This window comes from Frateuria sp. GZRe14 (assembly GCF_051900395.1).
Lineage (GTDB): Bacteria > Pseudomonadota > Gammaproteobacteria > Xanthomonadales > Rhodanobacteraceae > Frateuria_A > Frateuria_A edaphi.
On record NZ_JBHZGJ010000002.1, the window covers coordinates 482,099 to 592,944 of the forward strand.

91 protein-coding genes and 1 tRNA gene (1 of these 92 cut by a window edge) are annotated in these 110,846 nt (G+C 68.9%); 49 read left to right on the top strand and 43 right to left on the bottom strand.

Translation table 11 applies throughout. The annotated features are described in order from the left end of the window. The 7 genes from ACFWZ1_RS16420 to ACFWZ1_RS16450 all read left to right on the top strand — a co-directional run. Positions 1-172, top strand: the end of a protein-coding gene (locus ACFWZ1_RS16420; RefSeq protein ID WP_439667222.1) for a tRNA (cytidine(34)-2'-O)-methyltransferase. It extends 293 nt beyond the left edge of the window; the window shows 172 of its 465 coding nt (coding positions 294-465); its start codon lies off the left edge, out of view; its stop codon occupies positions 170-172. Between the two features lie 112 nt (positions 173-284). Continuing rightward, complete coding sequence (locus ACFWZ1_RS16425) at positions 285-935, top strand: ubiquinone biosynthesis accessory factor UbiJ (RefSeq protein WP_439667223.1); 651 nt, start codon at positions 285-287, stop codon at positions 933-935. Continuing rightward, a complete protein-coding gene (gene ubiB, locus ACFWZ1_RS16430; RefSeq protein WP_439667224.1) occupies positions 932-2,578 on the top strand; it encodes a ubiquinone biosynthesis regulatory protein kinase UbiB in 1,647 nt (548 codons plus the stop codon). The genes ACFWZ1_RS16425 and ubiB overlap by 4 nt, the downstream gene beginning before the upstream one ends. A gap of 145 nt (positions 2,579-2,723) precedes the next feature. Further along, entirely contained in the window at positions 2,724-3,422 is a 699-nt protein-coding gene (locus tag ACFWZ1_RS16435; protein ID WP_439667225.1) for a pseudouridine synthase, read from the top strand. 74 nt (positions 3,423-3,496) lie between these two features. After that, entirely contained in the window at positions 3,497-3,919 is a 423-nt protein-coding gene (arfB, locus tag ACFWZ1_RS16440; protein ID WP_439667226.1) for an alternative ribosome rescue aminoacyl-tRNA hydrolase ArfB, read from the top strand. Beyond that, on the top strand, positions 3,916-4,533 hold the full coding sequence (locus ACFWZ1_RS16445; RefSeq protein WP_231322113.1) for a 1-acyl-sn-glycerol-3-phosphate acyltransferase: 618 nt from the start codon (positions 3,916-3,918) through the stop codon (positions 4,531-4,533). Before arfB ends, ACFWZ1_RS16445 begins: the two co-directional genes overlap by 4 nt. Further along, a complete protein-coding gene (locus ACFWZ1_RS16450) occupies positions 4,533-5,168 on the top strand; it encodes a LysE family translocator (protein WP_231322115.1) in 636 nt (211 codons plus the stop codon). Before ACFWZ1_RS16445 ends, ACFWZ1_RS16450 begins: the two co-directional genes overlap by 1 nt. Positions 5,169-5,172: 4 nt before the next feature. Here the strand turns inward: ACFWZ1_RS16450 and ACFWZ1_RS16455 are convergent, their stop codons facing one another. Continuing rightward, positions 5,173-6,129 carry a LysR family transcriptional regulator gene (locus ACFWZ1_RS16455; protein ID WP_425600855.1) on the bottom strand — a complete coding sequence of 319 codons (957 nt, stop codon included), beginning with the start codon at positions 6,127-6,129 and terminating at the stop codon, positions 5,173-5,175. Between the two features lie 209 nt (positions 6,130-6,338). Between ACFWZ1_RS16455 and aceB the strand changes: the two genes are divergently transcribed. Beyond that, positions 6,339-7,958, top strand: a complete 1,620-nt coding sequence (aceB, locus tag ACFWZ1_RS16460; protein ID WP_439667227.1) for a malate synthase A — start codon at positions 6,339-6,341, stop codon at positions 7,956-7,958. 94 nt (positions 7,959-8,052) lie between these two features. Then, the gene (aceA, locus tag ACFWZ1_RS16465; RefSeq protein WP_439667228.1) at positions 8,053-9,348 is read left to right on the top strand and encodes an isocitrate lyase; all 1,296 of its coding nucleotides are present in this window, start codon (positions 8,053-8,055) and stop codon (positions 9,346-9,348) included. A gap of 126 nt (positions 9,349-9,474) precedes the next feature. On the opposite strand, the gene ACFWZ1_RS16470 is transcribed toward aceA, so the two are convergent. The 3 genes from ACFWZ1_RS16470 to ACFWZ1_RS16480 all read right to left on the bottom strand — a co-directional run bounded on the left by ACFWZ1_RS16470 (position 9,475) and on the right by ACFWZ1_RS16480 (position 13,628). Then, positions 9,475-11,268 carry a cation:proton antiporter gene (locus tag ACFWZ1_RS16470; RefSeq protein ID WP_439667229.1) on the bottom strand — a complete coding sequence of 598 codons (1,794 nt, stop codon included), beginning with the start codon at positions 11,266-11,268 and terminating at the stop codon, positions 9,475-9,477. Between the two features lie 336 nt (positions 11,269-11,604). After that, positions 11,605-13,107, bottom strand: a complete 1,503-nt coding sequence (locus ACFWZ1_RS16475) for a YifB family Mg chelatase-like AAA ATPase (protein WP_439667230.1) — start codon at positions 13,105-13,107, stop codon at positions 11,605-11,607. 266 nt (positions 13,108-13,373) lie between these two features. Further along, positions 13,374-13,628: an accessory factor UbiK family protein gene (locus tag ACFWZ1_RS16480; protein ID WP_231322131.1), complete on the bottom strand. Its 255-nt coding sequence runs from the start codon at positions 13,626-13,628 to the stop codon at positions 13,374-13,376. Between the two features lie 173 nt (positions 13,629-13,801). Here ACFWZ1_RS16480 and glnK point away from each other — a divergent pair, with 173 nt between their 5' ends. Then, positions 13,802-14,140, top strand: a complete 339-nt coding sequence (gene glnK, locus ACFWZ1_RS16485) for a P-II family nitrogen regulator (RefSeq protein WP_231322133.1) — start codon at positions 13,802-13,804, stop codon at positions 14,138-14,140. Between the two features lie 71 nt (positions 14,141-14,211). Here the strand turns inward: glnK and ACFWZ1_RS16490 are convergent, their stop codons facing one another. Next, positions 14,212-14,733 (bottom strand): DUF1453 domain-containing protein, encoded by a 522-nt coding sequence (locus tag ACFWZ1_RS16490; protein ID WP_231322134.1) that lies wholly within the window; start codon positions 14,731-14,733, stop codon positions 14,212-14,214. 101 nt (positions 14,734-14,834) lie between these two features. Continuing rightward, positions 14,835-15,578 (bottom strand): 2,3-diphosphoglycerate-dependent phosphoglycerate mutase, encoded by a 744-nt coding sequence (gene gpmA, locus ACFWZ1_RS16495; RefSeq protein WP_439667231.1) that lies wholly within the window; start codon positions 15,576-15,578, stop codon positions 14,835-14,837. A 140-nt stretch (positions 15,579-15,718) separates the two neighbouring features. On the opposite strand from gpmA, the gene ACFWZ1_RS16500 reads away from it, so the two are divergent. Further along, positions 15,719-16,363, top strand: coding sequence for a hypothetical protein (locus ACFWZ1_RS16500; protein WP_231322138.1), 645 nt, complete (start codon positions 15,719-15,721; stop codon positions 16,361-16,363). A gap of 66 nt (positions 16,364-16,429) precedes the next feature. Here ACFWZ1_RS16500 and hemF read toward each other — a convergent pair whose 3' ends face one another. From hemF to ACFWZ1_RS16515, 3 genes are all read right to left on the bottom strand, one after another. After that, a complete protein-coding gene (hemF, locus tag ACFWZ1_RS16505) occupies positions 16,430-17,347 on the bottom strand; it encodes an oxygen-dependent coproporphyrinogen oxidase (protein ID WP_439667232.1) in 918 nt (305 codons plus the stop codon). Positions 17,348-17,433: 86 nt separating this feature from the next. Further along, entirely contained in the window at positions 17,434-17,847 is a 414-nt protein-coding gene (locus ACFWZ1_RS16510; RefSeq protein ID WP_231322141.1) for a hypothetical protein, read from the bottom strand. An 83-nt stretch (positions 17,848-17,930) separates the two neighbouring features. Next, complete coding sequence (locus ACFWZ1_RS16515; RefSeq protein ID WP_439667233.1) at positions 17,931-18,632, bottom strand: YdcF family protein; 702 nt, start codon at positions 18,630-18,632, stop codon at positions 17,931-17,933. Positions 18,633-18,821: 189 nt separating this feature from the next. Here ACFWZ1_RS16515 and ACFWZ1_RS16520 point away from each other — a divergent pair, with 189 nt between their 5' ends. The 4 genes from ACFWZ1_RS16520 to ACFWZ1_RS16535 all read left to right on the top strand — a co-directional run bounded on the left by ACFWZ1_RS16520 (position 18,822) and on the right by ACFWZ1_RS16535 (position 23,315). After that, positions 18,822-20,027: a beta-ketoacyl-[acyl-carrier-protein] synthase family protein gene (locus tag ACFWZ1_RS16520; RefSeq protein ID WP_439667234.1), complete on the top strand. Its 1,206-nt coding sequence runs from the start codon at positions 18,822-18,824 to the stop codon at positions 20,025-20,027. Beyond that, the gene (locus ACFWZ1_RS16525) at positions 20,024-20,821 is read left to right on the top strand and encodes a beta-ketoacyl synthase chain length factor (RefSeq protein WP_439667235.1); all 798 of its coding nucleotides are present in this window, start codon (positions 20,024-20,026) and stop codon (positions 20,819-20,821) included. Before ACFWZ1_RS16520 ends, ACFWZ1_RS16525 begins: the two co-directional genes overlap by 4 nt. Then, positions 20,818-21,615 carry a glycosyltransferase family 2 protein gene (locus ACFWZ1_RS16530; RefSeq protein WP_231322150.1) on the top strand — a complete coding sequence of 266 codons (798 nt, stop codon included), beginning with the start codon at positions 20,818-20,820 and terminating at the stop codon, positions 21,613-21,615. Before ACFWZ1_RS16525 ends, ACFWZ1_RS16530 begins: the two co-directional genes overlap by 4 nt. An 86-nt stretch (positions 21,616-21,701) precedes the next feature. Beyond that, positions 21,702-23,315 (top strand): NAD(P)/FAD-dependent oxidoreductase, encoded by a 1,614-nt coding sequence (locus tag ACFWZ1_RS16535; protein WP_439667236.1) that lies wholly within the window; start codon positions 21,702-21,704, stop codon positions 23,313-23,315. A gap of 71 nt (positions 23,316-23,386) precedes the next feature. On the opposite strand, the gene ACFWZ1_RS16540 is transcribed toward ACFWZ1_RS16535, so the two are convergent. Beyond that, complete coding sequence (locus tag ACFWZ1_RS16540) at positions 23,387-25,711, bottom strand: DPP IV N-terminal domain-containing protein (protein ID WP_439667237.1); 2,325 nt, start codon at positions 25,709-25,711, stop codon at positions 23,387-23,389. 141 nt (positions 25,712-25,852) lie between these two features. Here ACFWZ1_RS16540 and ACFWZ1_RS16545 point away from each other — a divergent pair, with 141 nt between their 5' ends. After that, positions 25,853-26,596: a glutathione S-transferase family protein gene (locus tag ACFWZ1_RS16545; RefSeq protein ID WP_439667238.1), complete on the top strand. Its 744-nt coding sequence runs from the start codon at positions 25,853-25,855 to the stop codon at positions 26,594-26,596. A gap of 30 nt (positions 26,597-26,626) precedes the next feature. Here ACFWZ1_RS16545 and ACFWZ1_RS16550 read toward each other — a convergent pair whose 3' ends face one another. Further along, complete coding sequence (locus tag ACFWZ1_RS16550; RefSeq protein ID WP_439667239.1) at positions 26,627-27,541, bottom strand: LysR family transcriptional regulator; 915 nt, start codon at positions 27,539-27,541, stop codon at positions 26,627-26,629. 117 nt (positions 27,542-27,658) lie between these two features. On the opposite strand from ACFWZ1_RS16550, the gene ACFWZ1_RS16555 reads away from it, so the two are divergent. From ACFWZ1_RS16555 to ACFWZ1_RS16565, 3 genes are all read left to right on the top strand, one after another. Further along, a complete protein-coding gene (locus ACFWZ1_RS16555) occupies positions 27,659-28,651 on the top strand; it encodes an aldo/keto reductase (RefSeq protein ID WP_439667240.1) in 993 nt (330 codons plus the stop codon). An 85-nt stretch (positions 28,652-28,736) separates the two neighbouring features. Continuing rightward, entirely contained in the window at positions 28,737-29,561 is an 825-nt protein-coding gene (queF, locus tag ACFWZ1_RS16560) for an NADPH-dependent 7-cyano-7-deazaguanine reductase QueF (RefSeq protein WP_439667241.1), read from the top strand. 102 nt (positions 29,562-29,663) lie between these two features. Next, the gene (locus ACFWZ1_RS16565) at positions 29,664-30,257 is read left to right on the top strand and encodes a hypothetical protein (RefSeq protein ID WP_439667242.1); all 594 of its coding nucleotides are present in this window, start codon (positions 29,664-29,666) and stop codon (positions 30,255-30,257) included. Between the two features lie 177 nt (positions 30,258-30,434). Here the strand turns inward: ACFWZ1_RS16565 and ACFWZ1_RS16570 are convergent, their stop codons facing one another. Next, entirely contained in the window at positions 30,435-30,881 is a 447-nt protein-coding gene (locus tag ACFWZ1_RS16570) for a PA2169 family four-helix-bundle protein (protein WP_231322169.1), read from the bottom strand. 151 nt (positions 30,882-31,032) lie between these two features. Here ACFWZ1_RS16570 and ACFWZ1_RS16575 point away from each other — a divergent pair, with 151 nt between their 5' ends. After that, entirely contained in the window at positions 31,033-31,581 is a 549-nt protein-coding gene (locus ACFWZ1_RS16575; RefSeq protein ID WP_231322172.1) for a DUF488 domain-containing protein, read from the top strand. Here ACFWZ1_RS16575 and ACFWZ1_RS16580 read toward each other — a convergent pair. Continuing rightward, positions 31,578-32,531: an alpha/beta hydrolase gene (locus ACFWZ1_RS16580; RefSeq protein WP_439667243.1), complete on the bottom strand. Its 954-nt coding sequence runs from the start codon at positions 32,529-32,531 to the stop codon at positions 31,578-31,580. The two genes, ACFWZ1_RS16575 and ACFWZ1_RS16580, sit on opposite strands and share 4 nt — an antisense overlap. A gap of 18 nt (positions 32,532-32,549) precedes the next feature. Next, complete coding sequence (locus tag ACFWZ1_RS16585) at positions 32,550-33,227, bottom strand: hypothetical protein (RefSeq protein ID WP_439667244.1); 678 nt, start codon at positions 33,225-33,227, stop codon at positions 32,550-32,552. A gap of 191 nt (positions 33,228-33,418) precedes the next feature. Here ACFWZ1_RS16585 and ompR point away from each other — a divergent pair, with 191 nt between their 5' ends. From ompR to ACFWZ1_RS16600, 3 genes are all read left to right on the top strand, one after another. Next, positions 33,419-34,135: an osmolarity response regulator transcription factor OmpR gene (ompR, locus tag ACFWZ1_RS16590; protein WP_439667245.1), complete on the top strand. Its 717-nt coding sequence runs from the start codon at positions 33,419-33,421 to the stop codon at positions 34,133-34,135. Then, complete coding sequence (locus ACFWZ1_RS16595) at positions 34,132-35,421, top strand: ATP-binding protein (protein WP_439667246.1); 1,290 nt, start codon at positions 34,132-34,134, stop codon at positions 35,419-35,421. The genes ompR and ACFWZ1_RS16595 overlap by 4 nt, the downstream gene beginning before the upstream one ends. 141 nt (positions 35,422-35,562) lie before the next feature. Continuing rightward, a complete protein-coding gene (locus tag ACFWZ1_RS16600) occupies positions 35,563-37,776 on the top strand; it encodes an ATP-binding protein (protein WP_439667247.1) in 2,214 nt (737 codons plus the stop codon). A 181-nt stretch (positions 37,777-37,957) separates the two neighbouring features. Here ACFWZ1_RS16600 and ACFWZ1_RS16605 read toward each other — a convergent pair. The 11 genes from ACFWZ1_RS16605 to glk all read right to left on the bottom strand — a co-directional run bounded on the left by ACFWZ1_RS16605 (position 37,958) and on the right by glk (position 57,542). Continuing rightward, positions 37,958-38,034 (bottom strand) — tRNA-Arg (locus ACFWZ1_RS16605). Positions 38,035-38,313: 279 nt separating this feature from the next. Continuing rightward, entirely contained in the window at positions 38,314-40,212 is a 1,899-nt protein-coding gene (locus tag ACFWZ1_RS16610; protein WP_439667248.1) for a M61 family metallopeptidase, read from the bottom strand. A gap of 137 nt (positions 40,213-40,349) precedes the next feature. Beyond that, positions 40,350-42,248 carry a M61 family metallopeptidase gene (locus ACFWZ1_RS16615; protein ID WP_439667249.1) on the bottom strand — a complete coding sequence of 633 codons (1,899 nt, stop codon included), beginning with the start codon at positions 42,246-42,248 and terminating at the stop codon, positions 40,350-40,352. 270 nt (positions 42,249-42,518) lie between these two features. Continuing rightward, a complete protein-coding gene (locus ACFWZ1_RS16620) occupies positions 42,519-44,009 on the bottom strand; it encodes an amino acid permease (RefSeq protein ID WP_439667250.1) in 1,491 nt (496 codons plus the stop codon). Positions 44,010-44,264: 255 nt separating this feature from the next. After that, positions 44,265-45,560, bottom strand: coding sequence for a sterol desaturase family protein (locus tag ACFWZ1_RS16625; protein WP_439667251.1), 1,296 nt, complete (start codon positions 45,558-45,560; stop codon positions 44,265-44,267). 175 nt (positions 45,561-45,735) lie between these two features. Then, entirely contained in the window at positions 45,736-48,813 is a 3,078-nt protein-coding gene (locus ACFWZ1_RS16630) for a TonB-dependent receptor plug domain-containing protein (protein WP_231322293.1), read from the bottom strand. A 240-nt stretch (positions 48,814-49,053) separates the two neighbouring features. Beyond that, entirely contained in the window at positions 49,054-50,076 is a 1,023-nt protein-coding gene (locus ACFWZ1_RS16635) for a glycerophosphodiester phosphodiesterase (protein WP_439667252.1), read from the bottom strand. A 78-nt stretch (positions 50,077-50,154) separates the two neighbouring features. After that, positions 50,155-51,258, bottom strand: a complete 1,104-nt coding sequence (locus ACFWZ1_RS16640) for an acyltransferase family protein (RefSeq protein ID WP_439667253.1) — start codon at positions 51,256-51,258, stop codon at positions 50,155-50,157. 17 nt (positions 51,259-51,275) lie between these two features. Continuing rightward, complete coding sequence (locus ACFWZ1_RS16645; RefSeq protein ID WP_439667254.1) at positions 51,276-53,552, bottom strand: beta-N-acetylhexosaminidase; 2,277 nt, start codon at positions 53,550-53,552, stop codon at positions 51,276-51,278. A gap of 149 nt (positions 53,553-53,701) precedes the next feature. Continuing rightward, positions 53,702-56,416 (bottom strand): TonB-dependent receptor, encoded by a 2,715-nt coding sequence (locus ACFWZ1_RS16650; RefSeq protein ID WP_439667255.1) that lies wholly within the window; start codon positions 56,414-56,416, stop codon positions 53,702-53,704. 94 nt (positions 56,417-56,510) lie between these two features. Continuing rightward, positions 56,511-57,542: a glucokinase gene (gene glk / locus ACFWZ1_RS16655; protein ID WP_439667256.1), complete on the bottom strand. Its 1,032-nt coding sequence runs from the start codon at positions 57,540-57,542 to the stop codon at positions 56,511-56,513. A 403-nt stretch (positions 57,543-57,945) separates the two neighbouring features. On the opposite strand from glk, the gene ACFWZ1_RS16660 reads away from it, so the two are divergent. The 4 genes from ACFWZ1_RS16660 (at position 57,946) to nagA (ending at position 62,699) form a co-directional block, all read left to right on the top strand. Next, entirely contained in the window at positions 57,946-59,247 is a 1,302-nt protein-coding gene (locus tag ACFWZ1_RS16660; protein WP_439667257.1) for a sugar MFS transporter, read from the top strand. A gap of 65 nt (positions 59,248-59,312) precedes the next feature. Beyond that, the gene (locus tag ACFWZ1_RS16665) at positions 59,313-60,344 is read left to right on the top strand and encodes a LacI family DNA-binding transcriptional regulator (RefSeq protein WP_231322328.1); all 1,032 of its coding nucleotides are present in this window, start codon (positions 59,313-59,315) and stop codon (positions 60,342-60,344) included. 160 nt (positions 60,345-60,504) lie between these two features. Beyond that, positions 60,505-61,545, top strand: a complete 1,041-nt coding sequence (locus ACFWZ1_RS16670) for an SIS domain-containing protein (protein WP_439667298.1) — start codon at positions 60,505-60,507, stop codon at positions 61,543-61,545. Then, positions 61,545-62,699, top strand: coding sequence for an N-acetylglucosamine-6-phosphate deacetylase (gene nagA, locus ACFWZ1_RS16675; protein ID WP_439667258.1), 1,155 nt, complete (start codon positions 61,545-61,547; stop codon positions 62,697-62,699). Before ACFWZ1_RS16670 ends, nagA begins: the two co-directional genes overlap by 1 nt. Positions 62,700-62,830: 131 nt before the next feature. On the opposite strand, the gene ACFWZ1_RS16680 is transcribed toward nagA, so the two are convergent. The 4 genes from ACFWZ1_RS16680 to ACFWZ1_RS16695 all read right to left on the bottom strand — a co-directional run bounded on the left by ACFWZ1_RS16680 (position 62,831) and on the right by ACFWZ1_RS16695 (position 68,248). Next, the gene (locus tag ACFWZ1_RS16680) at positions 62,831-64,927 is read right to left on the bottom strand and encodes a S9 family peptidase (RefSeq protein WP_439667259.1); all 2,097 of its coding nucleotides are present in this window, start codon (positions 64,925-64,927) and stop codon (positions 62,831-62,833) included. Between the two features lie 129 nt (positions 64,928-65,056). Then, positions 65,057-66,901 carry a hypothetical protein gene (locus ACFWZ1_RS16685; protein ID WP_439667260.1) on the bottom strand — a complete coding sequence of 615 codons (1,845 nt, stop codon included), beginning with the start codon at positions 66,899-66,901 and terminating at the stop codon, positions 65,057-65,059. Between the two features lie 11 nt (positions 66,902-66,912). Further along, entirely contained in the window at positions 66,913-67,818 is a 906-nt protein-coding gene (locus ACFWZ1_RS16690; RefSeq protein ID WP_439667261.1) for an ABC transporter ATP-binding protein, read from the bottom strand. A gap of 22 nt (positions 67,819-67,840) precedes the next feature. Beyond that, complete coding sequence (locus tag ACFWZ1_RS16695; protein ID WP_439667262.1) at positions 67,841-68,248, bottom strand: GntR family transcriptional regulator; 408 nt, start codon at positions 68,246-68,248, stop codon at positions 67,841-67,843. Positions 68,249-68,402: 154 nt separating this feature from the next. Here ACFWZ1_RS16695 and ACFWZ1_RS16700 point away from each other — a divergent pair, with 154 nt between their 5' ends. The 4 genes from ACFWZ1_RS16700 to ACFWZ1_RS16715 all read left to right on the top strand — a co-directional run bounded on the left by ACFWZ1_RS16700 (position 68,403) and on the right by ACFWZ1_RS16715 (position 73,698). Then, positions 68,403-70,442 carry a bifunctional 2',3'-cyclic-nucleotide 2'-phosphodiesterase/3'-nucleotidase gene (locus ACFWZ1_RS16700; RefSeq protein WP_439667263.1) on the top strand — a complete coding sequence of 680 codons (2,040 nt, stop codon included), beginning with the start codon at positions 68,403-68,405 and terminating at the stop codon, positions 70,440-70,442. Beyond that, positions 70,429-71,370: a homoserine kinase gene (locus tag ACFWZ1_RS16705; RefSeq protein WP_439667264.1), complete on the top strand. Its 942-nt coding sequence runs from the start codon at positions 70,429-70,431 to the stop codon at positions 71,368-71,370. Before ACFWZ1_RS16700 ends, ACFWZ1_RS16705 begins: the two co-directional genes overlap by 14 nt. A 5-nt stretch (positions 71,371-71,375) precedes the next feature. After that, positions 71,376-72,686 carry a threonine synthase gene (gene thrC, locus ACFWZ1_RS16710; protein WP_439667299.1) on the top strand — a complete coding sequence of 437 codons (1,311 nt, stop codon included), beginning with the start codon at positions 71,376-71,378 and terminating at the stop codon, positions 72,684-72,686. Between the two features lie 139 nt (positions 72,687-72,825). Beyond that, complete coding sequence (locus ACFWZ1_RS16715) at positions 72,826-73,698, top strand: CPBP family intramembrane glutamic endopeptidase (RefSeq protein WP_231322348.1); 873 nt, start codon at positions 72,826-72,828, stop codon at positions 73,696-73,698. Positions 73,699-73,734: 36 nt separating this feature from the next. On the opposite strand, the gene ACFWZ1_RS16720 is transcribed toward ACFWZ1_RS16715, so the two are convergent. Further along, positions 73,735-74,844, bottom strand: coding sequence for a diguanylate cyclase (locus ACFWZ1_RS16720; protein ID WP_439667265.1), 1,110 nt, complete (start codon positions 74,842-74,844; stop codon positions 73,735-73,737). A 198-nt stretch (positions 74,845-75,042) separates the two neighbouring features. Here ACFWZ1_RS16720 and ACFWZ1_RS16725 point away from each other — a divergent pair, with 198 nt between their 5' ends. Together ACFWZ1_RS16725 and ubiA are read left to right on the top strand one after the other, a co-directional pair. Next, positions 75,043-75,210, top strand: a complete 168-nt coding sequence (locus ACFWZ1_RS16725; protein WP_231322353.1) for a hypothetical protein — start codon at positions 75,043-75,045, stop codon at positions 75,208-75,210. 193 nt (positions 75,211-75,403) lie between these two features. Then, positions 75,404-76,333, top strand: a complete 930-nt coding sequence (ubiA, locus tag ACFWZ1_RS16730; protein ID WP_439667300.1) for a 4-hydroxybenzoate octaprenyltransferase — start codon at positions 75,404-75,406, stop codon at positions 76,331-76,333. Between the two features lie 103 nt (positions 76,334-76,436). Here the strand turns inward: ubiA and ACFWZ1_RS16735 are convergent, their stop codons facing one another. Then, positions 76,437-77,153 carry a ComF family protein gene (locus ACFWZ1_RS16735; protein ID WP_439667266.1) on the bottom strand — a complete coding sequence of 239 codons (717 nt, stop codon included), beginning with the start codon at positions 77,151-77,153 and terminating at the stop codon, positions 76,437-76,439. A 15-nt stretch (positions 77,154-77,168) separates the two neighbouring features. Further along, a complete protein-coding gene (locus tag ACFWZ1_RS16740; protein ID WP_439667267.1) occupies positions 77,169-77,375 on the bottom strand; it encodes a hypothetical protein in 207 nt (68 codons plus the stop codon). A gap of 143 nt (positions 77,376-77,518) precedes the next feature. On the opposite strand from ACFWZ1_RS16740, the gene bioB reads away from it, so the two are divergent. The 7 genes from bioB to treF all read left to right on the top strand — a co-directional run bounded on the left by bioB (position 77,519) and on the right by treF (position 84,922). Further along, a complete protein-coding gene (gene bioB, locus ACFWZ1_RS16745) occupies positions 77,519-78,520 on the top strand; it encodes a biotin synthase BioB (RefSeq protein ID WP_439667268.1) in 1,002 nt (333 codons plus the stop codon). A gap of 8 nt (positions 78,521-78,528) precedes the next feature. Beyond that, positions 78,529-79,710 carry an 8-amino-7-oxononanoate synthase gene (gene bioF, locus ACFWZ1_RS16750; RefSeq protein WP_439667269.1) on the top strand — a complete coding sequence of 394 codons (1,182 nt, stop codon included), beginning with the start codon at positions 78,529-78,531 and terminating at the stop codon, positions 79,708-79,710. A gap of 27 nt (positions 79,711-79,737) precedes the next feature. Continuing rightward, positions 79,738-80,631 (top strand): sulfurtransferase, encoded by an 894-nt coding sequence (locus ACFWZ1_RS16755; protein WP_439667270.1) that lies wholly within the window; start codon positions 79,738-79,740, stop codon positions 80,629-80,631. Then, complete coding sequence (gene bioH / locus ACFWZ1_RS16760; RefSeq protein ID WP_439667271.1) at positions 80,628-81,401, top strand: pimeloyl-ACP methyl ester esterase BioH; 774 nt, start codon at positions 80,628-80,630, stop codon at positions 81,399-81,401. The genes ACFWZ1_RS16755 and bioH overlap by 4 nt, the downstream gene beginning before the upstream one ends. After that, positions 81,398-82,276 (top strand): malonyl-ACP O-methyltransferase BioC, encoded by an 879-nt coding sequence (gene bioC / locus ACFWZ1_RS16765; protein WP_231322366.1) that lies wholly within the window; start codon positions 81,398-81,400, stop codon positions 82,274-82,276. Before bioH ends, bioC begins: the two co-directional genes overlap by 4 nt. A gap of 292 nt (positions 82,277-82,568) precedes the next feature. Beyond that, the gene (locus ACFWZ1_RS16770) at positions 82,569-83,336 is read left to right on the top strand and encodes an SDR family NAD(P)-dependent oxidoreductase (RefSeq protein ID WP_439667272.1); all 768 of its coding nucleotides are present in this window, start codon (positions 82,569-82,571) and stop codon (positions 83,334-83,336) included. Then, positions 83,333-84,922: an alpha,alpha-trehalase TreF gene (treF, locus tag ACFWZ1_RS16775; protein WP_439667273.1), complete on the top strand. Its 1,590-nt coding sequence runs from the start codon at positions 83,333-83,335 to the stop codon at positions 84,920-84,922. Before ACFWZ1_RS16770 ends, treF begins: the two co-directional genes overlap by 4 nt. A gap of 78 nt (positions 84,923-85,000) precedes the next feature. On the opposite strand, the gene ACFWZ1_RS16780 is transcribed toward treF, so the two are convergent. Continuing rightward, positions 85,001-85,870, bottom strand: a complete 870-nt coding sequence (locus ACFWZ1_RS16780; protein ID WP_439667274.1) for a DUF72 domain-containing protein — start codon at positions 85,868-85,870, stop codon at positions 85,001-85,003. Positions 85,871-85,970: 100 nt separating this feature from the next. Continuing rightward, positions 85,971-86,525, bottom strand: a complete 555-nt coding sequence (locus ACFWZ1_RS16785; protein WP_439667275.1) for a DNA-3-methyladenine glycosylase I — start codon at positions 86,523-86,525, stop codon at positions 85,971-85,973. A 79-nt stretch (positions 86,526-86,604) separates the two neighbouring features. Between ACFWZ1_RS16785 and ACFWZ1_RS16790 the strand changes: the two genes are divergently transcribed. Continuing rightward, positions 86,605-87,492, top strand: coding sequence for a DMT family transporter (locus ACFWZ1_RS16790; RefSeq protein WP_439667276.1), 888 nt, complete (start codon positions 86,605-86,607; stop codon positions 87,490-87,492). A 73-nt stretch (positions 87,493-87,565) separates the two neighbouring features. Here ACFWZ1_RS16790 and ACFWZ1_RS16795 read toward each other — a convergent pair whose 3' ends face one another. After that, positions 87,566-88,513, bottom strand: a complete 948-nt coding sequence (locus tag ACFWZ1_RS16795; protein WP_439667277.1) for a pyridoxal-phosphate dependent enzyme — start codon at positions 88,511-88,513, stop codon at positions 87,566-87,568. Beyond that, positions 88,510-89,505 (bottom strand): aldose 1-epimerase, encoded by a 996-nt coding sequence (locus ACFWZ1_RS16800; RefSeq protein WP_439667278.1) that lies wholly within the window; start codon positions 89,503-89,505, stop codon positions 88,510-88,512. Before ACFWZ1_RS16800 ends, ACFWZ1_RS16795 begins: the two co-directional genes overlap by 4 nt. 65 nt (positions 89,506-89,570) lie before the next feature. Between ACFWZ1_RS16800 and pepN the strand changes: the two genes are divergently transcribed. Further along, positions 89,571-92,201, top strand: coding sequence for an aminopeptidase N (gene pepN, locus ACFWZ1_RS16805; RefSeq protein WP_439667279.1), 2,631 nt, complete (start codon positions 89,571-89,573; stop codon positions 92,199-92,201). Positions 92,202-92,272: 71 nt separating this feature from the next. Here the strand turns inward: pepN and ACFWZ1_RS16810 are convergent, their stop codons facing one another. Further along, on the bottom strand, positions 92,273-92,458 hold the full coding sequence (locus ACFWZ1_RS16810; RefSeq protein ID WP_231322385.1) for a hypothetical protein: 186 nt from the start codon (positions 92,456-92,458) through the stop codon (positions 92,273-92,275). A gap of 572 nt (positions 92,459-93,030) precedes the next feature. On the opposite strand from ACFWZ1_RS16810, the gene mnmG reads away from it, so the two are divergent. The 3 genes from mnmG to ACFWZ1_RS16825 all read left to right on the top strand — a co-directional run bounded on the left by mnmG (position 93,031) and on the right by ACFWZ1_RS16825 (position 98,266). After that, on the top strand, positions 93,031-94,902 hold the full coding sequence (gene mnmG, locus ACFWZ1_RS16815) for a tRNA uridine-5-carboxymethylaminomethyl(34) synthesis enzyme MnmG (RefSeq protein ID WP_439667280.1): 1,872 nt from the start codon (positions 93,031-93,033) through the stop codon (positions 94,900-94,902). A gap of 179 nt (positions 94,903-95,081) precedes the next feature. Further along, a complete protein-coding gene (locus ACFWZ1_RS16820; RefSeq protein ID WP_439667281.1) occupies positions 95,082-95,834 on the top strand; it encodes an RDD family protein in 753 nt (250 codons plus the stop codon). A gap of 119 nt (positions 95,835-95,953) precedes the next feature. Continuing rightward, positions 95,954-98,266, top strand: coding sequence for a Tex family protein (locus ACFWZ1_RS16825; protein ID WP_439667282.1), 2,313 nt, complete (start codon positions 95,954-95,956; stop codon positions 98,264-98,266). Between the two features lie 72 nt (positions 98,267-98,338). Here the strand turns inward: ACFWZ1_RS16825 and ACFWZ1_RS16830 are convergent, their stop codons facing one another. Then, the gene (locus tag ACFWZ1_RS16830; protein ID WP_439667283.1) at positions 98,339-99,004 is read right to left on the bottom strand and encodes a dihydrofolate reductase family protein; all 666 of its coding nucleotides are present in this window, start codon (positions 99,002-99,004) and stop codon (positions 98,339-98,341) included. 319 nt (positions 99,005-99,323) lie between these two features. Here ACFWZ1_RS16830 and ACFWZ1_RS16835 point away from each other — a divergent pair, with 319 nt between their 5' ends. Continuing rightward, a complete protein-coding gene (locus ACFWZ1_RS16835) occupies positions 99,324-101,351 on the top strand; it encodes an autotransporter outer membrane beta-barrel domain-containing protein (protein ID WP_439667284.1) in 2,028 nt (675 codons plus the stop codon). 96 nt (positions 101,352-101,447) lie between these two features. Here the strand turns inward: ACFWZ1_RS16835 and ACFWZ1_RS16840 are convergent, their stop codons facing one another. Then, positions 101,448-102,299: a DUF1481 domain-containing protein gene (locus ACFWZ1_RS16840; RefSeq protein ID WP_231322400.1), complete on the bottom strand. Its 852-nt coding sequence runs from the start codon at positions 102,297-102,299 to the stop codon at positions 101,448-101,450. A 294-nt stretch (positions 102,300-102,593) separates the two neighbouring features. Between ACFWZ1_RS16840 and ACFWZ1_RS16845 the strand changes: the two genes are divergently transcribed. Beyond that, the gene (locus ACFWZ1_RS16845) at positions 102,594-103,157 is read left to right on the top strand and encodes a helix-turn-helix domain-containing protein (protein ID WP_231322402.1); all 564 of its coding nucleotides are present in this window, start codon (positions 102,594-102,596) and stop codon (positions 103,155-103,157) included. Positions 103,158-103,331: 174 nt separating this feature from the next. On the opposite strand, the gene glyS is transcribed toward ACFWZ1_RS16845, so the two are convergent. After that, positions 103,332-105,476, bottom strand: a complete 2,145-nt coding sequence (gene glyS / locus ACFWZ1_RS16850) for a glycine--tRNA ligase subunit beta (protein ID WP_439667285.1) — start codon at positions 105,474-105,476, stop codon at positions 103,332-103,334. After that, positions 105,473-106,384, bottom strand: a complete 912-nt coding sequence (gene glyQ, locus ACFWZ1_RS16855; protein WP_231322407.1) for a glycine--tRNA ligase subunit alpha — start codon at positions 106,382-106,384, stop codon at positions 105,473-105,475. The genes glyS and glyQ overlap by 4 nt, the downstream gene beginning before the upstream one ends. A gap of 97 nt (positions 106,385-106,481) precedes the next feature. Here glyQ and ACFWZ1_RS16860 point away from each other — a divergent pair, with 97 nt between their 5' ends. Further along, positions 106,482-108,299: a GspE/PulE family protein gene (locus ACFWZ1_RS16860; RefSeq protein WP_439667286.1), complete on the top strand. Its 1,818-nt coding sequence runs from the start codon at positions 106,482-106,484 to the stop codon at positions 108,297-108,299. A gap of 23 nt (positions 108,300-108,322) precedes the next feature. Further along, a complete protein-coding gene (locus tag ACFWZ1_RS16865; protein ID WP_231322411.1) occupies positions 108,323-109,045 on the top strand; it encodes a glutamine amidotransferase in 723 nt (240 codons plus the stop codon). A gap of 92 nt (positions 109,046-109,137) precedes the next feature. On the opposite strand, the gene ACFWZ1_RS16870 is transcribed toward ACFWZ1_RS16865, so the two are convergent. Continuing rightward, positions 109,138-109,461 carry a DUF1820 family protein gene (locus ACFWZ1_RS16870; protein ID WP_231322413.1) on the bottom strand — a complete coding sequence of 108 codons (324 nt, stop codon included), beginning with the start codon at positions 109,459-109,461 and terminating at the stop codon, positions 109,138-109,140. 10 nt (positions 109,462-109,471) lie between these two features. Then, a complete protein-coding gene (locus tag ACFWZ1_RS16875; RefSeq protein WP_231322415.1) occupies positions 109,472-110,155 on the bottom strand; it encodes a rhomboid family intramembrane serine protease in 684 nt (227 codons plus the stop codon). Between the last annotated feature and the right edge of the window lie 691 nt (positions 110,156-110,846).

Sequence of the window (110,846 nt, forward strand, 5' to 3'; positions counted from 1 at the left end):
GTTCGGCTGCGAAACCGCCGGCCTTCCCGATGAGGTGCTGGACGCCATTCCGCCGGATCAGCGCCTGCGCCTGCCGATGCGCCCGGACAGCCGCAGCCTCAACCTGTCCAACAGCGTGGCGGTGGCGGTCTACGAGGCCTGGCGCCAGCTGGGCTTCGCCGGATCGGTGTAGCAGCGCCCTTGGGCGCGGCCGCCCTCGGCCAACCCAGCGATCGGAGATGGTGGTTGCGCCCAAGGGCGCTTCGACGGGAACCGGAATCGGCCCCGCCCGCTACAATCGCCGGATGAACGTCCCCATCCCGAATGCCTGGCTCCCGCAGCCGTTGCGCAAGCTCGCCGGCAGCGCGCTGGAAGCCGCGCTCAACCACACGCTCTCGCTCGATCCCGATACGCAGCAGAAGCTCGCGGCGCTGGCTGGCCGCAGCATCCAGCTGCACCTGCGCGGACCGGAGCTGGCCCTCAGCGTGACGGTGGAGGGCGATCGCCTGAAGGTTGGTCCACCGCAGGACGTGAGCCAATTGCGCGTGGCGGCCAGCCCCGGCAGCCTCCTGGCCATGGCGCTGCGCCGCGGCGACGAGGGCGTTTCACCGGGCAAGGTGGAGATCGCCGGCGACGCCGATCTTGCGCGCCGGCTGGAGAAGCTCGCCAGCGCCTTCCAGCCGGATTTCGAGGAGGCCTTCGCGCGCAGCTCTGGCGACGTGCTCGGTGTGCCGCTCGCCCAGGCGATCGCCAAGGGCCTGCGGCATGCGCGCGAGAGCGCGCAGCATTTCACCGAGGACGGTGCCGACTGGCTGCGCGACGAAGCAAGGCTGACCCCGGCGATGGGCGAGGTGGACGATTTTCTCGACGGCGTGGACGCCCTGCGCGAGCGCGCCGAACGCCTGGAAGCCCGCCTGGCGCGCCTGCGCCCGCGCACGTCGGGGCCGCGCGCATGACGCCGCTCAAGGTATTGCCGGGTGCGCTGCGGGTCGCCTCGGTGCTGCTCGCATGGCGGCTGGACGAGCTGGTCGATGCGGCGCACCTGTACCGCCCGCTCAAGCTGCTGCGCCCGATCCTGGCCCGCACGCGCCCCGGCGCGCGCGAACTGCCGCGCGGCGCGCGATTGCGCATGGCGCTGACCGAGCTGGGGCCGATCTTCGTCAAGGCAGGCCAGGTGCTGTCGACCCGGCGCGACCTCATTCCCGCCGACATCGCCGACGAGCTGGCCGAGCTGCAGGACCGGGTGCCGCCGTTCCCCGGCGCCGAGGCGCGCGCCATCGTCGAGCACGAGTTGAAGGCCAAGATTGGACGCCTATACGCCCATTTCGACGAAGTCCCGCTCGCTTCCGCGTCGATCGCCCAGGTGCACGCTGCCACGCTGCACGACGGCGCCGCGGTGGTGGTCAAGGTACTGCGGCCGGGCATCCAGGCGAAGATTGCCCGCGACGTGGCGCTGATGCGCTCGCTGGGTGAACTTGCTCAGCGCTGGCACCCCAATGCCGACAAGATCCGCCCGCTCGACGTCGTCGCCGAGGTGGAAAAGATGCTGGCCAACGAGCTGGACTTGCAGCGCGAAGGCGCCAGCGCCAGCCTGCTCAAGCGCAACTTCGAAAGCGGCGTGGATCTCTACGTGCCCGCCGTCCACTGGGACTTCACCGCCGAACGCGTGCTCACGCTCGAGCGCGTGCATGGCGTCAGCGTGGACGACGTGGCGGCCATCGATGCTGCCGGCATCGATCGCAAGGCGCTGGCCGCCAAGGGCGTGCGCGTGTTCTACGAGCAGGTGTTCCGCGACAACTTCTTCCACGCCGACGCGCACCCGGGGAACATCTGGGTCGACCTGGAGCGGCGCGAGGAGCCACGCTTCGTGGCACTGGACTTCGGCATCATGGGGTCGCTCCCAGAGGCCGACCAGTACTGGCTGGCGCAGAACTTCATCGCCCTGTTCGAGCGTGATTACGCGCGCATCGCCCAACTCCACGTGGCCGCCGGCTGGATGCCCGCGACGGTACGGCTGGACGAACTCGAAGCGGCCGTGCGCACGGTGTGCGAGCCCTACTTCACGCGCCCGCTGTCGCAGATCTCGCTGGCCGAGGTGGTGGTCAAGCTTTTCCAGACCGCGCGTCGCTTCGAGCTGACGCTGCAGCCGCAGCTGATCCTGTTGCAGAAGACCCTGCTCAACATCGAGGGTGTCGGGCGCATGCTCGATCCCGACATCGACATCTGGGCGGTGGCCCATCCGGTGTTGAAGCGCATCCTGCGCGAGCGCTACAGCGCGCGGCGCACGTTGCGCGCGGTGCGCCAGCGGCTGCCCGAATGGCTGCATGCCGCACCGCAACTGCCTGAGCTGGTGCGCGATGCCCTGCGCCAGACGGCCAGCGGCGAGCAGCGGCAGCTGACCGATCCGGCGGAGCTTGCGCTGCACGCGGAGCTCGCGCTGCGCCGGCGGCGCGCGCTGCTCGGCGGACTGTTCGGCACGGCGTTGCTCGGCTGCGCCACCCTGCTTTGGATCGCCGGTGGGCCGGATGGCTCCGATTGGGTCGCGCTCGGCTGCCTGGCCGCCGCCCTGCTCGCCTTCCTGACCAGCGCCCGCCGCTGACCCGAAGTGGAGGAAGCCTTGCATCGCCGGCGTGCCGCCTGGGAGGCGCACCCTGGGCACGACCGCGTGCCTGCCGGTCCCCGAGCGCGATCGCCCGCCGCGCGCGCTCCTGCAGGTCGCCCACACCTAAGCTCCTGACGAAACCATGCTCGAGATTATTTACCAGGACGACACCCTGCTCGCGGTCAACAAGCCCGCGGGCTTGCCCGTGCACCGTTCGAAGCTGATCGGGCCCGCCGACGCCTTCCTGATCGACCTGCTGCGTGAACAGGTGGGCGGCGAGCTGTTCCTCGCCCATCGACTGGACCGCGCGACCAGTGGCGTGCTGCTGGTCGCCCGCTCGGCCGCCGTGGCCGCGGCGCTGGGCGAACAGTTCATGGCGCGCGAGGTGCACAAGCAATACCTGGCGGTGGTGCGCGGCTGGCCCGAACCGACCGAAGGCCTGGTCGACTATCCGCTGCCAGGCTCGCGCGAGACCGGTCCGCGCCGCGAGGCGCGCACCCGCTACCAGCGCCTGGCCACGGTCGAGGTGCCGATCGCGCTGGGCCGCTATCCGCAGCAACGCTACGCACTGGTGCTTGCGGAACCCGAGACCGGCCGCTTCCGCCAGATCCGCAAGCACATGGCACACCTGCGCCATCCGGTGATCGGCGATTGCCAGCACGGGCGCAGCGATCACAACCGCCTCTACAAGCAGCACTTCGGCTGCCATCGCATGCTCCTGCACGCCTGGCGGCTGCGGTTCGCGCATCCGGCCAGCGGCGTGCCGATGGCGCTGGAAGCTTCGTTGGACGACATGTTCCGGGCGATGCTGGCGCGCTTCGGCTGGGGGCTGGCGGGCTGAAAGCCCACCCTACCGGCCATCGCCACCGTCGGGCGGGCTTCAGCCCACCAACCGCAATCCCCTAAACTGCGCCGATGCTGCAGATCAGCCGCACCCTAACCCTCCCTGATGCCGAACTGACCGAGCGCTTTCTGCGCGCGGACGGCCCCGGCGGGCAACACGTCAACCGCACCGAGAGCGCGGTGGAGTTGCGTTTCGATGTCGCTTCCTCGCCCTCGCTGCCGGAGCCGGTGCGTACACGCCTGCTCTCCCGTCGCGACCGGCGCATGACCGAGGAGGGCGTGCTGGTGATCCAGGCTCGCCGCTTCCGCGAGCAGGCCCGCAACCGCGACGATGCGCGCGAACGCCTCGCCGACATCGTGCGCGGTGCGCTGGTGGCGCCAAAAAAGCGCGTCGCGACCCGTCCCACGCGCGCTTCGAAGGAGCGCCGGCTGGCCGGCAAGCAGCAGCGGGGCAAGCTCAAGCAGAACCGCACGCGCGACTGGAGCGGCGAATGACCGATTCCATCCTGCCGCCGGTGCCGCCGCAGGCCCCGCGGATCGACAGTCGCTTCTGGCCCTGGCTGATGCGGGGTCTGTTGCGCCTGTCCGGCTGGCGCCTGCTCGGCGAGCTGCCGGACGTGCCGAAGCTGATCATCATCGGCGCGCCACACTCGTCCTACTGGGATGGCGTGTGGGGCCTGATGATGAAGATCGCCCTGGGCGCGGACATCAAGGTCATGATCAAGCGTGAGGTGCTCGACAGTCCGCTCGGGCTGATCCTGCGCCCGCTGGGCATGATCGGCATCAATCGCAAGGCCGCGCTCAACGTGGTCGGGCAGATGGTGCGCCGCTTCGCCGATCATCCGCGCATGTGGCTCGGCATCACGCCCGAAGGCACGCGCAAGCACGTCATGCACTGGAAGAGCGGTTTCCTGCGCATCGCGCGCGAGGCCGAGGTGCCGATCCTGCCGGTGTTCCTGGACTATCCCACCAAGACTTTCACGCTGGGCACGCCGCAGTACGCCACCGACGATCCGGATGCCGACATGGCGCGCATCCGTGCGCTGTTCCGCGGCTACCGCGGCAAGCACCGGAATACCGAAAAGCCCGAACCGGACCCGGACGTGTGATGGCCGCCCTGGGCATCGCGCATTTCGGCGCATTCCTGCTCGCCTGCCTGGCGCTCAACCTCACGCCGGGGCTGGACACCTTCTACATTCTCGCCCGCAGCGGGCGCGAGGGACGCGCGGTGGGTTTTGCCGCGGCGCTGGGGATCAACGCCGGTTGCGTGGTGCACACGGCGGCGGCGGTGCTGGGCGTGTCGGCGATCCTGATGACTTCCGCGCTGGCTTTCAGCCTGCTGAAGTACCTGGGCGCCGCCTACCTGGTATGGATTGGCCTGCGCATGCTGCTCGCGCGCTCCACCACGCGCCCGCCCGCCGCGACCCGTGGCCAGGGCATGGGCGCGGCCTTCCGCCAAGGCCTGCTGACCAACGTGCTCAACCCCAAGGTCGCGTTGTTCTACCTGGCGTTCCTGCCGCAGTTCGTCTCGCCGCAGGGCGGCCATCCGCAGCTGGCGCTGCTGGTGCTGGGCGTGAGCTTCATTGGCACAGGCCTGAGCTGGTCGCTGGTGCTGGCGCTGCTTGGCGGGCGAATCCACCGGCTGTTGCTGGCCCGCCCGCGCCTGGGCGGCTGGATGGACCGCTTCTGCGGCACGGTACTGCTGGGCTTCGGCCTGCGGCTGGCGTTGCAGCGGCAGGCCTGACCGCCTAGCGACCCGAGTGGCCCGACTCGTCGTGCTCGCGATGGGTCAGCAGGCCCGGCTTGACCATGTCGACGAACGCGCGCGCCTCCGGGCTCAGGAACTTGCCCTTGCGCATCACCACGCCGTAGCTGCGCTGGGGAAAGAACCGCTTCATGTTGCGCACGGCAAGGCGCGTGCGGTCGGCCTCGGTGATGCAAATGCCGGTGACGATCGAAATCCCCAGGCCTGCGGCGACGTACTCCTTGATCACCTCCCAGCCGCCTACCTCGATCGCCACCTGGTAAGGCACCTGGCGCTGCTGGAACACCAGATCGACCAGCCGATAGGTGGACAGCCGTTGCGGCGGCAGGATCAACCCGTAGGGCGAGAGATCCTCCAGTGCGATCTCCGCTTTGTGTGCCAGCGGGTGGTCCAGCGGCGTGATCAGCATGGGGTCGAAATGGCGCAGCGGCGCCCAGGCGATGTCGTTTGGCACGTCCAGCATCGAGCCGACCGCGAAGTCGGCCTCGTCCGCGCGCAGCAGCGCGAGCCCGTCGCGTCCGGTGACATTGGCCAGTTGCAGATGCACAGCCGGGAACGCCTCGCGGTAGCGGCGCACCAGTTCGGGCAGCAGGTACTGGATGGTCGAGGCCCCGGCGGCGATGGTCAGGCGACCCGCCGTGAGGCCCTTCACGCGCGCCTGGAAATCGCGGTCCAGGTTCTCCCAGCCCTCGATCAGCGGGCGAGCCAGTTCGTACAACGCCTCGCCCGCATCGGTGAGGTTGATGCGTCGTCGCCGCCGTTCCAGCAGCGGCACGCCCAGTTCACGCTCCAGGGCCTGCAATTGCAGGGTGACGGTCGGCTGGGAGAGGAACAGCGACTCGGCCGCACGGGTGAGCGTCCCCAGCTTGACGATGCTCACGAAGGCACGCAGCTGCTTGTGGCGGTTGCCCTTGTAGTAATAGCGCTCGGCAGCCTCCACTGCCTTCTGGCCCGTCGCGGCCGCTTTGCGCGCTCCAGCCCGTCGCGCCTGCCCCGTCCGATTCATGGCAACTTCCCTCAAAAACGAGCGTGATGGCGAACTTTTGCTGACTAGTTTGAATTTTTCAATAAGAAAGATTGAAACATTCGCTTTGTCAAAGGCTGGCATGGAGGCCTAGCTTGGATGGACCCCTCCAAGGAGCTGCATCCATGGCCGTCCCGCAGGAACGACTCGACCCCGGCCCGCTGACCGTCCACGGCGATACCGCCGCCTACACCAGCCTGCTCACCCCTGATGCGCTAGCCTTCCTGGCCGACCTGCACCGGCGCTTCGATGCCCGCCGGCAGGAACTGCTGGCCGCCCGTGCCGAGCGGCAGGCCAAGTGGGACGCCGGCGCCCTGCCCGATTTCCGCGCCGACACCCGCGCCATCCGCGAGGGCAACTGGCAGGTCGCACCGGTTCCGGCTGCGCTGCGCGATCGCCGCGTGGAAATCACCGGTCCGGTCGAGCGCAAGATGATCATCAACGCGCTCAATTCCGGCGCGAAGGTCTTCATGGCGGACTTCGAGGATTCGTCGACGCCAACCCTGGCCAACCAGATGGACGGCCAGCAGAACCTCATCGACGCGGTCGCCGGCACGATCGCCTGGCGCTCGCCCGACGGTCGCGACTACAAGCTCGGCGCCAACCCGGCGGTGCTGGTGGTTCGCCCGCGCGGCTGGCACCTGCCCGAGCGGCACTTCGAGGTCGACGGCGAGACGATGGCCGGCGCGCTGGTGGACTTCGGCCTGTTCGCCTTCCACAACGCCCGCGCCCTGCAGGCACGCGACCGCGGTCCGTACTTCTATCTTCCCAAGCTCGAGGCGATGGAAGAAGCCGCGCTTTGGGACGAGGTGATGGCACATGCCGAAAGCCGGCTCGATTTGCCGCGCGGGTGCATGAAGGCAACGGTGCTGATCGAGACGCTGCCCGCCGCGTTCCAGATGGACGAGATCCTGCACGCGCTGCGCGAGCGCATCGTCGGCCTCAACTGCGGCCGCTGGGACTACATTTTCTCCTACCTCAAGACCCTGCGCGGCCATCACGACCGCCTGCTGCCCGAGCGCGGCCAGGTGCAGATGACCGTGCCCTTCCTCAAGGCCTATTCCGAACTGCTAATCAAGACCTGCCACCGGCGCGGCGCATTCGCGATGGGCGGCATGGCCGCGCAGATCCCGATCAAGGGCGATGACGCGGCGAACGAGGCGGCGCTGGAAAAAGTACGCGCGGACAAGCTGCGCGAGGTGCATGCCGGTCACGATGGCACCTGGGTTGCGCACCCGGCGCTGGTACCGGTGGCGCAGGAGATCTTCGACCGCTACATGCCCGAGCCCAACCAGCTGCACGTGCTGCGCGAGGACGTCCAGGTCAGCCGCGACCAGCTGCTCGCCCCGGCCTGCGGCACGATTACCCGCGCCGGCTTCGACAACAACGTCGAGGTGGCGCTGCGCTACACCGCCGCCTGGCTCGATGGCCTGGGTTGCGTGCCGATCCACCATTTGATGGAAGACGCGGCGACCGCCGAGATCGCCCGTTCGCAGCTTTGGCAATGGCTGCATTACGCCGGCGACGTGATTTCGGACTGCGTACCGCTGGAGTTCCCCGACGGCGCGCCGATCGACATGGCGCTCTTCGACCAGGCACTCGCCGCGCACGCGCACCGCCTGCGCGAAAGCACTCATCCGGGCGCCCGTCGCGCCGACGACGCCGCCCACCTGCTCGGCGAGCTGACCCACGCCGACCAGCTCGGCACCTTCCTCACCCTGCCCGCCTACGACCAATTGGCCTGACCGCCGCCTTCGCAGGAAAGCACGTGTGCGACCGCCATGTCTTCGGTCGCGCACACGCTGCCTCCTGCAGGAATCCCTCACGGAGCCTGAGAACATGAAGACCACCCTCCCGACCGCCGAACAGATCACCCTGGACTGGACCAACAACCCGCGTTGGACCGGCGTGCGCCGCAACTACAGCGCCGAGGACGTCGTGCGCCTGCGCGGCACCGTCCCGATCGAGCATTCGCTGGCCCGCCACGGCGCCGAGAAGCTCTGGCACTCGCTGCACAAGGAGGACTTCGTCAACGCGTTGGGCGCGCTGACCGGGAACCAGGCGATGCAGCAGGTCAAGGCGGGCCTCAAGGCCATTTATCTTTCCGGCTGGCAGGTCGCGGCCGACGCCAACGTCGCCGGCGAGATGTATCCGGATCAGTCGCTCTACCCGGCCAACTCGGTGCCGCAGGTGGTCAAGCGCATCAACAACACCTTGCTGCGCGCCGACCAACTGCACCACGCCGAGGGCAGCGACGAGATCGACTGGCTTGCGCCGATCGTGGCCGATGCGGAGGCCGGCTTCGGCGGCGTGCTCAACGCCTTCGAGCTGATGAAGGCGATGATCGAAGCCGGTGCCGCCGGCGTGCACTTCGAGGACCAGCTGGCCGCAGTGAAGAAGTGCGGACACATGGGCGGCAAGGTGCTGGTGCCGACCCGCGAGGCCATCGACAAGCTCACCGCCGCACGCCTGGCCGCCGACGTCTGCGGCGTGCCGACGCTGCTGGTGGCGCGCACCGACGCCGACGCGGCCGATCTGCTCACCTCCGATGTCGATGACAATGACAAGCCCTTCCTCACTGGCGAGCGCACCGTCGAAGGCTTCTTCCGCGTCAAGCCGGGCCTGGATCAGGCGATCAGCCGCGGCCTGGCCTACGCGCCTTACGCGGACTTGGTCTGGTGCGAGACCAGCAAGCCGAACCTGGAGGACGCACGCCGCTTCGCCGAGGCGGTCCGTGGCAAGTATCCGGACAAGCTGCTGGCCTACAACTGCTCGCCCAGCTTCAACTGGCGCAAGAACCTGGACGACGCGACCATTGCGAAATTCCAGCGTGAGCTCGGCGCGATGGGCTACAAATTCCAGTTCATCACGTTGGCCGGTTTCCATAGCCTCAACTACGGCATGTTCGAGCTCGCGCACGGCTATGCGCGCCAGCAGATGAGCGCGTTCGTGGACCTGCAGGAGAAGGAATTCGCCGCCGCCGAGCGTGGCTTCACCGCGGTCAAGCACCAGCGCGAGGTCGGCACCGGGTACTTCGACCAGGTGACGCAGGCGATCCAGCAGGGGCAGTCCTCGACCGTGGCGTTGAAAGGGTCGACCGAGGAAGCACAGTTCCAGCGCGCATCGGCGGCCTGAGGCCAGCTTCCGTACCCGCGTTCGGACAGCTTCCCCGCAGGACGGGGGAGGTAACCAAGCAGCCGCCTACTCGGCCTTCTCCCATTCCTCGGGGGAAGGTGCGACAGGCGGCTGGCATGGGCGGACTCAGCCCATCGGCTCCATTGGCGGCGTCAGCGCAATCGCCGACCAGCCTGCCTTCGGTTCGAGCAACCGCTTGGCCGACGCCACCCGCAGATTGCCCTTTTCGTCCATACCAAACAGCAGTACCGCCTGGGCGCCGTTGCGCTCGATGAAGTCGCTCCAGCCGAACGTCTGGCTCAGGCGGGTCGACTTGATCCGCCATCCGGCCGACAGCAGCTCGGCGAAGCGCGCATGCGTCATCTCCTCGCCGAACAAGGGCGGCGCCAGCAGATTGCCCGAGATCGCCGCGCGGTCCGTGGCCTCGTGGGGCGCGAGGTTGCGCAGCCGATAGACCTTCTCGCGCCCGAACTCACGCCGGTAGTGCACGCAGGCCAGCGAGTTGCGCTCGCGATGGGTCGACATGGCCAGTAAGCGGCCCAGTCCCGTCAGGTCGAGATTGCGCTCGGCATGGGGCGAGGCCGGGTTGCCGAAGAACGTGGCCAGCCCATCCATGCGCGCGCGACGGATGCCGTCCCACGCATCGTCCGCCAGCACGATCCGGCAACCGGCATCGGCCAGCGCCTTGCCGATCGCGCGCGCCACCTCGTCGGACCCGTAGATCAACACTCCGCGCGGCTCGGGCTCCGCCACGCCCAGCCAGCGCGCCAGCGGCCGCGCGGTCGCGCTTTGCAGCACCACCGTGCCGATGATCAGGATGAACACCAACGGCACCATCGCATCGGCGCCGGCCACGCCCAGCTCCTGCAGGCGCAGCGCAAACAGCGCCGAAACCGAAGCGGCGACTATGCCGCGCGGCGCCACCCAGGCGATCAGCGCGCGCTCGCGCCAGCTGAGCGAACTGCCCACGCTGGCGAAGACCACCGTGAGCGGTCGCACCAGGAATTGCGCGACCAGGAACACCGCGATGCCCGCCCAAAGCATGCCCTCCGGCAGCGGCCACTGCAGTCGCGCGGCGAGCAGGATGAACAGGCTGGAGACCAGCAGCGTGGTGAGGTTTTCCTTGAAATCGATAATGTCGTCGATGTGGACGTTGCGGATGTTGCCCAGCGAGATGCCCATGATCGTCACGGCCAGCAGGCCCGATTCGTGCGCGATCGCGTTGGACAGGCTGAAAGCAAGCAGCACCGTGGCCAGCACGCCGAAGTTCTGCAGGTACTCGGGGATCAGTTGCCGCCGCAGCAACCACGCCAGCGCCCATGCCGCCAACGCGCCGATGCCCGCGCCGCATGCGATGGTGCCCAGGAAGACGCCGACCGTATGTCCCTCCTGATGCGAGACGATGGCTTCGTAGATCAGCACCGCAAACAATGCACCCAGCGGATCGATCACGATGCCTTCCCAGCGCAGCGTGTTGGCGATGCGCGCATTGGGCCGCAAGGTGCGCAGCATGGGCGCGATTACCGTGGGCCCGGTCACGCAGGTCAGTGCGCCGAACAGCAGCGCCACGTCCCAACCGAGGCCCGCGATGAGATGCGCCGCCAGCGCCAGCAGCAACAAGGCCGCGATGGCGCCATAGCTGACCAGGCCGCGCACGGCGCGGCCGATCCCCGGCAGCTCGTGGAAGCGCAGCGTCATGCTGCCTTCGAACAGGATCAGCGCCACCGCCAGCGAGACCAGCGGGAACAACAGTCCGCCCAGCATCGCGTCCGGCCGGAAGATGCCGGTCGCGGGGCCCAGCACGATGCCGGCCAGCAACAGGAACAGGATCGCCGGCAGCTTCACCCGCCAGGCGACCCATTGCGCGAGAAAGCCGATGCCGAGCATGCACGCCAGCATCAGCCCGGGCTGTAGCGTCATGCGCCGTCCTTCGCTTCCGGGTCGCTCATTCTGCCTGAGGGCTCCGGATGATTCGAAAGCATGCGGACGGCCTTTCCCGAAAAGGCAGCGCCAGCGCACCGGTGCCGGGTGGCCCCGCCCTCTAGGCGCCCACGCGTGGCGGTGCCCTTGATGGGGTCGCCGCCTTCCTTTGAAGGCGCTGGCGTATCGCGGCGGAAGATGAAGAGGCCAGCCCCGGTATCGGGCGGGGGGAGGGGGAACCGATACCGGGGCGGCAGGCCGGAGGCATTTAAGTACCGGCGAGTGCAGATATTAATCCGCGCAATCGGGAAGTCAATACCCGCCAGTTCAGAAAAGCTAGAAACGCCGGTATTGCAGGGCCTCGGCCAGGTGTGCGCGATCGAGCAGGGCAGCGCCGCCGTCGAGGTCGGCGATCGACCGGGCCACGCGCAGGATGCGGTGATAGGCCCGCGCGGACAGACCCAATCGTTCCAGCGCCGCCTCGAACCAGCGCCGCTCGGGCGCGCCCAGCGCGCAATCGCGTTCCAGCTCGCGCGTATTGATCTCGGAATTGGCACGCCCTGCGCGAGCGAGCGCCCGCTCGCGGGCCTGGACAACGCGCCCGCGTACGGTAGCTGAGTCTTCATCGTACACGCTGCGCGGAGCTCCCAGCTCGGCGAGCGGCACGCGCGGTACCTCCACACACAGGTCGATGCGGTCCAGCAACGGGCCGGAGATGCGCCCGCGGTAGCGCTGGATCTGGTCGGGCGTGCAACGACAACGTTCGCGGGCGTCGCCGGCATAGCCGCAGGGGCACGGGTTCATCGCCGCGACCAACTGGAATTGAGCCGGGAAGGTCGATTGCCGCGCGGCTCGCGACACCAGTATCTGGCCGGACTCCAGCGGCTCGCGCAGCACTTCGAGTACGTGCCGGGTGAACTCAGGCAGTTCGTCGAGAAACAGCACCCCGTTGTGCGCCAGCGATATCTCGCCCGGCCGCGGGTGCGAACCGCCACCGACCAGCGCCACCGCCGAAGCGGTGTGATGCGGCGCCCGGAAGGGCCGCTGGCGCCAGCGCGTCGGGTCCACGCGCTGCCCGGCGACCGACAGCACGGCGCAGGTTTCGAGGGCTTCGCTCTCGCTCAGCGGCGGCAGGATGCCGGGCAGGCGCGCGGCCAGCATGGTCTTGCCGGTGCCCGGCGGACCAATCAGCAAAAGGTGGTGGCCGCCCGCAGCGGCAATTTCCAGCGCGCGGCGGGCCTGCAACTGGCCGCGTACGTCGACCAGGTCGGGCACGTCCGGATCGACTGGCTGCCCGTGGTCGGCCGGGCCCGGCAGGGCGAGTTCCTGCGCGTCGCGCAACCAGCCACAGACGTCCGCCAGCGTGTCGGCTACCAGTACATCGGCCTCCGGCACCAGCGCTGCCTCGGCGGCGTTGGCGCGCGGCACCACCACGCGCCGTCCGCGCGCCCGCGCGCGCAGCAGCGCCGGCAACACGCCCGAGACGCCACGCAGATCACCCGACAGCGCCAGTTCTCCCAGGAACTCGCACTCGTCCAGCTTTTCGCGTGGCACCTGACCACCCGCGGCCAGGATGCCCAGCGCGATGGCCAGGTCGAAGCGGCCGCCGTCCTTGGGCAGCTCGGCCGGCGCCAGGTTCACGGTGACCTTGCGGTTGGGGTACTCGAACGCCGCGTTCTGGATCGCCACTCGCACGCGGTCACGCGCCTCGCGCACCGCAGCTTCCGGCAGGCCGACGATATGCGTGCCCGGCAGACCGCCGGACAGATGCACCTCGACCATCACTTGCGGTGCGGAAACGCCTTCCTGGGCACGCGTGAGGGTGACCGCCAGGCTCACGGCACGACCCGGGCTGACCAGGACGCGGTCGTCCCTGACCGCAACGGCTGGAGAAACACGAATGGCGGGCTCGGCCGACTGGGGGTGCCGCGGGCAGCTGGTCGCACGGTCGCGCATGACGCGTGCCGGCCGTGCCGGCCGTAAGCGATGGAGTCGCCAGAATGCATGATGAAACGCGACCCCATCGACGTCAGGCAAAAAATAACCGCCCCCGATCGCTCTCGGGGTGAGGTGACGGATCGGGGGCGGCTCCCGGGAGCTGGCAGCTAGGGTCCGCGAGCGGCGTCCGCCTCCAGTTCGGCGACGCGCCTTTCCAGTTCGTCGACCTTGGCGCGGGTGCGCGCCAACAGTTGGCTCTGGACTTCGAACTCCTCGCGGGTGACCAGCTCGAGGCGACGCAATCCTTGCATCAGGACATCGTGGAAGTTGGTTCGCAAATCCTGCTGCGCCTGTGCCAACCCTGGCGGTACCAGCGACACAAGTCGCAGGGCAATTCGGTCGATTTCCTGCCGATCCATCATGGACGGCGCCTCGAGCGGGTCGGAAGGAAGTCTAGGTAACGTGAAAGGGGGTGCACCATCGGCCGGCTCCGCCAGAGAATGTAGGGATTGTCCTACACGGCCCACTGGGGCGACAGGCCAGGGGCTGGCAGGCACAATGAAGGCGATCTTGGGAAAGTTGGCGAGGAGCATCCATGAAGCTGGTCGTGGCGGTCATCAAGCCGTTCAAACTGGACGACGTGCGCGAGGCCCTGGCCGAGGCGGGCGTCCAAGGCATCACGGTGACCGAGGTAAAAGGCTTCGGGCGGCAGAAAGGGCACACCGAACTCTACCGGGGCGCCGAATACGTGGTCGATTTCCTGCCCAAGATCAAGCTGGAAGTAGCGGTGGCCGACGATCAGCTCGAACGCGTGATCGAGGCAATCCAGCAATCGGCGCGCACCGGCAAGATCGGCGACGGCAAGATCTTCGTCAGCCCGCTGGAGCAGGTGATCCGGATCCGCACCGGCGAACTGGATAACGACGCCCTCTAGCCGCGTCGGGTGGGCTTCGGCCCACCAGCGTCGCAGCGTGTGGTGGGCTGAAGCCCGCCCTGCGTCTGGCGTCAGGCTTGTGTCCGCTCGAACCGCCGGTGGTGTACCAGCAAGCCGGCGTAATAGCTGACGTAGTAACCGAGCATGAGGCCGACCACCAGCAACGTCAGCGGGCTGTTGCCCAGTGGCGGCACGGTCGCAGCCATCGGGCCGGCGATACCGTCATGCGGTACCAGCACCAGGAAACGCCAGGCCAGCCGGCCCACCAGCACGGCCGTGATAGTGGCGCCGATCCATGGGTTAGGCAGGTAGAGGTCGCGACCATCGGCGCCCCGTTCGAAGCGGGTCAGGCGCAGGCCGAGCAGGCCCAGCGCGATGCCGCCAAGCAGGCCGCCTGCCAGGCCTTCGAGCAGACGCGGGTTATGCAGACCGGCAAGCGAAAGCAGGCCGGTGACCGCGAGGAGGATGGCCACGCGGGTGATCATCGCGCCGCGCCGCACCAGCTGGCGGCCAAACTGGCGACGCACGCGCCGCCACACCATGAAGGCGAGCAGCGGCGACATCAGTGCGGGCATGAGAAGGTTCGGCGCCATGGTGAGTCTCCCTGGAGTGGCTGGGCGAAGACTAACGGTCCGTACAGTCCGATGCGATGTGGCCGATCCGGGCCCACAAATGGATTCCTGCGAAGAGCGTCCTACTTCGCCTTGCCCTGGTTCGCCACCGCGGCCATCTTCGCCGCGATCGCCTCCGCATCGCCCAGGTAGTAGCTGCGCAGCGGCTTCATCTGGTCGTCGAACTCGTACACCAGCGGCACGCCATTGGGCACGTTCATCTCGACGATCGCCTCGTCGGAGATGTTGTCCAGGTACTTGATCAGCGCACGCAGCGAGTTGCCGTGCGCGGCCACCAGCACCCGCTGGCCGGAGGCCACCGCCGGCGCCAGCACGTCGTGCCAGTAGGGGAGCACGCGGGCGACGGTGTCCTTCAGGCACTCGGTATCGGGAATCATCGACGGATCGAGCAGCGCGTAGCGCGGATCGCGCAGCGACGGGTTGTCGGCCCGCTCCAGCGGCGGCGGCGGGATGTCGTAGCTGCGGCGCCAGACCTTGACCTGGTCCTCGCCGTACTTCGCCGCCGTTTCTGCCTTGTTGAGGCCGGTCAGTCCGCCGTAGTGGCGTTCGTTCAAGCGCCAGTCGGTGACCACCGGAATCCACATCAGGTCCATCGCATCGAGCACGCCCCACAGGGTGCGCACCGCGCGCTTGAGCACCGAGGTGTGCGCCACGTCGAAGGTATATCCGCCTTCCGCCAGCAGACGCCCGGCTTCCTTTGCCTCGGCCATGCCCTGCTCGGTCAGGTCGACGTCGGCCCAGCCGCTGAAGCGGTTGTCGAGGTTCCACTGGGACTGGCCGTGGCGGATCAGGACGAGCTTGTGCATGGCGGCAACCTGGCAGCGGAAAACGCGAAATGGTGCGGCGCGCTTGCGACGGCGTCAAATCGCCCCATGCCGAAGGTCACGCTAAACCGCGGAGCGCGGTGGTGCATCTGATGTCCTATTCCCACGAAAGGAGCACCACCATGCGCCACCTGCTCATCGCCCTCGTCCTGGCCCTGCCGCTGGCGGCGGTCGCATCGGACAACGACGTCGACAAGATCAACGGCGACATCCGCATCGATGCCGGGCAGACCGCCGGTGAACTGAGCACCGTCAACGGCGACATTTCGCTTGCCGACGGCGCCAGCGCGCGCAAGGCCGACACGGTCAACGGCGGCATCACGCTGGGCCAGCGCGCCACCATCGGTTCGCTCAACACCGTCAACGGCGGCATCGAGCTGCGCGAGGACGCCAAGGTCAACGGCGAGATCGAGGCAGTCAACGGGCACATCGAGCTGGCCAAGGGCGCCGACGTGAGCGGACAGGTATCCAACGTCAACGGCCGCATCGAACTGGATGCAGCGCACGTGGGCGGCGGCGTGGAAACCGTGGATGGCGACATCGACATCGGCGCCAATTCGCGCGTCGAGGGCGGCATCCTGGTCGACAAGCCCAACGGCGGCTGGTTCCACCACAACCGTACGCCGCACATCGTGATCGGCCCCCATGCCGTCGTGCAGGGCACGCTGGAGTTCCGCCACGAAGTGGTGCTTGAGGTCAGCGACAGCGCGCAGATCGGCCCGGTGAAGGGCGCCACGCCAGTGAAGTTCAGTGGCGCGAAGCCCTAAGGCTCTGCAGGGTGGACTTCAGCCCACCGGCCGCCTGTCGCAAATCACGGCGAGCTGGAGCCCACCCTACGCGTCGGTTGCGGACAGCCAATCGCGCGGTTTGAGGTAGTCCTGCAATCGCGCCTCTGGCGAATCCGGCTCGGGCGCATAGGCATACTCGTAACGCACCCGCGGCGGCAGGCTCATCAGGATCGACTCGGTGCGCCCGCCCGACTGCAGGCCGAACAGCGTGCCGCGGTCCCAGACCAGGTTGAACTCCACGTAGCGGCCACGCCGATAAAGCTGGAACTCGCGCTCGCGCTCGCCCCAGGGCATGCCACGGCGGCGCTCGGCGATCGGCAGGTAGGCATCCAGGAAACCCTGCGCCACGTCGCTGGTGAAGGCGAAACAGCGCTCGAAGCCGCCCTCGTTGAGGTCGTCGTAGAACAGCCCGCCCACGCCGCGCGTCTCGTCGCGGTGCTTCAGATAGAAGTAGTCGTCGCACCAGCGCTTGTAGCGGGGGTAGACGTCTTCGCCATAGGGCGCGCACAGGTCGCGTGCGACCTCGTGCCAGTGCACCACGTCCTCGTCGAACGGGTAGAACGGAGTCAGGTCGAAGCCGCCGCCGAACCACCACACCGGTTCGACGCCCGGCTTGCTGGCTTCGAAATAGCGCACGTTGGCGTGCGTGGTGGGCACGTACGGATTCTTCGGATGCAGCACCAGCGACACGCCGGTGGCGATGAAGCTGCCGCCGGCGAGGTCCGGCCGGTGCGCGGTGGCGCTGGGCGGCAGGGTGTGGCCGAAGACACGGGAGAAGTTCACGCCCGCCTGCTCGAACAGAGCGCCGTCGCGCAGCACGCGGGTGCGTCCGCCGCCGCCCGCCTCGCGGGTCCAGCGGTCCTCGACGAAGCGCGCGCCGCCATCGAGGCGTTCGATCGCGCTGCAGATGCGGTCCTGCGTCTCGCGCAGGAAAGTTTCGGCCTGGTCGGCTTGCTGGCTCATCGTAAGGATCGGCGGGGTGACCGCCCAGAGCTTAGCAAGCGGGCCCGCGCCGGCGCTGTGGCGCGTCGACGCGGGCGCTTGAGCGATCAGCCCGCGGTAGCGGAGATCAGCTCGAGGTTGCGGCCGATGTCGCCGGAGAGGTACTGCATCCAGCCCATGTAGTTGGAATGGATCAGGCGGGTACCGTCGCGCTTGACCTCGTACTTGAGGTTCTTGCTGTCGACGTAGCGGATCTGCACCTGCTTGGTATCGAAGTCGACGCGGATCTTGGCGACCCATTCGTCGCGGCTGAGCTGGGCGCTGGTGCTGCCGGCCTGCTCGTCGGTAACGGTCCAACCACGGCCGAGCAGCGCGGCCTTGACCGCCTTGCCGACCTGGACGTCGTTCATGCCGGCCGGCACGGCGATCGGCGCCGGATCGACCAGCGGCGACTGGCGGAACGCCATCGTCAGCAGCAGCAGCGGGAGCAGCAGGACCAGCATGAAACGGGAACGGAACATCGGGACTTCCCCTGTCTTGAGATACGCCGCCGAGCGCGGCGGGGCGAGTCTGCCGCGCGCGATGGCGCCGCACAAGACGCGTCTCAGCTGATCCGCGCGGCCATGCGGCGGTGGCCGGTCAGCCGCGCCCAACGCACGCCCAGGTCTATCCACATCAGATAGGTCGCTTCCATCAGCAGCAACGCCAGGTAGCGTGGCGTGCGGGGCAAGGCATCCTCGGCGGCGACGGCATGGCCGTCGAAGCCCAGTCGCTGCGCCAGCAACAGGCAGCGTGCCAGGTGGTAGCGGCTGGTCAGCAGCGCCACCGGCGGCAGCACCTCGGCCCGGTCGCCGCCCTGCAGCAGGCCACGTGCATGGCGCAGGTTCTCGAGCGAATCGACCGATTCCTGCTCCAGTTCGATGGGCACGTCGGCCGGCAAGCCCTGCCCTTGCAGCCACGCATGGCCGGCTTCTGCCTCGCTGCGCGTGCCGCTGCTGCGTCCGCCGAGAAGCAGCACGCGGCTGGCGATCCTTCCGCGCAAGAGCGCCAGCGCCCGGGCCAGCCGACCGCGGTAGTCGTGCTCGGGTTCTTCGGCGACCAGCTGGCGGCCGAACACCAGTACGACCCAGCGTCCGGGCAGCGTCGTGGGCGCCCGCCGCGCCGTACGCCATACGTGCACGACGTAGCCGATCCACACGATGCCGGCGCTGAGCATGATGGCGAACAGCGTCACCACGGCAGCATGCAGCACGTCGGCATCGCGCAGGTAGCGCCAGGGATTGCGTCGGGAGGAAGGCGTCGGCACGGCGAATGGGCGGCAGATAAAACACCAGTGTGCGCAGCCGGACGGATCGCCGCAATCGCCTGCCGCGCCACCCGCCGAACGGCCCGTGTCCGGACTGGACTTGCAGTCACGCCGCGGAAGGATGAACCGGGCCCTCGCCCCCGAAAAGCAAGGCTAGGCAAGCCCGCGGCCCGCCGCTAGGCTGATTCGATGTTGCAACCCATTGCTCCCCTGGCAGTCAGCGCCTACACCGCCACCTCCGCCCTCGGCCGCGGCCGCGAGGCGCATCGCCGCGCCATCGAGGCCGCCCGCACGGGCCTGCGCCCCAACGATTTCAGCCTTGCACCGCTGGAATGCTGGGTCGGGCGCGTCGATGGCGTCGAAGACGCGCCGTTGCCCACGCCGCTGGCAGTCTGGGAATGCCGCAACAACCGGCTGGCGTGGCTGGGCATGAACCAGGACGGCTTTCTCGACGCCGTGCATGCCGCGCGCGAACGCTACGGTGCCACGCGGGTGGCGCTCCTGATGGGCACGTCCACGGCCAGCATCGGCGCCACCGAGGAGGCCTACCGCCGACTCGATCCCGACGGCGGCTTCCCGGAAGACATGCTGCGCCCGCCGATCCACGCGCCGCACTCGCTGGCCGGCTTCCTGGCCGAAGCGCTGCAGCTCGAAGGGCCGTGCCTGACCGTCTCCACCGCCTGCTCCTCCAGCGCGAAGGTTTTTGCCAGCGCCGAGCGCATGATTCGCCTGGGGCTGGTGGACGCCGCGCTGGTCGGCGGTGTCGACACGCTGTGCGAAAGCGTGCTGTTCGGCTTCAACGCGCTGGAGCTGGTGTCGCGCGCGCCGTGCCGGCCGTTCGACCGCGCGCGCAGCGGTATCTCGATCGGCGAGGCCGCCGGTTTCGCGCTGCTCGAACGCGTCGAGGCCGCGCCGGACGCGCCACGCCTGCTCGGTTACGGCGAGGCCAGCGACGCCCACCACATGTCCACGCCGCACCCCGAAGGGCTGGGTGCCGAACTGGCGCTGCGCGACGCGCTGGCGCGCGCGGGGCTCGCGCCAGCGCAGGTCGACTACATCAACCTGCACGGTACGGCGAGCCTGAAGAACGACGAGGTGGAGGCCGCGCTGATCGCCCGCGCCTTCCCGCCGACCACGCGCGCCAGCAGCACCAAGGGTTTCACCGGCCACACGCTCGGCGCCGCCGGCATCCTGGAGGCGGTGGTCGCCCTGCTTTCGGTCGAGCATGGCCTGGTGCCCGGCAACCTCGGGGGCGAAGATCCCGACCCGGCCTGTGGCCCGCAGTTCGCCTGGTCCAACGAAGCGCGGCCGGTCGAGGTGGCGCTCAGCAACTCCTTCGGCTTCGGAGGCAACAACGCCTGCCTCGCGTTTGCCCGTGCGGAGCGCACGGCATGAACGCGCTCACCGTTTACGTCGACGGCGCCGGCCTGTGGTCGCCGCATCTGGCGGACTTCGCCGCCCTGCGAGGCGCGTTGCAAGGCGAGGCCGCAAGCCCGCCACCCGCACGCCCGCCAGCCACGCTGCTGCCGGCCGCGGAGCGGCGCCGCGCGCCGGAAAGCGTGCTGCTGGCGGTCGAGGTGGCCGGCCAGGCCGTGTCGATGAGTGGACGCGAACCTGCGTCGCTGCCCTGCGTGTTCGCCTCCTCGCATGGCGACCAGCCGATCATGGACTACATGTGCACCGTCCTGGCCAGCGCGCCGGCGGAGCTTTCGCCCACGCGCTTCCACAATTCGGTGCACAACGCGCCGGCCGGCTACTGGACCATCGCCACCGGCTGTCACGCGCCGTCCAACGCGGTGTGCGCACAGCGCGCCAGCTTCGGCGCCGGGCTGCTCGAGGCGGCGAGCCTGGCGCTGGCCGACGCGCGGCCGGTGCTGCTGGTCTGCAGCGATACCGCCGGCGCCGGCCCGCTGACCGAGGTAACCGCCAGCGCCGCGCCGTTCGGCTGCGCCCTGGTGCTCAGCCCCCAGCCTGGCGCCTGCACGCTGGGCCGACTTGTTCTGCACCTTTGTCCCGGTAGCATCGCCGACGCATCGGGCGAATCCGCGGTGCCGGCCGAATGGATCGCTAGCAGCCCGTCGGCCGTGGCGCTGCCGCTGCTGGCACTGCTCGCGCAAGGCGCGGGCCGCTGCCGACTGATGGCGGCCGGCTCGCTCGGCATGGATGTCCACCTGGAGGAATGTGCGTGAAACCCAACCCGCCGCGCTGGTGCGTGCTGATCCCCTGCCTCAATGAAGAGGCGGCGATCCAGCAGGTGGTGGAATCGGCGCTGGCGCTGAACGTGCCGGTGATCGTGGTGGACGATGGTTCGGACGACCACACCCCCGACATCGTCGGCGCCCTGCCAGTCACGCTGCTGCGCCACGCGCAGCGGCGCGGCAAGGGCGAGGCCCTGCGGCACGGCTTCCGCGAGGCGCTGAAACAAGGCTTCGATGCGGTGGTCACGATGGACGGCGACGGCCAGCACCTGGCCAGCGACATCCCGCGCATCGTCGCGGCGGCGCAACGCTATCCGGACCACATCGTAATCGGCGCGCGCCTGCTCGAGCGCGAACAGCAGCCCAAGGGCCGCCGCCGCGCCAACGCGGTGGCCGATTGGGGCATTTCCTGGGGCTGCGGCGTGCCGGTCGCCGATACGCAGAGCGGCCAGCGCTGGTATCCGCGCGCGGCGCTGGAACTGGTCGACCTGCCCGCCGAGAACTTCGTGTTCGAGGCGGCGATCCTGATCGCCGCCTGCCGCGAGAAGGGCCTGGGCGTGGTTTCGGTGCCGATCGCCTCGCGCTACCACGGAGAGTTCCGGCTGAGCCACTTCAGCCCGGTGCGCGACGTGGTGCGCATCACCACCTACACCTTCGGCCGCATCGTCCACTACGGGCGCATCGTCGACAGTTATCGCCGCTCGCACGACACGCCACCCATCGTCATCGACGATGAGGGCTTGCTCGCGATCGAAACGGGCGAGCCGGCGCGGGCGACCCGCTGAGCGTCCTCCCGGGGCGCTGCGACTCGACGGGATGCATGCGGGCCGCATCCGAGGCACCATCGACCGATCAGTCGGGGGAGAGCGGCATGGCGGACGCCCACACAACGCATGATGCGGTGATTCTCGGCGGCGGCCTGGCCGGGTTGTGCCTCGCCTTGCAGCTGCGCGGCGAGTTCCCCGACATGGACATCGTGGTGCTCGAACGCCAGCGGCACCCGCTGCCGCTGGCCGCGCACAAGGTCGGCGAGTCGACCGTGGAGATCGCCGCCCACTACTTCGACCATGTACTGGGCCTGCACGAACACCTGCAGCGTGCGCAGTTGCGCAAGTTCGGGCTGCGCATGTTCTTCAGCGAAGGCCAGGACCGCCTGGACCAATGCACGGAACTGGGCGTGAGCCGCGTGCTGCCCACGCCCAGTTACCAGATCGACCGCGGCCTGTTCGAGAATTTCCTGGGCGAGGAAGCAAGGCGGCGTGGGATCGACTTTCGCGATGGCGCGCGCGTGGGCGGTTTCGAACTCGGGCACGAAGGCGGCCTCCACGGCGTCCGCTACAGCGACCATGCGGGCGAGCACGCCCTCGCCTGCCGCTGGCTGCTCGACGCCTCCGGCCGTGCGGGCCTGCTGCGCCATCGCCTCGATCTGACGCGCGACAACGGCCACCACGTGAACGCCGCCTGGTTCCGGCTGGACGAGCGCCTGGTGCTGGACGAATGGTGCCGCGACAACGCCGCCTGGCACGATCGCTGCGAACCGCCCGAACGCTGGCGCTCGACCAACCACCTGTGCGGCGACGGCTACTGGGTGTGGCTGATCCCGCTTTCGAGTGGCGCCCACTCGATCGGCATCGTGGCCGACGAGGCGATCCATCCGCTGGAGTCGTTCCAGGATTTCGCCCGCGCCCGGGCCTGGCTCGCACGCCACCAGCCGGCACTCTCGCGGGCCGTCGAGCGCTGCGCGGATACGCTGATGGATTTCCGCTTCCTGCGCGGCTGTTCCTACGGTTGCGCCCAGGTATTCAGCGCCGACCGCTGGGCGCTGACCGGCGAGGCCGGCCTGTTCCTCGATCCCTTCTACTCGCCCGGCGGCGACTTCATCGCCATCGCCAACACCTACATCTGCATGCTGGTCGCACAGGACCGCGCCGGCGGGCCACTGGCGCCGTACGTGCGGCTTTACCAGCGGCTGTACTTCTCTTTCTACGAGAGCACCCTGGCGCTCTACCGCGGCCAGTACCCGCTCTTCGGCAACCCTGTGGTGATGCCCGCCAAGGTGGCCTGGGACTACAGTTATTACTGGGGCGTGCTGTGCCAGTTGTTCTTCCAGAAGCGGCTGGGCGACGCGACGCTCTTCGCCGAGCTGGCCCCGCAACTGACCGCCGCGCAGCAATTGAACGAACGCATGCAGGCGTTCTTCGGCCGTTGGCACGCCTGCTCGGGCCAGGGCAATCCGCCTGGGCTGCTCGACCAGTGCCAGGTCCCCTGGCTGATGGAGATCAACCGCGGACTGCGCGACACGCTGGACGATGCCGGCATAAGGTCGCGGCTGAACGCCAACCTGGCGCTACTGCATGAAGTGGCCGGCGCGATCGCCGCGATGGCCGCGCGCGACGGCATGTCCGTGGAGGACCTGCCCGCCTGCACCGGCCCGGTGCCGGCGCTGTTCAATCGGGCGCCCGCGCAGGTGACCACGGTCGCCTAGTACCCGCAAGGCAATGCAGGACACTGTGCTCCGGGCGCGACCGGAAACCGGCCGCGCCACGGATCGATCCCTCAGTCCTTCGGCACCGTGATCGCGTAATCCTTCGGCGGCGTGTTGCCGGCGAGGTTCGTCACGAAGTAGTCCCAGCGCCGGCGCATGGCGTAGGAGCCCTTCTCCTTGCCGTAGCCGTGGTGCACGTTGGGAATCAGCAGCAGGTCGAAGTCCTTGTTCGCCTTGATCAGCGCATCGGCGACCAGCAGCGTGTTGGACGGCGGCACGTTGTCGTCCAACGTGCCGTGCACCAGCATCAGCTTGCCCTTGAGGTTGGCCGCGTGGTTCTGGTTGGCCTGGTCGTCGTAGTTGGTGGTGCCGTCCTTGTTCGTGACCAGCGGGCCCTGATACTTCTCGGCCCAGTCGTCCTCGTAGTTGCGGTTGTCGTGGTTGCCGCTCTCGGACCACCCGACCTTGAAAAAGTCGGGATAGCGGAACATCGCATCCGCCGTGGCGTTGCCGCCGCCGGAATGGCCCCAGATGCCCACGCGGCCCAGGTCGATCCATGCATAGCGCTTGCCCAGTTCCTTGAGGCCCGCGACCTGGTCGGGCAGCGTGTTGTCGCCCATGTTGCCGTACCAGGCGTCGTGGAAGGACTTGGACCGCCACGGGGTGCCCATGCCGTCGATCGCGACCACGATGAAGCCGAGCTCCGCCAGCGACTGGTTATCGCCCCACGACGAACGGAAATTGCGGCCGGGGACCGAGCCCGTCTGCGGGCCGGGATAGATGTAGTCGACGATCGGGTACTTCTTGTGCGGATCGAAGTGGGTTGGCTTGAACATCACCCCGTAGAGATCGGTCTTCCCGTCACGCGCCTTGACCGTGACCGGAACCGGCGGCACCCAGCCGGCCGCGCGCAGGCGGCTGATGTCGGCCTTGGCAACGGTGGCGAGCGTGTGGCCATCACCGCTGTCGCGCAGCACGGTCACCGGTGGCTCGGTCGGGGTCGAGTACGTGTCGACGAAGGCATGGCCGTCGGGCGAGAGGGTGATCTCGTGGTTGGCCGCCTCCGGCGTCAGCAGCACCGGCTTGCCGCCATCGAGGCCGACCTTGAAGAACTGCTGGTAGTACGGATTCACGCCCGGGGTGCGACCGACCCCGCGGAACCACACGGTGCGCGTCTTTGGATCGACCTTGAGCACCTCGGTAACGTTGCCTTCGCCGGTGGTGATCGCGTGCTTGAGCTTGCCGGTCTGGAGGTCGTACAGGTACAGGTTGCCCCAGTCGTTGCGCTCGGAGAACCAGATCGCCTCGTGGCTCTCGGGCAGGTAGAACCAGTTGACCTGGCCGTTGCCGCTCTCGTAGTAGGTCGGCACGTGCTCCTCGAACACGGTGCGCACGTCACCGGTCTTCGGGTCGGCGATGCGGAACCATTCGTCCTTGTGGTAGCGCGAGGTGGACACGAAGGCCAGCGTCTTGCCGTCGGGCGCCCACTTCACGTCGTCCCAGCCGCCTTCGGGACCGCAGCTGACGTCGTCGCACAGCGTCGAGCGATGCTGGTCCGGCGCCATCTTCAGGCGCACGACCTTCTTCGAGGGCACGTCGATGACGACGCGCTCGATCATGGTCACGTCCTTGTCGCCCGCCAGCGGGCCCTTCCACTGCTGCAGCTCGGAGTGGCCGACCTGCGTCTTGAGCAGGTACATGTCGCCGGTCTTGCGCTCGTCCTGCTGGAAGGTGGCGATCTGCTTCGAATCGGGCGACCACACCAGGATGGCGTTGTCGGTGTGCTTCCAGCCGGCGTTGTCGGTGGCGTAGCCGAAGTTCTTCACCCCGTCGGTCGTGAGCTGGGTTTCCTTGCCGCTGGCGACGTCGCGCAGCCACAGGTTCCAGTCGCGGATGAAGGCTTCGCTCTTCTTGTCCGGCGAGAGCACGCCAGGCTCCTTGCCGGCCTTCTTCGCCACGCACTCGCCCTGGGCGGACTTGAGGTCGCACAGGTAGTGCTTGCCGTTGAACTGGACGTCCAGGCGGCCGTCGGCGGCGACCACGTACTCGCGGATGCCCAGCTTGTCGGCCTTCACCGGCTTGGCCAGCGCCTTGCCCAGCGCGGCGGCGAGCCGGGGATGGTCGAACGCGTCGGACGCCTTGCCGGTCGCCGCATCCATCACGCGGTAATGGTCGCCCTTGGCATCGTGGTCGACGTACCAGAAATGGCCATCGTCCAGCCAGGTCACGCCCTGCAGCGCGTGATCGACCAGCGGCGCGGTGGTGGTGCCGAGAAAGCGCTCCGCGCGTGCGTAGTCGTCCCTGGTCAGCGTGTGGCCCTGCGCCAGTGCGCCGGTGGCCACCAGGGCCAGTGCCAGCGCGCCTGCCAGGCGCGAGCTGCCGATCATCGATGCCATCGTGTCTTCCCCTTTTGAGGACCTGCGAAATAGGCCGATCGTAACGTGCCCAAAGTCATGGCACCCATGCCATTAGTGGGGGGCGTTGACGTCGCGGACGTCGCGCCGCCACGCTCTCGCCTTCCCCTCCCGGAGCGCGCCATGGCTTTCACCGTGATCGGCAACTACGTCTCGCCCTACGTGCGCAAGGTGCTGGCGTGCATGGAGCTGAAGGGGCTCTCCTACGAGATCGACCCGATTGCGCCGTTCATCGGCGACGAGGCCTTCGAGCGCATGAGTCCCCTGCGCCGCATCCCGGTACTGATCGAGGACGGGCGCGTGTTCAACGATTCGACGGTGATCTGCCAGTACCTGGAGGACATCCATCCGCACCCCGCGCTCTATCCGGCCGATGCGGCCGATCGTGCGCGTGCGCGCTGGCTGGAGGAGTACGCCGATACCGCCCTGGCCGATGCGCTGATCTGGCGACTGTTCTATCAGAAGGCGATCCGCCGCTACGTGTTCGGCGAGGCCACGGACGAGGCGGTGGTGCAGGAGACGCTGGAACGCCACATTCCGCGCGCACTGGATTACCTGGAGGCGCAGTTGCCGGCCGACGGCTTCCTGTTCGGCAGCCTGTCGATCGCCGACATCGCGATCGCCTGCATGTTCAGGACGGCGGCGTTCGTGCGCTTTGCCATCGATGCCACGCGGTGGCCGCGCAGCGCTGCGTTCGTGGAGCGCGTGCTGGCGCTCGAACCTTTCCGCAAGCTGGCGCAGTTGGAGGACGCGATGCTGCGCCAGCCGCTGGCCGAGCAGCGCTCGGCACTGGCCGCGGCCGGCGCGCCGTTGACGACGCACACCTTCGGCACCGCGGTTCCGCGGCATGGCTTGCCGCGCATGTGACGCGCCCTCGCGAGGATGGCCTCACCCGCCCTACCGGCCGCGCTCGCCGAACTGCAGCGCCGCCCGCTCGACCAGCCAGTCGACGAATACCCTCAACCGCGCGGGCATCTGCCGTTGCGGCGGATAGAGCACCGTCATCGGCAACGCCGGCGGCCGGATGTCCGGCAACAGCTCGCACATGCGCCCATCGGCCAGTTCGTCGGCAATGCGGTAATGCGAGAACTGCGCGATCCCCAGCCCCGCACGGCAGCACGCCAGATACGCATCGGCGCCATTGACCGTGACGCGCCCGGGCAGCTGGATCTCGCGTCGTCGCCGGCCCACCACGAACTCCAGCGGCTCGGGCCGGCGCGTGGTGGGCGAAGCCCAATGCACCGCGTAGTGCCCGTCCTGCAGATCTACCAGCGCCTTCGGCTTGCCATGCCTTCGCACGTAGTCGGCGCTGGCCACGGTGATCTGCGGCAAGGTCGCGATACGCCGCCCGACCATGCCGATGTCCCCCGGGTCACCTACGCGTAACGCGCAGTCCACGCCTTCGCGCACCAGGTCGACGAAGCGGTCGCCGGTGCCCAGGTCCAGTTCGATCTGCGGGAAACGCGCGAGGAATTCCGGCAGCGCCGGGATCACCAGCAGCCGCGCCAGCGCTGCCGACAGGTCCACGCGCAGCCGCCCGCGCGGCACGATCGCCGCCTCGCGGAAGTTCGCCTCCACCTCGTCCACGTCCGCGAGCAGGCGCACGCAATGCTGGTAGTAGGTCTTGCCTTCGCAGGTCACGCGCACGCGACGGGTGGTCCGCTGCAGCAGTTGCGCACCCAGCCGTGTCTCCAGCGCCTTGATGGTGTGGGTGACGGTGGCGCGCGGCAGCGCCAGGTCGTCCGCCGCGGCGGTGAAGCTGCCCAGCTCGACGATGCGGGCATAGAGCCGCATGGCATGCAGGCGATCCATTGTTGTTCTCGATGGAAAGGTGTTGTCGATTATTGAGCATTTATCGCAGCGCCGCCGGCGCGCACGATGTGCACACCTTCCACGGCGTAGGTTCGCCATCCCACCAGGAGCAGTCTTATGGAAACGCGCACGCTCGGCCGCAACGGCCCCCAGGTTTCCGCCCTCGGCCTCGGCTGCATGGGCATGAGCGACTTCTACGGCGCGCACGACGACGCCGAGTCGATCGCCACCATCCAGCACGCGCTCGACCGCGGTGTCACGCTGCTGGACACCGCGGACATGTATGGCCCGCACACCAACGAGGAACTCGTCGGCCGTGCGATCAAGGGTCGCCGCGAGCAGGCGTTCATCGCCACCAAGTTCGGCATCGTGCGCGATCCGGCCAATCCGTCGGCGCGCGGCGTCAACGGCAGCCCGGAATACGTGCGCTCTTCCTGTGAGGGCAGCCTCAAGCGCTTAGGCGTAGAGACGATCGACCTCTACTACCAGCACCGCGTCGACCCCAGCGTGCCGATCGAGGAAACCGTCGGCGCCATGGCAGAGCTGGTGAAGGCGGGCAAAGTACGCTACCTGGGCCTTTCCGAAGCCTCCGGCCAGACGCTCACGCGTGCCTGCACGGTGCATCCGATCGCTGCGCTGCAGAGCGAGTTCTCGCTGTGGACGCGTGACCCGCAGGAGAACGGCATGCTCGCCGCCTGCCGTCGGCTCGGCGTGAGCCTGGTTGCCTATTCCCCGCTGGGGCGCGGTTTCCTCACCGGCGCGATCCGTTCGCCGGACGATTTCGAAGCCGACGATTTTCGCCGCCACAACCCCCGCTTCCAGGGCGAAAACTTCGTCCGCAACCTGGCGCTGGTCGACGAGGTGAAGAAGCTGGCCGCCGACAAGGGCTGCTCGCCCGCGCAACTGGCGCTGGCCTGGGTGCTGGCGCAGGGCGAAGACGTGCTGGCCATCCCGGGCACCCGCCACCGTTCACGGCTGGACGAGAACCTGGGTGCGCTGGACGTGCGGCTTTCCACGAGCGAGCGGGCGGCAATCGATGCCGTGTTCCCGCCCAACGCGGCGGCAGGCGAGCGCTATGCCGGTCCATCGATGCAGATGATCAACGCCTGACACTGCCTTGAGGCCCTCTCGCCGCCGGGGAGAGGGTTTGCGTGAGGTGCCGGAGGGGACAGGGCTAAAAGCTACACTTGCCGCCATGAGCACCCCCGAACATTCCCCTCTCGGCAAGACCACCCTCTACGCCGACCGCTACGACCCTTCCCTGCTGTTCCCGATCCCGCGCGCGCAGAAGCGCCTCGAAATCGGCGTGGTCGAACCGCTGCCGTTCAGCGGCGTGGACATCTGGAACGCCTACGAGCTTTCGTGGCTGGACGCACGCGGCAAGCCGCAGGTAGCGCTGGCCGAATTCCGCGTGCCGGCTGCCTCGCCCGACATCATCGAATCGAAGTCCTTAAAGCTGTATCTCAACGGCTTCTCCCAGGAGCGGATCGAAGCCGCCGCCCTGCACGACACGCTGGTGCGCGATCTTTCCGCCGCAGCCGGCGCTCCGGTGGAAGTCGCCTTGCGCGCGCCCTCCGCGCAGGGCCACGCGATCACCGACCTCCCAGGCACGCTGCTCGACGACCAGCCTCTGGAGATCGACGACTACGGCCCGCCCAATGCCGGCTACCTGAGCGCCGACCACAATGCCGCCCCGGTGGAGGAAGCCCTGCTCTCGCACCTGCTGCGTTCGAACTGCCCGGTCACCGGCCAGCCGGACTGGGGCAGCGTGCAGATCGCCTACCGCGGCGCGCCGATCGACCAGGCCGGACTGCTGCGCTACCTGGTGTCCTTCCGCACCCATAACGAATTCCACGAACAGTGCGTGGAGCGGATCTTCGTCGACCTGATGGCGCGCTGCGCGCCCGAGCGATTGACCGTCTACGCGCGCTACACCCGTCGCGGGGGGCTGGACATCAACCCCTTCCGCAGCACCGATCCGGCGGCCATGCCGGACAACCCGCGCACGGCGCGCCAGTAGCACGCAGGCGGGCGCCCGGTAATCGGCGCTTCAGATCGGGGGCGCTAGCCTTTTTGCCTGGCCGTTTTTTAGGCCCCTCGATACTTGCCACGGGTACCCGCCATGAAGATCCAGACTCGCTCGCTCGCCCTGCACGGCATGGCCTTCGCCGGCCTGTTGCTGCTCGCCGCCTGCGGCAAGCATGAGAACGAAGCCGCCACCACGCCGCCGGCCGCGAGCACGGTGCCGGCGCCGGCCGTGGCGCGCACCGCCCCCGCACCGGCCACCTCCACCCCGGCGCCCGCCGCTGCGCGCACCACCGCCGCACCAGCGGCTGCAGGCACCAGTGCGGCTGCCGCCCCTGCGGCCACCGACGTGTTCAAGGTCGACCAGGTGCAACTGGGTGAATCGGTCACCGCCGGCTACAAGATTGCCAAGCCGACGACCTCGTTCGACGCCTCGCAGAACACCATCTACGCCAGCGTTGCCACCACCGGTACCACGACCGGCGCCACCCTGAGCGCGCACTTCAGCTATCTGGAGGGCAAGGGCCAGGACGTGACCACCATCAGCCAGACCATCGCCACCGATGGCCCGGCCACCACCACCTTCAAGCTGCGCAATCCGAACGATTGGCCGGCGGGCAAGTACAAGGTGGAGATCGCCATCGACGGCAAGCCGGTGACGAGCGAAACCTTCGAGGTGAAGGCGGCCTGAGGCGGCCGCCAGGCAGTGCTCTTTGCGTTCGCTTCCTCTCCTCTCAGGGGAGAGGATTGAGGTGAGGGACTGGGGCTCGCCGGGAACCCCACTCGCCCCGATCGAGCCTTCGGCTCAAGGCTGCCCCGCTGCCCCCTCTTCCACCCCCTTTGCGAAGGTGGAGAGCAAGAACCTCTGCTAGTGCGTGCGATGCGTGGCTCGCTTGAGGCCGCGCATCTGGTCATGCCCCGAGCGTACCGAGCGGAACGTTTCGGCAATCAGCGCACGGATGGGCGGACTGACGTCCCCATCCTCCAGCGCATCCTCGAACTTGTGCTTGATGTGATCCTCGCCGCGCTCGACCTCGTCGATCACCGCGGTTTCGTCGTGCAGGCTCTTGCGCAGGTTGGTGAACATGCGGTGCGCCGAGGCCAGCACGCTGCCGTCGTCCTCGGGCGTGCCGCCCAGTTCCTCCACCTTCTGCTGCAGGCGCGTCGCGACCAGGCGGCGTTCGCTGGCGCGCTCGCGGAAGGTCACGCTGAAGCGGGGGCTCTGCGTTTCCCGGGCGGCCTCGGCATAGCCTTCGGCGCTGTCGATGGTGGTTTCGATCAGGTCATTGAGTACGCGGATGTCGTGGTTCTGCATGGGAACAACTCTCGTCATCGGAGTGGGCGGTACGCGGGCGGTCGATGGACGACGGGGACGCCGCAAGACCATCGTAAGAACTGGCGGCGATGGCCCCGTGAAGTGACGCACCATCGCGCGGCAGCCACACACATGGGCGCATGCTTGGCCCATGCATGGGCATGCTCCTCTTCCGCCGGTGTTCGGCATCGGCCATTCCACGCACACGCTGGAGGCGTTCGTCGCGCTGTTGCAGGCGAACGCGATCGATTGCGTGGTCGACGTGCGGCGCCTACCGGGCTCGCGGCGCTTCCCGCAGTTCGACGGGCCGGCGCTGGCCGCGTCGCTGCAGCCGCTGGGCATCGATTACCTCCATCTGGTCCCGCTCGGCGGCCGGCGCGGACGCAGCCTGCCGACGGGCACCTCGCCCAACGGTTTCTGGCAGAACGCGAGCTTCCGCCGCTATGCCGACTACGCGATGGGCGAGGATTTCCACGCGGGGTTCGCGCAGCTGCTCGAGCTGTCCTCGGCCCGGCGCTGCACGCTGATGTGCGCCGAGGTGCTGTGGTGGCGCTGCCATCGGCGGATCATCATCGACTACCTTCTCGCCGCGGGCCGCACTGCCTGCCACATCGACGGCAACGGCCGCGCCGAGCCGGCCAGGATGACACCGGCGGCCACGCGCGAGGGCGATCACCTGGTCTATCCGCCCGATCCCTAGCGCGGACCGTTGAGCCGCCGCGCCACCACCGGGTCGAGCGTGGCGAGGAACGTCTCCACCTGCGCGGTGTAGTCGCCGGGCATGCCGAGCTGTTCGTTGATCTCCCGGTGCGAGAGATCCTCGCCCAGCACCTGCGCGCGCATGTGCAGACCGTTGGCCTTCGTCGCGAAGTTGCGCGCCTGCGGGCAGGACTCCCGCCGGCGGGTCGAACACACCGCAAGGAAAGGTGCGCCGCGGGTCTTCAGCTGCTGCAGCGGCGAAGCCGCGCGCCAGTACGCCGGATCGTCGCCGAACGCGGCGTCGTAAAGCGGCAGGTGCGGGCCCTGCATGATCGCCACCACGTCGAGCGCGGCGCTGTCCAGCGACACCGTGCCCAGCCACGGCAGCGCGCCGCGGTCGTAGGCCAGTTCCGGCTCGGCCGCCAGCAGCCCGACCAGGTGCGCGCCGGCGGAATGGCCCATGAGGACAAAGCGGTCGCGGTCGGCGCCCCACCCGGCGGCACGTCCCTGCGCCACCGCCAGCGCGCGTGCCACGTCGCGCGCCTGCTCGATCGGACGCGTGCCGGGCAGCATGCGGTAGTTGGTCGAGATCACCACGAAACCCCGCGGCACCCAGCGCGCGACCTTGTCCTGGACCACGCTGCGCATGGCCTTGTCGCCACGCGACCAGCCACCGCCGTGGACCATGAAGATCACCGGCGCGCGCGCGGTACCCTGCGCCGGCAGATAGACGTCCATCCGTTGCGCCGGGTCGCCGCCGTAGGGCACGTCGCGCAGCACGCGCACGCCCGGCGGGATGACCGCGGGCGTGGTGTCCACCGCATCCAGGCCTGCGGCGGCACGGCGCTGGGCGAGGCGCTCGCGCAGGCTGCCGGCCGCGGCCGGCAGGCAAAGGGAGGCCAGCAACATGGCCAGCAGGCCGGTGCGTAGACGGGTCTTGGTCGGTTTCATCGCATCCGCTCCCTGGGGTTACCTGCACTCGAAGGTCTGGCCCTGCGCATTGGTGCAGGTGCCACTGTGGCTGAGGCCTTCGCGGCGCGTGACACGGGTCTGGCCTTCATAGGTGTTGCCGTTGGCGCCGATGATCGTGCTGTCATGGTCCAGCATGCCGCCGGCGCGGGTGGTGCTGCCCTCGTAGCTGCCGCGCACGCCGCTGGCCTCGGTCTGGCGGCTGGCCGTGCGTTCGCCGTCTGCGCCGCGCGTGCGACTGCCGCTCTGGTTGAAGCTGCCGCCCGCGGCGCCCTGGCCGCTCACTGCATAGTCGGCTTGCATCGAGCCATCCGGGTTGCGCTGTACGTTGCGCCCGCCCCGCATCGTTCCCCCGTTGGCGCCCTGCGCAACGACGCCACCCTGGCGGGCGATCGTACCGTCGCCGTCCACCGTGGTGCGATGGCCACCGGCGATGCGGCCGTTGGGGCCGGCCACGCCGCTGGCGCGCGCGTGGCCGAGGTCGCCTTCGCCACCCCGCACGGTGCCGCCGGCATGCCAGGCGCGGCGGCCGTCCGGCCCGTTGGCCAGGGTGCCGTGCACGCGCGCGGCGCCGCCATCGCCCGTGCGGTGGGCTGCCGCGCGGTGGTGCACGCTGGCCGGGGATGGCGGGGCGACGAGCAGGCAGGCAAGACCGAGCGGCAGGATCGACAGGCGCATGGCGGACTCCTTGGATGGACGCGTCCGGGCTGGACGTGGGGCGATCCTCCGCCCTCCGCGCGCCACAGGTGTGTCGCCTGCGCACGCCGATGTGAGCGGGTGTTGCCCCGGCCCGTCGCGGAAATACCCGCTTACAAATCGGGCACCCGCCCGCTTGCCGCCCGGGCAGCGCCACGCGATAGTCCGCGCCCATGGACCCGGCCCACATCCTGGTCGTCGACGACGACCTGCGCCTGCGCGACCTGCTGGAGCGCTACCTCGAGCAGCAGGGCCTGCGCGCGTTCGGCGCCGCCAACGCCGCCGGCATGCGCCGCGCGCTGGCCGCGCATCACGTCGACCTGATCGTGCTGGACCTGATGCTGCCCGACGCCGACGGCCTGGAGCTTTGCCGCAGCCTGCGTGCCGAGGGCGTGGACACGCCGGTGATCATGCTCACCGCCAAGGGCGACGACGTCGACCGCATCGTCGGCCTGGAATTGGGCGCGGACGATTACCTGCCCAAACCGTGCAACCCGCGCGAGCTGGTCGCGCGTATCCGAGCCGTGCTTCGCCGCCGCCCGCGCGAGGCGGTCGGCGCGCCCCAGGCCGAACAGGCACCGGTATCGTTCGGCCGCTTCGTGTTCGATCCGGCCACGCGCCAGCTGCTCGATGGCGAGGCGTTGGTGAAGCTCACCAGCGGGGAGTTCGCCGTGCTCGCCGCGCTGGTCGCCCACCCGTTCCAGACGCTCAGCCGCGAACGCCTGATCGCGCTGGCGCGCGGGCGCGGCCACGAGGCCTTTGACCGCAGCATCGACGTAATGGTCTCGCGCCTGCGCCGCTGCCTGGAGGACGACCCGCGCCAGCCGCGCTGGCTGCAGACGGTGTGGGGCGAAGGCTACGTGTTCGTGCCCGACGGCGGCCGCGCATGAGGCGGGCGCCATCGACCTTCGCGCTGGTGTTGATGCTGGTGGCCGCGGCATTGCTGCTGGCGCTCGCGCTGTCGGGCGCGTTGCAGCGGCGCTTCGGGCGGCAGGTGGTGAGCGACAGCTACGGTCGTCTTGCCATTGCCACGGTGCTGGCCACCGACGAACTCGCAGCACGCCCGCAGGATCCGGCCGCACGCGAGGTGCTCGGCTCGCTGCACCTGCTCGGCGTACAGCTGAGCAACGCCCAACCGCCCACGCCAAGCGTGCGCCGCCTCGCACCCGCACTGACTGCGGTGGCACGCACAATCGGCACCATGCTGGGCGACCCCACGCGGGTAGTGGCCACGCAGACGCCCGATTCGCAACTCTGGATCCGCAGCGCGCACGATCCGGCCCGCTGGATCGTGCTGCGGACGCCAAGCTACCGCCCTCGCCTGCTCGACTCGGCTCTGCTGCTCAGCGTGCTCGCCGGATTGATCGCACTGGCCGCCGCAGGCCTCGCCGCACGCCTGCTGACCCGCCCGCTCGAACGTCTCGCCGCGCAGGCATCGGCGCTGCTCGCTGGCGCACCCACCGATCCCGGCCTGGAGGGCAGCCCGCGCGAAGTGCGTCGTCTGGCCGACGCCATCGGCGACGCCGGCGAGCGCCTGCGCGGAGTCGCCCGCGAACGCGAGCTCATGCTCGCCGGCATCTCGCACGACCTGCGCACGCCGCTCGCGCGCCTCCGCCTGGCGCTCGAACTGGGCGACGCCGGCGACCCAGGCCGCCGCGCCGCCATGGTCGCCGACCTGGAAGAGCTCGACAGCGCGCTCGAGCAATGCCTGGCGTTCGTGCGCGAAGGGCGCGACGAAGCGCTCCAGTCCACCGACCTGTCCACTCTCGCAGGGCAGCTGCTGGCCCTGCGCTTGCGGCCGGACGACTGGCAGCTGGAAGGGCCGGGCGAACTTCTCGCGCCGGTTCGGCCGATCCTGCTGCGGCGCGCCTTGGGCAACCTGATGGACAACGCCGAACGCTACGGCGCACCGCCCTTCGCCGTGTCGCTCGCCCGCGAGGCCAGCGCCATCGAACTGCGCGTGACGGATCACGGAACCGGCGCCGCTCCCGAACTGTTGCCGCGGCTCGGCCAGCCGTTCCTGCGCGGCGACGCGGCACGCGGCGGCGGGGGCAGCGGCCTGGGCCTGTCCATCGCGGGCCGCGCCGCCCGCCTGCACGGCGGCGAGCTGCTCCTGGCCAACCGCCCCGGCGGCGGCTTCGTCGCCGCCGTGCGCCTGCCCATTCCACCCCGCTGAGCCACGCGCCACCAGGCCAGTCCGGTGCGGCGAGCCCTTTCCGCCTAGGAATCATTCCGGGGCCCGCCAAGCCCGACTGCGCGTACAATGCGGCCCAGCGGCACCGGCTCGCCGGCGCCTGCCAAGCAGGGGGAACCACCTATGAATCCTGGGACTGCGGAAGCGCCGCCCAGCTCGCTGCGCCTCATCGCGCAGCGTTTGCGCGACGGTCGGCTGGCCCGGCTGGTCGCGAGCTACGGCGAATACCACGTCTCGGTGCGCCGTGCCCTGCTGCTGGCCCTGACCCTCCTGTGGTGCCTTTACTGGCAGTACCTGGCCGGCCCCTCGCATTCCAAGGTCGTGCTGACTCGCGAGGCCCTGCTGCTGCGCCCGTGGGCGGAGCTGTTCTTCGCACTCAGCCTGGCGTGGATGGGCGCCGTGCGCCTGCGCGTGGTGCACACCACCGAGCTGGTCGACGGCATCGGCGCGGCGATGAACGTGCTTGGCATCGGCGTGCTGCTCGGCCTGGCTTGGAACCTTTGCATCTCGATGATCACGCTGCTGCCGCTGGCGACCATCATGGTCGGCACGCGTTTCGGCCGCCGCATGTTCTTCGTCTTCATGGCCGGCTCGGTGCTGGTACTGGGCATGGCGGCGCCGCCGCACTACTGGGTCGACCGGCCGGCGTTCGTGCCGTTCGCGCTGGTGCTGCTGGTCGGCCTGCCGCTGACGGTGTACCGGCTGCTCGGCACGATCTCGGCCATCTCGCAGTCGGCGCTGCACTCGCGCGATGCGCAGAGCCGCTTCATCGCCACCATGAGCCACGAGCTGCGCACGCCGCTCAACACCGTGGTACATGCTGCCTCGCTGATCGACACCGCCGCGCTGGAGGCCTCCGACCGCCAACTGATGCACGCGCTGCGCGCCAACGCCACCGCGCTTCTGCAGCGGGTCAACGACGTGCTCGACGTGGCGGCGATCGACGCCGGCCGTCTGCACTTCGCCCGCGAACCGTTCCTGGTCGCCAATGTGCTCGGCCAGGTGCGCGACGTGGTCGGTCCGCTCGCGCACCAGCGAGGCGTGCGCCTGCGCACCGTGCAGGGCCGCGGCCTGGACGACGCCATGCTGGGCGATTCCGGCCGCATCGCGCAGGTACTGATCAACCTGGGCACCAATGCCGTCAAGTTCACGCCGGCCGGCGGCGACGTCACCATCGAACTGCGCCTGGCTGACAACGGCCTGATCCAGCCACGCCTGCTCTGCACCGTCACCGACACCGGCAACGGCGTGCCGGACGAAATGAAGACGCGGATCTTCGACCCGTTCTACCAGACCAGCGACGGCCTGGTTCGCCGCCACGACGGCACCGGCCTGGGCCTGCACATCGTGCGCAGCATCTGCCAGCAACTGGGCGGGCGCGTGGCGGTCGGCGACAACCCCGGCGGCGGCAGCATCTTCACCGCGGCCATGCCGCTGGAGCGCGCCGCGCCCGAGCAGGCGGTCACCGAACCGCTCGACACCGTCAGCGCGCTCGACGCCCACCGCGCCCGCGTCCCGGCGATCACCTGCCTGGTGGTCGACGACAACCGTTCCAGCCGCGACACCCTGGGCCACCTGCTGCGCCGCGCCGGCCACCGCGTCATCTTTGCCGGCAGCGGCGAGGAAGGCCTGCAGGCGATGGAGGGCCCGCACCGCCCGCAACTGGTGCTGCTGGACATGCACATGCCCGACCTCTCCGGCCTGGACGTGCTCGCCCGCCACCGCCAGCGCCATCCCCACGACGGCATGGCCATCGTGGTGCTGAGCGCCGACTCCGATCCCGACGCGATCGAACAGGCCCTGGCCCAGGGCGCCAGCGCCTACCTCACCAAACCGGTCTCGATCGAACGTCTGCTGGGACTGCTGCGCCAGGTCGGCACCAGCGCGCCGAACGTCACGGCCAGCGCGCCATCGCCCGCCGCAGCGGTCGAGGCGCCGCTGGATCCGGGCACGCGCCCGGCCGAAAGCTCGCTCGCCCTGATTTGCCGCATCGCCACGCCCGAGCAACGCCGCACCTACCTGCAGAGCTGGCAGAGCGAGCTGCAGAATGACAACGAAGAGTTCCTCGTCGCCCTGCGTGCGCACGATCACGCCGCCACGTCCGCACGCCTGCATCGTTTGCAGAACGCATTCCTAGTGATGGGACGGAGCGAAGGTGTTCGCCTCTGCTCCCTGCTTCGTGAAACGATCCGCGCGAACGGCGGCGTCGAACCGGCATTGGGTGCGCTGCAGGCCGAGTTGCTCGCGACGGCCTCGATGCTGCGCGACCTGCTGGCGGAAACCCCGCCCGCCAGAAAGGTCGATAACCCCGCGAACCTGCGTCCGGCATCCCTTTAGCAGGCCCTTGCCGCGATCGGTTCAACCTGCCCGGGACGCGACCCTCCGTGCGATGAGGCGATCGGTCTTCACTCGGAAGGCACCCGGGTCCGGTGGTGTGTCACCGCCGCAAACTCTTCCGAAAAGCTCGCGTCGCGCCGAGCGCGGTTTGAGATTCAAGGGAAGGAGTGACAGCAGAAGATGGCGCGCCTGGAGGGATTCGAACCCCCGACCAATGGCTTCGGAAGCCACTACTCTATCCGGCTGAGCTACAGGCGCGTGGTGTTGCGGGGTGCGCGGGATCGGAGCTCGATCCTCGGCGGACGGGCAGTATAGCGGAGTTGGGTGGGGAGGTTCATGCCGTTCCTTCGCCCGTCGCAGCGGTACGGATCGACCTGGCAAGGATGGGTGGAGCGCGGAGTCGGGGTACCGCCTCACGCTCCGCCTGCCCCTCCCGAGGGGGAGAGGGGCTTTTGGTTTCGGCATGGAGGGGCCTTGGGCAAGCCTTGGCCCCTCACCCCAACCCTCTCCCCGAAGGGAAGAGGGAGCAGCATGCGCTTACAGCGGCTTGATCAGGTCGGACAGGGTGTCCGGCTTGCTGTCGTCGCGGACCAGGTGCGGGTACTTGAGGCCGTCGTGGTAATCGATGCGGACGGTCTTGTATTCGTCGAAGTTCTTTACCAGCAGTTCGACCGGCTGGCTCTTGTTCTTCGCCGCGGCAGTGACCGCGTCCTTGACGGCGTCGGCGGAGTACTCCTTGCCGTTGACCGCGACGATGGTCATCGCGGGCGAGAGGCCGGCCTTGAACGCGGGGCTGTCCCACAGCACGTCGCCGATGGAGCCGTCCTTGCCGAGCGACAGGCCCAGCGAGTAGGTCAGGTCGGCCGCGTGGCGGCGCGATTCCATCGCCTTGACCGCCTTGGACGGCTTGTCGGTGTAGACCAGTTTCCAGCCGTGCGAGGCGATGCCGCCGATCAGCGGACCGTGGCCGTCCAGGCGGGTGCGCAGGTAGCTCGTCCAGTCATACGGCGCGATGTCGTTGAGCGTCTTCACCACGTCTTCGAAGGTATAGGTATTGACGCTCCAGTCGCCGTTGTTCATGCCGAAGAAGGCGCGCGCGAAGTCGTCGATCTTCTTCTTGCCGCGGGTGAGCTCACGCAGCTTGCCGTCGACGTCCAGCCAGATCATGGCGCCGGCCGAGTAGTAGTCCTCGGACGCCTGGTAATTGCGGTAGGGCAGCGGGCGGCGCTGGGCGATGGTCGGGTCGTTGGTGGTGTCCTGCACGTTGCGCCAGCTGGCCAGGCCCGGGCGGCCCTGGTCGTAGGTGGCGGCGACGAGAGCGAACATGTCCAGCGTCTCGTCCTTGTTCCAGAGCCCCGCGCGGGCGGCGATGACGTTGCCCCAGAACTGGGTCTGGCCCTCGTACACCCACAGCAACGTGTCGCTCATCGGCACGTTGAAGTTGGGCGTGGTCAGATCCGCGCCGCGGCGGTATTTGCCGTCCCAGGAATGGTTGAACTCGTGCGAGAACAGGTCGCGCGCGTAGACGTTCTTGTCCCATTCGGTGAAGTAGTCGGCGCCCACGCCGTCTTCGCTGGAGCGGTGGTGCTCCAGGCCGTTGCCGCTCATCTTGTCGCTGAGCGAGACCAGGAAGTCGTAGTGGTCGTAGTGGTGGGCGCCGTAGAGCTTGTACATCTGCTGGACCAGCTCGCGGTGGGGCTTGATCTGCTCGGGCTTCATCTCGAGGTATTTCGGATCGTCGGCGACGAAGTTCATGAACACCGGCGTCTTGGCGCCCGGATCGAGATCGACGCGCTTGAAGTACTTGCCGGCGTAGATCGGCGAATCGACCAGCGCGTTGTAGGTCAGCGGCTTGTAGGTGACGGTGTCGCCACTGGTGGAGGCCACTTCCAGCGCGGTGCCGGCCTTCCAGCCCGCCGGGTAGGTGACGCTGCCCTGCGTGTTGATCTTGCGGATGTTGTACCCGGCCGGGTACAGGCTCATCGCATCCCACTGCAGGTTGAGCATTTCCGGCGTCATCACGACGCGGCCCTGGCGCGGGTCCTGCGGCGAGAGGAACTCGAAGTAGGCCTGCACCTCCGTGGCGCCCTGCGGCACGTCGACATGGAAGGCGTAGACGTTGAGCGGGTCGCGGGTCCACGGCAGCACCTTGCCGTTGGCCTTGATGACCAGGCCGGCGAACTTGTCGATCGGGCCGGTCGGCGAATGGTGGCCGGGGATCCACTGCGGGAACAGCAGGGTCAGCGGGCCGGCTTGTGCGGGGATCGTCTCGTTGACACGGAACACGCGGTGGGCGAGGTCGGTGGCGTCGACGGCGATCTTGAGGGTGCCGTTGAAGGGTGCGTCGCCGATCGCCGGCACGTCGGCGAAAGCGGGCGCGGCGACCAGCGCGAAGCCGGCGAGCAGCAGGGCGGATGCAAGGGGTTTGGTTTTCACGGAAGGGGCTCTCCGGTGGTGGCGCTCGAAGCTCGCCGTTCGTTCCGGGCGCGGCGCGGCAAGTGATCGCCGCGTGCCGCTCCTTCGGCTTCGGCCCTGCGGGCCTGCGCTCGGGACGAACGGTGAGGGTGGATGGGTTACTTGCGCGGGGTGGTGATCACGGTCAGCAGGTCCTTGCCGTCGGCGCGGACCAGGTGCGGGTATTTCAGGCCACCGTGGTAGTCCACCTTGACGGTGGTATAGACGTCCACGTTCTTGACCAGCAGTTCGACCGACGCCTTGCTGGTCTTCGCTGCCTTGACCGCGTCCTTCAGCGCGTCGGGCGAGTAGTCCTTGCCGTTGACCGCGACGATGTCCAGGCCCGGCACCAGGCCGGCCTTGAACGCAGGGCCGTCCCATTGCACGTCGTAGATGTTGCCGCTCTTGGACGCGGACAGGCCCAGCGAATAAGCCAGGTTGACATTGTGGCGCAGCGACTCGGCTGCCTTGGTTTCGGCGTTGGGCGCGTCGGTGTAGACCAGCTTCCAGCCGCCGCGCTCGATGCCGTGCTCGGGCAACTGGTCGCCGGTGTAGTCCAGGCGCGTGCGCAGGAAGGTTTTCCAGTCGTACGGCTGCACCTGGTTGAGGGTGTTCACCACGTCGTCGAAGGTGTAGGTCTTCGTCACGTAGCTGCCGTTGTCCATGCCGAAGAAGGCGCGGGCGAAATCGTCCAGCGAGTGCTTGCCGCGGGAGAGCTCGCGGATCTGCGTGTCGACGTCCAGCCACAGGAGCTGGCCTTCCGGGTAGAAGTCGGTGCCGCGGCGGTAGTTGCCCCAGCCGCCACCGCCGTAATAGGTCAGCGGCGCGGCGTCGGCGGTGTCCTGCAGCGAGCGCCAGGCGCGGCCGGTACGCGCGGACATGGCGGCGGCGATGTCGGCCATCGAGTCGCGGTACTGCTCGGCCGTCCACATGCCCGAACGGGTGGTCAGCACGCCGGCCCAGTAGTCGGTGAGGCCTTCGTAGACCCACAGCAGGTCGTCTTCCTCGACCGTGTTGAAGTCCGGCGCCCACAGCTTGGCCGGTCGGCGGAATTTGCCGCACCAGGAATGCACGTACTCGTGCGGCATCAGGCTGGCCATCAGCGCGTAGGACTTGTCGTCCGTCAGCATGTCCGCCGGCAGGCGGTCGTCGCTGGACTGGTGGTGCTCCAGGCCGAAGTGGCCGGTGTGGTCGGACAGCGTGAGCAGGAAGTCGTAGTGCTGGTAGTGGTGCGCGCCGAACAGCAGGCCCGCCTGGTCGACGAGCTCGCGATGCTGCTTGAGCTGTGCGTCGGTGAGCTTGACCTGGTCCGCCTCGTCGGCCACCACGTTCAAGTGCACGGGGACGTCGCCCTTGGGGTCAAGGTCCACGCGGTTGAAATGCTCGCCGGCGATCAGCGGCGAGTCGACGAAGTTGTTGAAGCTGACCGGCTTGAACGTGGTGCTCGCGCCGTTGCGCGCCTGCACGTCCATCGCGGTGGCGAACTGCCAGCCCATGGGCAGCGTCACGGTCGGCTGGATCTGGATCTGCCGCGTGTAGTAGCCCGCCGGATAGAAGGCGACTTGGTTGAACTCCACGTCGACCAGGTTCGGCGTGGACGAGGCGCTCGCGCCGAACATGCCGCCTTCGCCCGGGGAGAGGAACTGGAACTCGAGCTCAAGCGCGCTGGCGCCCTCGGGCACGGTCATGTGCAGCGAGTACATGTCGCGCAGGTCGCGGCGCCACGGTACGCGCTTGCCGTTGGCGGTGATGATCAAACCCGCGAGGTTGTCGATCGGGCCGGAGGGCGAATGCTCCCCGGGAATCCACTGCGGGTAGTACAGCGTGAACGCACCCGGCTTGGCCGGAATGGTTTCGTGCACGCGGAAGATCTTCTTCGGCGCGTCGGTGAGGTCCACCTTCAGCGTGAGCATGCCCGGATAGGGCACGTCCTGCGCCGGCGCGTGGCCCGCCTGCGCAGCCATCGAGAAGGCCGCACCCAGCGCGACCACCAGCAACTTCGATCGAACGTCTTTCACTTTCGCTTCCCCTGGCGAGCATCGGCGGCGCGCACGCCGCGCCGTCACCTGCCAGGCCGGGGTAGAGACACCGCCCGATAGCCGACATGACAGTCATCCGATGGTAGGACGAAGGTCACGCCCCTCCCCCTGCCAGAGGTCACGCCGGACGGGTCCACTGTCGCGTGCAGCGGCAGGCCAGACATTCCGCAGGGGGTTGGCCCACCATCGCCGCCTGGCAGCGGGGTGGGCCGAAGCCCATCCTGCGGCCGCACCGTCGCGACGACTCCGCTACCGCTCCTGCCGCTCCAGGTTGCTGTGCCGCGCGCCGTAAAAGAGGTAGATCGCCAGGCCAAGGACCATCCACGCCACGAAGCGCCAGATGGTGATGGCCGGCAGGCCACCGAGGAAGTGCAGGCGGCCGTCGGTGATCCAGGGCCAGCCGACGATCAGGAAGAGCGAGAACAACATGCCGGCCGGCGCGATCAGCCACAGCGCCGGCGTGCGGAAGCTGCGCTCGAGGTAAGGTTTGCGCACGCGCAGGATGAGCACCGACGCGCAGATCACGATGAATGCCGAAAGCGTGCCGATGTTGACCAGCTCGGCCACTTCGCCGATCGGCAGGAAACCGGCGACCAGCGCGGTGAACACGCCCAGGATCATGGTCGGGCGCGCGGGCGTGCCATATTTGGGGTGGATTTGCGAAAACCACTTCGGCAGCAGTCCGTCACGCGACAGGGCGAACCAGATGCGCGCGGCACCGAGCATGAAGGCGAACATGACGCTGGTGATGCCGGCGATCGCCGCCACCGAAATGATGCCGCGCACCCAGTCCAGCCCCAATGCCTTGAACGCCGCATCCACTGGCGCCGGCGAGTTGAGCTGCGCGTACGGCACCATGCCGGTGAGGACCAGCGAAACCGCCAGATACAGCGCCATCGACACGGCCAGCGACAGCAGCACGGCGCGCGGCAGGTCGCGCTGCGGGTTCTTCGCCTCCTCGGCCGCGGTGGTCAGGGTGTCGTAGCCGAACACCGCGAAGAACACCACGCTGGACGCGGCCAGTACGCCGCCCCAGCCGAAATGGCTGCCAGCCGCGTCAGTGACCACCGGCGGGATGAACGGGTGCCAGTTGGCGGTATCGACGAAAAACGCGCCGACTCCGATCACCAGCGCCACGCCGAGCACCTTGATCACCACCACCGCCGTATTGAAGCGTGCGCCCCATTCGGTCTTGACCGTGAGCATCACCGCGATCAGCAGCGAGATGGCCGCGGCGATCACGTTGAACACGCGGCCGTTGCCCGGATGCAGCGGGTCGTAGGCGCCCTGCGCCCACACCGGCAGCTGTACGTGGAAGACCTGCTCGATCAGCGCCTGCACGTAACCGGACCAGCCGATCGCCACCACGCCCACGATCAGCGCGTACTCGATCAGCAGGTCCCAGCCGATGATCCAGGCGAACAGTTCGCCCAGCACCGCGTAGCCGTAGGTGTAGGCGCTGCCGGTGACCGGGATCATGCCGGAGAACTCAGCGTACGCGAGCGCCGCGCAGCAGCTGCCCAGGCCCGCGACGATGAAGGAAAGGATCACCGCCGGGCCGGCGTTGACCGCGGCTTGCTGGCCCGCCAGCACGAACACGCCCACGCCGATGATGGCGCCAATGCCGATCGCGGTGAGCTGCCAAAGCCCTAGTACGCGACGGAAATCCTTCGAGCCGCCTGCTTCGGACTGCAGCTGTTCGACTGACTTGTGACGCACCAGCTTGGCAAGAAAACCCATCGGATATCCCCTTGAAAACAAGCGGGCATCATAGCTTGGGGGTTGCACGTGGCCGCAAGCCGTGTTCGGCTGTTGGCATCCATCGTTCCGTCTGGAACATCTCTGCCGGGAGATGGCGGTGTGCGGGCATCAGCTACAGCGATGCTTGATCACCTCACGCGCGCCTTCGGGCGCGACCGCCTGCCGCCCTCCGCGATGGCCTTCCTGCCCACGCGGTCGCGGGGCGCTCCCGCAACGGATCGGTCAGGTCTGGGGTCAGTGGATTCCCACCGAGGGGCCTTTCGCGGCCGACGCCGGGTGCGTTCCCGCGACGGACGGTGTACGCGCCGGAATGAGCCACGGCAATGCCAGGGCGGCCAGGCCGAAGATCCCCATCATCGCCATCGCGAACCGCGGATCCAACTGCGCGACGCCGAACCAGCGACCGGTCGCCCAGGGCAACAGTGCCGTGGCCAGCACGCGCACCGCTTCGATCCAGCGCGCGGCGCGTCGGCCTTCCATCAGTGCGCCCAGCACGGTGAGGCTGCCGACAAGATAGGCCGCGTAGGCCAGCAGCGTCGACAGGCTCGCGCGAGCGCTGAGGTCAAGGAAGTGCGTGGCCATGCCCAGCAGCAACGCGAACTGCAAAAGGCAGTAGAGGGTCAGCGCGCGCGGCATCGGCGGATCGAAGCGCTCGCGCCGGATGTCGAACGCGGGCCTGGGGAAACGCGCAACCACGTCCGCCGGGCGCCAGCCTGGCGGCTTGAGCCAGACCAGCGCCTTGTCGCGCCAGCGTCGCGCATGCCACATGTCCTTCGCCGCCGCCCAGTACACCTCGGCGTTCGCCCACAGCGGATTGAAGCTGCGTAGCGGGGCGCGGGTGCCGTACACCGGCGGGTCCGCATCGTCTTCTTCGACGAAGGTGCCGAACAGCCGGTCCCAGACGATCAGGATGCCGCCGTAGTTGCGGTCCAGGTAGCGATCATTGACTGCGTGGTGCGCACGGTGATTGGAGGGCGAGCAGAACACGCGGTCGAACCAGCCCAGCCGGCCGACCTGTTCGGTGTGCACCCAGAACTGGTAGAGCAGGTCGATCAGCGCGACCACCACGAACACTTCGGTCGGAATGCCGGCCAGCGCCATCGGTAGATAGAACAGCCAGCCCAGCAGCACGCCGCTGCCGGTCTGGCGCAACGCGGTGGAGAGGTTGTAGTGCTCGCTCTGGTGGTGCACCACATGGGCAGCCCAGAGGACGTTCACCTCGTGGCCGGCGCGATGCAGCCAGTAGTAAAGGAAGTCGTAGGCAAGCAGCGCGACCAGCCACACGGCGATGTTGCCGGCGGGCAGGTCAATCGGGGCGACGTGCACGGCGACCCACGCGTAGATGCCGATCGAGAGCAGCTTGCCGAACACGCCCACGACCTGGGAGATCACGCCCAGGCCGATGCTGCTGATCGCGTCGCCGGTGCGGTAGGCCGCACGGCCACGCCAGCGAGCCACCAGCAGTTCCAGGCCGATCAGTGCGAAGAAGATCGGCGTGGCCCAGGTGATGATCAATTCCTGCACGTGCATGGCGCTTGCGGCGAACGCCGTCCCCGAGTGGCGGTCCAGGCATTCATCCTACCGCGCGGCAAGGGGGTCCGGTGACGAAGCGCGACCGGTTGCGCGCACAAAAAAAGGGCCGCAGGTAAACCTGCGGCCCCGGTGCTGCAACGGACTGCGGACAGCCCGGATGTTACTTACGACCTCAGAAGTCGTACGACACGCCGAAGCGGACGTAACGCGGGGTCTGCGAGCTGTACGGACGCTTGTAGCTGGCGCTCGTCGAGATCGGGTAGACCTGCGTGGTCTTCTGGCTGTCGAACACGTTGTAGACCATCACGTTGAAGGCCAGGTGCTTGTCCGCCCACTCCGGACGGTACTCGGCGCTCAGGCTCAGGTTGTAGGTCCACGGGTTGCGGCTGTCGCCCGGCGAAGACGGAACGCCGTCGCAGAAGTGGTAGTACGGACCGTAGCCCAGGCCCGGATTGGTCTGGTCGGCGCCGTAGTAACCCAGGCAGGTACGCGGCATGCCCGACAGGATCGCCAGGTTGCCCGACACCATCACCTCAGGCGTCAGCTGGTAGGAGCCGTACGCCTTGATCTGGTGGCGACGGTCGTTGGCCAGGGCGCCGTTGGCGTAGTCCATGGTCGCGGCGTAATCCCAGTCCACCGTGGCCGACACGTCGGTCTGGCCGATGTCGGTACGGACCTGGCCTTCGGCGTTGCCGTAGCTGCGCGAGAACAGGTAGTCGACCTTGCCGTACCACTTGCCGTCGAACGGATGCTCCAGGTACAGGTTCAGGCCGTAGTACTTGCGCTTCATCGTGGTGTTGAAGGCGAAGTCGCCACGCCAGGTCATCGGCACCTCGTAGTAGCCGCCACCGAGCTTCGGCACCAGGAAGTTCGAGGTCGAACCCGGGTTGATCAGGAAGCTGGCCGGGATCTGGCTGGCGTCGTAGGTCGCCGGGTCGATGCCCATCGCGTTCATCTTGGCGATGATCGAGACGTTGTCGCCGATGTCGTCGATCGCGTTGCGCAGGTTGCGGAAGGTGCCCTTGGCGCCCCACACCCACGAATCGCCCAGCTTCTTGTCGAAGCCCAGGATGTACTCGTCCTGGTACTCGGACTTGAGGTTGGTCGACGCGGCGGTCTTGGGATCGCGCGGGAAACCGTACTCGCCGTTGTTGGACAGCGGCTCGCCGGCGCCACGGCTGGTGTCGATCGGGGTCAGGCCGGTCGGGACGCCGTTGGCGTCGATGCCGGTGTAGGTGTAGTACACGCGGGTGTACAGCGAGGTACCAGCCGAACGCAGCGCGACGGAAGTCGGCAGCGCCAGGTAGTAACGACCGGCGTTACCGTAGACCTTGAAGCTGGAGTCGCCGTTGACGTCCCAGCTGAAGCCCACGCGCGGCGCCCACTGCGGCTTGGTCAGGCGCAGGAACGCGTCGCCGCCGCCACCGTAGTTGGTGAACTGGTCGTTGCGCAGGCCGATCTTGACCATCCAGCGGTCGTTGACCTGCCAGGTGTCCTCGATGTACTGCGCCTTCTGGTCCACGCGGACCGAGGCGTTGTCGTGGTAGCGGTACTGGGCGACGTAGAAGCCGCTCTCACCACCCGGCTGCGAGCCGGTGTTGGCGACCCACGGCGAGTTGCGCCAGTCGGCACCCGGCTGCGCGGTGCCCGGACCACCGATGATGTAGGTGTCCGCGTCGCCGTCCATGGTGTTGTATTCCCAGGCATAGCCCAGGCCGGCGTCGGGGAACTTGGTGCCCGCGTCGATGTTGGCCTGCTTCTGGTTGTCGATACCGGCGGTGATCGTGTGATCGCCGAGGTGGTAGCTGACGTCCAGGCGCAGGTTGGTGGTGGTCGAGCGGTGACCCGGCAGGTTGATCGTCGACACCGTCTGGTTGTTGGTGATCGGGTTGCCGCCGTTGATCGCCGGGTTCTGGTCCTGCGCACCGAAGATGTACGGGTTGGTCGGATCGTAATCCGGCGTGTTGCTGTACCAGGTGCCCTTCATCTTGCCGTACATCGCCGACACGGTCAGGTCGTCGGTGATGTAGCTGGTGAACTTGGCGGAGTACATGTCCGCGCCGTTCTTGGTGTGGGTGTCGTTGCTGTTGAAGTCGCCTTCGGTCAGCGTGTCGTAATCGAAGCTGTTGAAACGGCCTTCATACGAGGACTTGCTCGACGCGCCGGTGACTTCGAGGATGTTGCTGTCGTTGATGTTCCAGTCCAGCTTGCCGTACCACTTCGGGTTGTCGTAGCGGTAGTGGTCGGTGAACGGGGCAACGTTCGAACCGGTGGACTTGCCCTGCTCGCGCTCCGCCTCGACGGCGGCGAACATGAACAGCTTGTCCTTGATCAGCGGGCCGCCGACGTAACCGTCGACCGTGGTCACCCAGGTCTTGTTGTCCTGGCGGTACTGGCGCAGGGCACCGTCGGTGCCGTCGGCGTTGACGTAGTGCCAGTTCTTCGGGTCGCCCTTGAGCTGGCTCGGGGTCCACTGGACCTGGCCGCCGAAGTGCCATTCGTTGGTGCCGCGCTTGCCGACCTGGCTGATCACGCCGCCGTCGGAACGACCGTAGGCCGCACCGTAGCCGCCGCTCAGGATTTCCTGCTGGTCGATCGCGCCATACGGCAGGCTGATGCCGCCGAAGCCGCTGAGCGGATCAGTCGTGTTGAAGCCGTTGATGTAGTAGGCGTTCTCGGTGACCGAGGAACCGCCGAAGGAGACCACCTGGCCGCCCAGCGGGCCCTGGAACAGCGAGCTGCCCTGCACCACGCCCGGGGCCAGCAGCGCAATCGCTTCGGCGCTGCGCGCCAGCGGCAGCTTGGCCAGCTGCTCGGCGGTGATGACGGTGCGCGAGTCCACGCCGGTCACGTCGATCGTCGGCAGCGCGTTGGCGCTGACGGTGATGGCGGACAGGTTCTGGGCATCAGCCGCGCCCGCCGCAGCGAACGAGACCTGCGTACCGGCACCCACGCGCAGGGTGACGTCCTTGCGGGAATCGACGTTCTGGCCGTTCTGGCGCAGGGTGACGGTGTAGTCGCCCAGCGGCAGCTGGTTGGCGACGAAGTGACCGGAAGCGTCGACCGCGACTTCACGCGAGAAACCGGTGCTGTTCTGGATCAGGACGGTCTCGCCCTGGGCGGCCGGTGCATCACCGAAGATGCTGCCGGTGGTCGCCTGTGCAAAGGCAACGCCGGCGAAGCCCACGCTCAGGGCGACGGCGAGGGCCGTCCGGCGGATGGCCGGGCGATTGGCAACTTGCAAGCTCATGCAAAACTCCCCAAAACCTGTTTTGGAATAGAAGGACTGAGGCCATCGTTATGCCTCGTGGCAACGAGCACGATCGTCCATCCGCGTCCGAAAACGGTTCACAAGGAGTGCCTGAGGGAAGCCAGCAACCGCATAGGGGGATCGGTGCTGGCGAGACAGGCTTTGTGGGGAAGCGGGGCTCGTTTGACTGAACCTTAAGGTGCCCACAGCAAAAATTCAACATTTGTTGTAAAGGCGTTATTAACGCACCGCGGACCGACCCAGTGCGGGGTCATCGGTAAAGAACGCATCGACCCCGGCCTCCAGATGCGCGCGGATCTCCTCGATCGACCCCGCGGCATTGCGCGCACCCGGGTCTTCGCCGCGCCACAGCGTGCGCGGCAGGAACACGTTTTCCGGACGGAAGGTCCACGCGTGCACTTGGAGTCCCGCTGCATGGGCATCGTGCACCAGTGACGTCGGCGCACCGAGGCGGCCGTCGTCGTCCAGCGGCAGGATGGCGCGCGCGTTCGGGCCGATCGCATCGGCCCAGGTCGCTACCTCGCGCAGGCCGTCGGGCGTGAGCAGGTCGGCGTAGCGCAGGTGGCCACCTGCGACCGCGACATCCCACGGTTGCGTCTGCGGCTCGTCGATGAGCTGCAGCAGGCGCACGTTGGGCAAGTCGCCCAGGCAGCGGCGCAACGCGCGCAGGTTGGTGAGCTCGAAGGACTGGATCACCACCGGCACGCTGCGCGTGCAGGCATGCGCCCCGAGCGTGTCGAGCAGACGCTGCTCCATCGGCAGGCCCCGGCGCTGGAACCAGGTGCCGTGCTTGATCTCCGGGATCAGTCCGACCACCCGCCCCTGCCGCGCACCCTCGATCGCCAGCAGTTCGATGATTTCCTCCAGCGTGGCGATCGGGTATTGCCCGTCGTGGGCGGTGCCGCGCAGGTCGGGCAGACGCTCGCGGGTGCGCAAGGTCTTGAGTTCGGCCAGGGTGAAGTCTTCGGTAAACCAGCCCTCGACCGCGACGCCGTCGACGACCTTGCGCGTGCGTCTGGCGGCGAAGCGCGGGTGCGCGGCCACGTCGGTGGTCGCGCCGATCTCGTTCTCGTGACGGGCCACCAGCACGCCGTCGCGCGTCATCACCAGGTCCGGCTCGATCAGATCGGCGCCGTCGGCGATGGCGCGCGCGTAGGCGGCCAGGGTGTGCTCGGGCAGATGCGCGCTGGCGCCGCGGTGCGCGATGACCAGGGGGCGCGGAATGAGGGGACGTTCGCTCATGGCATGCGACCGCGGGATGGGTTTCAGTCCCCCGGCTCCAATGCGCCAGATGGGTTCGAGACCACCCTACGCGATCGCTCACAGTTTGAGGTAGAGCCGGCGCCGGTCCATCGCCCACGCGATCGCCCACCACAACGCCACGAAGGCGATCGCCCAGGTGAGCGACGCGATCCACGGACCGGCCAGCGGCGCGATCCAGCCGGCGAACAGATGCCGGTACAGCGGCTCCTGCCAGCCCAGCGCGGGTAGCGCGATCTGCAGCAGTTCGGAGCCGGCATAGGCGGCGATCGCATTCATGCCGAAGCGGCGGCCCAGCGCGGGCCAGCCACGCAGGTCGACCAGCCAATGGCACGCCAGCAGCGCCAGCATGGCCCAGCCGCCGGTCCACAACACGAACGAGGGCGTCCACAGGTTCTTGTTGAGCGGCATCCACGACGACCAGCCCGCACCGAACGCCAGCGCCACGAGGCCCGCCGCGAGCAGCCGCCCCGGTTGCCGCGCGCGCAGCCACGCGCCCGCGCACAGGCCAAGCAGGCTGCTGGCGATCGCCGGCAGCGTGGCGGGCAGGCCTTCCGGATCGTGCACCTGCCCGGTGGCGGGGTTGTGATCCCACACGTACTGCCCGAAGACCGCGCCATCGATGCGGTCGACGATGTTGTTCCATTCGTCCAGCGTGCCACCCGCCAGCAGCAGCACGGTGTAGCCGGCCAGCAGCGTCGCGATGGCAAGCCACCAGGCGCGTCGCGGCGTGTAGATGGCGAACGCGGCGACCACCGCGAAGCACACGCCGATCCGCTGCAGCACGCCCGGCCAGCGCATCTCGCGCCCCGGCAGCCACCACGCCGCCAGCGCGTTGATCGCCAGCCCCAGCGCGAGGATGCGCAGCGCCCGCCACAGCGCCGCATTGAGCAGCCGGTCGGACGCCACGCCCTGCTCCAGCCGCGGAAGAATCGCCAGCGCCACGGACACGCCCATCACGAACAGGAAGAACGGGAACACCAGATCGGTCGGCGTGCAGCCGTGCCACGCGGCGTGCTCCAGCGGCCAGTAGACGTGCCCCCAGTCGCCCGGATCGTTGACCAGCAGCATCGCCGCCACGGTGCAGCCGCGCAGGGCATCCACCGAGGCCAGGCGGCGGGCAACATGCTGCCCCGTCGAGGGCGCCGGCTGGTCCATCGTCATCGCCCTCGCGTGCGCCGTCAGCGCGGGGCGTCCAGCGATAGCCGTCCAAACGCGTACAACGGCCCGTCGCCGGGCGCGGTGAAGGCCATGCACAGGTCGTGCGCTCCCCGCTGACGCTCGAAGTGCGCGTCGAGCGCGAAGCGGCGCGGCGCGGCGGTCGGGTCGGGCAGCGGCAGGGTCGCCAGGATGTCGCCCTCGCAGCTGTCGCGACGGATCACCAGCTCACCGAACGCGGTAGTCCTGGGTCGCTGCACTACCAGCTTGGCTTCATGCGCGAGCGCATAGTTGTTGGGCAGCCGGGCCAGTTCCACGTGCAGCGCCTGCGCGCCATCCAGCGGCGCGGCGGGCCACACCTGGCATGCGTTGAACAGATTGATCGTGTAGACCGGCCGTCGCGACGTGGCATCGGGCAACGGCTGCACACGCAGGCGGAACGGATTGCCCGGGCAGTTGACCAGCGTGTTGCCGTCGCGCGCATACAGGTCCGCCGCGTCGAAGCGGCGCACGCGCCGTGCCAGGATGCTGCCATCCGGCGCAAACGTGGTGGCGCGCACGGTCAGCGGCAGCGTGACCGCCAGCGGCTTTGCGTAAGCCGGTGAATCCGGATTGGGCGCGCTGCCGTCCAGCGTGTAGCGCATGGTGCCGAAGCCGGACTGGTTGGCCAGCGTGAGCGTCGTCCTGCCATGGGCGCGCGCGGCCGCTTCGTCGATCGCCATGGAAGGCGCGAAGGCGCTGTCGGCCCAGGTGATACCCGCGCGGCGGTAGCGCTCGAGCTGTGCTGGCAGGCGCGCGAGGAAGCCCTCCCAGTCGTGGCGCGCCGGCGGCGTCCACAGCACTTCGGATAGCGCATCCAGCCGCGGGAACACCATGTACTGGACATGCCGCATGTCCGGCATGTGCTCGGTCCAGACATTGGCCTGCGCGCCCAGTATGTGCCGCGCCTGCGCCGCATCGAGCGCGGCCGGCACCGGTTCGAACGCGTAGATGTCAGCCAGGCTCTTGGGCGGGATGCGTCCGGTGGCCTCGTCGTCGCTGCTGCTCTGGAGCTGGTCGAAGTAGAGGTCCGGCGAGGGCGAGAGCACGACGTCGTGCCCGAGCTTCGCCGCATCGACCGCGCCTTCGGTGCCGCGCCAGGACATCACCATCGCGTCGCCCGGCACACCGCCCTGCAGGATCTCGTCCCAGCCGATCATGCGGCGCCCGTGCCGCTTCAGGTAGTCGCCCAGGCGGGCCATCATCCAGCTCTGCAGCTCGTCCTCGGTCTTAAGGCCCAGCGCCTTCATGCGCGCCTGCACCGCGGGCGAGGCCTGCCACTGGTCCTTCACCGCCTCGTCGCCGCCCAAGTGGATCCAGCGCGAGGGAAACAGCGTCATCACTTCGTCGAGCACGCTCTCCAGGAAATGGAGCGTGGGCTCGTCGACGTTGTACAGCGTGGTGTTGACGCCCCAATCCGGCGACACCGCGATGCGCTTGCCGGTTACGCCGAACTGCGGATAGGAGGCGACCGCCGCGGTGGCGTGCCCGGGCAGGTCCAGCTCCGGCACGATGGTGATGCCGCGCGCGGCGGCGTAGGCGACCAGCGCGCGGATGGTCTCCTGGGTGTAGTAACCGCCGTAGCGCGCCGGCTCACCGTCCTCGCCCGCGGCCGGCGGCGTGCGCCACGCGCCGACGCGCGTGAGCTCGGGCCAGCGCTTGATCTCGATGCGCCAGCCCTGGTCGTCGGTCAGGTGCCAATGCAGCACGTCCAGTTTGTGCAGCGCCATCTGGTCAATCAGTGCGCGGATCTCGTCCGGGGTCTGCATGTGCCGGACCGAGTCGAGCATCAGTCCGCGCCAGGCGAAGCGCGGCGCGTCGGCGATGTGCAGCGCGGGGACTGCGTCCTGCCCGGCCTCGTCCAGCAACTGGTAAAGGGTGACCGTGCCATGCAGCAGTCCCGCATCGTCCGCGCCGACGATGCGGATGCCATCGACACCGACGTCGAGCGTGTAACCGCCGGCGGCCAGACCGGCATGCACATCGCGCACCAGCGCGATGGCGCCCGCGATGGGCGCGCCTTCGGCCAGGGCAAGGCGGGGCCCGTGCGTGCGGGCCAATTGGGACATCAGGAATTGGGCCGCATGGCGCGCACCGTCGTCATGGGCGGGGATGCGCAACGGCGTGGCCGGTGCCAGCCTGTATTGGCCGTTGGCCAGGCGCAGCTGCGCGGGTCGCGGGATCAGCGAGGGTTCGACCGCTGCCGCGGAAGCGGAGGAGGCGGCCAGGCCCAGGAGCAGGCCGAGTAGCAAGCGGTGCATGCGTGGGCTCCATGGCAAAAAGCGGACCCGGCAAGCCGCCGGGCCCGGGCGGGGAGTTTGCCAAACTCCAAATGATCAGGACGCGGGCGGAACGCTCGTCGCGCTCCGCCCGCGCCCACCTTCTCCCGAGGGAGAGGGTTTCCGGCGCGTCAGAACTTGAAGCGCAGGTTGAGGTAGTACTGCCGGCCGTTGACGTAGAACGCGTACGGCTGCTTCCCGTAGGCGGCGTTCTGCGTGTAGTACTTGAGCTTGGGATTGTTGAGGTTCATCGCGTCCAGCGACAGCGACATCCAATCGGTCAGCTGCACGCCGACCGACGCGGCCAGGTTGCCGATGCCCTGCTGGAAGTAGGTGTCGGTGCGACTCACGCCGGCGTAGAACTCCGAGCGGTAGGTGTAGCTCACGCGCGCGTTGAAGCGCTGGTTCTCGAAGTAACCCGACACGTTGTAGGTATTCTTCGAGGTGCCCTGCAGCGGCACGTCGCCGGTGGCGTGGGCGTCGGCGTAGGTGTAGTTGGCCTGCACGCCGAAGTTGTCGCCGATCGGCTGGATGTAGTTGAGCTCGACGCCGCGCACCTTGCCGTCGACGTTGTGCGGCACGCTGATCAGGTAGTCGTTGAAGACGTCCTGGCCGGCCGCCTCGCTGGCCTGCATGTCCTTGAAGGTGCGCACCTCGTTGCCGAAGTTGACGTAGTCCTTCAGGTTCATCGCGTACACGCCGGCCGACACCAGGCCACGCGGCGAGAAGTACCACTCCAGCGCGGCATCGAAGTTGCTCGATACCAGCGGCTTGAGCTTGGGATTGCCGCCGCTGCCGGTGTGGGTCAGATCGTCGGCGGAAACGTAGCCGGCCAGCGCGGAATAGTCCGGCCGGGTCATCGTCTGCGAGGCGGCGAAGCGCAGCAGCACGTCGTCGGTGAGGGCGAACTTGAGGTTCGCGCTGGGCAGGAACTTGTCGTAGCTGGTCTGGTAGGTGTTCCAGTAGTAGTCGCCGAAGGCCGAGCCGGTGATCGGGCCGGTGACCGTAGTGGCCTCGGCGTCCGGCGCCGTGCTGGTGTAGCCGATGTTTTCCTTGGTCTTGATGTAGCGCACGCCGACGTTGCCGCTGGCGATGCCCGACTGGAAGTTCAGCTGAAGGTAGGCGGCCGAGTCCTTCTCCTCCACCTTGTAGACATCGTTGAAGTAGAAGCGCGAGACCGGATCGCGGTTGGCGAAGGCGTCATCGATGGCCGCCAGCTGGCCGGGCGTCCAGTACCAGATCGGGCCGGGGAAACTGCCACCCAGCGAGCTGCCGAAGTCGCCCGGGTAGTGCTGCACGTTGGTCGGATAGGCGGCCGGGTCGGTCCAGTTGGTGGCGAAGTCCGGGCCCTGGGCGATCTCGCTCGGGTTCTGCCGCGTGTGCTTGGCGTAGCGCGCGCCGAACTGCAACGAGCTGATGGCGCCGTCGTCGAAGGCCAGTTCGCCGTCGAACTGCGCCCAGTCCTCCTTGTCCTTCACCTTGATGCCCTGGCCGCCGAAGATCCAGCCCATGTCGGGGCGGATGCCCGAGGTCGAGCTGTTGTCGCCGCCGAGCGTCCAGTTGATCGGCTTGTCCAGGCCGCGCATGTCCCAGCTGGCGCCCGCGCCGGCCGCGGTGCCCAGTTCCATCACGTCCTGGGTCGGGCTGGAACCGGTGCCGCGGGTGGTGCCGACCTGGCCTTTGAGCGTGAGGTGGTCGGTGACGCGCCAGTCGGCGTCGAGGGTCAGGTACTTCGACTCGGACTGCGCGCCCGGGCGCGAGATCTGGTCGTACACGCCGTAGGCGCCGGTGCCGCCGCTGATCGAGCCGCTGGTGACCACGTTGTTGTCGATCGAACCCGGGGTCAGCACGCCACCGTTGGCCAGCGCGCTGCTGGCCCACATCATGTAGTTGCGGTTGAAGTTGTCGGCCTTGAGCTTGGAGTAGAAGCCGTTGAGGTCGAGCGTGAGGTTGTCGGTCGGCTTGAACTCGATGTCGATCACGCCGCCCTTGCGCTCGCGCTGCTGGGTGAACAGCACCGCACCGATCTCGTTGGGGTAGTAGACGGTGTTGCCGCCGATGGTGGTGGGCAGGTAGCCGCCGACCACTTCCTGGCCGTTGCGCTGCAGGCTGCGCTTCTCGTAGAAGGCCTGCACCATCACGCCGGCGGTGCCGCCGTCGTTCTTCCAGTTGAACAGGCCGCTGAACTGGGGCTTGGTATCGCCCGGCAGGTCCGAATACACGCCGCCGATCGACGCCTCGGCCGTCATCGGCTTGGCGAATTCCAGCGGCTTGCGCGTGATGATGTCGACCGAGCCGGCGCTGCCGCCCTCGACCAGGTGCGCCTCGGAACTCTTGTAGACCACCACCTGGTTGACGATTTCCGAGGGCAGCAGGCTGTAGCTGACGCTGCGGCCGACGGTCTGCACCTGGCTCAGCACGAACCAGTCGCCGGTGCCGATCGAGTGGCCGTTGACCAGGGTCTGGGTCAGGCTGGGCGCGGTGCCGCGCAGGCTCACGCGGTCGCTCTCGTCGAAGCCGCCTTCGCTGGCGCTGGAGGAGCTGATGTTCACGCCGGGCAGGCGCTGCAGAGTGTCGGCAACGTTCTTCGCCGGCAGCTTGCCGATGTCTTCGGCGGTCACGACCTCGACGTGCGAGTCGAACGCCTTCTTGGTTTCCAGCGATTCGGTTTCGGCGTTGCGGATGCCGGTGACCGTGACGGTGCCCAGCTGCTTGACCTTGTCGCGGTCGGTGCGCGGGGTTGTGGCGTTGTCGCCGGTCTGCGTGGCGTCCTGGGCGTGCAGCGCGCCGGCCAGGCAAAGGCTGGCGACGATGCTTGCGGCTAACAGCGTTTTGCGGTGTGACATGGTGCTCCCCTCCAGTCGGATCAGCAGCACGCGCGTCGCGGTGATGCTGGTTGGTTGCAAGGGCTTGCGCCCGTTTGTTATGCGGTCTCGAAGCTCATCCCGGTTCGACGTGGCCGGCCAGGGCCAGGCCGGCCGCGCCGATCACGCCGTGCTGGCCGTGCTCCATCAGTCGTACGGGAACCTGTTGCAGGTACGGGCGCATCACGCCCTTGTTGAAGAAACGCTCGCGGAAGCGGCTGGCCAGCAGCAGCTGGCGGATCTGCGGCAGGATGCCGCCGGCGAGGAACACCCCGCCGCGCGCGCCGTAGAGCAGCACCAGGTCGCCGACGAAGCTGCCGAGCAGGCCGCAGAACACCTCCATCGCCTCGACCGCCACGGCGTCGCTCCGCATCAGCGCCGCGTGGGTGATCGCGGCGGGTTCGGCCAGCACGGCGGGCGTGCCGCGCAGCGTGCCGATCGCGCGGTAGAGGTTGCGCAGGCCGGGGCCGGACAACGCGTGCTCGAAGGCGACGTGCGCGCGCTCGCGCGCAAGCAGGCGCAGGATCTCGATCTCGCGCTCGTTGCCGGGCGCCAGCGCGATCTGTCCCGCTTCGGTGGCGAGCACGGTCGCGTGCGGCTGGCCCGGCAACAGCACCGCCGAGCCGAGGCCGGTGCCCGGGCCCATCACCAGCACCGGCCCGCGCTGCGGCGGCGCGATGGTCTCGATCACCGGCAGCGTGTCGGCGTCGGTGAGGAACTGGGTCGCCCAGGCAACCGCCTCGAAATCGTTGATGACCGCCAGGTGGTCCAGCGCCAGGGTTTCGCGGATGTCGCGGATCGACACCGGCCAGGCGAGGTTGTCGTTGACGATCGCGTCGTCCAGCACGTAGCCGGCGCTGGCCACCACGCACTGGTCGATCGGCGCCGGCGCATCGAGGTAGGTGACGAAGTGCTGCAGCACGGCGGTGAGGCTGGGCCACTCGGCGCAGGCGTAGCGCTGGTAGCGCAGCACGGTGACCGGGCTGGCGCCGTTGGGCTGGCGACTGAGCAGGCCCACGCGCGCATGCGTGCCGCCGACGTCGGCCGCCAGCAGAAGGGACTCCTGCCTCAGGCGCTGCGGACTCCTCGAGTTGGCGACCTCGGCCACGACTCCTCCCTTTGCACTTTGGCCCGGCGTCGCTGGACGTCGGCGGGGGCGGAGTCTGGACAGCGATGACAACGTTGTCAACGCGTATTGGCGGCATTTTCGGAAGGTGGGTTTACGCGCCGCAACATGGATCGACGAACTAATGGCCGCGACATATGAAAACCTCGCGTCAAAGCCGCGGCGCAGCTCACTTTGGCCGCTTTGCTCCGGCTTGCACCGCGATGGCGCAGTGCGTCAGCGAAACGGCGGATAGGTCATTGGTTGGTGCCATAAATGGGCGCGCTGGAAAGGCTCGCGACAGACATAAATTGACAACGATGGCCAGCGAGGCCATAAAGCCGGCCGGGGGAGCGCCCGCTGACGGCGCTCGCATCGCCATGCGTTTGCCTGACGGGAGCCGTCCATGTCGTCCACCACGCTCGCGACCGATCAACCCAGGCCCTCGGCGCTGGGGCCGATGCTGGTGATCGGGCTGTTGTTCTTCATCTTCGGCTTCGTGACCTGGCTCAATGGGCCGTTGATCGCCTTCGTCAAGCTCGCCTTCCAGGTGGAAGACGTCTACGCGTTCCTCGTGCCGTTCGCCTTCTACATTTCCTATTTCGTGTTCTCGCTTCCGGCGTCGATGGTCTTGCGGCGCACCGGCATGAAGAAGGGCATGGCGCTGGGACTGTTCGTGATGGCCGTCGGCGCGATGGCGTTCGGCCAGTTCGCGACCATGCGCATTTTCGCCGGCGCGTTGGTGGGCCTGTTCGTGATCGGCGCGGGCCTGTCGCTGCTGCAGACGGCCTCCAATCCCTACATCAGTATCCTGGGCCCGATCGAGAGCGCGGCGCAGCGCATCGCGGTGATGGGCATCTGCAACAAGGTGGCCGGCATCCTGGCGCCGATCCTGATCGGGTCGCTCGTGCTCGCCGGCATCGGCGACATCGACGCGCAGGTCCACGCGGCGGCCACGCCGCAGGCGCGCGAAGCGCTGCTGGATGCGTTCGCCGCGAAGATCCATGCGCCCTACCTGGGCATGGCCGTGCTGCTGGCGCTGCTGGCGCTCTGGATCGTGCGATCGTCGCTGCCGGAGATCCGCCCGGCCAGCGCCAACAGCGAGCAGGCGGATGATGCCGGCACCAGCATCCAAGGTTTTCCGCACCTGTGGCTGGGCGTGCTGTGCCTGTTCGTGTACGTGGGCGTGGAAGTGATGGCGGGCGACGCGATCGGTACCTACGGCGCCGGGTTCCACCTGCCGCTGGACCAGACCAAGTTCTTCACCGCCTTCACCCTGGGCGGCATGTTGCTCGGCTACGTGGCCGGCCTGGTGCTGATCCCGCGCATCATCTCGCAGCAACGCTACCTTGCGGTGTCGGCGGTGCTGGGCGTGCTGTTCAGCGTGTGCGCCTATCTCACCCGGGGCTATGTCTCGGTCGGCTTCGTGGCGGCGCTGGGGTTCGCCAACGCGATGATGTGGCCGGCGATCTTTCCGCTGGCGATCAACCGGCTGGGCCGCCATACCGAGGCCGGCTCGGCGCTGCTGATCATGGGCATCGCCGGCGGCGCGGTGGTGCCGCAGCTGTTCGCGCACCTGAAGACGCACTACGACTTCCAGCTGGTGTTCGCGGCGCTGATGGTGCCCTGCTACCTCTACATCCTGTTCTACGGCTTGCGTGGTTACCGCGTGGGCCTGCGTGACGGCGATGGCGCGCGCCCGCAGTGAAGGCACCGCCACGCCGGCGTGGCGGTGGGCTAGGATGGCGCGCCAGCCTTGCGGAGAACCCGTCGTTGCGTCACGCCACCATCAAGGACGTCGCCAAGCGCGCCGGCGTGTCGCTGAAGACCGTATCGCGGGTGATCAATCGCGAAGCCTCGGTACGCGAGGACACGCGCGAGAAGGTCGAGCGGGCGATCGAGGCGCTGGGCTACCGTCCCAACCTCTCCGCGCGCAGCCTGCGCGCGGCGCATTCCTATGCGATCGGACTGGTCTACGACAATCCGAACGCGCACTACGTCATCAGCATGCAGAACGGCGTGCTGTCGGCCTGCCGCGAGCGCGGCTTCGGCCTGCAGATCCATCCCTGCGATTCGACCTCGCCGCAACTGGCCGAGGAGCTGTGCGCACTGGTGCGCCGCTCCCGCCTGGCCGGCCTGGTGCTGGCGCCCCCGATGTCCGAGCAGCCGCAGCTGATCGCCACGTTGAAGGCCCACGACATCGCCTTCGTGCGCATCCTGGCGGCGCGCACCGATCCGGCCGACGGCTCGCCCTGCGTCTGGGTGGACGACCGCGACGCGGCGTATGCGATCACCGAGCATCTGATCCAGCTTGGCCACACGCGGATCGGCTTCCTGTGGGGCGAGCCGCATCATCGTTCCAGCCCCGAGCGCTACCAGGGCTATGCCGATGCACTCAAGGACTACGGCATCGCGCTCAACAAGAAGCTGATCCTGCCGGGACGCTACGCGTTCGACGACGGCTTCCGCGGGGCGCGCAAGCTGCTGGCGCTGAAGGAGCCGCCGACCGCGATCTTCGGCAGCAACGACGAGATCGCTGCCGGCGTGCTGGCGGCGGCACGGTCGGCCGGGCTGGACGTGCCGTGGGATCTGTCGATCGCCGGCTTCGAGGACAACCCGTTTTCCAAGCAGGCCTGGCCGGCGCTGACCACCGCGCGGCAGTCGACCGCCGAGATCGGGCGGCATGCGGCGTTGCGCCTGATGGCCGAACTGCAGCAGGGCGCATCGGCACCGGATACCGGGAACGAGGGCTTCGTGCCGGAGCTGGTGGTGCGCGGGTCGACGGCACCGCCCCGGAAAAGCTGAAGCTTCGTTCGGGCAGGACCTCCCGCCTCGTGCCCTCCCCGCCCAGAGGCTGGCGTGAGGTCTGCTCGCCGCCGCATACCTTGCTTCTTCCGAGCGCCCACCCGCCCTTCGGGCGCCCTCTCCCGGATGGAGAGGGAACGCGCATGCGCATTTCCCCGGGATCCCCATGAAATCACCCCATGACACCCTGATGTACCAGGAGGCGCAGTCGGCCGCCGACGTGATCGCGCACCAGCTCGCCGCCAACGCCGGGCTGCTGACCGAGCTCGGCGAGCGGCTGCGCGCGCAGCCGCCGCGCTGCATCGTCACCTGTGCGCGCGGCAGCTCCGACCATGCCGCCGCCTACGCGAAGTACGTGTTCGAGACACGCCTGGGCGTGGTCACCGCGTCGGCCTCGCCGGCGGTGAGTTCGATTTACGACGCGCCGCTGCAACTGGACGGCGCGCTGTTCCTGGCGATCTCCCAATCGGGCAAGAGCCCGGACCTGCTGCTCAGTGCCCAGGCAGCCAGGGCGGCCGGCGCGCAAGTGGTGGCGCTGGTCAACGTCACCGATTCCCCGCTCGCGCGGTTGGCCGACACGGTGGTGCCCTTGCACGCCGGTCCCGAGCGCAGCGTCGCGGCCACCAAGAGCTACCTGGCCACCCTCTCGGCGGTGCTGCAGCTGACCGCCTGCTGGAGCGGCGACGAGGCGCTGCACGGCGCGCTCGACCGGCTGCCCGGCGACCTGCGCCAGGGCTGGGAGGCGGACTGGCGCGCGCTGGGGGAGGGCCTGCGCGAGGTACACAACCTGTTCGTGGTCGGCCGCGGCTACGGCTTCGGCGCCGCGCTCGAAGCCGCGCTGAAATTCAAGGAAACCTGCGGCCTGCACGCCGAGGCCTTCAGTGCGGCGGAAGTGAAGCACGGACCGATGGCGCTGGTCGGCACCGGCTTCCCCGTGCTGGTGTTCGCCCAGGAAGACGGCTCGCTGGAGGGCACCCTCGCGGTCGCCGCCGAGTTCCGCGCGCGGGGCGCGCGGGTCTGGGTGGCCGCGCCCGGCGCGAGCGGCCCCGACGCGTTGGCGCTGCCGGCCGGCGTGCCGGCGATCACCACGCCGCTGCTCGCGGTGCAGAGTTTCTATCGCGCAGCCAGCGCGCTTTCACTGGCGCGCGGCTACGATCCGGATGTTCCGCCGCACCTGCGCAAAGTCACGGAGACGTTGTGATGCTTCAGTCCCTGCTCGCCCTGGTCCACGGTCGCGTGCTGACCGACGAGGGCCTGCGCGAGGATGTCGTGGTGCTCGTGCGCGAAGGCCACGTGCTCGCGCTGGCCGCGCCCGACGATCCGCGCGTGGCGCAGGCGCAACGCCACGACCTGGCCGGCGCGCTGCTGCTGCCCGGCTTCATCGACGTGCAGGTCAACGGAGGCGGCGGGCTGTTGTTCAACGACGCGCCCACGGTGGAGACGCTGCGCGGCATCGCCCTAGCGCACCGGCGCTTCGGCACCACCGGCCTGCTGCCTACGCTGATCACCGACACCGCCGCCAAGATGCGCGCGGCGCTGGACGCCGTGGACGCGGCGATCGCGCAATCGGTGCCCGGCATCCTCGGCATCCATCTCGAAGGTCCCTTCCTCGCCCCCGCGCGCAAGGGCATCCACGATGCCTCGCTGTTCCGCACGCCCGACACCGATGACCTGCTCGCGCTCACCGCGCAGCGCCGCGGGGTGGTCATGCTGACCCTCGCGCCCGAGCAGGTGGCGCCGTCGGTGATCGCGCGCCTGGCCGAGGCCGGCGTGCGCGTGGTCGCCGGCCACACGGGCGCCGACTACGCCACCACGCGCGCCGCGCTGGATGCGGGCGTGTGCGGCTTTACCCATCTCTACAACGCCATGACCCCGCTCACCAGCCGCGAGCCGGGCGTGGTCGGCGCGGCGCTGGACGATCCGGCCAGCTGGTGCGGGCTGATCGTCGACGGCCACCACGTGCACCCGGCCTCGCTGCGCATCGCCATCAACGCCAAGCCGCCGGGGAAATGCGTGCTGGTTACCGACGCAATGCCGCCGGTCGGCAGCGCGCGCGCGGAGTACGTACTCAATGGCCAGACCATCGTCGCGCGCGACGGCATCTGCATGGACGACTCGGGCGTGCTCGCCGGCAGCGCGCTGGACATGGCCGGCGCCGTGCGCAACACGGTCAACCTGCTCGGGCTGCCACTGGCCGAGGCATCGCGCATGGCCAGCACCTATCCGGCCGAGTGGCTCGGACTGGAACAGACCCACGGCCGCATCGCGCCCGGCCAGCGTGCCGACTTCGCCGTGCTGGACGACACGCTGCACGTGCGCGAGACCTGGATCGGCGGCGAACGCCGGATCGCGTGATCGACGGTCGACGCGGCCGGCCGAATTGACACCGGCGCCGCTGCCGCAACGACCGCGAGGTGCCTACACGGCAATCCGTGCGGCAGTCCCGCGGCCGCGGTCCGGCATCCCGTCCCGATGGATCACAGCGACTACGGTCGCGACGGCGCAAGCCCCGCCGCCTGCAGGTCGCTGCCGGCGATGCGCAGGCTGCGCCCGAGGTACTCGCGCAGCGCTGGATCCAGCGGCTCGGGCGAGGCGCCACCCAGATGGCGATGCAGCATCAGCACGATCAGGTAGAGCTGCGCCTCGCGCGCCACCGGATCGGCGTTGGAATGCCCGGCATCGGCATCGACCAGCAGGCTCACGTCCTTGCCAAGTTGCTTCAGCCGCGCGGCGTAACCCAGCACGCCGCGGATCGCCACGCGCCGGTCTTCGCCACCGGCGTACAGCAGCAGCGGCCGGTTCATCTCCCGCGCATGGGCCAGCGGCGCCTGCGCATGCAGGCGCGCCATCGTGGCGGCATCGCGGGGGTCGAGCGAAAGCGCGGCGAGCCAGGAATCGAACGGGATGTAACGCGCCAGCGCCAGCGCCTCGGTGGTGCGCCCGACCCAGTCGAGGACCCAGGCGAAGTCCGGCGGCGGCACCATCGCCACGCCCACCTTGAACAGCTGCGGCTGGAAGGTGACGCCCAGCAAGGTGCTGTAACCGCCGAAGGACGCGCCGATGATGCCCACGCGATCGGCATCGCCGATGCCCCGGCCGAGCAGCCAGCGCGTGCCTTCGACGATGTCCTGCTGCACCCGCCCGTTGCCGAAGTCGCCCTGTGCCGCCATCGAATAGCGCCGGCCCAGACCGGTGGAACCGCGGAAGTTCGGTTCGAACACCGCGTAGCCGCGATTGACCAGCGCCTGCACGAAGCCACCGCCGAACTCGTCCGGGCGCGAGGCGTTCCAGGGACCGCCATGCACCAGCACCACCAGCGGCAGGCGTGCCGGGTCGGCGCCTGGCGGCAGCCACACGAAGCCGTGCAGGCGCATGCCGTCGGAGGCGATCCACGCGAGCGGCAGCTTGCGCGGCATCGCCGCCTCGGGCAGCCACCGCGCGGGACGGCCGTCGCGATCGGCCAGCGGCGCAAAGGCGAGGATGTCGCGCAGCCCGCCGGTGCGCACGTCGTACAGGTGCCAGCGCGCGCCGTGCAAGGTGCTGGCCTGCTCCTGGACGAGCCAGTGCGTGGCGCCGATGGCGACCTCCAGATTGCGCCCCGGATAGCGTGCTTCGAGCTTGGCCAAAGCGTCTTGCGCCGCCGCGTCGAGTCCATGGCTGGCCGCCACGGTGCCGCGGTAGCTGGCGATGCGCGGCGTGCCGTCGACCGGGTCGAGCGCGAGCGTGTCCAGATCGGCCTCACCGCGTGGGTCCTCGTGCAGCGTGGTCAGCGTTCCATCCGGCTCCAGCCGGCGCAGGCCGTCGAAACCGTCGCCGAGGTCGCTGCGCAGGAGCAGCCGGCCCCGTGCGTCGGCCAGCGGCAGCGGCGCGCAACGATGCAGCCCGGTACAGCGCAGGACCTCGTGCAGGCCCCCGGATGCATCGACGCGGTGGAACACCAGCGCCGCACCCTCCACGCGCTCGACGAAGGCCAGTCGTCCGCTGCGCTCGAGCGTGGCATCGACCAGTTGCCGCGCGTCTTCCCGCAGCAGCGTCCGATGCCCCTGCATGTCCACCCGCGCCAGGCGCCAGCGCTCGGGTGCGTCCAGCGAGGCCGGTACGCGCTCGCGCAGCAGTACCGCGGCCGGTTGCAGCGGGTCGATGCGCAACAGCTCGCGCTGTTCGCGTCCGCCCAGCGGCGCGACCAGGCGCGAACCGCCCTGCCCCGCGGCAGCCACGGCGAACAGCTGGGTGGGCGAGGCGAGCAACAGCCAGCGGCCGTCGTGCGACCAGTCGATCTGCCTGGCGTCGGTGCCGCCCAGCAGGCGCCGGGGTTCGCCGCCGTCGGCCGGCAACACCCACAGGCTGCGGTGGCCGGCCTGCTCGCGCAGGTAGGCGACCTGCCGCCCGTCGGGCGACAGCGCCACGGCCGGGGTCGCGCTGCGCACCAGGAAAGTGGCGCGGGGGTAGTGCGGCGCGACCGGACGGGCGCGTTCGCGCGCGACGGCCGCATGGAGCGCGTCGTCCGCTGCGCGGCAGGGCAGCGCCGGCAGCAGGAACGGCACGACGCACAGGAGGCGCAGAAGTTGGATGGTCGAGCGCATGAGCGTCTCCTCGGGCGTCGGACGCTTCGTGGGTGGTGCGAGGCAGGAGCGACCCTTCACCCAACCCTTCCCCCTTCCTTGATGCGAGTCGGGGGAGAGGGCGCGGGTCCGGGCCGGCGGGAAAGCGGGCTACGCGGCGGCCGGTTCCAGGCGCGTGCGGGGCGCGGGCTCATGGGCCGGATAGAGCAGCCACAGGCTGGCCAGCGCCGGCAGGCCGATCGCGCCGCAGGCGACCACCCAGGCGACCTTCCCCGGCAACGACAGCGGGCGGAGGCGCACCAGCCACAGCGCGGCCAGCGACGCCACCAGCATCAACGCGCCGGCCAGCCACAGGATCGCCCGCGGCCTCGGTTCCGGGTTGGCGACCTGCATCGGATCGGGCGCGGCGAACAGGCCGGTCACGCCCTGGCGCAACGCATACAGCGCGGGCGAGGGCCACCACGACTGGTAGCGGAACCATGCCGGGTAGTCGAACGCGATCGGCCGCCGCGCCGCGAGCGTGACGCGGCCGTCGTCGTGCACCCAGGTGACGGTCTGGTACGGCGCGGCGCCCGCCATCGTGTAGTCGTAGTTGGTGTATGCGTTGGAGACCAGGTAGCCGTCGACCAGCTCGATCAGTTCCAGGTTGTGCAGGCCGCCGGGACCGCCGGGAATGGGCATGCGCTGGCGCGGACGGAGCAGGTTTTCGCTCGCCACCACGTCGCGGCCGTCGAAGAAATACAGCGCCCGGTTGCTCAGGGCGACCAGGTTCTCGCCGACGGGCGCGGTGCCAAGCAGCCACTCGCCGTCCGGCAACCGGATGCGCGGGAACACGCGGCCGGTTTCGCTCACGTAGTGGTAGAGCATGTTGCCGGCCAGCAGGCTGCGGTCTTCCTTCGGCTGGCCGGGGAGTCCGCGGGTGGCCACGGCTGGCGCGGGGAACGCCGCGTTGGCGTCGCCCACGCCGAGCGTGCCGACGGCACGGCCGCCGGCGATGCGGTAGCCGGACAGGCGCATGCGGTCGTGGCTGAAGGTCCAGCGCACGCCGCGCGCCGGGTCGTCGAAGTCGACCGGCGCGGCATTGGTGAGCGCACCGCGAACCGGCACCTCGTCGAGATCCGGCGCGATCGCCACCACGTCCGACAGCGCCACCTGTTCGCGCCACAACGGCGCTTCCGGTGCGGTACTGGCCGCCAGCCCGGCGAGCATGCGCTGCTGCGGCGTCATGCGCTCGGTTTCGTTCTGGCCGCCGCGCGGCGGCGTGTCGGTGTTGTTCGGATGGGTGCCTTGCACCATCCAGATGACCTGCGCGCCGACCTGGACCACCACGATGATCGCCACATAGACGGCCATTTGCAGCGGCAGGGCCAGCAGCACGGTCGCCCCCAGGCTTCGCGGCGGCGCCGACAGATCCGGCTTGAACGACGCCACCGCCATCGCGGCAAGCCAAGCCAGGGCGAAGACCTGCATCAGCAACGCCCACGCACCGCTGGCCTGGCTGGCGAGCGGCACCAGCAGCAGCACCAGCGCGGCGACCGCGCTGCGCGGGCGGCCCAACATGCAGCAGGCACCGGCGAGGTAGCCGCAGGCGGCCAGCGACCATGCCGCCAGCGGCAGCAGCCAGTGGCGCAGGTCGACCACGCGCGCGGTAAGTCCGGCCTGGTAGGCGGCGGCCAGCAGCACCGGCAGCGCCACCGCGACCCCCAGCCACACCAGCCCCGCGCCGAGCAGCGCGGTGGCGATGCGCCCCGGTGCGAGCGGGCGGTGCAGCAGGTTGACCCACACGTTCGGGCGGCGATAGCTGCCCATCTGGTAGAGCCCCAGGAGCACGCCGGCCAGCACGTCGACACCACCGAATACGCGGTAGACGAAGATCGGCTGCTGGGCCAGGTCGACCAGGCGGGTGAAGAACAGCAGCACCAGCAGATGCACCGCGAACGCACCGAGCGCCCAGCCGCGGAAGCGCAGCAGCTCGGCCTTGATCAGGTCACGCATGTCGCCCCTCCTCATGCCGCCGCCGGCATCGCGTGGTTCTTCGCCAGGAAGCCGTTGACCGCGCGGTCCAGGCTCACCGGCATGCTCTGCACCGTGCGCGCACCGGCGCCGCGCAGGAATTGCGCGAACGCCTCGTCCTGGTCGAGCACCAGGTAATGGTGCAGGCCGTCGATGCGCTGCACCTGCAGCAGGCCCGGCACGCTGGCCGGCGGCGGGCCGGCGAACGGAATGTCGGCGACCCAATGCGTGACGCGCGCGCAGAACTCCTCCGGCGCCGACATGTGCGCGAGGCGTCCCCGCTCGAGGATGATCAGGTTCTCGGCGACGCGCTCGATCTCTTCCATCTGGTGCGAGCAATAGATCACCGTGCAGGACTCGGCCGCGCTGGAATACATCAGCGATTCGAGGAAGGCACGCTTGGCCACCACGTCCAGGCCCAGCGTGGGTTCATCCAGCACCAGCAGCTCCGGTGCCTGCGCGAGGGTCAGCGCGAGGTTGAAGCCGGCGCGCTCGCCGCGCGAGAGCTGGCCGACCTTCTGCTCGGGCAGCACGTGGTAGTGCCCGATCACCTCGTCGTAGGCGCGCTGGTTCCAGCGCGGATACTGGTGGCGCTGCATGGCGGCCACCGCCGAGACGCGCATCCAGTTGGGCAGCGTGTGTTCCTCGTTGACGAAGCCGATGCGGCCGCGGTCCTCGGGGGTCAGCCGCTGGCTGTCGCGTCCGAGGATGCGCGCGCTGCCGCTGGTCGGCGGCAGGAAGCCGAGCAGGATGCGGAACAGCGTCGACTTGCCGGCGCCGTTGGCGCCGACGATCGCGTGGATGCGGCCGGCAGCGATGGACAGGTCCAGCGCGTCGAGCGCGAGTTTGGCGCCGTACTGTTTGGTCAGGGCGCGGGTTTCGATGACGTGGTCGGTCATGGCTCAAGGGTTCTCGGGCAGGTCAGGCGCTTTTTCGGGACAACACCTGGAGCGCGCGGTCCAGCCGCGCCAGCGCGCGGTCGGGCGGGTAATCGAGCGCCGCCACTTCGTGCACGAAGGCCTGGATCGCCTCGTCCATGCGTCGGTCGCGCTCGCCGTTGGAGAGCCGCTGGCGCGGCGTGGCGACGAACAGGCCCAGGCCCTGGCGCGACTCCAGCCATCCTTCACTGGTGAGCTCGGCGTAGGCCTTGGCCACGGTGTTGGGATTGATCGTCAGTTGCTGGGCCAGGCCGCGCACGCTGGGCAACTGGTCCCCGGGGCTGAGTTCCGCGGTGGCGATCTTCATGCGCACGCCGTCGACGATCTGCTTGCTGATCGGGCGCGCGTCGCCGGTGGCGATCTGGAGCATCAGGGCCTGGCTGCGGGGCATCTTCGTCTGTCCTGTCTGTACTGTGTGTAGTAGTACAGTCGTCCTTGCGGCCTGTCAAGCGCCGCAGGCCGGGACAGGACAGCGCAGCGCCGCCCTTCGCTCCGTCGATCTGCTACGTTCCCGGCCCTGCCCGTTTGCTGCCGGACGTTTCCCGATGTCGCTTCGCCCGCTGTTGCCCCTGCTCGCCGCCGTCGTGCTCGCCGGTTGCGCCTCCAGCCCCATCGCGCCCGCCGTGGCACCCGATGGCACCCGCGCCGACGTGGCGATCCTGGAAACCACCGACGTCCATGCGAACGTGCTGAGCTGGGACTACTTCAAGGCCAAGGACGACCCAACGGTTGGCTACGAGCGGGTCGCCACGCTGATCCGCCGCGCACGCGCCGAGTTCCCCAACAGCTTCCTGTTCGACAGCGGCGACACCATCCAGGGCACCGTGCTGGCCGACTACCAGGCGATGGTCGCGCCGCTCGGCTGCGCGCAGGAACTGGCCATCTACCAGGCAATGGACGCGGTCGGATACGACGGCGGCACCGCCGGCAACCACGAGTTCAACTACGGCCTGCCGTTCCTCTCGCAGGTCACCGGCACCCCGATGGAGATCGACGGCAAGCGCACCGCGCATTGCTCGGGCCCGCACTTCCCGCTGGTGCTGTCCAACGTGTTCGACGCGAAGAGCGGCCAGCCGATCTTCAAGCCGTGGAGGATGGTGAAAAAGACCATCGAGGCCTACAGCGCCGACGGCAGCCGCCTGCAGGTGCCGCTCAAGGTGGCGATCATCGGCTTCACGCCGCCGCCGATCCTCAAGTGGGACCAGCGCAACCTGCAAGGCAAGGTCAGCGTCAGCGGCGTGGTCGAGGCGGCGCGGCGCTACCTGCCGCAGATCCAGGCGCAGCACCCGGACCTGGTGGTGGCGATCCTGCACGGCGGGCTCAACACCGCGCCGTACACCAGCGACATGGAGAACGGCGGCTGGTACCTGGCCGGCGTGCCGGGCATCGACGTGCTGCTGCTGGGCCACTCGCATACCGAATTCCCGGGGCCGCGCTACGAAGGCATGAAGGACGTCGACGCCAGGCGCGGCTTCGTGCGCGGCAAGCCGGCGGTGATGGGCGGCTTCTTCGGCAAGGACCTGGGCGTGATCAAGCTGGCGCTCGAGCGCACGAACGGTCGCTGGACCATCGACCGCGACGACACGCACAGCGAGGTACGCCCGATCTGCCCGCGCAAGAACCAGTGCGTGCCGGTCGACCCGACGATCGCGCCGCTGGTGGCGCAGGCGCACAATGCCACGGTGGCCTACGTGAACACGCCGATCGGTGAGGCGAAGCTGCGCCTGTCGAGCTATTTTTCCGACGAGGGCGACATGACCGCGCTGGCGGTGGTCAACGCCGCCCAGCGCGACTACGTGCAGCGTGAACTGCCCAAGCTGCGCCCGGAACTGGCCGGCGTGCCGGTACTCGCCGCGGCGGCCGCCTTCCGCACCGGTTTCGGCGGTCCCGACGACTACACCGACGTGCCGCCCGGCCCGCTCACCCTGCGCAGCGCGGCGGACCTGTACTTCTATCCGAACACGCTCGCCGCGGTGAAGACCGATGGTGCGGGCGTGAAGGCGTGGCTGGAGAAATCGGCCGCACGCTTCAACCGCATCGACCCGGCCAGGACCGGCGAGCAGGCGCTGATCAACACCCACGTGCCGGGCTTCAACTTCGACCAGATCCAGGGCGACCTCGCCTACGTTATCGATGTGAGCAAGCCCGTCGGCGAGCGCATCGTGGAGCTCCGGTACCAGGGCAAGCCGGTGACGCCGGCGCAGCCGTTCATCGTCGCCACCAACAACTACCGCGCCAGCGGCGGCGGCAACTTCCCCGGGCTCGACGGCAGCAACACCGTGCTCGCTTCGCAGGATGGCGTGAGAGAGATCGTCGCCGCCTGGCTCAAGCGCATCGGCACGCTCGGTCGCGCCCAGCTGCCCGGCGCCTCGTGGCGCTTCGCGGCGCTGAAGACGCGCGGCGCGGTCACCTTCACCGCCGCTGCGGGCAAGCAGGCCATCGCCGCCGCCGATGGTGCGACGGGCATCCGCCAATTGCGCGAGAACGGCGACGGCACGGCGACTTACGCGATCGACCTGGCCGGACCCGTGCCGCCCAAGGTCGACGGTCAGCCGCGCCATCGCCACCGCCATGCCGGCCACTGAGCCTTCCCCATCGGTCGCCAGCGCCTTCGCCCCCGCCTGCGTGGGCAACGTCGGCGTGGGCTTCGACATCCTGGGCCACACGCTGGCTGGCGCCGGCGACCGCGCGCAGGTCAGGCGCATCGACGAGCCGGTGGTGCGCATCGCCGCCATCGAGGGCGTGGTGCGCGACCTGCCACTGGAAGCCGAACGCAACACCGCCGGCGCCGCGTTGCTCGCGCTGCGCGCCGGACGGGCTCTTTCGCACGGCTTCGAGCTGACCCTGCACAAGGGCATCGCGCTGGGCTCCGGGATGGCCGGCTCGGCGGCCTCGTGCGTGGCTGCGCTCATCGCCGCGAACGCATTGCTGGATGAGCCGCTCCCGCGCGAGGCGCTGTACGGCTTCGCGATGGACGGCGAGGCGGTGGCCAGCGGCGGGCGCCACGGCGACAACGTCGGTCCGCAGCTGCTCGGCGGCCTGGTGCTTGCGACCGCCACGCGGCTGGTGCGCATCCCGGTGCCGGCGGCCTGGCATTGCGCGCTGGTGCATCCGCATTGCGTGCTGGAAACCCGCCGCGCGCGCGCGGCGCTGGCTGGAAGTTACGCGCTGTCCGATTTCGTCACGCAGAGCGCCAACCTCGCGCAGGTGATCGCCGGCTGCTGGCGCGGCGACGCGGTACTGGTGCGCGAGGGCCTGAAGGACGTCCTGGTCGAACCGCGCCGCGCGCCGCTGGTACCCAACTTCCCCCGCGTGCAGCAGGCCGCGCTCGACCACGGTGCGCTGGGCGCCAGCATCTCCGGCGCCGGCCCCAGCGTGTTCGGCTGGTTCGAGGACGCATCCCGGGCGACCGCCGCCGCCGACGCGATGCGCGCCGCGTTCGCCGAAGCCGGCCTGGACAGCGACGTGCTGGTCGGCCCCATCGACGGCCCGGGCGCGCAGCTGCTCGCATGAGCGCGCTGCGCTACCTGAGCACGCGCGGGAGGGCGCCCGCGGCCACCTTGAGCGAGGCGATCGCCGCCGGCCTGGCGCCGGACGGCGGGCTGTACGTGCCCGAACGCCTGCCGTCGATCGACCTGGACGCATTCGACCCGCTCGGCGACCTGGCCGCCACCGCAAGCACCCTGCTCGCGCCGTTCTTCGCCGGCGATCCGCTGGCCGACGCCCTGCCCGCGATCTGCGCCGAGGCGTTCGCCTTCGATGCACCGCTGCGCCCGCTCGCGCGCCCGGACGCGTCGCTGCTGGAGCTGTTCCACGGCCCGACCGCCGCTTTCAAGGACTTCGGCGCAGGCTTCCTCGCCGCCTGCCTGCGCCGGCTGCGCGCGGCCGATGCGCCGCCGCTCACCATCCTGGTCGCCACCTCCGGCGACACCGGCGCCGCGGTGGGCGCCGCGTTCCACCAGCCCGGCCCCGGGCGCAGCGGCGTGCGCGTGGCGATCCTCTACCCCGACGGCCGCGTCTCGCCGCGCCAGGCGCACCAGCTGGGGAGCTTCGGCGACAACGTGCACGCATTGCGCGTGGCCGGCAGCTTCGACGACTGCCAGCGCATGGTGAAGGCGGCCCTCAACGACCCCGCGCTCAGGCGCGAGGTGCCGCTCAGTTCCGCCAACAGCATCAGCCTCGGCCGGCTGCTGCCGCAGATGAGCTACTACGCGCACGCCGCCCTGCGCTGGCACCGGAGCCACCGCGCGCCGCTCGGTTTCATCGTTCCGACCGGCAACCTCGGCAACGCCCTGGCATGCCTGTGGGCGCGCCGCATGGGCCTGCCGATCGGCGACATCCGGCTGGCCTGCAACGCCAATCCCACGCTGCCGGAGTTCTTCGCCGGGGCCGAGTACAGTCCGCGCGATGCCGCCGCGACCCTCGCCAACGCCATGGACGTGGGCGCGCCCAGCAATTTCGAGCGACTGCGCTGGTCGTTCGACAACGACGACCACGCCCTGCGCCACGCACTCTCTGCCCGCAGCGTCGACGACGCCACCATACGCGCCACCCTGCTGAGCCACGCCCGCGACCATGGCGAAATCGTCTGTCCGCACACGGCGACCGCCCTGGCGCTGCTTGAGGGGGAGCCGCAAGGCGACGCACATCACTGGGCGGTGGTCGCGACCGCGCATCCGGCGAAGTTCGAAGCCGTGCTGGAGCCTCTGCTCGGCCAGGCGGTCCCGGTGCCGCCCGCGCTGGCCGCCATGCTCGGGCGTCCGTCGCAGGCGGCGCCGATGCCCGCGGAGAACCAGGCCCTCGCTCAGTGGTTGCGCAAGCTCGCCTGACCGGTCACCCGCGGAGCGGGAACCACGAGGGAGCCGAGGGCGTTCCGGCATGTGACGAACGGCATCCGGCCGAACGGGCTATTTACGGGAGGGCGGCAAAGCCCTGACGCTGCGCTTCGTCCACAGGCAAGGAGCGCACATGAAACAGTTCTTCCGCGATCGGCAGGGATCACTGCGCAACGGGTGGTGGATCCTCCTCTTCCTCGCCTTGTTCGTGGCGAGCCAGCCGGTCTACACCCTGGCGTCGAAAGCGGTGCAACGGCTCGGCGTGGACAAGCCGTGGCTCGCGCCCCTGCCGGTGGTCTTCCTGCTGCTGGTGACCTGGGCCTGTTTGCGATTGCGCAGGCAGCCCCTGGCCGCGGTCGGACTGCGACTGGACCTTGCCTGGGCGCGCGGGGCTTTCGCCGGGGCGGCGCTCGGGTCTGCGCTGATCCTGGCCGTGGCGGGCCTGATCGCGCTTTCCGGCGGCGTCCGCTTCCATCTCGATCCGGCCCGCAGCGTCCGCGCACTGGCGATGGGCGCGTGGGCGTTCACATGGGTCGCGCTGCTGGAGGAGCTGCTTTTCCGCGGTTTCGTGTTCCAGCGACTGGTCGACGGCATCGGTCGCTGGCCCGGGCTGCTGGCGATGGCGGCGCTGTTCGCGCTCGCGCACTGGGGCAATCCCGGCATGGAGGGGCCGACGCTGGCCTGGGCCTCGATCGACACGGTGCTTGGCGCGCTCCTGCTGGGGCTGGCCTACCTGCGCACCGGCTCGCTGGCGCTGCCGATCGGCATCCATTTCGGATGGAACTGGGCGCAGGGCGCGCTGCTCGGCTTCGACGTGAGCGGCTTCGGCCAGGCCGGCTGGCTGCTGCCGGAAATGCTCGGTGGGCCGCAGTGGCTCAGCGGCGGCGCGTTCGGTCCGGAAGCGAGCATCTTCGCGGTGCTGGTGGACGCCGTGGCGGTGTGGCTGATGTGGCGCTGGAGCGGCAGCGCGAGCGCGCGTGAGGCCATGCTGGCGCCGTTGGGGTAATCCATACGGACGTCTGGACGTCCGCCGCCCGCCGGCTCAGAACAGGTCGATACTGCCGGTGCTCATCGGCTCGGCCACCAGCGCACCCTGGCGGACCAGTTCCTCGTAGCCGTGGGTGCGGTTGCGGCCGTGCTCCTTGGCGAAGTACAGCGCCTTGTCGGCGCGGTCGATCACCGTCTCCGGGTAGTCGCCCATCGCGGCCAGCGCGTAGCCTACGCTGACGGTCACGTGGCCGACCTGCGGGAACAGGTAGCTGGCGACCCGCTCGCGGAAGCGCTCCAGCGCGCGGCGGGCCTCGGCCTCGTCGTGGCCGGCCAGCAGGATCACGAATTCCTCGCCGCCGAAGCGGAACAGCACGTCGCCCTGGCGGAAGCTGGCGCGCATCTGCTGCGCCAGCAGCAGGATCACCTCGTCGCCGTAGATGTGGCCGAAGGTGTCGTTGATCCGCTTGAAATGGTCGATGTCGAAGATCGCCAGCCATACGCCATCGGACGCGGCGCGGCCGGCGCGGCGTTCGTCTTTTTCCCTGGCCGCGCCCGGGCAGTGGAACAGTCGCTGCAGGTGGCGCTCGAAGGTGCGTCGGTTGTACAGGCCGGTCAGCTTGTCGCGTTCGCTCTCGTTGAGCAGGGTGATGTAGTTGGCGTAGATCCGCGCGAAGCCTTCGGCCAGTGCGTGGGCGCCGTCCAGCGGAGCATCCGATTCGAGCTGCAGCGCGCCCAGCGCGCGTCCTTCGTGCAGGATCGGCACGTACAGGCAATGGCCCTCGGCGTTCGCCTCGGCATGGCTTTGCTGCTGGTCCATGCAGTGCCAGACCGGGGCCAGTGCGGGATCGTCGGCGTCCGGCGCGCAGGCGCGCAGCGAGAACACGCCTTGCGCGTCGGCGGCACAACGCACCAGGCTTTCCACGTGCCGGCCGTCGACCGCGCGCTTGCACAGGACGACCGCGCGTGCCGGCGCCAGCTCGGCCAGCGACAGCGCCAGTCCGTGGTCGAGCGCGTCGATGTCGCGGTGATGGGTGAAGGCGGCCACCGAGTCGAGCAGGCGCGCCTGCGCCGGCGGCATGGGGCTTCGCAGCGTCGGCGCGGCCCCGGGCAGGATCCGCGCGGGCGCCGCATCCTGCGCAACGATGTCGTATGCCACGGACATACCCGGCCTCCTGCGGATAAAGGGGCGCTTGCCTTCCGGCCGTCGCTTGCACGACGGGTACCTTCGCTCGGGGTATCGGCCGCCACGGGGCGTGCTTGAGCGGCGTGTCCCGAACTGTGGCGCAGCACACCTTTTGCGCGCGCTTGACGGGTGTTGCGCAACGCTGGTGTCCCTCCATCCCCGCCTGGAGCCAGTGCCATGCCGAACAACCCCCAGCATCCCGAACCGCCGATCGCGCAGCCGGGCAAGCAGCGTCCGGAAGAGGAAATCCGCAACCCGGGCCACGCCAGCCCCGCCCGCGACGCCGACGCCGATCCACTCGGCAGCCCGCTGGACGAGAACGACCCGCTGGACCCGCTGCCCTGAGCCTTGCCTGAGTCTTCTCCCGGCCGGGTAGCCTTCGGGCGGACGAGGTTTGCGGGGAGAAAAGCGCCGTGCCGCCCAGATCCCGGCGAGGCGCCGGGCTAAACTGCCGCGCATGGCTCCTCCTCCACGCAAGCGCCAGCGCCGCACGCCGCCGACCACGACGCGGCCGCGCCCCGCCGCACCCGTCCGCCCGATCCGTCCGGCCGACAGTTCGACGCGCGCCACGCGCGTGCTCGACCTGCTGCTGCGCCCGCTGCCGCCGCACTGGCGCGAAAAGGCCGCCGACTATCTCGTGCTCACCCGCATGGATCGCCCGATCGGCGCGCTGCTGCTGCTGTGGCCGACCTGGTGGGCGCTGTGGCTGGCCGCCGGTGACTTCCCGCCGTGGGGCCCGCTGGTGATCTTCACCCTGGGCGTGTTCGCCATGCGCTCGGCGGGCTGCGCGATCAACGACTACGCCGACCGCAAGCTCGACCCGCAGGTGGCGCGCACCGCCGGCCGGCCGATAGCCAGCGGCCGGGTCAGCCCGCGCGAGGCGCTGGTCGTGTTCGGCGCGTTGCTCGCGTTCGCCTTCGTGCTGGTGCTGTTCACCAACGCGCTGACGATCAAGCTGTCTTTCGCCGGCGCCGCGCTGGCGGCGATCTATCCGTTCACCAAGCGCTGGACCTACCTGCCGCAGGTCGTGCTGGGCGCGGCGTTCGGCTGGTCGATCCCGATGGCGTTCGCGGCGGTGACCAACACGGTGCCGCCGCTGGGCTGGCTGCTGTTCCTGGGCAACATCCTGTGGTCGGTGATCTACGACACCGAGTACGCGATGGTCGACCGCGACGACGACCTCAAGGTCGGCGCCAAATCCACAGCGATCCTGTTTGGCGATGCGGACGTGCCGATCCTGGGGATGCTGATCGGCACGTTCATGCTGGCGATGCTGTTCGTCGGCCAGCGCGCACAGCTGCCCTGGCCATACTGGCTCGGCCTGCTCGCCGCCGCCGGCCTGTTCGGCTACCAGCTTTGGCTGATCCGCACCCGCGCCCGCGACGCCTGCCTGGCCGCGTTCCGGCACAACAACTGGGTCGGCCTCACCTTGTGGATCGGCATCGTGCTCGGCCTCGCCGTGAAGTGAAGCGTCCGCAGGTCGGGTTGGAGCCCCTCCCTACGTCGTTGTGCCGCGCGGTGGGGGAATAGCCGTTCCCCTCTGTCCCAGTCGAAGGCCGCGCGTTTCGGGATCACCGTTGCCGCGACGACGGCGCCCGGGCCAGCGCCCACACGTCCACCCGCGCCACGCCCGCCCGCTTGAGGACCCGCGCACATTCGGCCAGCGTCGCGCCGGTGGTCATCACGTCATCCAGCAAGACCACGTGCGGGGGCAGCGGCGCCCCGTCGCGCAGCGCGAACGCCCCGTACACGTTGCGCCGCCGCGCAGCCGCATCGAGCTCGGTCTGCGCCACGGTGGCGCGCGAACGGAGCAGTCCGTCGTGGCGCACGGGGATGTCCAGCGCACGACCGAGCGGCCGCGCCAGCTCCAGTGCCTGGTTGTAGCCGCGCTGGCGCAGGCGCGCACGATGCAGCGGCACCGGCAGGATCAGCGCGGGCCGCGCGACCGGCGGCACCGCGCACTGCCACAGCCGGGCCAGCGTGCGACCGGCGGCCAGGTCGCGGCCGAACTTGTAGCGCGCCTCCAGCCGGTCCAGCGGCCAGCCGTAGCGGAACGGCGCCCACGCCGCATCCCACGGTGGCGGCTTGCGCTGGCAGGCGCCGCACATCGCCACCGCGCTGGGCAAGGGCAACGCGCAACACGCGCAACAGCTGGTATTGCGCGGCAATTCCGCGGCACAGGCGTGGCAGAGATCCAGGCCGTCACCACCGGCGTCGCCGCACAGCAGGCAGCGCCATGGCAACAGCCAGGCATGCAGGCGGGAGAGTGGACGGACAAGCGCTTCCATGCGCATCGGCGGGTTTCAGTCCTTGGGCTTGTACAGCGCCGCATCGAGGATCGACCACAGATGGACGATCCAGCCCATCCACACGAACCACAGCGCGACGGCGAGCACGAACATGATGATCGCCTTGAGCAACCGTCCCTGCACCAGCTGGCCCAGGCCGGGAATGAAGAAACTGCACACCGCCGCGATGACGTTGCCGGTGCTGCCCTGACCTGCGCTCATCTGCCTGGCTCCGTGGGGTGGGTACGCCGATGGTAGCCGACGGGCGTGGACGCAAAGTCCGTCAACCTGATGCCCATCTCGTCGGTTGACAGACGCAAGGCCCCTTCCCACACTGCCGCGTCCCCACGCGGAGCCGCCGCCTCATGTTCCCTGCCCCGATCCGCCACGACTGGACGCGCGCGGAAGTCGCCGCGCTGTTCGCGCTGCCGTTCAACGACCTGCTGCATCGCGCGCACGCGGTCCATCGCGAGCATCACGACCCGAATGCGGTGCAGGTCTCGACGCTGCTCTCGATCAAGACCGGCGGTTGCCCGGAAGACTGCGCCTACTGCCCGCAGGCACAGCGCTACCAGACCGGCGTGAAGGCCGAGAAGCTGATGAGCGTGGAGGCCGTGCTCGAGCGCGCACGGGCCGCCCGGGACGCCGGCGCCAGCCGGTTCTGCATGGGCGCGGCCTGGCGCAGCCCCAAGGACCGCGACGTCGCGAAAGTGGCCGAAATCGTTTCCGCGGTGAAAGGCCTGGGCCTGGAAACCTGCGCCACGCTGGGCATGCTGAGCGGCGAGCAGGCCGACACGCTCAAGCAGGCCGGCCTGGACTACTACAACCACAATCTCGACAGCGCGCCGGAGTTCTACGACCAGATCATCCACACTCGCGAGTACCAGGACCGCCTGGACACGCTCGATCACGTGCGCTGCGCGGGCCTGAAGACCTGCTGCGGCGGCATCGTCGGCATGGGCGAATCGCGCGAACAGCGCGCGGGGCTGCTGCAGACCCTGGCGAACCTGCCCGAACATCCGCAGTCCGTGCCGATCAACCAATTGGTGCAGGTCGAGGGCACGCCGCTGCATGGCACCGCGGCACTCGATCCGTTCGAGTTCGTGCGTACCATCGCGGTCGCGCGCATGCTGATGCCGGCCTCGATGGTGCGCCTGTCCGCCGGCCGCCAGCAGATGGACGAAGCGGTGCAGGCACTGTGCTTCCACGCCGGCGCCAACTCGATCTTCTATGGCGAGAAGCTGCTGACCACCGGCAACCCCGACGTCGCCGCCGACCGCGCGCTGTTCGCACGGCTGGACCTGCATCCGCTGGAAGTGGTCGAACACTCGGGCACGGTGCACGCCGACATCCTTCAATCCGCCTGATCGCCGCCGTGCGTCCCGACCTGCTGCAGCGACTGGTCGTCCAGACATCGGAACGCGCACAGGCGGATCTGCTGCGCCGGGCGCGCACCGTCGATCACGCCGAAGGTCCCTCGCTGGAGATCGGCGAGCGCCGCCTGCTCGCCTTCTGCTCCAACGACTACCTGGGCCTGGCCCAGCACCCGCAGCTGATCGCCGCCTTCAAGCGCGTGGCCGACGACGAAGGCGTGGGCAGCACCGCCGCGCACCTGGTCTGCGGCCACCGTCGCGAGCACGCGATGCTGGAGGAAGCGTTGGCCGACTGGACCGGCCGCGAGCGTGCACTGCTGTTTTCCACCGGCTACATGGCCAATCTGGGCGTGATGCAGGCGCTGCTCGGCCGCGGCGACCTGTGCGTCCAGGACAAGCTCAACCACGCCTGCCTGCTCGATGGCGCCACGCTCGCCGGCGCCGTGCTTCGCCGCTACCCGCACGGCGATGCCGCTGCCGCCGCGCGCCAGCTGACCGGCGATGCTCCGGCGCTGCTCGCGACCGACGGCGTCTTCAGCATGGACGGCGACCGCGCGCCACTGCGCGAACTGGCCGCGCTGTGCGGTCGCGAAAACGCCACGCTGATGGTCGACGACGCGCACGGGCTTGGCGTGCTCGGTCCCGAAGGGGCCGGCAGCGTCGCCGAGGCGGGTCTGGGCCCGCGCGAGGTACCGGTGTTGATGGCCACCCTGGGCAAGGCGCTGGGCAACCATGGCGCGTTCGTCGCCGGCTCCGCCGCGCTGATCGTGGGGCTGACCCAGTTCGCCCGCACCTGCGTCTACACCACGGCCATGCCGCCGGCGGTGGCTGCCGCGGCGCTCGCGGCGGTGCGGCTGGCACGCGAGGACAACTGGCGGCGCGAGAAGCTCGTCGCGCTGGTCATGCGCTTCCGCACCGGTGCCGCGCAACTGGGCTTGCCGCTGGCCACTTCGGACACGCCGATCCAGCCGCTGCTGCTGGGCGATGCCGCCAGCGCACTCGCCGCGGCACAGGCGCTGGAAGCGCGAGGCCTGCTGGTGACCGCGATCCGTCCGCCCACGGTGCCCGCCGGACAGGCGCGCCTGCGCATCACGCTGAGCGCCGCACACGAGGAGGAGCATGTCGACCGCCTGCTCGAAGCGCTGGCGGCGTTGCCGCGGGGCGAAAGCGCCGCGCCGGTATAATCGGCGACTCGCCGCGCCCCTTCCCGCATGATCGTCAACGTTGCCGCCTACCGTTTCGTCCCGCTCGCGGACCTTCCCGCGCTGCGCGAATCCCTGCGCGCGCGCGCCGAGGCGCTGGCGCTCAAGGGCACCATCCTGCTCGCGCCCGAAGGCATCAACCTGTTCCTGGCTGGCACCCGCGAGGCGGTCGACGATTACCTCGGCTGGTTGCGCCAGGACACGCGTTTTGTCGACCTGCCGGTGAAGGAGTCGTTGTCCTCGGAGGTGCCGTTCGGACGCCTGCGCGTGCGGCTCAAGCGCGAGATCATCACCCTGCGCGCGCCAGTCGCGCCGCACCAGGGCCGCGCACCCGCGGTCGAGGCGGCCACGCTGAAGCGCTGGCTCGACCAGGGCCACGACGATGCGGGTCGCGAGGTCGTGCTGCTGGATACCCGCAACGACTACGAAACCGACGCGGGGCGATTCGCCGGCGCGCTCGACTACCGCGTGCCCAGCTTCACCGCGTTGCCCGACGCGGTCATGGCCGACCGCGAGCGCTATCTCGGCAAGACCATCGTCTCCTATTGCACCGGCGGCATCCGCTGCGAGAAGGCCGCACTGCATCTGAGCGAGCTGGGGTTGGGCGCGGTGCTGCAGCTCGAGGGCGGAATCCTGAAATACCTGGAAGAGACCGACGGCAGCCATTGGGAAGGCGAGTGCTTCGTGTTCGATGGAAGGGGTGCCGTGGACCGCCACTTGCGACCGGCTGAGCTCCCTCTTCCTTCCGGGGAGAGGGCTGGCGTGAGGGGCGGCTCTTGCGGGGAGCCCGCATCTGAAACCGCCGCGCCAGCAACCTTCGCCGCGAGCCCCGGCCCCTCACCCCAGCCCTCTCCCCCCTCTTGGGCAAGAGCCGGGGGAGAGGACGCAGAAGCCTCGTCATGACCCTGCATATCGACAAGGTGGGCCACGGCCCGCAGCCGCTGGTGTTGCTCCACGGCTGGGCCATGCATGGCGGCGTCTTCGCGCCACTGATCGAAACCCTGGCCGCGCGGTGCACGCTCTACGTGGGCGACCTCCCCGGCCATGGCCACTCACGCGCCTGCGGCCTGCCGCTGGAACCACGCGCGATCGCCCATGCCATCGCCGCAGTGACGCCGCCGGCCCCGTGGCTGGGCTGGTCGCTGGGTGGCCTGGTCGCGCTCACCGCCGCACTCGACATGCCCGACCAGGTGCGCGGACTGGCGATGCTTTGCGCCACCCCCAGATTCGTGCGCGGCGCGGACTGGCCGCACGGCAGCGACGCCGCCCTGGTGCACCAGCTCGCGACGGACCTCGAAACCGACTACCACGCCACGCTCGAGCGCTTCCTCGCGCTCGAAGCGATGGGCAGCGCCGACCCCAAGGCCGAGCTGCGCCGCCTGCGCGCGGAGGTGTTCGAACGCGGCGAGCCGGAGCTGCGCGTGCTGCAGGAAGGCATCGGCCTGCTCGAACGCAGCGACCTGCGCGCACGCCTGCCGCAGCTTTCGGTGCCGAGCGTATGGATCGCTGGTCGCCGCGACCGCCTGGTGCCGCCCGCCGCGATGGCCTGGTCGGCCGAGCGCTGCGGTGGACGCTTCGTGGAGATACAGGGCGCCGGCCATGCGCCCTTCATCGGTCACGCCGATGCCGTGGCCGACGCCCTGCAGTCCCTGTTCGCGGAAACCCCGGCATGAGCACGTTCCATCTCGACCGCGCGCGCGTGCGCCGCAACTTCGCCCGCGCCGCGGCGACCTATGAGCAGCACGACGTGCTCCAGCGCGAGGTGCAGGCCGACCTGCTTGGCCGTCTGGACTTCTATCTGCAGGCGCCCGAGCGCGTGCTGGACGTCGGCGCCGGCACCGGCCGCGGTAGCGCGTTGCTGAAGAAGCGCTATCCGAAGGCCCAGGTGATCGCGGTGGACCTGGCACAACCCATGCTGCACGCGGCGCGCAAACATCAGGCGCTGTTGCGGCCGTTCCAGCGCGTCTGCGCCGAGGCCACCGCACTGCCCCTGCCTGACCGCAGCGTCGACGTGCTGCATTCCAACCTGTGCTTCCAGTGGATCGACGACCTGCCGGCGCTGTTCGGCGAGTGCGTGCGGGTGCTCAAGCCCGGCGGACTGCTCGCCTTCTCCAGCTTCGGCCCCGACACGCTGAAGGAACTGCGCGCCGCCTGGGCCGCGGTGGACCAGCACTCGCACGTCAGCCGCTTCCTGGACATGCACGACGTGGGCGACGCGATGATCAACGCGGGCCTGCGCGACCCGGTGCTTGACGTCAACCGCTACACGCTCACCTACGGCGAGCCGCGCGCGTTGCTCAAAGAGCTCCAGGGCCTGGGCGCCACCCATGCCGACCGCGCGCGCGAACGCCACCTCACCGGCAAGAGCCACTACCGCGGCATGCTCGCGGCCTACGAGGCAATGCGTGTGGACGGGCGTATCCCGGCCACCTGGGAAGTGGTGACAGCGCACGCCTGGGGGCCGCCGCCCGGCCAGGCCCGGCGCACGCCCGAGGGCGAGATTGCGACCTTCTCGCTGTCCAGCCTGCGCGGCTCGCGCCGGCGCTGAAGCTCGGCGGCCGACATCCCCTGCCGGCGCGTCTGAGCTCCAGCGACGGAGCCCACGGCCGCGAACATACCGCGGCGGCGCGCGCGGCCGAGGCGCCCCGCGAGCCGCACGACGGGCAGCAGGTGCGCGTTCATCCATCGCCCCGTCGGGAGCGAAGCCTCATTGACCCGTGCGGCGCGCCAGGCCGTGTCGGGGCGGTCGGCGGAGCATTGTGTGAGGGCGCGCCGCTGGCGCCGTCTTCACCCGCGCGCGCCTATTGTGGGCAGCCTCATCCACTTCCGAAGGAGCCGCGATGGGGTTGCAAGGCAAGGTCGCACTGGTCACCGGCGCGGCACAGGGCATCGGTCGCGCCATCGCGCTGCGGCTGGCGCAGGAAGGGGCAGCGGTGGTGATCGAGGATCGCGTCGCCAACGACCGCGCCCGCGAAACCCTCGCGCAGGTACAGGCGACCGGCGCACGCGCCTGCCTGATCGAGGGCGACGTCGCCCAGGTCGAGGCCGTCCAGCGCGTGATGGCCGAGGCGGTGGCGCAGATGGGCCGCGTCGACATCCTGGTCAACAACGCGGGTGTGGAGCGGCGCGCCGGCTTCCTGGACGTCACCGAGGCCGATTACGACCTCGTGCTGGACGTCAACCTCAAGGGCGTGTTCTTCCTCACCCAGGCATTCGCCCACCACGTGCGCGACCGCGGCGACGGCGGTCGCATCGTCAACATCAGCTCGGTGCACGAGGAACTCCCCTTCCCGCACTTCGCCAGCTACTGCGCCAGCAAGGGCGGCGTGAAAATGCTGATGCGGGACCTGTCGGTGGAGCTGGCACCCTTGGGCATCACCCTCAACAACATCGCGCCGGGCGCGATCAAGACGCCGATCAACGCGCACCTGATGAGCGACCCGGCGTTGGTGAAGGCGCTGATGAAGAACATCCCCCTGCAGCGGCTGGGCTCGCCCGAGGAGGTCGCCGGCGCGGTCGCCTTCCTGTGCGGCGACGACGCCCGTTACATGACCGGCAGTACGTTGTTCGTCGATGGCGGACTGCTGTGGAACTACGCCGAGCAATGAGCGACGACACCAAACGCAGGAACGAGGAAAACGCGGCCAGCGTTCCCAAGGCCGATACGCTCACGCCGGCGGACCGCTACCAGGAACTGTTCATCGCGGTGCAGATGGGTGGCGTGTTCACCGACAGCAAGACCTTCGTCGACTGCGTGCCGCGCGGCGACCCGGAAGACATCCTGGAGTCCTACCGCGAGCGCTGCGACGACGAGGGCTTCGACCTGGCCGGTTTCGTGCACGCCAATTTCGATCCGCCCGAAGTGCACACGAGCCACTACAGGTCCCCGCCCGGGCAGTCGCTCAAGGCGCACATCGACAGCCTGTGGGACGTGCTCACCCGCCACCCGCGCCAGCATCCGCCCAACGCATCGATCCTGCCGCTGCCCAACGACTACGTGGTGCCGGGCGGGCGCTTCGCCGAGCTGTACTACTGGGACTCCTACTTCACCATGCTGGGCCTGGCCGAGAGTGGCCGGCACGACCTGCTCGCCGCGATGGCGAACAACTTCGCCTTCCTCATCGACACCTACGGCCACGTGCCCAACGGCAACCGCACCTATTACCTCAGCCGCTCGCAGCCGCCGGTGTTCGCGCTGATGGTGGAGCTTTTCGAGGACAAGGGCGTGTGCAAGGCGGTCGAATACCTGCCGCGCCTGCGCAAGGAATACAACTTCTGGATGGCCGGCGCCGAGGAGATGCGCCCGGGCGACGCCCGCGACCACTGCGTGTGCCTGGACGACGGCAGCATCCTCAACCGCTACTGGGACGAGCGCGACACGCCGCGCGAGGAGTCCTACCGCGAGGACGTGCTGACCGCGCGCAAGTCGCCGCTGCCGGCGCACCGCGTGTACCGCGAACTGCGCGCCGGCGCGGCGTCGGGCTGGGACTTCAGCTCCCGCTGGTGCGACGGCACCGAGCTGTGCACCATCCGCACCACCTCGATCCTGCCGGTGGATCTGAACGCGTTTTTGTACAAGCTGGAGCGGCAGATCTGCCTGCTCAACCACGCCGTCGGGCAGCGCAAGCAGGCGGAGAAGTTCCAGCAACGCGCGGAGGCGCGCAAGCAGGCGATCGAGCGGCTGCTCTGGAACGACAAGGCCGGCGCCTACCTCGACTACGACTGGCAGCGCGAAGAGCCGCGCGAAGCGCTCAACAGCGCCGCGGCGGCACCTCTGTTCATCGGCCTGGCCAGCCGCGAACAGGCCCATCGTACCGCCCAGGCCCTGCGTGACCGGCTGCTGCGCCAGGGCGGCATGGGCACCAGTGAACAGGACAGCGGCCAGCAATGGGACCAGCCCAACGGCTGGGCGCCGCTGCAGTGGATGGCGATCCGCGGCATGCGCAACTACGACATCGACGCCAACGACATCGCCTGCCGGTGGCTGCGCACCGTGGGTGCGCTCTACAAGAAAGAGAGCAAGCTGGTGGAGAAGTACGTGATCACCCATGACGGCGAAAATGCCGAGGGCGGCGGCGGCGGCGAATACCCGTTGCAGGATGGCTTCGGCTGGACCAATGGGGTGACGCGACGCCTGTTGCACGAGGATCCCCGCAACGAGGCGAACGAGGCGAAGGCGGCGAGCCGGTCGTAGCGCCTCGCAGGGGGCTTTGGGCCCACCATCGGCCTTGCGGCAGCGCGCGATGGACCGAAACGCGCCCTGGCCATCCGCTCAGAGACCGAGCTTGCGCATCAGCGACTGCGCATCGAAGGGCGCATGCACCTTGGCGTCGTTGTCGAAGTAGCAATACACGTCGCGCGATGCGCGCCTTGGCGGCGGTCGCGTGCTCGCGCGCACCGCATCCTCCGGCTCGCCGCCCCGCGCCCATTCACGGATGCGTGCGGCCCAGCGCTCCAGCGCCGCGTCGCCGTAGCCGCTGGTATAGAGCTTCTCGTCGCCGTGCAGGCGCAGGTACATGAAGTCCGCGGTGACGTCCTCCAGGTAGGGCCAGCGGCCGGCGGTGTCGGCCACCACCAGTGCCACCTTGTGCCGGCGCAGCAGGGCGATGAACGCCTCGCAGATGAAGCTCTCGTGGCGGATCTCCAGCGCGTGGCGCAGGCGCCGCTTGCGGTCGGGCGCAACGCTGGCGCCGTGCTTCAGGCGATGGTCGTGCCGACGCGCCAGCGCGGCCGCCTGGTGGGTGTCGCGCGGCAGCGCGCCCAGGAAGTGATCGAACAGCGCTTCGTCGAAGCGCTGGTTCGGCGGGCACTGCCACAGGATCGGCCCCAGTTTCGCGCCCAGCTCGAACAGGCCCGAGGCGAGGAAGTTGGCGAGCGGCCCGTCGAAGTCGCGCAGCCGCTTGATGTGCGTGATGAAGCGCGGCCCTTTCACCGCGAACACGAACCCGCGCGGCGTGGCCTCGTTCCAGCCCGCATAGCTGGCCGGCCGCTGCAGGCTGTAGAACGAGCCGTTGAGCTCGATGCTGCCGACCTGGCGCGAGGCGTATTCCAGTTCGGCCTGCTGCGGCAGGTCCTTCGGATAGAACACGCCGCGCCAGGGCGCGTAACGCCAGCCGGATATGCCGATGCGCAGTGTCGCCACGCTCCGTCCCGTCCGCGGAAACCGCCTTCCATGCAAGCGTCAGGCGGGTGACGCACTGGTGAATCGCTTCTCGCGGCGTCGAAGGTCCCGTGGGCTCCGTTCAAACTTGCCGGTGGCGGAAGCAGCCCACCAGATGGTCGTTGACCATGCCGGTGGCCTGCATCAGGGCGTAGCAGATGGTGCTGCCGACGAAGCGGAAGCCGTCCTTCTTCAGCGCCTTGCTCATGCGGTCGGAGGTGGGAGTGGTGGCGGGCACCTCGGCACTGGTGTGCCAGCGGTTGCGCACGGGCTTGCCATCGACGAACGACCACAGGTAGGCATCCAGGCTGCCGTGCGCCTCGATCGCCTTCAGCGAAGCGCGGGCGTTGTCGCGCGTGGCGGTGACCTTGAGACGGTTGCGGATGATGCCCGGGTCGGTGAGCGCCTGCTCCAGTTCGCGCTCGCTCATGCGCGCTACGCGCGCGATCTCGAAGCCGTGGAAGACCTCGCGGTAGCGCTCGCGTTTGACCAGCACCGTGCGCCAGGACAACCCGGCCTGCGCGCCTTCAAGGCAGAGGAATTCGAACAGCAGGCGGTCGTCGTGCAGCGGCACGCCCCACTCGCTGTCGTGGTAGGCGCATAGCAGGTCGTCGGTGGCCCAGGCGCAGCGGTGCATGTGGATCCCTTCGATGGCAGGGCGCCAATGTAGCGCAGCGCGCGGCGTACACTGGCGCACTTTCCCGATGCGCTCCCCGATGTCGAACCCTTCTCCGCAGCGCAGCGCGCTGGCCGCCCTGGCCGGCACCATCCTGATCTGGGCCTACAGCTGGGTGGTGATGAAGCAGGCGCTGAACTGGGCCGGGCCGTTCGATTTCGCCGCGCTGCGTTACCTGCTTGGCGCGGTGGTGCTGTTCGCCGCGCTGGCCGTCAGCCGCCAGTCGCTGCATCCGCCGCCGCTGCTTCCCACGGTGCTGATCGGCCTTTGCCAGACCGCCGCGTTCCAGGGACTGGAGCAGTGGGCGCTGGTGGGCGGCGGCGCCGGGCACGTGGCGCTGCTCGCCTACAGCATGCCGTTCTGGTCGGTGCTGCTGGCCTGGCCGCTGTTGGGCGAGACGCCTTCGGCGCGGCACTGGCTGGGCCTGGCGCTCGCGGCGGCCGGACTGCTGTGCATCCTCGAACCCTGGCACGGCCTGGGCAGTCCGTCGAGCACGGTGCTGGCGCTGGCCGGTGGCGCGGCGTGGGCGGCCGGCACGGTGCTCAGCAAGCGGCTGTTCCAGCGCCACGCGGTGTCGGCGCTGTCGCTGACCAGCTGGCAGATGCTCGTCGGCGCGCTGGTACTCGGTGCGGTGGCGTTGCTGGTGCCCGCGCGACCGATCGCCTGGAACTGGGCGTTCGCCGGCGCGCTGGCCTACAGCGCGGTGATGGCTTCCAGCGTGGCCTGGGGCCTGTGGCTGGTGGTGCTCAAGCGCCTGCCCACGACGGTGGCGAGCCTGTCCAGCCTCGGTGTACCGGTGGTCAGCGTGCTGCTGGCCTGGCTGATCCTGGACGAGCGGCCCGATGCGATGGAATGGCTGGGTATCGCGCTGGTGCTGGCGGGCCTGGCGGCGGTGGTCGGTATCGGCGCGCGCCGCACCCGCGCCTGAGAGGCAGGGAAAGCCTCAGCCACCCATCCACACGCCGAAAGGTTGAGGTGGACGGAAGTCCACCTGCGGCCCCTCACCAGGGCAACGCGTCGAGGTCGACGTTGCCACCGGTCAGTACCACGCCCACGCGGCGGCCGGCGAAGCGTTCGGGCGCCTTCAGGATCGCGGCGAAGGCGGTGGCGCTGGAAACCTCCACCACCTGCTTGAGCTCCCGCCACAGCAGGCGCATGGCGGCGATGGTGTCCTCGTCGGTCACCGTGATGATGTCGATCCGATGCTGGCGCAGCGCGTCGAGGTTGGGTTCGCCGACCAGCGCGCGCAGGCCGTCGCAGATCGTATCGGGCACCACGTCGGTGACGCGCTCGCCGCGGGCCATCGAACGCGCGGCGTCGTCCGCCCCGGCCGGTTCGCCCGCATGCAGGCTGAGCGTCGGCCGCAGCGCATGCGCGGCGATGGCCACTCCCGAGGCAAGGCCGCCGCCGCCGACCGGCGTGACGATCGCCTCGATGTCGGGGACCTGCGCCAGCAGCTCCAGCGCGATCGTGCCCTGCCCCGCCATCACCTGCCTGTCGGCATACGGATGCACCAGCACCGCGCCGGTGTCCTGCACCAGCTGCGCGGTGGTCGCCTCGCGCGCGGCCTGGGTCGGTGCGCAGCGGTGCAGCACCGCACCCGCGCGCTCGATCGCCTCGAGCTTGGCGCGTACGGCGCCCTCGGGCACCACCACGTGGGCGCGGATGCCGCGGGTCCCGGCCGCCAGCGCCAGCGCGTTGCCGTGGTTGCCGGAGGAATGCGTGACCACGCCGCGCGCGGCGGCGGTCTCGTCCAGCGCCCACACCGCATTGCAGGCGCCGCGGAACTTGAACGCACCGCCGCGTTGCAGGTTCTCGCACTTGAAGTACAGCTGCGCGCCGGCCAACGCATCGAGCGCGTCGCTGCGAAGCACCGGTGTCACGCGCGCATGAGGCGCGATGCGCGCGGCGGCGTCCTGGATCTGGGCGAGAGTAGGCAAGACTGTCATGGGGTATCGATCTCCACGCCGCAGCGGAACATCCGTGCGGCACCGGGTTCAAGTCGGATAGCTTCTGCGCAGTCGGGCCGGTTGAAGGCGTCGGGCAGGCTTTCCATCGGTTCGAGCGCGAGCGAGCGACGCGCATCGCGTTCCAGCGTATCGCCGGTGAAGGCGAGCAGCACGCCGTGCTCCTGCCACACCGCGATGCCTATGCCGCTGGCCGGATCGCGCAACCGGGCGCGCATGCGGCCATCGGTGTCGGCCTGCAGGCCGACGTAGGTGTGGTTGAGTTCGATCGCGCCGATCGCGCGCGGCTGGCGGAAGTCGAGCGCCGGTACCTGCGCCAGCGGCAGGTAAGCGGCCTCGCCAGGTAGCGGTATGAAGTCCGCACCGGTGCCGATCACGCAGGCGGCGGGGATGGCGAGCTCCCATGATGCCAGCGCGCCATCGCCGACGCGGAAGTACGGATGCCAGCCGGCGAAGGCCGGCGCCGCGCGCACGCCGACGTTGCGCAGGGTCGTTTCCAGCGTCAGCCCGTCGACCGCCAGGGTGTAGCGCACGACCAGGTCGAGCGTGAACGGGTAGCCGGGCTGCGGCGGAATGGTGGTGGCGAACGACACGCGCGCCGCGCGCTCGCCCGCCTCCAGCGCGCCGATGGCGAAGTCGGCATCGCGCACGAAACCATGCCGGCTCGCGCGCGCCGCGCCGGCGAGGCCGGGCGAAAGGTCGTGATCGTTGCCGTCGAAACGATAGCGCGCATCGGCGACGCGGTTGGCGAAGGGTGCCAGCACGGCGAACCGCGAGCCCGGGCGTGCTGCCAGCTCCACCGCGTCGCGATAACCATCGGCGAACTGCACGAACCGGCCGCCCACGGTCGCTTCGATGCCCAGCACGCAGGCGCCATGCCGCGCGATGCGCACGCGGCGACCACGCGCGCTGTCGTTCAATACGACGACCGGCTGCGTGTCCAACCACTCGATGGTGACGTCGAAAACACCCATGTCCCGTCCGGTCGCGAAAGCGCCGCATGTTAGCCTGAGCCTTCCCCCAGCGGCTTCTCCACCCCATGACTGCGCGCGACGAACAGACCCCCTCGCCCATCCGCCTTGCCGAATACCGACCACCCGCCTGGACGGTCGAACAGGTCGAACTCGAATTCGACCTCGGCATCGACGCGAGCGAGGTGCGCTCGCGCCTGCATCTGCGCCGCGATCCGGCGCAGGACGCGCCGCTGCGGCTTGACGGCGAGGGCCTTGAACTGATCGCCATCGTGCTGGACGGGCAACCGCTGGACGCGCAGGCGTATCGCTATCGCGACAACGTGCTGGAGGTCGACGGCGTTGGCGACGGCAGCGTGCTGGAAACCTGCGTGCGCGTGCGCCCCGCGGCCAACACCGCGCTGGAAGGGCTGTACCTGTCCGGCTCGCGCGAACACGGCTTCCTGCTGACCCAGTGCGAAGCCGAAGGCTTCCGGCACATCACCTTCTTCCCCGATCGCCCGGACGTGCTTGCGCGCTATACCGTCACGCTGCGCGCCGACCGCGAGCGTTTCCCCGTGCTGCTCGCCGGCGGCAATCCGGATGGCGCGGGCGAGCTGCCGGGCGAGCGCCACTGGGCGCGTTTCGTCGACCCGTATCCGAAACCCTGTTACCTGTTCGCGCTGGTGGCCGGTCGGCTGGACAAGATCGAGCGCGACTATCGCACCGCCGACGGTCGCGATGTGGCGCTGGTGATCTGGGCCGAGCCGGACGTGATCGCCTGCTGCCATTACGCCATGGACGCGCTGGAGCGCGCCATGCGCTGGGACGAACAGGCCTACGGGCGCAACTTCGATCTATCCGTGTTCCACGTCGTCGCCACGCACGACTTCAACATGGGCGCGATGGAGAACAAGGGCCTCAACATCTTCAACGCCAAATACCTGCTGGCTGATCCGGACACCACGACCGACGACGAATACCGCGCGGTGGAGGCAGTGATCGGCCACGAGTATTTCCACAACTGGAGCGGCAACCGCGTCACCTGCCGCGACTGGTTCCAGCTGTCGCTGAAGGAGGGCCTCACGGTGTTCCGCGAGCAGCAGTTCTCGGCGGACATGAATTCGCCCTCGCTCAAGCGCATCGACGACGTCGCGCTGTTGCGCCGCGCGCAGTTCCCCGAGGACGCCGGTCCGCTCGCGCATCCGGTGCGCCCGTCGCAGTACAGCGAGATCAACAATTTCTATACCGCGACGGTGTACGAAAAAGGCTCGGAACTAGTGCGCATGCTGGCCGGGCGGCTGGGGCGCGAGGGTTTCCGCCGCGGCATGGACCTGTACTTCGAGCGCAACGACGGTCGTGCCGCCACGCTGGAGGATTTCCTCGCCGCGCTGGGCCAGGCCAACGGCATCGATCTTTCACCCTACCTCGCCTGGTACGGCCAAGCCGGCACGCCGCGGGTGTCGGGTAAAGGCCACTACGATCCGGCCAGCCGCGCCTACACGCTGATCCTGCGCCAGCACACGCCGCCCTCGCCGGGCCAGCCGGACAAGCGGCCGCTGCCGATCCCGGTCAAGCTCGCGCTGTTCGATCCGGACGGCCATATGCTGCCGTTGCACGGGGGCGCGAGCGAGCAGGTGGTGGTGCTCGATGCGCACGAGCAGTCGTTCGTGTTCCCCGGCATCGAGCGCGCGCCGGTGCCGTCCCTGCTGCGCGGCTTCTCGGCGCCGGTAATCCTCGACTACGCCTACGCGCCGGCCGAGCTCGCCTTGCTGCTGACCCACGACACCGACGGCTTCAACCGCTGGGAGGCCGCTCAACAGCTGGCCTGGCGCGCCTATGCGGAGCTGCGCGACGGTCGTGGCCGAGAGGCGCTGGCGGTGTGGGGCGACACGCTCGCCGGGCTGTTCGGCCAGGCCGCGCTGGACCCGGCGCTGCTGGCCGACCTGATCACGCCGCCGGGCGAGGTGGAACTGGCCGAGCGCGAGACCGACGTCGATCCGGCGCGCATCCACACCCTGCGCCAGTCGCTGCAGCGCGAGCTTGCCGCCCGCATCGGCGCGCCCGTGCTGGCCGACCGTTACCGCGCGCTGACCGCCCAGGCGAGCGACGCACTGGATGCCGTCAGCCAGGCACAGCGCCGGCTCAAGCGCCGCGTGCTGGAACTGCTGGCGCTGCTGGATGCGCCCACGGCGCAGGCCTTCGCGACCGCCCAGTTCGACCGCGCCGCGACGATGACCGATCGCCTCGCCGGCCTCGCGGTGCTGGTGCGTAGCGGGGCGCCGCAGGCGGCCGATGCGCTCGCCCGCTACCGCGCGCGCCACGCAGACAACGCGCTCGCGCTGGACAAGTGGTTCGCAGTGCAGGCGCAAATCCCCGACGATCCCGCGCTGGCGCGCGTGCGTGCGCTGGAGGGCGATCCGACGTTCACCCTGAAGAATCCCAATCGCGTGCAGGCCCTGCTCGGTACCTGGGCGCGTGGCAATCCGAGCGGGTTCCATCGCGTCGATGGCGAGGGTTACCGGTTCCTCGCCGCGCGACTGGCGGAACTGGATGCGCTCAACCCGCAGGTGGCGGCGCGACTGGCGACCGCGTTCAACGGCTGGCAGCGGCTGGAGCCGGCGCGGCGGGAACAGGCGCGCGCGGCGGTGGCGGGACTGGCGGAGCAGCGGCTCTCGCGCAACCTGACCGAGATCGTCGGCAACATGCTCAAGGGCTAGCGGCGCCGCGTGGCCGCAAGGACGTTGCCGGACGGAACGCCCTCACGGCGCTCCGCCCGGCGACGGGGCGGTCAAGCGGCGAGCTGGCTCAGCGCGTTGCGCAGGCGGACCATGTGCGTTTCCAGGCGCGGGCGCAGGTTCTGGCGTTCCTGCTCGGTGCGCGCGGCCAGGTGTTCGATCGCCATCTGCACCTTGCCGATTTCGATCATCAGATCGTGGCGCGGATAGACGGGCTGGAAGTCGAAAGTGCTGTTCATGACGGAACGCAGAGGATGGGGTTGGTGAAGCGGACTCTGCAATGGCCGTGCCAGAGCGTGATCGTCGTCACATTCGGCTCTGGGCCTGGCCGGCCGGCTGACGCTCAGCGTCAGCTGCCTTACAAAAAAAAGCCGGAATTAGTCACTTTTTATTCACGGCCGTACTGGGAATATCGCTTCCGCAGTCGCGACGGATCGCGACGGCGCCTGCGACTTTCCGGTTTCTGGCGCCCGGCAACACGGTCATCCTGGATTCCCCCTGTTCCTGAGACCGCCGGGCGCCAGATCTAAGCACGACCAAGCCCCGCCATTGGCGGGGCTTGGTTTTTCCGGGGCCGGAAAAGGCGACGGCGCCGTGGGAATCCCCAGCGGCGCCGTCATGCTTCCTCTCCCGGTACGCGGTCAGGCCCCTGTCTGCCCAGCCTCGGCGCGCGGTTCGCGCAGCGTCTGCCCATGGAAAGTGCACGCGGAGTGAAGCAGCAATCGTGCCAAGCTCTTGATTATGTTCGGGCGCAGACGCCAAAGCGCTAACATACGCACGTTCCGTCCTCGCACGCGCCAGGCGCCTTTCGATGATCCATCCCACCCGCTACGACGTGATCGTGGTTGGCGGCGGCCATGCCGGCACCGAAGCGGCGCTGGCCGCGGCCCGCTGCGGCGCGCGCACCCTGCTGCTGACCCACAACCTGGAGACCGTCGGTGCGATGAGCTGCAACCCGGCCATCGGCGGCATCGGCAAGGGACACCTGGTCAAGGAGATCGACGCGCTCGGCGGCGCCATGGCGCAGGCGGCCGATCGCGCCGGCATCCAGTGGCGCACGCTCAACGCCTCCAAGGGACCGGCCGTGCGCGCCACGCGCTGCCAGGCCGACCGCACGCTGTACCGCGCGGCGATCCGGCGGATGGTGGAATCGCAGCCGAATCTCGAATTGTTCCAGCAGGCCGTCGACGATCTGCTCATCGAGGGCGACCGCGTCGCAGGCGTGGTCACGCAGATGGGCGTGACCTTCCGTGCCGGCGCGGTGGTGCTCACTGCCGGCACCTTCCTCGCCGGCAAGATCCACATCGGCCCGGCGCAATACGCCGGCGGGCGTGCGGGCGACCCGCCCGCCAGCGCGCTGGCGATACGCCTGCGCGAACTGCCGCTGGCGGCCGACCGGCTCAAGACCGGCACGCCGCCGCGCATCGACCTGCGCAGCATCGACTTCGGCGGGCTGGAGGAACAGCCGGGCGACGATCCCGCGCCGGTGTTCTCCTACCTGGGATCGCGCGCGGAACATCCGCGCCAGGTCAGTTGCTGGATCACCCACACCTCCGAGCGCACGCACGAGATCATCCGCGGCGCGCTGGACCGCTCGCCGCTCTTCAGCGGGCAGATCGAGGGCATCGGCCCGCGCTACTGCCCCTCGATCGAGGACAAGGTGGTGCGCTTCGCCGACAAGGGTTCGCACCAGATCTTCATCGAGCCCGAAGGACTGGACAGTTTCGAGATCTATCCCAACGGCATATCCACCTCGCTGCCGTTCGACGTGCAGCTGGAGGTGGTGCACTCGATCGCCGGCTTCGAGCGCGCGCACATCACGCGTCCGGGTTACGCCATCGAATACGACTACTTCGACCCGCGCGGCCTGCAGCCATGGCTGGAGACCAAGAGCATCGGCGGGCTCTACTTCGCCGGCCAGATCAACGGCACCACCGGATACGAGGAAGCCGCCGCGCAGGGCCTGGTCGCCGGGCTCAACGCCGCGCGCATGGTCCGCGGCGAGGCACCCTGGTTCCCGCGGCGCGACGAGGCCTACATCGGCGTGCTGATCGACGACCTCACCAGCAACGGCACGCTGGAGCCTTACCGCATGTTCACCTCGCGCGCCGAGTACCGGCTGCACCTGCGCGAGGACAACGCCGACCTGCGCCTGACCGAGCAGGGTTTCGCGCTCGGCGTGGTACCGCAGGCGCGCTTCGATGCCTTGCGCGCCAAGCGCGAGGCGGTCGAGCGCGAGACGCAGCGGCTAGCCTCGCTGTGGGCGGCACCAACCAATGCGCTGGGCGCGACGATCGAGCGCCAGCTCGGCATTGCGCTCAGCCGCGAAACCAACGCACTGGACCTGCTGCGACGCCCCGAACTGGACTACGGCAAGCTCGCCGCCGTCAGCGAACTCGGCCCCACCGTGGAACGCGAGGATGTCGCGGCGCAGGTCGAGGTGCAGGCGAAATACGCCGGCTACCTGGAGCGCCAGCGCGAGGAGATCGCGCGCCAGCGTCGCCACGAGCACACCGACATTCCTGTCGGTTTCGATTACGACAAGGTGCGTGGCCTTTCCTCCGAAGTGCTGCTCAAGCTCAAGCGCACGCAACCGGCCACGATTGGCCAGGCCGCGCGGATCAGCGGTGTCACGCCCGCGGCGATCTCGCTGTTGCTGGTGCATCTGAAGCGCCGCGCCTGAAGCTTGTCTTGCCCTCCTCTCCCGGGAAGAGGCCGGGGTTCGCGGCGCACTTGAAAGCAATCCTGCAAGAACGAGCCCCACCCGACGCCTCCCTCATCTTCGATAAGAGCGGGCGCGAGGGAGCAGGGTGCGGTGGCCCATGGCATCATCGCTTGAATCGAAATTTGCGGAGCGAGTGCATGGAAATCTGGATCGGCCGCGATGGCCAGCGCCACGGTCCCTACAAGGAGGAGGACGTGCGCCAGTGGCTGCGCAGTGGCCAGCTCGCCGCCGAGGACCTGGGTTGGTACGAGGGCCTGGCCGACTGGCAACCTTTGTCGGTGCTGTTCCCCGACGCGCTGGCCGCCACGCCCCCGCCGCTTGGGCCCGCGCCCGTGGTGCCGCCGCCGACCACCACGGCGGCGCTGGAGGATTACGCCGGTTTCTGGAAGCGCCTGGTCGCCTACATCATCGACGTGATCGTGCTCTACATCCCGCAGATGCTGATCATGAATGCGTTCGGCAACGAAGCGGCCCAGGCGAAACTGGAGCAGGTCCTGCTCTCGGCCGGTTCCGATCCCCAGGTGATGCTGGCTGCCTACGGCCAGTACTACGAAACCATGCGCATGGGCATCGCGCTGACTGCCGTGCTGGTCTGGTTGTATTTCGCCATCTGTGAGAGCTCGGCCTGGCAGGCCACCGTGGGCAAGCTGGCGATGGGCATCCGCGTGACCGATCTGGACGGCGGGCGCATCGGCTTCTGGCGCGCGCTGGGACGCTACGCGGCGAAGATCCTCAGCTGGATGATCGTGGGCGTCGGCTTCCTGATGATCGGCTGGACGCGGCGCAGGCAGGGCCTGCACGACATGCTCGCCAACACCCTGGTGCTCAACGGCCGGGCCGGCGCATTCCACCACCCCGCACCGCGCAACGATGGATCTTTCCACGCCTGAACGAAGGGTGGGGTTCGGCCCACCATCGCCATCCCGCATGGTGGGCGAACCCACCCGACGAACCGCGCTGCGGTTGTTATGATCGACGGCTCCCTGCACCACTTGAAGCCCTTGATCACATGCTCAGCATCGAACACCGCATTGCCCAGGACATCGCCGCCAAGCCCGACCAGGTGCGCGCGGCGGTGGGCCTGCTCGACGAGGGCGCGACCGTGCCCTTCATCGCCCGCTACCGCAAGGAGGCCACCGGCGGCCTGGACGACACGCAGCTGCGCCTGCTCGAAGAGCGCCTGCGCTACCTGCGCGAGCTGGAGGAGCGCCGCGGCGCGATCCTCGCCAGCATCGAGGAGCAGGGCAAGCTATCCGATGCGCTGAAGAACGACATCCTCGCCGCCGACACCAAGGCGCGGCTGGAAGATCTCTATCTGCCCTACAAGCCCAAGCGCCGCACCAAGGCGCAGATCGCCCGCGAAGCGGGCCTGGAGCCACTGGCGACCGGCCTGCGCGACGATCCGACGCTTACCCCCGAAATATTCGCCGAATCGTTCGTCGATGCCGACAAGGGCGTGGCCGACGTGCGCGCGGCGCTCGATGGCGCACGCGCCATCCTGATGGAGTCCATCGCCGAGGATGCGCACCTGGTCGGCGAGCTGCGCGACTGGCTCTGGGACAAGGGCCAGATCCGCGCGAAGGTGGTCGAGGGCAAGGAGAACGAGGGCGCCAAGTTCCGCGATTACTTCGATCATGTCGAAGCGGTCGGCAAGATCCCCTCGCATCGCCTGCTGGCGCTGATGCGCGCGCGCAACGAAGGCGTGATCGAACTGGAGCTGCAGCCGGCGCTCGACGCCGAACAGGGCCATCTGGAGGGCGAAGGCCGAGTCGCCGCGCACGCCGGCATCCATGACCGCGGCCGCGCTGCCGATGCGTGGCTGCGCGAAACCGTGCGCCTGACCTGGCGCGTGAAGCTGCACCTGCACCTGACGCTGGACCTGTTCGGCCGCGTGCGCGAAGGCGCCGAGGACGAGGCGATCCGCGTGTTCGGCGACAACCTGAAAGACCTGATGCTGGCCGCGCCGGCGGGCGCCAAGACGGTGATGGGCCTGGACCCGGGCATCCGCACCGGTTGCAAGGTGGCCGTGGTCGATGCCACCGGCAAGCTGCTGGCGACCGAGACGATCTATCCGCTGGAGCCCCGGCGGCAGTGGAACGAATCGCTGGTCGTGCTGGCGAAGCTGTGCAAGCAGCACGACGTGGACCTGATTGCGATCGGCAACGGCACCGCCTCGCGCGAGACCGACAAGCTGGCCGGCGAGCTGATCAAGAAACTGCCGGATGCCAAACTGTTGAAGATCGTGGTCAGCGAGGCCGGCGCTTCGGTCTATTCAGCGTCCGAAACGGCTGCGAAGGAATTTCCGAACCTCGACGTCAGCCTGCGCGGCGCCGTGTCCATCGCGCGCCGCCTGCAGGATCCGCTCGCCGAACTGGTGAAGATCGAGCCCAAGGCGATCGGCGTGGGCCAGTACCAGCACGACGTCAACCAGGTGAAGCTGGCGCGCGCGCTCGACGCGAAGGTCGAGGATTGCGTCAACGCCGTCGGCGTGGACGTCAACACCGCCTCGGCCGCGCTGCTCTCGCGCGTGGCCGGACTATCGCCGAGCGTCGCCGAGAACGTGGTCAAGCATCGCGACGCCCATGGTCCGTTCGCCAACCGCAAGGCGCTGCTGAAGGTGCCGCGGCTGGGCGACAAGGCGTTCGAGCAGTGCGCCGGCTTCCTGCGCGTGCCCAGCGGCGACAACCCGCTGGACGCCAGCGCGGTACATCCGGAAGCCTACCCGGTGGTCGAGCGGATCATCGCCCAGTGCGGTCGCGAGGTGCGCAACATCATCGGCGACACCGGCTTCCTGCGCGGCCTGAAGCCCGAGCAGTTCACCGACGAAAAGTTCGGCGTGCCGACCGTGCGCGACATCCTCAAAGAGCTGGAGAAGCCAGGCCGCGACCCGCGTCCGGAGTTCGTCGCGCCGAGCTTCGCCGAAGGCGTGGAGGACCTCAAGGACCTGCGTCCCGGCATGATCCTGGAAGGCCGCGTCACCAACGTCGCCGCGTTCGGCGCGTTCGTCGACATCGGCGTGCACCAGGACGGTCTGGTGCACGTGTCCGCGCTCTCGCACACGTTCGTCAAGGACCCGCGCGATGCGGTCAAGGCCGGCGACATCGTCAAGGTCAAGGTGATGGAGGTGGACCTTCCGCGCCAACGTATCGGCCTGTCGATGCGTCTGGACGACGAACCGGGCCAGGCCCGCGGCGCCCGCCCCGGCGACGACAACCGCGGCACCCGCCCGCAGCGGGGTGCGCCGCCGCCCAAGCCCGCCGCGCCGCCGGCCAACAACGCCTTCGCCGACGCGTTGCTGCGCGCGCGCGAGGGCAAACGCTGAAACCACAGGGACGCCCGATCCGCGCCCGGAGTCCGTTCCGGGCGCGCGTGGGGCAAACGTCCGCGCTCGGGCTCAGGCCGGCTGGTAGACGACGGCCATCGCCCCGGAGCTGAAGGGGGTCACGCTGAGCAGCCGCAAATCGGCCGGACTGCCTAGTCCGGCAAACAGCGGCTGGCCCTGGCCCAGTATCACCGGGTGGATGGCCAGCCGGTATTCGTCGATGAGGCCGGAGGTGACGAGGCTGCGGGCGAAGCGGGCGCCCCCGTGCGCCAGGATGTATTTGCCCGGCTGCTGCTTCAGCCGCTGGATTTCCTCCACCAGATCGCCGCGTGCCACGGTCGGCCTGGCCCAGGAGTCCAGGACCGCCACTGTCGGCGTGGCGCCATGCCTTTCCGCATTGCGCGCCTTTGCTTCGGCGAAGGCCTTGGTCGTCTGATCGCCCCGCGTTCCGTCGTCGAGCCCGTGCCTTGAGAAAATCACCTTGGGGATATCGTTCATCGGCCGTGCGAGCGGCATTTCCGAATAGGGCCAGAACGCCGCCATGTCGTAATAGCTGCCGCTCCCCATGATGTGCACGCCCGCGTCGCCGAGCGTATCGAGGACCCATCGGGTCGAATCGTCGCCGCCGGAGGTGCGGAACACCCAGTCGGCCTCGCCGTTCGGTCCGGCGACGAAACCGTCCAGCGAGACGGACATCTTCAGTACCAGCTTTCTCTTCGCTGCCGTCGTGGCCGTCATGACTTTTCCCCTCGCCTCGGTGGTTCGCAGGACGTAGGTGTCCTTTGCCGGTTTCTTGCCCTATGGACCGCGACGAGCGGCGCGACGCTATTTCGACACGACGCGCCTTGGCCGCAGGGGATCGGATCGACAACGGGTCCACGCGATAGTTTGCTGGGGGACCGTTCGCCCTGGCCGCGCTCGGCGATGGCAAATCGCAGCCCGGCCTTTCCGCACCGCGCACACGCGATGCGCCGCAGCATGCGCTTCCGTATGGACTGCATTACCGTGACGCTCAAATAACGAAGGCCATCCCGGCCCCTCAAGGAGCGTCACCGTCATGCCCCGTACCCGTCTTGCCGGCGCCATCCTCGCCGGTCTGCTGTTCAGCGCGGCCGCCGCGGCCACCGATTTCGACCAGGTCGTCGTGTTCGGCGACAGCCTGAGCGACAACGGCAACATCTCGCTGGCGACCGCGCCCGGCGTGCAGCCGCCGCTGCGCTTCACCACCAATCCCGGCACCCTGGCCATCGAGAACGTCGCCAGCGCGCTTGGCCAGCCGATCGCGCCGTCACTGACCGGGGGCTCGGACTACGCGTGGGGCGGCGCCGGCGTGCTCGTCAATTCCCCGGGCACGCCCGCCGCGGTGCCCACGCTGACCAGCCAGGTGGGCGGCTACCTGGCCGCCGGCACGGTCGATGCCAATGCGCTGTACTCGATCTGGGGCGGCGCCAACGACATCTTCTATCACGCCACCGCCGCCGGCGCGGGGGTCACCGCCCAGCAGCTGATCGCGCAGACAATTACGCAACAGGTCTCGCTGGCGATCGCCAACAACATCATTCCGAACGATCCGGCCGCGATCGCCGCCTTCACCGCGCAGATCACGCCGACCGTCACCGCCCAGGTGAACGCGGCGGTGCTCGCCGGCGCCGGGGTCAGCGCGTTCGAGACCGCGGAACAGGCACAGGCGGGCGTTGCCGCCGCGGCCCAGCAGGAGGTCAAGCTGATCGGCCAGCTGCAGGCGGCGGGCGCCAAGAACATCCTGGTGTTCAACCTGCCCAACATCGGCCTGACGCCTTCGGCGCTTGCTCAGGGTCCAGAGGCGGCAACCGCGCTGGGCGGCCTCGGCCTGGTCTTCAACGGCCAGCTCAACGCCGGCCTGTCGCAAATGGGCGTGGGCATCGTTCCGGTCAATGTCTACAGCCTGTTCAACGAGATCATTGCCGACCCGCAGACCTTCGGCTTCACCAACGTCAACGAGCCGGCCTGCGGCGCGGGCGCATCGTCGGTGCAGTGCGGTCCGGCCGGTTCGGGCCTGCCCTATACCTACCCCGATGGCGCCGACCAGAGCTACGTGTTCGCCGACGGCGTGCATCCGACCACCGCGGCGCATGCGGTGCTGGGCCAGTATGTGATGTCCATCCTCGAGGCACCGGGCCAGGTTTCGCTGCTGGGCGAGGCGCCGCTGGCGGCGACCGGCACGCAGTACCGCGCGATCCGCAACCAGCTGCTGGCCGATGGCCAGGGCAGCGATACCCGCTTCTTCGCCAGCGTGGATTACGGCCGGCAGCGCTTCGACGCGACCGGTGGCTCGCCCCGCACCGACAGCGACAACGTCAACCTGACCCTCGGCACCGACGCGCGCGTGAGCGACCACGTGTCGGTCGGCGTTGCGCTCTCGCTGGGCCAGAACAATGCCGATTTCACCGGTGGCGCTGGCGGCTACAAGATGCAGGACATTTCCGGCCTCGGTTACGCGCTGTACCACAACGGCGGCGGTTACCTGGGCGGCTTCGCCAGTTTCGGCCAGTCCAACTTCAAGGACATCAACCGGCGCATCCAGCTGGGCGCCGCCACCCGCAACGAGAGCGGCAAGGCGGATGGCTCCCATCTCGGCGCCGGCCTCGAAGGCGGCTGGTGGTTCGGCAGCGGCGGCCTGAAGACCGGACCGTTCGCGCGCGCGGAGTGGCAGACGGCGAAGGTCAACGGCTACGCCGAGACGGGCAACGACAGCACCGCCATGTGGTTCGGCCGCCAGCAGCGCGACGCATTGCTCGAATCGCTCGGCTGGCGCCTGCAGGGCCAGTGGCAGGCCGGCGGCGCCACGCTGATGCCGTTCGTGGAAGTGTCCTGGAACCACGACGACAAGGCCGATGCTCGCGAGGTCCAGGCCGGCCTGGTCGGCATGCCCGGAACCTTCGCGCTCACCGGCTACGTGCCGGACAAGACCTGGCTTGGTGCCGATCTTGGCCTGTCCGCCCAGTTCAGCACGAACGTCACCGGCTGGTTCGGCTATCACGGCCGCTTCAGCGATGACACCCAGAAGGACGACAGCGTGAACCTGGGCGTCAAGATCGGCTTCTGACGCCGATCGCGCTTCCACGAAAAAGCCGCCCTCGGGCGGCTTTTTTTTGGCCGGACGCCCAGATGGCTGGACGTCCATTGGGAGCAGGCGGAAGGCTTACTTGCCCTTGCCGCCCGTGGCCAGCTTGAGGATGTTTTCGGCCTGGTTCTTGAGGCTGGCGGCCTCGTCATCGCCAAGCGTGTCGGTCTTGCTGCCGGAGACGACCTGCTTGAGCACCAGATTGCCGTCCTTGTCCCAGCCGGCGCGCTCGGTCGAGCTGGGCTTGGCATCCTGGCTGGCCTTCTTCTGCTGCACCACCACCCACGGCTTGCCGTCGCGGTAGGCGTAGTCGGTGCTGGTGAAGCCCTTGTCGCCGTAATCGGCGCGGCCGCGGATGAACTGCACCTGCCCGTTCTGGCGGAACACCTGCCAGGCACGCGAGACGTCCTTCTCCAGCTTGGTGCCATTGCTGATCTTCATGCCGCCGATCTGCTTCTGCACGGACTGGAAATCGGCCAGCTCCTTCTCGCCCGGGGTCTGCTCGGCGACCAGTTCGATCGTCACCTGGTTGGGCGCACCCTTGGTCAGTACCGGCGCCTGCAGCGCCATCTTGTAGTGACGCTCGCCGTCGGTCAGGTCGGCCTTGACCACGTACAGGTCGGCCGGGTTGACGTCGGCCGGGTTGAAGGTGAGCTCGAACGACTGCGGGAACTGCACCGGTGCGATGGTCTTGGTAGCCAGCGCGGCGCCGGCCTGGTCGGTCGAGGACACGTCGACCAGGTTGACCGTGAGCTTGGCGTCCGGCGAGACGGCGCTGTCGCCGCGCACGTTGATCGTGCCGCTGACCGAGTTCGCCTTCGCCGCGACGGCGGCATTGTCGCCCTTGCCCTGTTCGGGGGCGTTGGAGCCGTTGCAGCCAGCCAGTGCCAGCGCAGCTACCGACATCAGCGACCAGACCATCCTGCGCATGGGGAAACCTCTATTCAATTGAAAAGCATTTGCTTTGGGGAATGCACGCAAACCGTACGGCGTCTCGCGTACGTTTTCCGCGGGGGAAGTTCCAAGCATAGCGGAAAAAACCGCCCCCGGGCAAAAGTCAAGCCAGACTGATGGCAGCCCCGGCGACGTCCCTTTTGCCATTCACATGGCATAAACGCTGGCAAGGCACGCCAAAGCCCGCGGTAAGCACGGCGCGCTACGATGGCGCATGGCGGCTTCCGGTCGGCGGCTGCCAGTGATGCTTCCTGATGTCGGGAAAAGCCCATGAACCTCGCACCGCCCTCATCCCAATCCGAAAGCCCCGGCACCTTCGCCGACCGCATCAAGCTGCTGATCCAGCGCGTCGGCAGCGCTACCGAAATCGCCCGCATGTGCGGCTTTTCCGAAGGCGTGGTGCGCAGCTGGCGCGACGGCAACACCGACCCCTCGCGCGCACGCTGCGTGACCCTTGCGCGCACGCTCGGGATTTCGTTGATCTGGCTGGTCGCCGGCGAGGGCGCGATCCTGACGGACGTGGACCAATCCGGCGCCGACGAGCAAACCAGCAGCGACACCACGCAGCGGCCACGCGCACGCCTGGACGGTGCAACCGGCCACGTTCTGGTCACCTCGAGCACCAGCGTGGACACGCAACGCCTCAACGCTGCGATGCGCATCCTGCAATCGGAACTGGAACTGGCCGGGCAACGACTTCCGCTGGCCGACCACACCGATCTTCTGGCCAAGCTTTACGAGGCCATGGGCCCGGGCGGCATTCGCGTGGATACCGACGCGATGCTGACGTTCAACCGCCAGCTGGCCGAGCGGATAGGGCGCACCGGCGCCTGATTCGGCCGATCATGGTCCGCGGTACGGGCATTCGAGTTCGCGGACGAAAACCGCGAGAGCGCACTTAGCTGTCTGTCGGAGAGTGGCCCGGCGCATCAAAGCCGACGACTACCGGGTCCAGGCACAGCTTTGATCGCCCGGAGCGCGGGAAGATGCGCCGGTCCCGATCCGACACTACAGACGCGCGATATCGGCGACCGCCGCGAACTGCGCTTTCAGGCTGGCCAGCAGGGCGAGGCGATTGGCGCGCACGCGGACGTCCTCGGCGTTGACCAGCACGCTGTCGAAGAAAGCGTCCACCGGCGCCTGCAGCTGCGCCAGGCGCGTGAGCACGGCGGTGTAGTCGCCGGCGGCACGCGGCGCGGCGGTATCGGCAAGGGCGGCGTCCAGCGCGCTGGCCAGGTCATGCTCGGCGGGCGAGTCGAAACAGGCCGGGTCGACCACGCCGCCTGGCGCGATGCCGGTTTCTTCCTCGGCCTTGCGCAAAATGTTGGCCACGCGCTTGTTGGCGGCGGCCAGACTGGCCGCTTCGGAACGACGGCCGAATTCCCCCACTGCACGCAGCCGACGGTCGAAGTCCGGCAGCGTGGCCGGTCCCACGGCCAGCACCGCCTCGAACTGCTCGGGAGTGAAACCCAGTTCGGCGTAGTAGCCGCGCAAGCGGTCGAACACGAACTCGGCGAGTTCGCCCAGCAGTGCGGCGCGGCGCGCGCCGGCATCGAACACCGCCGGTTTGCCATCCTTGCCCGGCTTGAGGCCGGCGGCCAGCGCCGTGTCCGGCAACAGGTCCAGCGCCTCGGCGAAACTGGCGCGCAGATCCAGCTCCAGGCTTGCCTCGACCAGCGTGCGCGCCAGGCCGAGCGCCGCGCGGCGCAGCGCGAACGGATCCTTGTTGCCGCTGGGCTTCATGCCGACGGCGAAGATGCCGGCCAGCGTGTCGAGTCGTTCGGCCACGGCGAGTACCTGGCCGACGGCGTCGGCGGCGATGGCATCGCCGGCGAAACGCGGCTGGTAGTAGCTGTCCAGCGCCTGCGCCACTGCCTCGCCTTCGCCCTGGCGCTGTGCGTAGTAGCGACCCATCACGCCCTGCAGTTCGGGAAACTCGCCGACCATGCGGGTCAGCAGATCGCACTTGGCCAGCGAAGCGGCGCGCGTGGCGGCGCCGGCATCGACACCCACGCGGCTGGCGATCACGCGGGCGAGTTCGGCCACGCGCACGCTCTTGTCCCACAGGCTGCCCAAGGCCTGCTGGTAGGTAACGTTCTTCAGCGGCTCCTGATAGCTCGCCAGCGGCGTCTTGAGGTCCTCGTCCCAGAAGAACTTGGCATCGGCGAAGCGCGGGCGGATCACGCGCTCGTAGCCCTTGCGGATCTCGGCCGGGTCCTTCGACTCGATGTTGGCCACGCCGATGAAGTGTTCGCTGAGCGAACCTGCGACGTCGAATACCGGCACGAACTTCTGGTTGGTCTCCATGGTGGTGACCAGCGCTTCGGGCGGCACGGCGAGGAACTCGCGCTCGAAGGCACAGGCGATCGCCGCCGGCCATTCGGTGAGGTTGGCGATCTCGTTCAGCAGGGCATCGTCCAGGCGCGGTTCGCCGCCGGTCTGCCCAGCGGCACGGGCCACTTCCGCCTGGATGCGTTCACGACGCTCGAGCGGATCGGCGAGCACTTTGGCCGCGCGCAGCGCGTCGAGCCAGCCGTCGGCGTCGGTCACGTGCACGGGATTGGGATGCATGAAGCGGTGGCCGCGCGACTTGCGGCCGCTCTTCAGGCCCAGCACCTCACCGTCGATGATGTCCGCGCCATGCAGCATCACCAGCCAGTGCGCCGGGCGCACGAAGGCGTAGTCGTGGTCGGCCCAGCGCATCGGGCGCGGGACCGGCAGGCCCCTGAGCGCCTCCTCGACGATCTCCGGCAGCAGCGCGGCCAGCGACTGGCCAGGCTTGACCGCGCGGAACACGAACCACGCGCCCTTGTCGGTCTCGAGCTTTTCCAGCTGGTCCACCTCGACGCCGCAGGACTGCGCGAAGCCGGTCAACGCCTTGGAGGGCTGGCCCTGTGCGTCCAGCCCGGCCGTGAGCGCCGGACCGCGGCGTTCGATATGCTGTTCTGGCTGCGTGGCAGCGACCGCCGGCACGTACACGGCCAGCCGGCGCGGCGTGCAGTAGGCGCGCGCCTCGTCCAGCCCGCCTTCAATGCCGCGCTTGCCCAGGCCCTGGACGATTCCGTCCAGGAACGCCTGCGACAGTTCGTCGAGCGCCTTGGGCGGCAGCTCCTCGGTGCCCAGTTCGATCAGCAGCGATTTGGCGGCGCTCATGCGGCCTGCTCCTTGGAAACGTTCTTCAGGCCGGGAAAACCCAGTTTCTCGCGCTGCGCCACGTAGGCTTCGGCGACGGCACGCGAGAGCGTGCGCACGCGCAGGATGTAGCGCTGGCGCTCGGTCACGCTGATGGCACGGCGGGCGTCGAGCAGGTTGAAGGTGTGGCTGGCCTTCATCACCTGCTCGTAGGCCGGCAGCGGCAGTCCGGCGCCGATCAGCTGGTTGGCGGTGGCCTCGCAGACGTCGAACCAGCGCAGAAGCTCCGGCACGTTGGCGTGCTCGAAGTTATAGGTGCTCTGTTCCACTTCGTTCTGGTGGAACACATCGCCGTAGGTGACCACGCCACGTGGACCGTCGGTCCAGATCAGGTCGTAGACGTTGTCTACGTTTTGCAGGTACATCGCAAGGCGCTCGAGGCCGTAGGTGATCTCACCGGTCACCGGACGGCACTCGAGGCCGCCGGCCTGCTGGAAGTAGGTGAACTGGGTCACTTCCATGCCGTTGAGCCAGACCTCCCAGCCCAGGCCCCAGGCGCCGAGCGTGGGCGATTCCCAGTTGTCCTCGACGAAACGCAGGTCGTGCACCAGCGGATCAAGCCCGAGCTCCTTCAGCGAGCCGATGTACAGCTCCAGGATGTTCTCCGGGTTGGGCTTCATCACCACCTGGTACTGGTAGTAGTGCTGCAGGCGGTTGGGATTTTCGCCGTAGCGGCCATCGGTGGGACGGCGCGAAGGCTGCACGTAGGCAGCCGCCCAGGGCTCGGGCCCAAGCGCGCGCAGGAAGGTCGCCGGGTGGAAAGTACCCGCGCCGACCTCGGTGTCCAGCGGCTGCAGGAGCACGCAGCCTTGCGCGCCCCAGTAGCGGTTGAGGGTCTGGATCACGTCCTGGAAAGTGCGCGCTGGCATGGCGATTGGCCCAACTACAAAGCGCGTTAGTATAGCCAAAGCCCGCGCAGGCACTGGTCCGGCGCCGCTCGAACGCACCCGTGGGAGCCCGTCTTCGATGGCCGCATCACCGCAAATCGCATCCCTGCTCGGTCGTCGTGGCCGGCTGGGGCTGGACGACGTGCTGGCCGCGCTGGTGGTGGACGGCTACGTCGCCGCCGATGACGCCAAGAACGTGCGCATGGGCGTGCGCGCGGGACGCAGCACGGTCGAGCTGCACCCGCTTGTGCTGATCGCCAACGCCAAGCTGGCGAACCTGCGCGAACCGGGCCGTCCGCTGAGCCTGGAAGCGCTGACCGAATGGCTGGCCGGCCAGGCAGCACTGCCCTACCTCAAGATCGATCCGATGAAGATCAACGTGGCGGCGGTGACCCAGGTGGTCAGCCATGCCTATGCCACGCGCCATCGCATCCTGCCAGTCGCCGCCACGCCGTCCGAGGTGACCTTCGCAAGCTGCGAGCCGTTCGACGCGGCCTGGGCGGGCGACCTGGCGCAGATGCTCCGCCGGGACGTTCGCCGGGTGGTGGCCAGCCCGCTGGACATCAACCGGTACCTGGCCGAGTTCTACGGCGTGCAGCGCTCGATCCAGATGGCGCAGGACGCCAAGGGTGCCGGCTACGACAGTTCGGCTGCGATCCTCAATTTCGAGCAGTTGGTGGAGCTGGGCAAGACCGGCGAGGTCGGCGCGGACGACCGCCATGTCGTGCACATCGTCGACTGGCTGCTGCAGTACGCCTTCGAGCAGCGCGCGTCGGACATCCACCTGGAGCCGCGGCGCGACGCCGGGCAGATGCGCTTTCGCATCGACGGCGTGATGCACAAGGTGTTCGAGTTGCCGCCGCCGGTGATGACCGCGGTGACCGCGCGCATCAAGATCCTGGCGCGCATGGACGTGGCCGAGAAGCGACGCCCGCAGGACGGCCGCATCAAGACGCGCTCATCCGCCGGGCGCGAGGTCGAGTTGCGCATATCGACCATGCCCACCGCCTTCGGCGAGAAGGTGGTGATGCGCATCTTCGATCCGGACATCGTCGCCAAGGATTTCTCGCAACTGGGTTTCTCGCCCGAGGAAGGCGAAATCTGGCGCTTGATGGTCGAACGCCCACACGGGATCGTGCTGGTGACCGGCCCGACCGGCTCGGGCAAGACCACGACGCTGTATTCGACGCTCAAGCACCTGGCGCGGCCGGAGCTCAACGTCTGCACGGTGGAAGACCCGATCGAGATGGTCAGCCCCGAGCTCAACCAGATGCAGGTGCAGGCCTCGATCGACCTGGACTTCGCCGCCGGCGTGCGTACGCTGCTGCGCCAGGACCCGGATATCATCATGATCGGTGAGATCCGCGACCTCGAAACCGCGCAGATGGCGGTGCAGGCGTCGCTGACCGGCCACCTGGTGCTGTCCACCCTGCACACCAACGACGCACCGAGCGCGGTGACCCGCCTGCTCGACCTGGGCGTACCGCATTACCTCATCCAGTCCACGCTGACCGGCGTGGTCGCCCAACGCCTTGTGCGCACGCTATGCCCGCACTGCAAGCGCGAGGCACAACAGGATCCGCACACCTGGACCGCGCTCACGCACGGTTGGTCGCTGCCGGCGCCGCATAGGGTTTTCGAGCCGGTCGGCTGCCTGGAGTGTCGCAATACCGGCTTCATGGGTCGCACGGGCGTCTACGAAATGCTGCGCCTCAGCTCGCGCCTGCGCGGCCTGATCTCGGCCCAACTCGACCTGGCCAGGCTTGGCGAGGCGGCGCTGGCCGAAGGCATGCAGCCGCTGCGCATATCGGCCGCGGCGCAGGTGGCCAAGGGCTTGACCACGGTGCAGGAAGTACTCACGGTATTGCCACCGATCGAACATGAAAGCCAATCCTAGGCTTTAGGCATCCAGACGTCCGCATGAAACCTATCCTGATCATTCGCACTGGCCGTGCGCCCGATGCCATCCGCGCGCGTCACGGCGATTTTCCGCATTGGTTCCGCCTCTGCGCGGCACTGTCGCCCGTCCGCCTTCAGGTGGTCGACGTCGCCGCCGGGGAGAGCCTGCCCCCGCCGAGCAACGTCGCTGGCGCACTGATCACCGGTTCGGCCGCGATGGTCACCGAACGAGCCGCCTGGAGTGAACGTACCGCTGGCTGGATCCGCAATGCCATGGATGCGCATCTGCCGCTGTTCGGCGTCTGCTACGGCCACCAGTTGATGGCGCATGCGCTGGGCGGTCGCGTGGACTACCTGCCGGGCGGGCGGGAAATCGGCACGCTGCCGATCGAGCTCACCGCAGCTGCCGGCCACGATCCTCTTACCGCCCGGCTCCCCACCAGTTTCCGCGCCCATACGACGCACGAACAGAGCGTGTTGGAGCCGCCACCAGGCGCCACGGTGCTGGCGCGCTCGGCGCGTGATCCGCATCATCTGCTTCGCTACGCCCCCAATGCGGTGAGCGTGCAGTTCCACCCGGAGTTCAACGCGGACGTGATGCGCGCCTACATCCATCGCAAGCGCGAAGCGATGCGGAACGAAGGCAGCGACCCGCACCGGATCTGGCGCGAAGTGGCCGCCACGCCAATCGCACGCCGGGTCATGCGCGGTTTTGGCCTGCGCCATGGGCTCAGCGCGGCCTAGGCACCCGTCAAGCGCAAGGCGAAGCGGGCAAGCGGGCAGTCTTGTCGAAGCGTTCGGCCGGCAAGACGCACCATCCGGTCAGCGGGTGCTGCTCATCTTGGTTTTGTCGGCATCGGGAAAGGCGTCACCTTCTGTCCATCGTTCGCGTCGCGGATGACCAGCGTGCCCTTGCGTTCGACCTCCTCGATGCGAACGATCGACTGCATCGGCAGATGAAGCACCTGCGTATCGGCGAATTCGTCGCGCAGGCGTTCCTCGGTGGGGTCCACCAGCAAGCCCGAGCCGGCCGGCTCGAACACCAGTTCGCCGACTTCGGTGAAACCCCACAGCGCACTGGTGTCGACGTGCCGCGCGTACAGCTCGTAGCACTTGCCCAGGTGCAGGAAGGTCACCTTGTAGAGTTTTCTGGTACGCATGGCGCGCAGTTTAGCCGCGCAGGCGGCGCGCAATCGCTTCGCGCGAGAACAGCGCGAACAACATGCCGAACAGGAATCCGGCGATGTGTGTCCACCACACGACCGCTCCGTAGCTCGGGCCGGCGTAGCTGAAGAGCAACTGCAGCAAAACCCAGATACCGATCAGCAGGTAGGCTGGCACGCGCACGAATTCGAGGAACAGACCCAGCGGCAAAACCAGCCCCAACCGCGCCCGCGGGAACAATGCCGCGTACGCGCCGAGTACCGCCGAGACCGCACCGCTGCAGCCGATGATCGGCAGCCGCACGCCGGCAAGCGTCAACGCGCCCACCAGATTGGCGACGATCCCGCCCGCGACGAACAACGAGAGAAACCGGGCCGAGCCCAGCGTGCGCTCCGCCGGCAAACCGAAGATCACCAGGAAGAGCAGATTGCTCAAGAGGTGGATCCAGGCCACATGGATGAACAGCGCCGTGAATAGCCGGAGCAGAGCCGGGTCGCCCATCTGGCGCCACAGCGCTTCGCGCGTGTCGAAAATGTTGGCCGGGATCGTGCCCCACTCCAGCAGGAACGAGATCCGCTTTGGTGGCGCCATCAATGCCAGTGCCACGAAGCTGGCCACGCACACGAGCACCAGCAGCAGCGTCGCCCACTGCATGGTGGAACGTCGCCGTGTCTCCACATGAACGAACAAGGCTGCGTCTCCCTCGGCGCCGCGTCGTAGTCCTTTGCATCATAGAGGCATGGGGCGGCCAGATGACAAAGGCGCTCCGAAAGGCGCGATTGCTCGAAGCTAAAGTGCAAGGCTGGGCTCGGGGGCGCGCTTTGCGGGCTGGCGCCTGTTGAACACGGAAAGACGCAACATCTCCGTTCTCCCCAGATCATCAAGAACAACGTCCATCGCGGGCATGGCGCGAGCAGTCGCCCCGCGGTCCTGCAGGAGCGCACCTGTGTGCGCCCGCCCTTTGATGGACGGGGGGAAAACGCATCGGATGCGCGGAACGTCCGTGTAGGAACCCGGCCGCGGTGTGCCGTCTATCGATGTGCCGGCCAAGCGGTGCGCCTCCCTGTTCCGACCTTCGATGTTGGCGGTGGGATTGCCCGCCGGTGACGGGCCGCGACCACAGCCGCCGGTCGAACGTTGGTGCGCGACTGCGGGCAGTGAGGGATGGTGGCCGGTAGTGGCAGCCGGGTGCATGGCGGTCGCGCCAAGGGGCGCTTCTACAGGGGTAACGGCGCCTGAAGCGCCGCAGAAAACCGCAGGCAAAGAAAAACCCCCACCGTTGCCGGTGAGGGTGTTTCAGGATAAAGCCCCTGGCGGTGACCTACTCTTGCATGGACAAGCCACACTACCATCGGCGCGGCTGCGTTTCACTTCCGAGTTC

Bases quoted from the DNA above. Each gene is read 5' to 3' on its own strand.
- ACFWZ1_RS16845 (WP_231322402.1), top strand. From the start codon at position 102,594: ATGAACCTCGCACCGCCCTCATCCCAATCCGAAAGCCCCGGCACCTTC.
- ACFWZ1_RS16595 (WP_439667246.1), top strand. From the start codon at position 34,132: ATGAGGCGGGCGCCATCGACCTTCGCGCTGGTGTTGATGCTGGTGGCC.
- bioC (WP_231322366.1), top strand. From the start codon at position 81,398: ATGAGCACGTTCCATCTCGACCGCGCGCGCGTGCGCCGCAACTTCGCC.
- ACFWZ1_RS16445 (WP_231322113.1), top strand. From the start codon at position 3,916: ATGACCGATTCCATCCTGCCGCCGGTGCCGCCGCAGGCCCCGCGGATC.
- ACFWZ1_RS16800 (WP_439667278.1), bottom strand. From the start codon at position 89,505: ATGGGTGTTTTCGACGTCACCATCGAGTGGTTGGACACGCAGCCGGTC.
- ACFWZ1_RS16685 (WP_439667260.1), bottom strand. From the start codon at position 66,901: ATGCGTGACCTGATCAAGGCCGAGCTGCTGCGCTTCCGCGGCTGGGCG.
- ACFWZ1_RS16690 (WP_439667261.1), bottom strand. From the start codon at position 67,818: ATGACCGACCACGTCATCGAAACCCGCGCCCTGACCAAACAGTACGGC.
- treF (WP_439667273.1), top strand. From the start codon at position 83,333: ATGAGCGACGACACCAAACGCAGGAACGAGGAAAACGCGGCCAGCGTT.
- ACFWZ1_RS16625 (WP_439667251.1), bottom strand. From the start codon at position 45,560: ATGCACGTGCAGGAATTGATCATCACCTGGGCCACGCCGATCTTCTTC.
- ACFWZ1_RS16740 (WP_439667267.1), bottom strand. From the start codon at position 77,375: ATGAGCGCAGGTCAGGGCAGCACCGGCAACGTCATCGCGGCGGTGTGC.
- ACFWZ1_RS16755 (WP_439667270.1), top strand. From the start codon at position 79,738: ATGATCGTCAACGTTGCCGCCTACCGTTTCGTCCCGCTCGCGGACCTT.
- ACFWZ1_RS16660 (WP_439667257.1), top strand. From the start codon at position 57,946: ATGTCGTCCACCACGCTCGCGACCGATCAACCCAGGCCCTCGGCGCTG.
- ACFWZ1_RS16790 (WP_439667276.1), top strand. From the start codon at position 86,605: ATGTCGAACCCTTCTCCGCAGCGCAGCGCGCTGGCCGCCCTGGCCGGC.
- ACFWZ1_RS16580 (WP_439667243.1), bottom strand. From the start codon at position 32,531: ATGAAACCGACCAAGACCCGTCTACGCACCGGCCTGCTGGCCATGTTG.
- ACFWZ1_RS16725 (WP_231322353.1), top strand. From the start codon at position 75,043: ATGCCGAACAACCCCCAGCATCCCGAACCGCCGATCGCGCAGCCGGGC.
- ACFWZ1_RS16735 (WP_439667266.1), bottom strand. From the start codon at position 77,153: ATGGAAGCGCTTGTCCGTCCACTCTCCCGCCTGCATGCCTGGCTGTTG.
- aceA (WP_439667228.1), top strand. From the start codon at position 8,053: ATGAAGACCACCCTCCCGACCGCCGAACAGATCACCCTGGACTGGACC.
- ACFWZ1_RS16770 (WP_439667272.1), top strand. From the start codon at position 82,569: ATGGGGTTGCAAGGCAAGGTCGCACTGGTCACCGGCGCGGCACAGGGC.
- queF (WP_439667241.1), top strand. From the start codon at position 28,737: ATGAGCACCCCCGAACATTCCCCTCTCGGCAAGACCACCCTCTACGCC.
- nagA (WP_439667258.1), top strand. From the start codon at position 61,545: ATGCTTCAGTCCCTGCTCGCCCTGGTCCACGGTCGCGTGCTGACCGAC.
- ACFWZ1_RS16535 (WP_439667236.1), top strand. From the start codon at position 21,702: ATGGCGGACGCCCACACAACGCATGATGCGGTGATTCTCGGCGGCGGC.
- bioB (WP_439667268.1), top strand. From the start codon at position 77,519: ATGTTCCCTGCCCCGATCCGCCACGACTGGACGCGCGCGGAAGTCGCC.
- ACFWZ1_RS16860 (WP_439667286.1), top strand. From the start codon at position 106,482: ATGGCCGCATCACCGCAAATCGCATCCCTGCTCGGTCGTCGTGGCCGG.
- ACFWZ1_RS16645 (WP_439667254.1), bottom strand. From the start codon at position 53,552: ATGCACCGCTTGCTACTCGGCCTGCTCCTGGGCCTGGCCGCCTCCTCC.
- ACFWZ1_RS16705 (WP_439667264.1), top strand. From the start codon at position 70,429: ATGCCGGCCACTGAGCCTTCCCCATCGGTCGCCAGCGCCTTCGCCCCC.
- ACFWZ1_RS16550 (WP_439667239.1), bottom strand. From the start codon at position 27,541: ATGGATCGCCTGCATGCCATGCGGCTCTATGCCCGCATCGTCGAGCTG.
- ACFWZ1_RS16510 (WP_231322141.1), bottom strand. From the start codon at position 17,847: ATGTTCCGTTCCCGTTTCATGCTGGTCCTGCTGCTCCCGCTGCTGCTG.
- ACFWZ1_RS16565 (WP_439667242.1), top strand. From the start codon at position 29,664: ATGAAGATCCAGACTCGCTCGCTCGCCCTGCACGGCATGGCCTTCGCC.
- ACFWZ1_RS16865 (WP_231322411.1), top strand. From the start codon at position 108,323: ATGAAACCTATCCTGATCATTCGCACTGGCCGTGCGCCCGATGCCATC.
- ACFWZ1_RS16640 (WP_439667253.1), bottom strand. From the start codon at position 51,258: ATGACGATGGACCAGCCGGCGCCCTCGACGGGGCAGCATGTTGCCCGC.
- ACFWZ1_RS16470 (WP_439667229.1), bottom strand. From the start codon at position 11,268: ATGACGCTACAGCCCGGGCTGATGCTGGCGTGCATGCTCGGCATCGGC.
- mnmG (WP_439667280.1), top strand. From the start codon at position 93,031: ATGATCCATCCCACCCGCTACGACGTGATCGTGGTTGGCGGCGGCCAT.
- ACFWZ1_RS16715 (WP_231322348.1), top strand. From the start codon at position 72,826: ATGAAACAGTTCTTCCGCGATCGGCAGGGATCACTGCGCAACGGGTGG.
- ACFWZ1_RS16480 (WP_231322131.1), bottom strand. From the start codon at position 13,628: ATGATGGATCGGCAGGAAATCGACCGAATTGCCCTGCGACTTGTGTCG.
- ACFWZ1_RS16840 (WP_231322400.1), bottom strand. From the start codon at position 102,299: ATGCGCAGGATGGTCTGGTCGCTGATGTCGGTAGCTGCGCTGGCACTG.
- ACFWZ1_RS16555 (WP_439667240.1), top strand. From the start codon at position 27,659: ATGGAAACGCGCACGCTCGGCCGCAACGGCCCCCAGGTTTCCGCCCTC.
- ACFWZ1_RS16700 (WP_439667263.1), top strand. From the start codon at position 68,403: ATGTCGCTTCGCCCGCTGTTGCCCCTGCTCGCCGCCGTCGTGCTCGCC.
- ACFWZ1_RS16835 (WP_439667284.1), top strand. From the start codon at position 99,324: ATGCCCCGTACCCGTCTTGCCGGCGCCATCCTCGCCGGTCTGCTGTTC.
- gpmA (WP_439667231.1), bottom strand. From the start codon at position 15,578: ATGCACAAGCTCGTCCTGATCCGCCACGGCCAGTCCCAGTGGAACCTC.
- ACFWZ1_RS16490 (WP_231322134.1), bottom strand. From the start codon at position 14,733: ATGGCGCCGAACCTTCTCATGCCCGCACTGATGTCGCCGCTGCTCGCC.
- ACFWZ1_RS16450 (WP_231322115.1), top strand. From the start codon at position 4,533: ATGGCCGCCCTGGGCATCGCGCATTTCGGCGCATTCCTGCTCGCCTGC.
- ACFWZ1_RS16500 (WP_231322138.1), top strand. From the start codon at position 15,719: ATGCGCCACCTGCTCATCGCCCTCGTCCTGGCCCTGCCGCTGGCGGCG.
- ACFWZ1_RS16585 (WP_439667244.1), bottom strand. From the start codon at position 33,227: ATGCGCCTGTCGATCCTGCCGCTCGGTCTTGCCTGCCTGCTCGTCGCC.
- bioH (WP_439667271.1), top strand. From the start codon at position 80,628: ATGACCCTGCATATCGACAAGGTGGGCCACGGCCCGCAGCCGCTGGTG.
- ACFWZ1_RS16720 (WP_439667265.1), bottom strand. From the start codon at position 74,844: ATGTCCGTGGCATACGACATCGTTGCGCAGGATGCGGCGCCCGCGCGG.
- glnK (WP_231322133.1), top strand. From the start codon at position 13,802: ATGAAGCTGGTCGTGGCGGTCATCAAGCCGTTCAAACTGGACGACGTG.
- glyS (WP_439667285.1), bottom strand. From the start codon at position 105,476: ATGAGCGCCGCCAAATCGCTGCTGATCGAACTGGGCACCGAGGAGCTG.
- ACFWZ1_RS16520 (WP_439667234.1), top strand. From the start codon at position 18,822: ATGTTGCAACCCATTGCTCCCCTGGCAGTCAGCGCCTACACCGCCACC.
- ACFWZ1_RS16575 (WP_231322172.1), top strand. From the start codon at position 31,033: ATGCATGGGCATGCTCCTCTTCCGCCGGTGTTCGGCATCGGCCATTCC.
- ACFWZ1_RS16630 (WP_231322293.1), bottom strand. From the start codon at position 48,813: ATGAGCTTGCAAGTTGCCAATCGCCCGGCCATCCGCCGGACGGCCCTC.
- ACFWZ1_RS16830 (WP_439667283.1), bottom strand. From the start codon at position 99,004: ATGACGGCCACGACGGCAGCGAAGAGAAAGCTGGTACTGAAGATGTCC.
- ACFWZ1_RS16680 (WP_439667259.1), bottom strand. From the start codon at position 64,927: ATGCGCTCGACCATCCAACTTCTGCGCCTCCTGTGCGTCGTGCCGTTC.
- ACFWZ1_RS16825 (WP_439667282.1), top strand. From the start codon at position 95,954: ATGCTCAGCATCGAACACCGCATTGCCCAGGACATCGCCGCCAAGCCC.
- ACFWZ1_RS16785 (WP_439667275.1), bottom strand. From the start codon at position 86,525: ATGCACCGCTGCGCCTGGGCCACCGACGACCTGCTATGCGCCTACCAC.
- ACFWZ1_RS16620 (WP_439667250.1), bottom strand. From the start codon at position 44,009: ATGGGTTTTCTTGCCAAGCTGGTGCGTCACAAGTCAGTCGAACAGCTG.
- aceB (WP_439667227.1), top strand. From the start codon at position 6,339: ATGGCCGTCCCGCAGGAACGACTCGACCCCGGCCCGCTGACCGTCCAC.
- ACFWZ1_RS16600 (WP_439667247.1), top strand. From the start codon at position 35,563: ATGAATCCTGGGACTGCGGAAGCGCCGCCCAGCTCGCTGCGCCTCATC.
- ACFWZ1_RS16435 (WP_439667225.1), top strand. From the start codon at position 2,724: ATGCTCGAGATTATTTACCAGGACGACACCCTGCTCGCGGTCAACAAG.
- ACFWZ1_RS16870 (WP_231322413.1), bottom strand. From the start codon at position 109,461: ATGCGTACCAGAAAACTCTACAAGGTGACCTTCCTGCACCTGGGCAAG.
- ompR (WP_439667245.1), top strand. From the start codon at position 33,419: ATGGACCCGGCCCACATCCTGGTCGTCGACGACGACCTGCGCCTGCGC.
- ubiB (WP_439667224.1), top strand. From the start codon at position 932: ATGACGCCGCTCAAGGTATTGCCGGGTGCGCTGCGGGTCGCCTCGGTG.
- ACFWZ1_RS16525 (WP_439667235.1), top strand. From the start codon at position 20,024: ATGAACGCGCTCACCGTTTACGTCGACGGCGCCGGCCTGTGGTCGCCG.
- ACFWZ1_RS16425 (WP_439667223.1), top strand. From the start codon at position 285: ATGAACGTCCCCATCCCGAATGCCTGGCTCCCGCAGCCGTTGCGCAAG.
- arfB (WP_439667226.1), top strand. From the start codon at position 3,497: ATGCTGCAGATCAGCCGCACCCTAACCCTCCCTGATGCCGAACTGACC.
- ACFWZ1_RS16635 (WP_439667252.1), bottom strand. From the start codon at position 50,076: ATGAGCGAACGTCCCCTCATTCCGCGCCCCCTGGTCATCGCGCACCGC.
- ACFWZ1_RS16545 (WP_439667238.1), top strand. From the start codon at position 25,853: ATGGCTTTCACCGTGATCGGCAACTACGTCTCGCCCTACGTGCGCAAG.
- ACFWZ1_RS16810 (WP_231322385.1), bottom strand. From the start codon at position 92,458: ATGAACAGCACTTTCGACTTCCAGCCCGTCTATCCGCGCCACGATCTG.
- pepN (WP_439667279.1), top strand. From the start codon at position 89,571: ATGACTGCGCGCGACGAACAGACCCCCTCGCCCATCCGCCTTGCCGAA.
- ACFWZ1_RS16650 (WP_439667255.1), bottom strand. From the start codon at position 56,416: ATGTCACACCGCAAAACGCTGTTAGCCGCAAGCATCGTCGCCAGCCTT.
- ACFWZ1_RS16820 (WP_439667281.1), top strand. From the start codon at position 95,082: ATGGAAATCTGGATCGGCCGCGATGGCCAGCGCCACGGTCCCTACAAG.
- ACFWZ1_RS16540 (WP_439667237.1), bottom strand. From the start codon at position 25,711: ATGGCATCGATGATCGGCAGCTCGCGCCTGGCAGGCGCGCTGGCACTG.
- glyQ (WP_231322407.1), bottom strand. From the start codon at position 106,384: ATGCCAGCGCGCACTTTCCAGGACGTGATCCAGACCCTCAACCGCTAC.
- ACFWZ1_RS16695 (WP_439667262.1), bottom strand. From the start codon at position 68,248: ATGCCCCGCAGCCAGGCCCTGATGCTCCAGATCGCCACCGGCGACGCG.
- ACFWZ1_RS16570 (WP_231322169.1), bottom strand. From the start codon at position 30,881: ATGCAGAACCACGACATCCGCGTACTCAATGACCTGATCGAAACCACC.
- hemF (WP_439667232.1), bottom strand. From the start codon at position 17,347: ATGAGCCAGCAAGCCGACCAGGCCGAAACTTTCCTGCGCGAGACGCAG.
- ACFWZ1_RS16795 (WP_439667277.1), bottom strand. From the start codon at position 88,513: ATGACAGTCTTGCCTACTCTCGCCCAGATCCAGGACGCCGCCGCGCGC.